The organism is Pseudomonas sp. S2_H10 (assembly GCF_054668285.1).
Window position 1 is genome coordinate 1,978,447 of sequence record NZ_CP162754.1, and the last position, 114,937, is coordinate 2,093,383.

The following is a 114,937-nucleotide window of genomic DNA, read 5'->3' on the forward strand; positions in this document are numbered from 1 at the left end:
CCAGCAATCGGTACAACGCACCGGAATCCAGCAGGTTCCAGCCCAGGCGCTTGGCCAGAATCCCGGCTACCGTGCCCTTGCCCGACCCGCTTGGCCCATCGATGGTGATGACCGGTGCAATGTTGATCACGACTGAGCCTCTTGCGCCACACGAATGCCGACCTGCGCACACAGCGCGAGGAAGTTCGGGAACGACGTCGCGACGTTGGCGCAATCATGAATGCGGATTGGCGCACTGGCGCGCAGCGAAGCAACGCTGAACGCCATGGCGATACGGTGGTCGCCATGGCCGTGCACCTCACCGCCGCCGATCTGGCCGCCGTCGATGATGATGCCGTCCGGAGTCGGCTCGCACTTGACGCCCAGCGCCAGCAGACCGTCCGCCATCACCTGGATGCGGTCCGATTCCTTGACCCGAAGTTCTTCGGCGCCGGTCAGCACGGTGCGCCCTTCGGCACAGGCAGCCGCCACGAACAGTACCGGGAATTCGTCGATGGCCAGTGGAACCAGCTCCTCCGGAATCTCGATACCTTTGAGTTTAGCTGCGCGTACGCGCAAGTCGGCTACCGGTTCGCCACCCACTTCACGCTGGTTTTCCAGGCTGATGTCGGCGCCCATCAGGCGCAGGATGTCGATCACACCGGTACGGGTCGGGTTGATGCCGACATGCTCGAGCACCAGCTCCGAACCTTCGGCGATCGAAGCGGCCACCAGGAAGAACGCCGAAGACGAGATATCGCCCGGCACTTCAATGTGGGTCGCCGTCAGCTTGTTGCCGGACTCGACCGATGCGGTCGCGCCGCTGACCGTTACCGGGTAGCCGAAGCCACGCAGCATGCGCTCGGTATGGTCACGGGTCGGTGCAGGCTCGGTAACCGTGGTCTTGCCTTCTGCATACAGGCCGGCCAACAGCAGGCAGGATTTCACCTGGGCACTGGCCATCGGCATGGTATAGGTCAGGCCCTTGAGCTTGTGGCCACCACGAATGGTCATCGGTGGACGACCTTCAGCGGCGGTTTCGATCACCGCGCCCATTTCACGCAGCGGATTGGCGACGCGATTCATCGGGCGCTTGGACAGAGAAGCATCGCCGGTCAGGGTGCTGTCGAAGCTCTGCGCAGCCAGCAGGCCGGAGAGCAGGCGCATCGAAGTACCGGAGTTGCCCAGATAGATCGGGCCCGGCGCCGGTTTCAGGCCATGCAGGCCAACGCCGTGAATGGTCACGCGACCGTGGTGCGGACCTTCGATCACGACGCCCATATCACGGAAAGCCTGCAAGGTCGCCAGGGCATCTTCGCCCTCGAGGAAGCCTTCGACTTCGGTGACGCCTTCGGCCAGGGAGCCAAGCATGATCGAACGGTGGGAAATCGATTTGTCACCCGGTACGCGAATCCGACCGGACAGGCGGCCACCAGGTTGAGCCAGGAAGATCAGATCGTTGGAATTCATAGCGTCCACATAGGCCCTGCGGGCCAGGATTTTACTGAAATGCTCGCGGGCAACCCGGGCGCGCGTGAAAACGCCCAACAATTGGTGCCCATCCCCTGCATCGACCGCGTCGCGCAAGGCGTCGAGATCGCTGCGAAATGTATCGAGTGTGCGCAGGACAGCTTCGCGGTTGGCGAGGAAGATGTCGTGCCACATGACCGGGTCGCTTCCGGCGATTCTTGTGAAATCGCGGAAACCGCCCGCAGCGTAACGGAAGATCTCAAGATTTTCATTGCGCTTGGCCAACGAATCGACCAAACCGAACGCCAGCAAGTGCGGCAGATGACTGGTCGCCGCCAATACTTCGTCGTGACGCTCGACCTGCATGTGCTCGACATCGGCGCCCAATTCGCGCCACAAACCGTCGACCACCGCGAGGGCTGCCGGATCGGTTTGCTCCAGCGGCGTCAGGATCACTTTGTGGCGACGGAACAGTTCGGCATTGGAGGCTTCCACCCCGCTCTGCTCGGAACCGGCAATCGGATGGCCCGGCACGAACCGCGCCGGCATGCCACCGAACGCCTCGGTTGCCGCGCGCACCACATTGCCCTTGGCGCTGCCGACATCCGTCAGGATCGCCTGCCCCAGATCCATGCTCGCCAAACGCGCGAGCACTTTCTCCATGGCCAGAATCGGCACTGCCAACTGAATCACGTCGGCACCCTGGCATGCAGCCGCGAGGTCGTCTTCACAACGATCCACCACACCCAGCTCGACCGCCAGCTTGCGCGATTGCGGGTCAAGATCGACCCCGACCACTTCGCGGCACAGACCGCTTTCACGCAAGCCCTTGGCAAACGAACCACCGATCAGTCCCAGACCGACCACCACCAGGCGACCGATCATAGGTTCAGCAGATTGCAGTGCAGTGACATCAACCACGAGCCAGGACCTTGGTCAACGCTTCAAGGAAGCGGTTGTTCTCAGCCGGCAGGCCAATGGTGATGCGCAGGTGATTGGGCATGCCGTAATTGGCTACCGGGCGCACGATCACGCCTTCACGCAGCAGGCCCTGGAATACCGGGGCCGCGACCTGACCGAGATCGACGCAGATGAAGTTGCCTTTGGATGGAATCCAGCTCAGCCCCAACTCACGGAAACCGGCTTGCAGTTGCAGCATGCCGGACTCGTTCAACTGGCGGCTTTGCGCCAGATACTCTTCATCCTTCAACGCCGCGCAAGCAGCGGCCAGGGCCAGGCTGTTGACGTTGAACGGCTGACGTACGCGGTTCAGCACGTCTGCGACCACCGGCGTGGACAATCCGTAACCCACGCGCAGCGCCGCCAGGCCATAGGCCTTGGAGAAGGTGCGTGAAACCAGCAGGTTCGGATACGCCGCCAGGAAGTCCAGGCCATCCGGCAGATCACTGCCTTCGGCGTACTCGATGTAGGCCTCGTCCAGCACGACAAGTACATGCTCCGGAACATCCTGCAGGAATTCATCCAATGCCTCGGCATCGAACCAGGTCCCGGTCGGGTTGTTCGGGTTGGCGATGAAGACCACACGGGTATTGGCATCGATGGCTGCCAGCATGGCAGGCAGGTCATGCCCCCAGTCCTTGGCCGGAACCACCTTGGCCTGTGCGCCGACAGCCTGAGTGGCAATCGGGTAGACCGCGAACGCATGCTCGCTGAACACGGCATTCAGGCCCGGCGCCAGATAGGCACGCGCCACCAGTTCAAGAATGTCGTTGGAACCGTTGCCCAGCGTCACTTGATTGAGCTCGACACGGCACTGTTCGGCCAGCAGAGACTTGAGCGCAAAGCCATTGCCGTCCGGATAGCGGGTCAGCTCGGCCAGCGCCTCGCGGATCGCCGCCAGCGCCTTGGGGCCGGGGCCCAGCGGGTTTTCGTTGCTCGCCAGCTTGACGATGCTGGCCGGATCGAGATCCAGCTCACGCGCCAGTTCGTCCACGGGTTTGCCCGGAACGTAAGGCGAAAGTTGTTGCACGCCCGGCTGTGCCAGAGCGAGGAAATTGCCACTCATTTGCTACCGCCCCTTAGAGAACTGCTTTCGGGTAGGAACCCAGCACTTTGAGTGCCACTGCTTCCTGACTGATCTTTTCCAGCACACCTTTTATCAGCGGATCACGGTGGTGGCCGACAAAGTCGATGAAGAACACGTAGGTCCATTTGCCACTGCGCGACGGACGCGTCTCGATTCGGGTCAGGTCGATGCCATTGTCGTGGAACGGCACCAGCAACTCGTGAAGCGCACCCGGCTTGTTGCTCATCGAAACGATGATCGACGTCTTGTCGTCGCCGGTCGGTGGCACTTCCTGATTGCCGATCATGAGGAAACGCGTCGAGTTGTCCGGACGGTCCTCGATTTTCTCGGCCAGACGGGTCAGGCCATACAGGCCGGCCGCCATGTCGCCGGCAATCGCCGCCGAGTTCCACTCGCCCTTGACCCGCTTGGCCGCTTCGGCGTTGCTGGACACCGCCACGCGCTCGACATTCGGGTAGTGGGCGTCCAGCCACTTGCGGCACTGGGCCAGTGACTGGGCGTGGGAGTAGATGCGGCTGATGCTGTCGGTCTTGGTGTTTTCACCGACCAACAGGTGATGATGGATACGCAGCTCGACTTCACCACAGATCACCATGTCGTGCTCGAGGAAGCTGTCGAGGGTGTGGTTGACCGCGCCCTCGGTGGAGTTTTCCACCGGGACCACGCCAAAATTCACCGCACCGGCCGCCACTTCACGGAACACTTCGTCGATCGCCGCCATCGGCTTGCTGATCACCGCGTGGCCAAAGTGCTTCATGGCCGCCGCCTGGGTGAAGGTACCTTCAGGGCCGAGGTAAGCCACTTTCAGCGGCTGCTCGAGCGCCAGGCACGACGACATGATTTCGCGGAACAAGCGCGCCATCTCTTCGTTGCCCAGCGGCCCCTGGTTGCGCTCCATGACACGCTTGAGCACCTGAGCTTCACGCTCGGGACGATAGAACACCGGCACTTCGCCTTCGGCCAGCGAGGCCATCTTTACCCGCGCGACTTCCTGGGCGCAGCGCGCACGCTCACTGATCAGCTCCAGCACCTTGGTGTCCAGAGCATCAATGCGAACGCGCAGTGCCTTGAGTTCTTGCTCAGACATTAGCCGTGTTCCTTCTCGAACTCTGCCATGTACGAAATCAGCGCATTGACGGCGATGATATCGACGGCGTTATAGATGGAGGCGCGCATGCCGCCCACGGAACGGTGACCCTTGAGGTTCAACAGGCCACGCTCGTCGGCACCGGCCAGGAACGGCTTGTCCAGACGATCATCAGCCAGGCGGAACGGCACGTTCATCCACGAGCGGTCCGACTTGTTGATCGGGTTGCTGTAGAGGCCGCTGGCATCGATGAAGTCGTACAGCGTGCGCTGCTTGACTTCGTTGAGCTTGCCGATGGCCTCGACGCCGCCCTGCTCCTTGAGCCACTCGAACACCAGGCCGGACAGATACCAGGCCAGGGTCGGCGGGGTGTTGTACATCGAACCGTTATCGGCCGCGACCTTGTAGTCGAGCATGGTCGGGCACAGGGAACGGGCCTTGCCCAACAGGTCTTCGCGGACGATGTTGACGACAATGCCGCTCGGGCCGATGTTTTTCTGGGCGCCGGCGTAGATCATGCCGAAGCGCGAAACATCCACCGGGCGCGAGAGGATGTCCGAGGACATGTCGGCCACCAGCGGGACGTCGCCGGTTTCCGGGATCCACTGGAATTCCAGGCCGCCGATGGTTTCGTTCGGCGCGTAGTGAACGTAGGCCGCGTCTTTCGACAGCTTCCATTCGTTCTGGCCGGGAATGGCGAAATAGTCGTAAGGCTTGGCGGTGCCGGCAACGTTGACGTGGCCGTAGCGCGAAGCTTCTTCGATGGCTTTCTGCGACCAGATACCGGTGTCGATATAGTCGGCCGAGCCGTTTTCCGGCAACAGGTTCAGAGGAATCTGCGCGAATTGCTGGCTGGCGCCACCTTGCAGGAACAGCACTTTATAGTTCGAGGGGATATTCAGCAGATCACGCAGATCCTGCTCGGCCTTGGTCGCGATGGACACGAACTCATCACTGCGATGGCTCATTTCCATGACCGACAGGCCCTTGCCGTGCCAGTCGAGGAGTTCACCCTGGGCGCGCTGCAGGACAGCTTCGGGAAGCGCCGCAGGACCGGCACAGAAGTTATAGGCTCTCTTGCTCACATCCAATCTCGCTCTGATTTGGTGGTATCACGCAATAACGCAAAATCGATCAATATCCTGTAGGAGCGAGCTTGCTCGCGAAAAACCTGAGAACGCCGCGGGATATCAGGCTTCCCGCGTTATCGTTAACGTCCATCGCGAGCGAACTCGCTCCTACAGGAGGGACATAATTATTCAAAGGGACAAACAACAAGGGGGCGAATTTTCATCCGCCCCCTGTTTGTCCACTTACTCTTGTGGCTCTTCGTCAGCGGCAGCGTCGAGTTGCTGGTCTTCGACAGCATCGTCGCTCACGACGTGCGCCTCGAACTCAGCCCCTTCTTCACCTTCCAGCTCTTCACCCTCGACTTCCGACGGCTCCTGAACCCGCTCAAGCCCGACCAGTGTTTCGTCGTTGGCCAGTTTGATCAGGGTCACGCCCTGGGTGTTACGACCCAGGCTGGAGACTTCGTCGACACGGGTGCGCACCAGAGTGCCCTGGTCGGAAATCAGCATGATCTCCTCGCCGTCGAGCACCTGGACCGCACCGACCAGACGGCCGTTACGGTCGTTGCTGACCATGGCGATAACGCCCTGACCGCCACGCTTGTACTCAGGGAACTCGGTGATCGCCGTGCGCTTGCCATAACCACGCGCCGAAGCGGTAAGGATCTGGCTGCCTTCTTCCGGGATCAGCATGGAAATCAGCTTCTGGCCTTCCGGCAGACGCATGCCGCGCACACCGCGGGCGGTACGGCCCATAGCGCGAACGTCGGATTCCTTGAAGCGCGTCACCTTGCCGCCGTCGGAGAACAGCATGACTTCGCGCTCGCCATCGGTGATGGCCGCGCTGATCAATACGTCGCCTTCATCCAGCTCGAGCGCGATCAGGCCGACGCTGCGTTGACGGCTGAAGGATTCCAGCGGGGTCTTCTTCACGGTGCCGTTGGCGGTGGCCATGAAGATGTAGTGACCTTCGGTGTACTCCTCGACCGGCAGCATGGTGGTGATGTACTCACCGTCGTCCAGCGGCAGCAGGTTGACCAGCGGACGACCACGGGCAGCGCGGGACGCCTCGGGGATTTCGTAGGTTTTCAGCCAGTACACCTTGCCCTTGCTGGAGAACAGCAGCAGCGTGGTGTGGCTGTTCGCAACCAGCAGGTGAGCGATGTAGTCCTCATCCTTGACGCCGGTCGCCGACTTGCCTTTACCGCCACGACGCTGGGCCTGGTACGCAGCCAGCGGCTGGGTCTTGGCGTAGCCACCGTGGGAAATGGTCACGACGCGCTCTTCTTCCGGGATCATGTCGCCCAGGGTCAGGTCGAGACGGGCATCGAGGATCTCGGTGCGACGTACGTCGCCGTACTCGGCGCGGATCACTTCCAGCTCTTCGCGGATCACTTCCATCAGGCGCGTGGCGCTGCTGAGGATACGGATCAGCTCGCCGATCTGGTTGAGGATCTCTTGATACTCGGCCAGCAGTTTTTCGTGTTCCAGACCGGTCAGGCGGTGCAGACGCAGTTCCAGAATGGCTTGCGCCTGTTCTGGCGACAGGAAGTACTTGCCGTCGCGCAGACCGTATTGCGGATCGAGGTTTTCCGGACGGCACGAATCGGCACCGGCTCGTTCAACCATCGCCACCACCGCCGAGGACTCCCAAGGCGTGCTGATCAGCGCTTCCTTGGCTTCCGACGGGGTTGGCGACGCCTTGATCAGGGCGATGACCGGGTCGATGTTCGACAGGGCAACCGCTTGACCTTCAAGGATGTGACCACGCTCGCGTGCTTTACGCAGCTCGAACACGGTACGACGGGTAACGACTTCGCGACGGTGACGAACGAAGGCTTCCAGCAGGTCCTTGAGGTTCAGGATGCGTGGACGACCGTCGATCAGCGCGACGATGTTGATACCGAACACCGCTTGCAGCTGGGTCTGGGCGTAGAGGTTGTTGAGGATGACCTCAGGCACTTCGCCGCGACGCAGCTCGATCACGACGCGCATGCCGTCCTTGTCGGACTCGTCGCGCAGTTCGGTGATGCCTTCGAGCTTCTTCTCTTTTACCAACTCGGCGATCTTCTCGATCAGACGCGCCTTGTTCAACTGGTAAGGGAGTTCGGTGATGACGATCTGCTGACGGCCACCGACCTTGTCGATGTCTTCGATCATCGAGCGGGCACGCATGTAAATGCGCCCGCGACCGGTACGGTAGGCTTCGATGATGCCGGCGCGACCATTGATGATCGCGGCGGTCGGGAAGTCCGGACCAGGGATGTATTGCATCAGCTCGTCGACAGTCAGCTCAGGATTGTCGATGAGCGCCAGGCAACCGTCGATGACTTCACCGAGGTTGTGCGGCGGAATGTTGGTCGCCATGCCCACGGCGATACCGCTGGAGCCGTTGACCAGCAGGTTGGGAATACGGGTCGGCATGACCGCCGGGATCATTTCGGTGCCGTCGTAGTTCGGCACCCAGTCCACGGTTTCCTTGTGCAGGTCGGCCAGCAGCTCGTGCGCCAGCTTGGTCATGCGCACTTCGGTGTATCGCATGGCCGCGGCGTTGTCGCCGTCCACGGAACCGAAGTTGCCCTGGCCGTCTACCAGCAGGTAGCGCAGGGAGAATGGCTGCGCCATCCGAACGATGGTGTCGTACACCGCGGTATCACCGTGCGGGTGATACTTACCGATCACGTCACCGACAACACGGGCAGATTTCTTGTACGGCTTGTTGAAGTCGTTGCCCAGCTCGCTCATCGCGAACAGCACACGCCGGTGCACGGGCTTCAAGCCATCGCGCGCATCCGGCAGTGCCCGCCCGACAATTACGCTCATCGCGTAGTCGAGGTAGGACTGCTTCAGCTCGTCTTCGATATTGACCGGGAGGATTTCTTTGGCCAGTTCGCCCATGAGAAGCCTGATTCCTTTTTCTGGTGAAACTTCGTCAGGACCAACGAAGCTCGCCGCCGCAGGCTAAGTGCCATGCATTGGCTTACGACAAATCAACGAGTTATGCCATGGATCTGCGCAGTAAAGGTCACCCCGCGGGGCAACCTTGGAAACCGCCGGATGTTATCACAAGAGCCGCCACGCACCTATCCCCCAGATGCGCATGGAGAGTAGTTAGTTGACCGATGACAGGCTTGAAGGGGACGAGAGAGGCTCAGAGACGTGTTGAATGGAGAATTTGTGGCTGATTCTGGCTGATTTGTTGACTTTAAGGGCCTCTTCGCGGGCAAGCCCCCTCCCACAGGTTTTGTGAACACCATAAAACACTGTGGGAGCGGGCTTGCCCGCGAAAGCGATTGACCAGACGCCAAAGATAATCAATGCAGACGCTTGCGACACATCAACTGCGCCATCTTCGCCGTATCCGGGCGCTCGACGATGCCTTTTTCGGTGACGATCGCATCGATCAGGTCCGCCGGCGTCACGTCGAACACCGGGTTGAAGGCATGGACGTCAGCCCCGACGCGCTTGCCGCCGACCTCCAGCAACTCGCGACCATCGCGCTCTTCGATCGGGATGTCATCGCCGCTGGCCAGGTTCATGTCGATGGTCGAACTCGGCGCCACCACCATGAAGCGCACACCATGGTGCATGGCGTTGACGGCCAGTTGATAGGTGCCGATCTTGTTGGCCACGTCGCCGTTGGCGGTGATCCGGTCAGCGCCGACGATGACCCAGGTAGGGCCCTTGGTCTTCATGATATGCGCGGCAGCGGAATCGACGTTGAGGGTCACGGGAATGCCCTCGTTGGCCAGTTCCCACGCGGTCAGCCGCGAGCCTTGCAGCCACGGGCGGGTTTCATCGACATAGACCTGCTCGACCATGCCTTCGATGAATGCACCACGAATCACGCCCAGCGCCGTGCCGAAGCCGCCCGTGGCCAGCGCGCCGGTGTTGCAGTGGGTCAGGATCGCCTGAGCGTTGCCCTGATGCTTGCGGATCAGGTCGACACCCAGTTGCGCCATGGTCAGGTTGGCTTCGCGATCACTTTCATGAATGGCGATGGCCTCCGCCTCCAGTACCGCCAGCGGATCGGCATTTTCTTTCAACCGATCAAGCCGGTCGTGCATGCGACCCAACGCCCAGAACAGGTTGACTGCAGTAGGACGGGAATCGGCCAACTGCATGAAATCCTCTTCCAGCGCCGCGTACCAGTCGCCACCTTCGGCAATCCGCGTGCGGGCCGCGAGCACGATGCCATAAGCGGCGCTGATGCCGATGGCCGGCGCGCCACGCACCACCATCGAGCGAATCGCCTCGGCCACGCCAGCGGCGCTGGTATAGGCGATCCAGGTTTCCTCGAACGGCAAAACACGCTGATCCAGCAGATGGAGAGCGCCATCACGCCAATCGATGGCCTTCACCTTCTCCGCAGCCAACAGTCGATCGCGCATCCCACACCCCGCACTCATGTACAAAAGCCGCCGATTATAGCGATCCCCCCGCGAAGACGCTCGGGTATACTTCGCCATCCTTTACAAAAGCACTGGAACCCACCCGCGATGCCGAACACTGCCGCTGCGCTCGACCTGTTATTGCTGCCGACCTGGCTGGTACCCGTCGAACCCGCCGGTGTTGTCCTCAAGGAACATGGCGTGGGCATCCGGGATGGACGCATCGTCTTTATCGGCCCACGTTCCGCCGCGCTGAAGCTTAACGCAATCGAAACCCGCGAATTGCCCGACATGCTGCTCAGCCCCGGTCTCATCAATGCCCACGGGCACGCGGCGATGACACTGTTCCGCGGCCTGGCAGACGACCTGCCATTGATGACCTGGCTGGAAAATCACATCTGGCCCGCCGAAGCCAAGTGGGTCGACGAGGACTTCGTGCGCGACGGCACCGACCTTGCGATCGCCGAGCAAATCAAGGGCGGTATCACCTGTTTTTCTGACATGTACTTCTTCCCGAAGGTTGCCAGCGAGCGCGTGCACAACAGCGGCATTCGCGCGCAGATCGCGATTCCGATCCTCGACTTCCCTATCCCGGGAGCCGCCACGGCGGACGACGCCATTCGTCAGGGCGTTGAACTGTTTGGCGATCTCAAGCACCACGAGCGTATCAAAATCACCTTCGGCCCCCATGCACCCTACACCGTGGGCGACGAAAACCTGGAAAAAATCCGGGTGATCGCCGAGGAGCTGGACGCCTCGATCCACATGCATGTGCATGAAACCGCCTTCGAAGTGCAGCAATCGCTCGAACAGCGCGGCGAGCGCCCGCTGGCCCGCCTGGCGCGCCTGGGCTTGCTGGGGCCGCGCTTCCAGGCGGTTCACATGACCCAGATCAGCGAAGAAGACCTGGCCCTGCTGGTAGAAAGCAACAGCAATGTGATTCATTGCCCGGAGTCGAACCTGAAGCTGGCCAGCGGATTCTGCCCGGTCGAGCGTTTGTGGCAGGCCGGGGTCAATGTCGCGGTCGGTACCGATGGCGCGGCCAGCAACAACGATCTCGACCTGCTCGGTGAAACCCGCACCGCAGCCCTGCTGGCCAAGGCTGTCGCCGGTTCGGCCACCGCGCTGGATGCCCATCGCGCCTTGCGCATGGCCACCCTCAACGGTGCCCGGGCACTGGGCATCGAGGCTGAAACCGGCTCGCTGGAAATCGGCAAGGCCGCGGACATGGTGGCTTTCGACCTCTCCGGCCTGGCCCAGCAACCGGTCTACGACCCGGTTTCGCAACTTATATATGCCACCGGTCGCGACTGCGTGAAACACCTTTGGGTCGCGGGCAAGCAATTGCTCGACGACCGTCGCCTGACACGTCTTGATGAACAGCAGCTTGCCACTGTCGCCAAGGCCTGGGGTCAGCGCATCAGTGGACGTACCGAATCGTAAGCCCCCCGGACCGCAACCCGGGGCAACAGGATTTTTCAAGTTTTAGAGGACTTAAACCATGAGCAACGTCGACTACGCCGAAATCGCCAAATTCGAGGCCCTGGCCCATCGCTGGTGGGACCGCGAAAGCGAATTCAAACCGCTGCACGACATCAACCCGCTGCGGGTCAACTGGATTGACGAACGTGTCAATCTGGCCGGCAAAAAGGTCCTCGACGTCGGTTGCGGCGGCGGCATCCTCAGCGAAGCCATGGCCCAGCGCGGCGCGACCGTCATGGGTATCGACATGGGCGAAGCGCCGCTGGCGGTTGCCCAGTTGCATCAGCTGGAGTCGGGCGTCAACGTCGAATACCGGCAGATCACCGCCGAAGCCCTGGCCGAGGAAATGCCCGAGCAGTTCGACGTGGTCACCTGCCTCGAGATGCTCGAGCACGTGCCGGACCCGTCGTCGGTCATCCGCGCCTGCTTCCGCATGGTCAAGCCCGGCGGCCAGGTGTTCCTCTCCACCATCAACCGCAATCCCAAGGCGTACCTGTTCGCCATCGTCGGCGCCGAATACATCATGAAGCTGCTGCCGCGCGGCACCCACGACTTCAAGAAATTCATCCGCCCTTCCGAACTCGGCGCCTGGAGCCGCATGGCCGGCCTGACCGTCAAAGACATCATCGGCCTGACCTACAACCCGCTGACCAAGCACTACAAACTGGCCTCCGACGTGGACGTCAACTACATGATCCAGACCCTGCGCGAGGAGTAAGCCGATGCCTATCAGAGCAGTTCTTTTCGACATGGACGGCACCCTGCTCGACACCGCGCCGGACTTCATCGCGATCTGTCAGGCGATGCGTGCCGACCGCGGTTTGCCACCGATGAACGACAAGCACATCCGCGATGAGATCTCCGGCGGCGCCCGGGCAATGGTTGCCGTGACGTTCTCGATGGACCCGGAGTCGCCGGGCTTCGAGGAGCTGCGCCTGGAGTTCCTGGAGCGCTACCTCGTGGGCTGCGCGGTGCACAGCAAGCTGTTCGACGGCATGGCTGAACTGCTCGCCGACATCGAGAAAGCCAACCTGGTCTGGGGTGTTGTGACCAACAAGCCGCTGCGCTTCGCCGAGCCAATCATGCAACAGCTGGGGCTGGCCGAGCGTTCGGCGTTGCTGATCTGCCCGGACCACGTGAAAAACAGCAAACCGGATCCGGAGCCGCTGATCCTGGCCTGCAAGATGCTCGACCTCGACCCGGCCAGCGTGCTGTTCGTCGGCGATGACCTGCGCGACATCGAATCGGGACGTGATGCCGGCACCAAGACTGCCGCGGTGACCTTCGGCTACATCCACCCGGATGACAACCCGCGGCACTGGGGTGCGGATGTGGTGGTCGATCATCCGCTGGAGTTGCGCAAGGTGCTCGATAGCGCGCTTTGCAGCTGCTGAGGCACGGCATTGAATTCTGAATTTGGGTGTCGGTGCTGACGCCTTCGCGGGCAAGCCCGCTCCCACAGGTTTCGGCTGGTGATACAACATTCATGTACACCCTCGATCCTTGTGGGAGCGGGCTTGCCCGCGAATGGCCGCGCCGCGATCTGTCTTCTGTTTGTGAGGTTTTTTATGTTTGATTATTCCGCCCGCCCCGAACTGCTCAAGGATCGGGTCATTCTGGTCACCGGCGCAGGACGCGGCATCGGCGCCGCTGCCGCAAAAACCTACGCAGCCCACGGCGCAACCGTGCTGCTGCTGGGCAAGACCGAAGCCAACCTGAGCCAGGTCTACGACGAAATCGAAGCTGCGGGCCATCCACAACCGGCGGTGATCCCGTTCAATCTCGAAACCGCCCTGCCCCATCAATACGATGAGCTGGCGGCGATGATCGAAACCGAATTCGGGCATCTCGACGGCCTGCTGCACAACGCCTCGATCATCGGCCCGCGCACACCGATCGAGCAGCTTTCCGGCGAAAACTTCATGCGGGTCATGCAAGTCAACGTCAATGCCATGTTCATGTTGACCAGCACCCTGCTGCCGCTGCTCAAACTGTCGCAGGATGCCTCGGTGGTGTTCACGTCCAGCAGCGTCGGCCGCAAGGGGCGCGCGTACTGGGGCGCTTACGGCGTCTCCAAATTCGCCACCGAAGGCCTGATGCAAACCCTGGCTGACGAAGTCGATACCGTGGCCCCGGTACGCTCCAACAGCATCAACCCTGGCGCTACCCGCACCAGCATGCGCGCCCAGGCTTATCCAGGTGAAAACCCGCTGAACAACCCGACGCCGGAGGAGATCATGCCGGTCTACCTCTACCTGATGGGCCCGGACAGCACCGGTATCAATGGTCAGGCGTTTGACGCCCAATAACGACCGTACGTCGCTTTTTTGCTGCCGCGCCGGGTTCCCGGCGCGGCACTCGAAAGGTCTCGACTTCAGGCAGCAACCCGTCAATCGAACGTCACTGGCAACGCTCGACAGGTTGCCAACCAACGACAACCTATTGATTTAATAAACAATTTATTCGGATGAACCGAATGGCACGACTTTCGCTCTAAGTTTGCTCAGACAAGCAACGTGAATGCAGACGGGGCGAAGCTTGAGTGGCAGAGATTACTCATCTTCCATAAAGCAGATTAGACTTGTACGAAATGTCCTACGGGACTGACGGATCAGTACGACGCGCAGCCCTAAGCCGCTCTCACCCTGCTTGTAAGACAAGCCTTACTGCTTAGGGGCGCACGCCTAATGAAACCACCTTCCCAGACCAACGCAATTGACTTCGACAGCGCCAAATTGCAACGCCTGGGCTTTGGTCAGCAGCCGCCTCTTCTGGAAAGGCCTCTGGGCCTTGCGCAATTGCGCCAGCAACTGAGCCTGCAGCTGCAAACCAGTCTGGAACCGCAACGCATTCTTGGAACGTTCTATCGCGAGATTCAACGATTGGTGCCGCTGGACGCCTTGTGCTACCTGCACAAGAGCAGTGATCTGCGCCTTGAGTTCGGCCAGCGCGGCCACCATTCCATCAGCTACAGCCTCAGCCACGAAGGCGAACACCTGGGTGAGCTGATCTTCCGCCGCAATCAGCGGTTCAGCGAACAGGAACAGGGCAATCTCGAATCATTGCTGGCCGCGTTGCTGTTCCCGATGCGCAACGCGCTGCTTTACCGTAACGCCACCCAAAGCGCACTGCGCGACCCGTTGACGGGCACCGGCAACCGCATCGCCATGGACCAGACGCTGCAAAGGGAAATCGAGCTGTCCCGGCGCCATCTGCAACCGCTGTCGGTGCTGATGCTGGACATCGATCATTTCAAGCAAGTCAATGACACCCATGGCCACAGCACTGGCGATGACGTACTCAAGGCGGTTGCCGCCTCGATCAAGAACCAGCTGCGCAATGTCGACATGGTGTTCCGCTATGGCGGCGAAGAGTTCCTGATCCTGCTGTCCAACACCAGCCGCGAAGCCGCGGCCATGGTCGGTGAGCGGCTGCGGTTTGCAGCGCAATCCGAAGAGTACCCGGCCGATGACCATACGATCCTGCTGACGGTCAGCCTCGGCTGTTCGACCCTGTTGCCGGGCGAATCTGCCGACAGCCTGTTGCGCCGGGCAGACAGCGCGCTGTATGTGGCCAAGCGCGAAGGTCGTAACCGGCTGGAGATGGCGGGCTAAGTTCTTAACCGCGACACAAACAATGTGGGAGCGAGCCTGCTCGCGAAAGGGATCTGACTTTCAACGATGATGTTGACTGACAGTCCGTATTCGCGAGCAGGCTCGCTCCCACAGTTGTTTTTCAAACAGCGACTGGATCAGCTTTCGGCCAATGCCATCCGCTCACGAACGACCGGCGCCCGCTCGGCGTGCTCCAATTGCATGCAACGCTCGAGAAACAGGTACATGTAGTCGTAGCTCTTGCACACAGCCTGGCGCAACTCCACCTGCAGGGATTTGCTCGGGTTGGTGCCCGCCAATGTGCAGATGATTTCCAGGGCTTCCCAGGGATGGGCATCGTCATACTGGGCATGCATCTTCAGCCACTTCATCGCCCGTTTGCGCTCTTCCTCGGGGAACGAGGCGGCATAGATGCCGTTGGAACAAACGACCGCAGACCACTCGCCGGTCGCGCCTTCGATGGCGTAATTGGTGGCGGCGATCGCAACGATCAGCGAGTCGGCCGAACTGGTATGCCAGCACCAATGGCTCAAGGCGTGAAGCTCCGGTGCCACCTGCTGCGCCTGCAGATCTTCCAGGCTGACACCGTGCGCGCGGCTCCAGTGCACCCAGTAATCGGCGTGGTTCAATTCGACGCGAATGTTGCGCATCAGCCAGCGACGGGCCATGTCTTCGCCGGGGTGGCGGGCAAAGCGGGTCTTGGTCAGGTTTTGTGCCATGTACAACGCGAACTGTTCGACCACCGGCCAGCCACCGATCAGGTACTGGCGCATGGTCTTCGCACTGAGCTTGTTGTCTCGCATGCGTTGGTACAGTTCGTGTTCGACAACCCGGCGCTTGCTCTCGCTGCAATCCTGGATCAGGCGCTGGGCCCAGGCAGGGTAACTTGCAGCTTCCATGAGCGGTCCGGTTCTGTTGAATGTATCGATCACTGTCGAGCTCCTTTTGATTGTGATTGTAAGACCGGCAGGAATCTCAACGGAACGTGCCAGGCGCCTTGAACAACAGCGGTCGGGGCCTGGCGGGACGACTGAGCAAGCTATCGCAGGTAAACAGATGCGGGCGTTCAATCACATACCCTTGAGCGTAATCCACCCCGATCTCCAGCAATGCCTGCTCGATCTGGGGCGTTTCGACAAACTCGGCAATCGTGCGCTTACCCATGACATGGCCGATGTGATTGATCACTTCGACCATGGCGCGGTTAATCGGGTCGTCCAGCATATCCTTTACGAAACTCCCGTCGATCTTCAGGAAGTCTACAGGCAAATGTTTCAGGTACGCGAACGAGGACATTCCGGCACAAAAGTCGTCAAGTGAAAAATGGCATCCTAAGCCTTTGAGTTCATTGATGAATCGAATAGCGCTGCGAAGATTTGAAATAGCACTGGTCTCAGTAATTTCAAAACAAATCATTTCAGGCGGAATCGAATACTTCACAAATTGTTCGCGCAGGAAATCCAGAAACGCTTCATCGCCGATGGTCGTGCCTGACAGATTTATCGCACACATCGCCAGCGGCCCCCGGCCCTGCTCGGCCCGGCACTGGGCAATGACCTTGAACACGTTCTGCACCACCCAACGATCAAGCGAACTCATCAGGCCATAACGCTCGGCAGCCGGAATGAAACTGTCGGGCAAGATCATCCGCCCGGCTTCATCGTGCAATCGCAGCAGAATTTCAATGTGCCCGCCATCCTCGTCGACATGACCCAAGGGGGCTATTTCCTGGGCGTACAGGCAAAAGCGGTCTTCCTCCAACGCCATGTGCAAACGCTGCACCCAGGCCATTTCGCCAAAGCGCAGGGACAACTCCGAGTCATCCGGATGATAGACCTGCACCCGGTTACGACCCTTTTCCTTGGCCATGTAGCAGGCCATGTCGGCCGTGCGCAGCGAGGCTTCGAGCGTCGTCGGGTTCTGCGCGACATGGACCAAACCGATGCTGACGGTGGTTACAAAAGGCCGGCCCTTCCAGACAAAATGCAGATTCTGCACAGTCTGGCGCAGGCTTTCGGCAATTTTCTCCGCGGCTTCGGGTGAACAGTTTTCCAGCAGGATGCCGAACTCGTCGCCGCCAAGGCGGGCCAGGGTATCGCCTTCGCGCAGACCCGATTGCAACAAGGCACAGATGTGCCGCAACAGCTCGTCGCCCGCCGCGTGGCCGCAGGTATCGTTGACCAGCTTGAACTGATCCAGGTCGAGGAACATCAGGGCATGGCGCCCCGAATGACGGGTCAGGTTATGCAGCGCCTGTTCCAGGCGATATTCGAATTCCCGGCGGTTGGCCAGGCCGGTCAGGGCATCGTGGGTCGCCTGCCACGACAGGTTGGCGATGTATTGCCGCTCCTGGGTCATGTCATGCAGTACCAGCACTGTCCCGCTGACTTTGCCGGCGTTGCGGATTGGCGCGCCCACCAGCGTGACCGAGACCGTGCTGCCATCGAGTCGCTGAATCAGCTTGGAGTGCTCACTGCCGCCACTGAGCTGGCCGCTGAGAATATGCTCGATCAGGGTGAACTCATCGGTCTGGGCGTTTTCGTCCAGCAAGTTGAACAGCGCCGCCAGCGGCAAGCCGCTCGCCTGTTCGGCCTTCCAGTGGGTCAGCGCCTCGGCCGCGGGATTCATGTAGGCAATCGCACCGGAAACATCCGTGGTGATCACGCCGTCGCCAATCGACTGCAGGGTGATCTGCGCCCGTTCCTTCTCCACTTGCAGCGCATCGGCGAAGGCATGGCGCTGCTTGAGCAGTTTATGCGTGCGCATCAGCGCCAGGGCAATCAATCCCAGCGCAGTGGCAAGGTTGGTCAGCAGCAACAGACGAAGAATGACCCGCGATCCTTCCCCCAGAGCATCGCTGAACGCCTTCGCAGCCGGCGTCACTTCATCGTTGATCGCGAAAATCTGCTCCTTCCAGCGCTGTACATCCGCTTTCGAAGCCGGGCTGGCGGAGAGGTGCTGATGCATGTCCCTGGCAACGTCATCGAGCTTGGCCAGATAGGCATCGCCCACGATCCACAGGTCGATGGCTTTTTCGAGGTAACTGAAGTGACGAAAATTGAGGTACAGCCAGATCAGGCTGGAAACGTCGTCGGGGTGGTTGCCCCCCTTGAGAATTGCCACGCGCGCCGCTTCGATGTTCGGCGGTTGCTGATCCAGCGCCACACGCAATTCATGACCGCCCTGAGGCACGGAAATGGCGTTCTGGTACTTGTGAAAAATCCCTTCGTCGCCGCTGTCGGCATAGAGATTGAGGTAATAGATGGCGTCTTTCTGGCCCTTGGACCAGAGGCTTTCACCGGCTACATAGCCGCGAACCGCCGACAGCACGTAAAGGCTAACGCCGCCCAGCAAGGCTTGAAACAACACAACGGCGATAAATGGCCAGACGATGCCCAACAACCGTGGCGTTCCGAGAGTCCGCGTTTGATTCATGAGGTCCCTTGCATTAGCACTGCTTGCTCGTCTTCCGGACGAAATCGCTACAGCTAGACTAGGGGGCGTTCGTGATCCCGGCAAGTATGAACTGCCGCCCTCCGTGAGTAGCGTTCCTTAAGCAACGCCAGCGCCGTACCGCCCCGCACACAGACCTTGTACAGAAGTCGGCTGGTTAAAAAACGCTGCATTAACTATGTACCGCACAGCCTCTGCCATGAACCGTTGTAATCGGTGGCAAAACGCCAACGCTCGTTCAATCGAGCGAAGGCCAACCGACGCAACGAAAAGAGAAAAGCAGGCTTATGCAAACGCCCCCTTTAACCGAGAGTTCAACTGAAACTTCAAATTCAGCCCCGACCACTGCGCAGATCCAGCAGAACCAACTGGATGACTATGAATTATTGCTGTCTTCCCTGCGCGCAGAAGTCGGCTCTATCTCTCGATTCGCGCAAACACTGCTAGCCCCCCGCACGCACTCTGCGCTGGATCAGGAAAATGAAGTTGCTCAAACCGCTTTGCAAGAGTTGATGAAAGACAGCGAGTACCAAGCACTGTGTGAAAGTAAAAACGTGTCCCCTCACCGCTTGATTGTCACTGCAAAAGACGGAACCTACGTCTACGAGACGTCGAATGACGATGACGAGAACAAGATGGATCTGGCATTGACCGGATCTGAAAAATGGCCAGAACTTAAAGCCCGCATCGAAAAGGCCGCCAAGTTACTGGGTGGGCAGATCCGCTACGACCGCCTTGTCAGCCTGCCCAGAATGGCCACTTTTTACGGTTTAGCCCCCTGGGACCCGACCAACACGACCGAACACCAGGCAGCCATCAATGCCCTTGAGGAAAAAATCTCAAGCTATCGTCTGAAACTGGAAGACGACTTCAACATTGTCGACTTGAAGCGCCCTCCCAGCGAAAAAGATCGCAAAGTGTTTAAAACTCTCCAGGCAGTTTCATCCGATCCCTCCAGTGTCACGATGCAGAAAGTGCAAGAGCAGATCATCGGTGCGGAAACGATCGAAACGATAAGAGCGTTTCTACCCGAGGCCGGCATTTCTCCATTCACCCATCTGGCCAATGACATTGTCATGTCGGCTACCGTTGAACAAATCCGCGCCACTCCTGCCGTTTATCTTGAAAAGATCCTGCAAACCCCTGAAGCCGGGAAACTGGCAACCCGTTTACTGTCGACCTTGAACTGGTATGGAGGAACACCTGGCGAAGAAACATCGCAGCACATCCGTATCAAGGTCATCGCCAATGCATTGCAAACCTGGTTTGAGGCACCGAGCCGAAACCCGGAAGAGATCGCCGGTTTCGATTGGCAGGCGCGTTCGCACTGGGGCAAAAGTTATCAGTCCCTTCGAAACGAATTCGAAACCCATCTACTCACGTCAAAACGGGCCGCGTCGGAAAAAGAAGCGATTGTCATGGCTCGATTGTATCTGTGCCAGTTTCCGCTGGAGTTCCGGGTCGCCGATATCCCACCCGGCCTTCCCTACCGGACTTCCCTTGTCTGGGTGAACTTCCTGAATGGCGTGAACCTGATAAACGCTACTGACCCCGCAGCGTTATGCCGAATGACCTTTCGGCAATTGGTTAACCTGGCCCTCGATCGGGTCGAGGGAGCGACAGACGAGCAACTAAAAGAAATAAGCCTGGCAAGGCTGCTGCCGACACTGGACTGGGCAGTGACCCAAGGCATTGTCCCGTCTAAACGTCATGAGGATCACACTGAGCCCGAGATCGAGCTGGCGCTATCTGAGCTGGACAAACACACCAAAGCGCTCGGCACTGCCATCACCCGAATCAACGAAACCCCGCCCAACCGGCTATCGATGGCGAAAACCGTAGCGCAAGAGTTCTTTGGACATCGCTTTGTCGCTGAAAACAGGAAGCTGGCGAGGAAAGAACGCGAGAGCATCCGATGGAATAGCGTTCCGACCCTCCCCGGCAGGGAGTACGACCACTATTCGCTCATCGACATTCTCGCTTCGAATGAATTCGATGAACAGACACGGTGGTATTACACGCGGACTGATGGCGCCGTCAGTCAATATTATTTCAGTATCGACAGTGACCGGAGGGTAACGTCGCCCTTTTATTGGAAAGCACCAGGGATACCGGCAGTATATGGCACCCTGCCAAACGTCAAATCGATGTTCTATCTCCGCTTCCAGGATTACCTTGAACGCCAGACCACCGCTTACAAAACGCTGATTCGCAGTCAGCTGGCGTCACTCCCATTCGATGATCGCCAGGCCATTGAATGGGGTGAACTCAAAATCCATAGTCTGAGAAAGCAAACCAGCGGCATAGAAGCCCAAAACGAAACGCCTGAAATACTCCTGCCGTTACGAGCCCGCAATGGCTTGATTTTGCAGGCGACCTACGCCAATGAAACGAGGACTTACGAACTGCTACCCCGAGCAGGCGTAATACGCCGCGTGGAAAACCCCGACACTGAGCAATTCGGCGGTAGCAAAAAAATCGAGCAGTGGCGGACGCCCAAAGGGACCGTTTCAGTTTCGGTGGTGCGCAACCAGACATTGCCCTTTGACTGGGAGGCTCATTCGACCGGGAGCGCACCCAAAGCAGGAGCGGCCTGTGAGGCAATCATCGAACAACTGGGTGATACGTTCACCGCACCCTCCAACAGTGAGCAGGCAGCAAACAGTGCTCCACTGACACTTTCCTCACCCCGTTGCCTGGCAATCAGTGAGCTCATTGCCAGCCTGTTGCCGTTTATAGACCCCCAACAGCTCTACAAGGAATGTGCCGGGCAGACCGCGTTTGAACGCGAAAAAGCCAGGAAAGATAAAATCCTCGAAGTTATCAAAATCTTCGTGCCGTTCTGGAAAAGTATCGAAGATTTGGCTTCAGGCGAAAAGACGCGCCTTATCAATGGCGTGTTCGGAGTGTTCATCGACCTGTTGTCATTCGTACAACCGATCGGCAAGTTTGCTTCGGGCTCGACAAAACTGATCAGCAACGCCGGCCAACTCACCTTACGCGCCAGGCTTCCGGCATTTACGTCTCTGACCAAAGAGTTTTTGGTTTTGAGCTTGCTGGCACTGAATCCGCTTGATGGCATCGGATCGTTGCTCAAGGCACTGGCATCAAAAGGCCTGAAAATCGGCAGATCGGGTATTTTCCGCGCCAGGGAACTGGCAGGCAGAGCGGGTCACTATCATTTCTCCCGCAGCCTGCCGCAGGTCACGGGTGCGGGCCGCTGGAAGCCTCTGGTAAACGGCGACCAGTTAGCGTCCCTGAGAGGCGTGGACGATGTAGCCATACGCAACCTGTCGTCCTCAGGCAACGCCCGGCATTATCTGGTCGACCCATTGTCCTCCAGGCCCTATGGCCCCTTGCTGGCCAGTCGGTCGAGTGAGCTGTCATTGGGGCGATCCCACTACAGCCCCCTGGAAAAAACCCAAGACAATGTCATCGTCGAGTTGGCTGACAAAAGCAGAGTGCGCGAAGTGCTCGAAGTCGATGGCCGGACGACGCTCTTCATTGACGACCAGCCTTATCGACTGCAGGACGATGTGTTACGCCGCGCTGACCTGATGGACCTGAAGGACAGCTACAAGTCGGCCCCTTGCAGAATCCGTCGCATGCCCGGGGCCGCACTGTGTAAAACCAGCTATGTCCTTCGCGACCCTGCCCCCACACCCGACATCGGCAGTTTTGATACTGCCAAGGGCTGGGCGCCCTGGTTCGGGGATATTACCTACGTCCCGGCTACCAACAGAGCTGCACTGCAAGTGAGCGCGATCCGCCCCCACTCGACCCTTCAGGGCACAATGGAATTTCAAAAAGGTATTTATGGGCGGGTCATGGTCAGTGTCCGCGTTCCGGGAGAAGAACTCGTCGATAACTTCCACGTCGGCAGCATCATTGTTGAAGCGGCGGACAGCTCAAAACACTACGTGTTCACGCGGCTGAACGCCGGGGACTTTTACTTCGCCGAGCGCGCACCTGGACATAGCGTGCATGACATCCTGATGCTCAAGAAAGCCGACACCCTTCCCGACGAACTGAAAAACGAGTTACTGGTGGTGTACACCGGCTCCCTGAATGCCAACAACATGGTCAGAATCCATGGTCATGTGGCGGTAGAGCGGGCATTGAAAGCTATGGATGAGATTGCGATCCCGATCGGCGGCCACGCCAATCCGCCCGAAACACTCAAATGGCTCAAGGTTGATACCAGCCCGGGCGAAGCGGCTTTATTCGATCACTCCACACGAATGATCATTCGGTCCTCTTCCGACGGTGCTGCAACCTGGTCGCTGTCCAGGGCTGCACCCGACAGTGCGCGCGAAACGACCGCAGAAATTTTCAACAACCTGTTCGATAAAAAGGTCATCACCGTTGAGTCATCGACACAGGCGGGGGCAAAGGCATTGAAAATCGATGACACGATGATGCAACTGCAACGCCTTATCAGCAAAAAAACAGGGCGCGCCCTGCGCAGACCCAGGAACATTGCATTCGCGGAGATCAAGACCAAGGCCGGGGCGCACGAGGTGTACGTCAGTGTTTCCGGCAGCCAGGGTGATACCGGCTTCTTGCCATTATTTTCCAGGAACAGGCATACGAATCAGGTCAAAGTCGGCAGCACCACCTACTTCAACATCGATCATCAAGTGCGTTTCCCAAAAACTGCACTGGAAGTATCGCCCCAGGGCAAGTTGCAGGCGATCCCGCACACCATCGAAAACATTGAAACCTACACCCCTGCGCTCACGTCTCGCCCCACCTCACTGGACACCGAGAGCAAACTCATCAGTGTCATCCGAGGCAAATACCCGGACCCCAAGGACCTGGACTCCATCACGATCGCCACCACCCTGGCACCGTGCGATTCGTGCTCGGTCGTGATGAAGCAATTCGGCCATGACGGCAACGCCAATGCACTGGACGTGATCTGGAAGTAATTGCCTGCTGGTCAGTGTTGTTGCAAATGCCCATAAAGCTTGGCGTACAAGCCACCATCGGCAATCAGTTGCTGATGGTCGCCATCCTCCGCGATCTGCCCCCCGTCGAACACCAGCACCCGGTCGGCCTGTTTCACCGCCGAAAGGCGGTGGGCAATGATCAGCGTGGTGCGATTGCTCAGAAACCGCGCCAGCGCCTGGTGCAGGTTGTATTCGGTGGCGGCATCCAGCGCCGAGGTGGCTTCGTCGAGGATCACCACCTTGGGCTCGGCCAGCACCATCCGGGCGATGGCCAGGCGTTGACGCTGTCCGCCGGACAAACGCACGCCGGAGCGCCCGACGATGCTGTCCAGGCCATGGGGCAAATCCCGCACCGTACTGTGCAATTGGGCGATTTCCAGTGCCTTCCAGCACGCCTCGTCACTGCGCTCACGACCCATGGTCAGGTTAGCCCGGATGGTGTCGTTGAACAGCGCCGGATGTTGCAGGACCACGGCAACATTCTCCCGCACGGTTTCCAGGCCGATCTCTTGCTGGGTCGAACCGCCGAAGCGAATGGTGCCAGCCAACGGCGTGTACAAGCCCAGCAGCAGTTGCACCAGGGTGCTCTTGCCACCGCCGCTGGCACCGACGATCGCGACCTTTTCGCCGGGGGCGATGGACAGGTTCATCTGGTTCAGGACCAGTTCATCGCCATAACCGAAGCTCAACCCTTGCACTTCCAGCCCGACCGTCTCGCGACCGATGAACGGGTCGACGCCGCCCGGGTATTCAGGCTCGTCGGCCCGGGACAGCAGCTCATTGATACGCGCCAGTGCACCGCCGGCAGCGTAGTAGGCATATTGCAGGTTCAGCAGTTGCTCCACCGGGCCGATCATGAACCACAGGTAGCTGAACACCGCGAGCATCTGGCCGATCGAAAGGTCGGAAAACAGCACGGTGAGCATCGCGGCGGCACGGAAAATATCGATGCCGAACTGGAACAGCAAACCGCTGGCGCGGTTCGACGCATCGGTTTTCCATTGCGAATTCACCGCATAGTCGCGTACGTCTCGGGCGCGATGCCCCAAGCGACCGAGGAAAAAGCCCTGGCGGTTGCCGGCGCGAACTTCCTGGATCGCATCCAGGGTTTCGGTCAGCGCCTGGGTAAAGCGCGAAGTGCTGTCGTTCTCGAGTTTCTTCAGGTGCTTGACCCGCTTGCCCAACTGCACCGTGGCGTAGATCACCAGTGGGTTGAACAGCAGAATCAGCAAGGCCAGCTTCCAGTGCATCCACATCAGAATGCCCGCCGTGCCGACCAGGGTCAGCATGGCCACGAGGAAACGACTGAGGGTTTCACCGACGAACTTGTCCAGCGTGTCCAGGTCGGTGACCAGATGCGTGGTCACCGTGCCGCTGCCCAGGCTTTCGTATTCCCCCAGCGAGATACGCTTGAGCCGTTCGATCAGGCGTATGCGAATGCGGTAGACGATGTCCTTGGCCAACCCGGCGAACAATTTCGCCTGCACCACGTTGAACAGCAATGCCGCACAGCGCAGGGTCAAGGTCACCAGCAGCATCAGGCCGATGTAACCCGCGGCCTTCTGCCAGCCCTCGGGCAGCGCGTGGTTCATGATCTTCAGCGCGGCATCACCGTGCCCCAGCAGCACCTCATCCACCAGCAACGGCAGGAGCAAGGGAATCGGTACGCTGCACAAGGTCGCCAGCACGGCCACGCCGTTGGCGATCCACAGGGACTTCTTGTGATGCAGGGCCAGGCGGCGGATTTCCGCCCAGCTCAGACGGTCGACACGTTTAGCGTTGGAAACATCATCGGGCAGGTCAAGCACAGGCAGCGCGCTCCAGCCAGCGGCCGAGCAGCGGCGACAACTCGCTCAGAGGCTGATAGCCATTGGTCAGCAATGCGAGCTGGCCATTACGCTCCGCCAGCAAGGTCGGGAAGCCGGCAATGCCCAGATCCTGGACCCAGGTGAAATCGGCAGAGGTAGCGGCGTGCGTATCGGCACGATCGAACGCCGCGGCGAATTCAATTCGCGGCAGACCGGCCTGCTCGGCCAACTCCACCAGGACACTGGCGCGCGTGACATCGCGACCCTCGACGTAAAAGGCGCGCTGAATCAGCCCCAGCAGTTTCCACGCACAGTCCGGCGCCAGTCCGCGCGCCGTCACCAGCGCCCGGCAGGCAGGCTCGGTGTCGTAGACAAAGCCATCGGGCAGCGCGCCTTCAAGCGTGAAGGGCTGACCGGTGGCTTCGGTGACTGCCTGCCAGTGTTCAAGGATGTAGCGCCGGGTAGTCGGCTCCAGCGCGGCACCGTTGCCGGTGCGCAGACCACCGACAATCAAGTGCACCTCCACACCTGCAACCTGCGCCTGCTCGACCAGTGCGTTGGCCACCGGGGCAAACCCCCAGCACCAGGAACACATCGGGTCCATCACATAGAGCAGGCGTGCAGACATGGTTCAGGCCTCGGTGGATGCTTGCTTATAGTTGTAGCCGATCGGGTGAGGCTGGTTGCGAGCCTTGGCCAGTTCGATCTGCTTCTGCCGGTCGATGGCACTGCGACGGGTCTTCTCGCTCAGCTTATCCCAGCAGTGCGGGCAACTGATGCCGGCCACGTAATGCTCGGACGCGCGGTCTTCCACGCTGACCGGCGTGCGGCAGGCATGACATTGGTCATAGTCGCCCTCGCTCAGGTCATGACGCACCGTCACGCGGTTATCGAACACGAAGCAGTCGCCCTGCCATTTGGTTTCTTCCTGCGGCACCTCTTCGAGGTACTTCAGGATGCCGCCCTTGAGGTGGTAGACCTCACCGTAGCCTTCGCTGAGCATGTAGCTCGATGCCTTCTCGCAGCGGATGCCGCCGGTGCAGAACATCGCGACTTTCTTGTGCACGGCCGGGTCGAAGTTGGCTTTGATGTAGTCGGGAAATTCGCGAAAACTGGTGGTTTTCGGGTCGATGGCGCCTTCGAAGGTACCGATCGAGACTTCGTAATCGTTACGGGTGTCGATCAACAGCACTTCAGGATCGCTGATCAGCGCGTTCCAGTCTTGCGGGTCGACGTAGGTACCGACCTTTTTGTTCGGGTCCACGCCTTCCACGCCGAGGGTGACGATCTCTTTCTTGAGTTTGACTTTGGTGCGGTAGAACGGCTGTTCGTCGCAGTACGACTCTTTGTGGTCGATGTCGTCCATGCGCGGGTCGTTCTTGAGCCAGGCCATCAGCCCGTCGATGCCTTCGCGGCTGCCGGACACGGTGCCGTTGATGCCTTCTTCGGCAATCAGCAGCGTGCCTTTGATGCCGTTGTCGACCATCGCCTGCAGCAGTGGCTCGCGCAGGGCGACGTAATCTTCCAGGGTGACGAACTTATACAGTGCCGCCACGACAATCTGTTGTGTCATGGGTAAATCTCCAGGTGGCTACCCTCGTAAGGGGTGAACCGGATGCGAAAAAAAACGCGCCGGGTTAGCGGCGCGCTGCATTCTAACAAAAATAACCTTCCCTGTAGGAGCCGGCTTGCCGGCGATAGCGATTTCAAAGACGCCATCGCCGGCAAGCCGGCTCCTACAGGGGGAGAATCAGTGCTTGCTGCCGCCAGCACAGGTCGGTGAGGCCGGGGCCGCGTCGATCTGTGCCCATTCCTCTGGCGTGTACGTATGCAGCGCCAACGCATGGAACTCGCCCATCAGCTCGCCGAGCGTGCCGTAGACCTTCTGGTGGCGCTTGACCCGGTTCAGGCCTTCGAACTGCGCGCTGACCACCACGGCCTTGAAATGGGTTTGCAACCCACGACTGTGCATATGGCTCTCATCGAGCACTTGCAGATGCTCGGGCTGAAGCAGGCCCAGCGTCGATTCGATGCGTTGTTGCATGGTCATACCGAACTCCGCTTAAGGCTTTTTCTTGGCTGGAGCGGCCGCGTCTTTCGGCGTCAGCTCGGCGGTCATGTCAGCCAGCAGCTTGTTGACCACCGGCACTGCGCTTTCCAGCTTGGCCTGGGTCATCTGGGCCGATTGCTGGGTCAGCTGAGGCATTTTTTCCAGGACTTTCTTGCCCAGTGGCGACTGGTAGAACGCAACCAGATCCTTGAGCTCGGATTCGCTGAAGTTGCTGGTGTAGAGCTTGACCATGTCCGGCTTCAGCTTGTTCCAGCCAATGGCCTGGTCCAGGGCGGCGTTAGCCTTGGCCTGATAGGTTTCCAGTACGGCTTTTTTCGACTCAGGGGCTTTGGTCTGTTCGAAACGTTGGGCAAACATCTGCTGTACTTGCATGTACACCGGGGTGCCCAGTTTGTCAGCGTGCGCCATGGTCAGGAAAGCCTCGGCACTGGCGTTATGGCTGGCGGTGTCGGCAAGAACCTGGCCGCTGGCGCAGACCAAAGCAACGGCGGTACAGATGGCACGAAGACGAGTCATCGAGTTTCCTTTTCTAGCTGGCGAGGTAAGACCCCAAGGGCGTCCATTCTGCGCCTAAAAAAGTGTGTCGCTCAACCCCAAGCCTTGTCGCACCTGATTTAGAGGGGTTGAATGGTCAAATACAGACTGATGGAACCACGGCCGTCGAGCACGGCCTAAACTGCGCAATCGGACCTACAGGAGTGAGCAAGATGAGCCGTATCGAAACCGACAGCCTCGGCCAGGTTGAAGTCCCGGATGAAGCCTATTGGGGCGCTCAGACACAACGCTCGCTGATCAACTTTGCCATCGGCAATGAACGCATGCCGTTGGCGGTGTTGCATGCCCTGGCGCTGATCAAGAAAGCCGCGGCGCGGGTCAATGATCGCAATGGCGATGTGCCCGCCGATATCGCTCGCCTGATCGAGCAGGCAGCCGACGAAGTGCTCGCCGGCGACCACGACGACCAGTTTCCGCTGGTGGTCTGGCAAACCGGCAGCGGCACCCAGAGCAACATGAACGTCAACGAAGTGATCGCCGGTCGCGCCAACGAGCTGGCGGGCAACCCCCGTGGCGGCAAGTCCCCGGTGCACCCCAACGATCACGTCAACCGTTCCCAGAGTTCCAACGACTGCTTCCCCACCGCCATGCACATCGCGGCCGTCCAGGCGGTGCAACAGCAATTGCTGCCGGCGATCAACGAGCTGTCCGGCGGCCTGGCGGAGCTGGCCGCGCGCCATATGAAACTGGTCAAGACCGGCCGTACCCACATGATGGATGCGACGCCGATCAGCTTCGGCCAGGAGGTCTCGGCCTTCATCGCGCAACTCGACTACGCCGAGCGGGCGATCCGCAGCTCGCTGCCTGCAGTCTGCGAGCTGGCCCAGGGCGGAACGGCCGTCGGCACCGGATTGAACTCGCCCCACGGCTTCGGTGAAGCCATCGCCGCCGAATTGGCCGCCCTCTCCGGTTTGCCGTTTATCACCGCGCCGAACAAATTCGCCGCACTGGCCGGCCATGAGCCGCTGACCACGCTGTCCGGCGCGCTGAAAACCCTCGCCGTGGCGCTGATGAAAATCGCCAACGACCTGCGCCTGCTGGGCTCCGGCCCGCGCGCCGGGTTCGCCGAAGTCCGGCTGCCGGCCAATGAGCCGGGGAGCTCGATCATGCCGGGCAAGGTCAACCCGACCCAGTGCGAAGCGCTGTCGATGCTGGCCTGCCAGGTGCTGGGCAACGACGTCGCCATCGGCTTTGCGGCCAGTCAGGGGCACTTGCAGCTGAACGTGTTCAAACCGGTGATCATCCATAACCTGCTGCAATCGATCCGCCTGCTGGCCGATGGCTGCAGCAACTTCCAGCAGCATTGCGTGGCCGGTCTGGAGCCGGATGCGGAAAAAATGGCTGAACACCTGGAACGCGGCCTGATGCTGGTGACCGCGCTCAACCCGCACATCGGCTATGACAAATCGGCGGAGATCGCCAAGAAGGCCTACAGCGAAGGGCTGACCTTGCGCGAGGCGGCGTTGCAGCTCGGGTATCTGACTGACGCAGAGTTCGATGCGTGGGTTAGGCCGGAGAATATGCTGGAGGCTGGGGCCAAGGGCTGAATCTTTAGTGCCTGATAATCCGTCATCGCGGGCAAGCCACGCTCCCACAGGTTTTGCGAACGACTCAGAACCTGTGGGAGCGGGCTTGCCCGCGATGAACGATGACACGGTCTAACTGGCCGCCATCCTTACTTTGCGAGCCTTCAACCCGGCAATCAACGACGGCCCCAACGCCACCAGCGCCGACCCCAGCACCACCAGCACCGCACCGCCATAACCCAGGCCATTGATCGTCTCGGCATGTACATAGTCAGGCCACAGCCATGCCGCCATGGCGACCGCCGCAAAGGTCACCAGCGGTGTGATGGCCAGTGTCGCGCTGACCCGGGAAGCTTCCCAATGGGCCAGGGCCTCGGCAAACGCGCCATAGGCAATCAGGGTGTTGAGGCAGCACGCCAGCAGCAACCAGCCCTGCAACGGGTTCAATTGCAGCGCTTCGAGCGGATGCACCCACGGCGTCAGCAGCGCGGCGCAAAACAGGTAGATCACCATCATCACCTGCAGCGAGTTCCACACCGTCAGCAATTGCTTCTGCCCCAAGGCATAGAAGGTCCAGACCGTGGACGCCAGCAGCACCAGCAACACACCGGCGGTGTAATCGGTCAACGACGTGAGCAACTCACTCAAGCGCTGGTTGAAAAACAGTGCAAAGCCGATCAGCAGCACCAACAGGCCAATGCCCTGCCCCAGGCTGAATCGTTCCTTGAACACAAACAGGCTGGCGATCAGGAGCATGATCGGTCCCATCTGCACCACCAACTGCGCCGTGCCGGGGCTGAGCAGGTTCAGGCCCATCAAGTACAACACGTAGTTACCGACCAGGCCGAGCACGGCCATCAGCACCAGCCAGCCTCCGCGAGGCCCGAGCACTTTGCGGCTGGGCAGGCGCTTGGTCGCTGCCAGATAGATGAACAGACAGCTGCCAGAGACCATCAGGCGAAACCAGGTCACCGTCACCGGGTCCATCACCAGCAATACCTGTTTGAGCTTGATCGGCAGGATTCCCCACAGCAACGCGGTCAGCAAGGCCAGGAACAGACCGTAAACCCAGCGACCCGATGAAATGTGCATGTGAACCCCAACGCCAACTGACAGGAGCCGTCATTCTAGGCTGGGAGCGGTGGTGTACACAGGCACAGTTTGGGACTGGCCGCGGATGAAACTGTGCGGGTCGTAAACTGAAAGACCGCGGCGCCTGCATCGCGGGCAAGCCCGCTCCCACAGGTTTTGTGGCGTACACAAGACTCATGATCGCCGCTGAACACTGTGGGAGCGAGCTTGCTCGCGATGGCTATCTAACTGACAACGAGAAATATCGAGGCTTAACGCACCGCCTCGAACAATCCCGTAGCCCCCATCCCGCCACCCACGCACATGGTGACAATGCCGTAACGCAGATTGCGTAGTTGCAACTCACGCACCAGATGCCCGACCTGGCGCGAGCCGGTCATGCCAAACGGGTGGCCGATGGAAATCGAGCCGCCGTTGACGTTGTACTTGTCGTTATCGATTTCAAGGCGATTACGCGCATACAGGCACTGCGAGGCAAATGCTTCGTTGAGTTCCCACAAATCGATATCGGCAACTTGCAGGCCCTTGGCCTTGAGCAGCTTCGGCACCGAAAACACCGGGCCGATGCCCATTTCGTCCGGCTCGCAACCGGCCACGGTAAACCCGCGGAAGAACGCTTTCGGCTTGAGCCCCAGTTCCAGTGCCTTTTCCAGGCTCATCACCAGGGTCATCGACGCGCCGTCCGAGAGTTGCGAAGAGTTGCCGGCCGTGACCGAGCCATCTTCGGCGAACACCGGTTTCAAGCCGGCCAGGCTTTGCAGGGTGGTGTCGGGGCGGTTGCAGTCGTCGCGGTCGACGATGCCGTCGAGAATCTGCACCTGACCGCTCGCCTTGTCTTCGACGCGGTACTTCACCGCCATCGGCACGATCTCATCGGCGAACAGCCCGGCGGCCTGAGCCTCTGCGGTACGCAGCTGGCTTTGCAGCGCATACAGGTCCTGTTCTTCGCGGCTGACGCCGTAGCGACGCGCGACGATTTCAGCCGTCTGGCCCATCGGGAAGTAGATGCCCGGCACCTGCTCCTTGAGCAGCGGATTGATCAGGTTGTCGGTGTTGACGCTCTTCATGGTCAGGCTGATGGACTCGACGCCACCGGCGACGATGATGTCGCTGCAACCCGACGCGATCTGGTTGGCGGCAATGGCGATCGCCTGCAAGCCCGAGGAACAGAAGCGGTTGAGGGTCATGCCGGCCGTGCCGATGCCCAAACGCGAGAGCACCGCGACGTTGCGCCCGATATTGAAACCCTGGGCGCCTTCATTGGAGCCGGCGCCCACGATGCAGTCCTCGACGCTCGCCGGATCGATGCCGGTGCGCGCCAACAGCGCATCGACACAGTGTGCCGCCATGTCGTCCGGGCGGGTCATGTTGAATTTGCCGCGAAAGGATTTGGCCAGGCCGGTCCGCACGCTGTCGACGATCACCACTTCACGCATGGCATACCTCATTGTTGTTATCGGTTGAGAGTGGACCGAGCATAAGTCCAGCCCTTCACCGACCGCGACGATCATTCACCTCGCGTATGCGCAGCCATCGCTTCAATCCTTTTGCTTGTGCTTCTTGTGCTCACGCCGATCGGACTTTTCGAACGCCTCTTCCAGTGCCCGGTTGATGGTGCGCAAGACCTTGACCCGCGCCCAGCGCTTGTCGTTGGCCTCCACCAGGGTCCATGGCGCAATCTCGGTGCTGGTACGGTCGACCATGTCGCCGACCGCCGCGCGGTAGGCATCCCACTTTTCACGGTTGCGCCAGTCGTCCTCGGTGATCTTGAAGCGCTTGAAGGGGATCTTTTCGCGCGCCTCGAAGCGCTCCAGTTGCGTCTGCTTGTCGATCGACAGCCAGAACTTGACCACCACCACGCTGGCATCGGTCAGTTGTTCCTCGAAATCGTTGATCTCGCTGTAGGCGCGCAGCCAGTCCGCCGGGCTGCAAAAACCTTCGATGCGCTCCACCAACACCCGGCCATACCAGGAGCGGTCGAACACCGTGAACTTGCCCCGGGCCGGCAGGTGGCGCCAGAAGCGCCACAGATACGGTTGCGCCCGCTCCTCTTCGGTGGGTGCGGCAATCGGCACGATGCTGTACTGGCGCGGATCGAGCGCTGCCGCTACCCGGCGGATCGCCCCACCCTTGCCGGCTGCGTCGTTACCCTCGAAGACCGCCACCAGCGCATGGCGACGCATGCGTTTGTCACGCATCAATCCGGAAAACCGCGCCTGCTCGGTAATCAGTTGTTCTTCGTAATCCTCCTTGTCCAGGTGCAGGCTCAGGTCCAGGCTGTCGAGCAGGTTCACTTGATCGACACTGGGGAACACGGGGGCCGCGCTGACCTTTTCCGGATGGATCGTCGGCCGCTGCAGTGCGCCATGCAGGCCCTCAAGCAGAATCCGCCCCACGGCCAGACTGCGATAATGTGCATCCGCCCCTGCAATCACATGCCAGGGTGCATAGTCGCGGCTGGTGCGACGCAGCACCCGCTCGCCATACTTCACGAACCTGTCGTAGGTTTGCGACTGCTGCCAGTCCAGCGGGCTGATGCGCCAGCTGTGCAGCGGGTCGTCGGCCAGCGCCTTGAGCCGTGCCTTCATTTGCTTTTTGGAGAGGTGAAACCAGAACTTGAAGATCAGCGCACCTTCATCGCACAGCATCTTTTCCAGGCGTTCGGCGGAGTTGATCGCCTGGTCGAGTCGCGGGTCCTTGAACTCGCCATGGACCCGCCCCTGCAGCATCTGGCTGTACCAGTTACCGAAGAAAATCCCCATGCGGCCCTTGGCCGGCAGCATCCGCCAGTAACGCCAGGCCGGTGGACGCGCCAGTTCTTCGTCGGTTTGCTGATCGAACGTGCGCACCTCGATCAAGCGCGGGTCCATCCACTCGTTGAGCAACTTGATCGTCTCGCCCTTGCCCGCACCTTCGATGCCGTTGATCAGGATGATCACCGGAAAGCGGCGTTGCTGCTGCAATTCGAATTGCGCTTCGAGCAAGGCTTCACGCAAGGCCGGCTCTTCGGCGTCGTAGGTCTCTTTGTCGATGGCGTGATCGATTTCGGCAGATTCAAACATGAGCGGCTCCCTTACAGATGTGAGCAAGACTAGCGGATCGAACTGAAGGCCAGCGGAGATTTTCCCATCCAGCCCCATGCATGCCTTGCCACAGATCAAGCGCCACACCCGCGATCGGCTAGAATGGCGCCCTTGCCGTTGCCGAGCCTGCCATGAAACCTGTATTGCCCCACGCCCAACTCGACTGGGATGACCAAGGTCGTCCGTATTCGCGAGTGTTCGACGATGTGTATTTCTCCGACAAGTCGGGGCTGGACGAGACCCGCTATGTGTTCATCGAACAAAACCGTCTGGCCGAACGCTTTGCCGCCTTGCCCGAGGGCGGGCGGCTGGTCATCGGCGAAACGGGGTTTGGCACCGGGCTGAATTTCCTGTGTGCCTGGCAGGTGTTCGAGCAACACGCGGCGGCGGGAGCACGGCTGCATTTTGTCAGCGTCGAAAAGTACCCGTTGAGCCCGGCCGATCTGCAACGTGCCCTGGGGCTGTGGCCGGAACTCAAAGTGTTTGCCGATCAACTGCTTGAGCAGTACGTGGCGATCCATCAGGGTTTCCAGCGCCTGACGCTGGACAACGGCCGTGTGACCCTGACCCTTTTGATCGGCGATGCACTGGAACAACTGCCGCAACTCGACGCCCGGATCGACGCCTGGTTCCTCGACGGTTTCGCTCCGGCGAAAAATCCTGACATGTGGACCGCCGAACTGTTTGCCGAACTGGCTCGCCTGGCCGCTCCCGGTGCGTCCATCAGCACCTTTACCAGCACCGGTTGGGTGCGACGCCTGCTCAACGCTGCCGGCTTCAAGATGAAACGCACCCCCGGCATCGGCCATAAATGGGAAATCCTGCGCGGTGAGTTCCTCGGCTGGCCCGAGCAAACCCCTGCTCCGCTCGCCGAGAAGCCGTGGTTTGCCCGCCCGGCGCCCCTGACCGGCGAACGCCGGGCATTGGTGATCGGTGCCGGCCTGGCCGGTTGTGCCAGTGCCGCCAGCCTTGCCGAACGGGGCTGGCAAGTGACGTTGCTGGAGCGTCACGACGACATCGCCCGGGAAGCTTCGGGCAACCCGCAGGGCGTGCTCTACCTGAAGCTATCGGCGCATGGCACGGCGCTGTCGCAAATGATCGTCAGCGGATTCGGCTACACCCGGCGACTGCTCGAACACTTGCAGCGGGGCCGTGACTGGGACGACTGCGGCGTATTGCAACTGGCCTTCAATGCCGTGGAAGTCGAACGCCAGGCGCAATTGGCGGCGGCGTTCCCGGCGGATTTGCTGCACCTGCTCGATCAGTCCGAGGCGCAGGCCGTGGCCGGTATCGGGCTGGCCCACGGTGGCCTGTTCTATCCAGAAGGCGGCTGGGTCCACCCGCCGGCGCTATGCCAGTGGCAGGCCGGGCACCCGCGAATTCAATTGCTCACCCACCGCGATGCGCTGGAACTGCGCAAGGTAGAGGATCAGTGGCAAGCGTGGAACGGCGAGCAACTGCTGGCCAGCGCCCCCGTGGTGGTGCTCGCCGGTGCAGCCGAAATCCAGCGCTTCAGCGAGAGTGCCGAGTTGCCGCTCAAACGCATTCGCGGGCAAATCACCCGCCTGGCACAAACCCCGCAAAGCCAGGCCCTGAGCACGGTCGTGTGCGCCGAAGGTTATGTCGCTCCCGCACGTCTGGGCGAACACACGCTGGGGGCCAGTTTCGACTTCAAGAGCGATGACCTGACGCCGACCACGGCCGAACACCTGGGCAACCTGGCCATGCTCGAAGAGATTTCCCACGACCTGGTCGAGCGCCTGGAGATCGAGCACCTGGACCCCGAAAGCCTCCAGGGTCGCGCTGCGTTTCGTTGCACCAGCCCTGACTACTTGCCAATCGTCGGCCCGTTAGCCGACAACCAGGCGTTCACTCAGGTGTATGCCGCGCTGGGCAAGGACGCCCGGCAGGTGCCGGACGTCGAATGCCCATGGCTTGACGGTTTGTACGTCAACAGCGGCCACGGTTCACGCGGCCTGATCACCGCGCCGTTATCCGCGGAACTGCTGGCGGCGTGGCTGGACAACGAACCCCTGCCGTTGCCCAGAAGCGTGGCCGAAGCCTGCCATCCCAATAGGTTTGCCTTGCGTCGCCTGATCCGCGGCAAGTAGTCGATTGGGCCCGCACAGCCCGCTTATAACTCATCGATATAAAACTCCCCTTGCCGAGGCGGGTCAGTTTCTGAGTACCCGCCGTTTTGGCGCGGTATCGATCGACCCTCCCCAACGGAAAAACCGGTAAGGAATTTATGTGCGGATTAGCTGGCGAGTTACGTTTTGATCATCAACCTGCAGACCTTGCAGCCGTTGAACGAATCACCCATCACCTGGCCCCTCGCGGCCCCGACGCCTGGGGTTTTCATAGCCAGGGGCCGGTTGCCCTGGGCCATCGACGCCTGAAAATCATGGACCTGTCGGACGGCTCGGCGCAGCCGATGGTCGACCCGCAACTGGGCTTGTCCCTGGCCTTCAACGGGGCGATCTACAACTTCCCGGAACTGCGCACCGAGCTTGAAGGCCTGGGCTACGCCTTCTATTCCGGTGGCGACACCGAGGTGCTGCTCAAGGGTTATCACGCCTGGGGCGAAGCCTTGCTGCCGAAACTCAACGGCATGTTTGCCTTTGCCGTTTGGGAGCGCGATGCCCAACGCCTGTTCATCGCCCGCGACCGTCTCGGCGTGAAGCCCTTGTACCTGTCGCGCACCGGCCAGCGCTTGCGCTTTGCCTCGGCACTGCCGGCATTGCTCAAGGGCGGCGACATCAACCCGCTCCTCGATCCGGTGGCGCTTAATCACTACCTGAATTTCCACGCAGTGGTCCCGGCACCGCGCACCTTGCTGGCGGGTATCGAAAAACTGCCGCCGGCCACCTGGATGCGCATCGACGCCGATGGCCGCACCGAACAGAAAACCTGGTGGACGCTGCCCTACGGCCCACACGAGGATGAGAAAAACCTCACCCTCGAAGACTGGCGCGACCGCGTACTCGACAGCACTCGCGAAGCGGTCGCCATCCGCCAACGGGCAGCGGTGGATGTCGGTGTGCTGTTGTCCGGCGGTGTCGACTCAAGCCTGCTGGTGGGCCTGTTGCGCGAAGTCGGCGTGGACAATCTGTCGACCTTTTCCATCGGCTTCCAGGACGCGGGCGGCGAGCGCGGCGACGAGTTCCAGTATTCCGACCTGATTGCCCGGCACTACGGCACGCAGCATCACCAATTGCGCATCGACGAAAAAGAGATCATCGAACAACTGCCCGCCGCGTTCCGCGCCATGAGCGAACCGATGGTCAGCCACGACTGCATCGCCTTCTACCTGTTGTCCCGGGAAGTGGCCAAACACTGCAAGGTCGTCCAGAGCGGCCAGGGCGCCGATGAACTGTTCGCCGGCTACCACTGGTACCCGCAGGTGGACGGCGCGAGTGATCCGTATGCCGCGTACCGCGAAGCGTTTTTCGACCGCAGCTACGACGACTATGCCGCCACCGTGCAACCGAAATGGCTGACCGCGAATGACGCCGCCGGTGACTTCGTCAAAGACCATTTCGCAAAACCCGGTGCCGACGCGGCAGTGGACAAGGCCTTGCGCCTGGACAGCACGGTGATGCTGGTGGATGACCCGGTCAAACGTGTCGACAACATGACCATGGCCTGGGGCCTGGAAGCGCGCACGCCGTTTCTCGACTACCGCCTGGTGGAGTTGTCGGCACGGATTCCGGGGCGTTTCAAACTGCCGGACGGCGGCAAGCAGGTGTTGAAGGAAGCCGCGCGGCAAGTGATTCCCAGTGAAGTGATCGACCGCAAGAAAGGTTATTTCCCGGTGCCGGGCCTCAAGCATTTGCAGGGCGATACGCTGGAGTGGGTGCGCGAACTGCTGCTCGACCCAAGTCAGGATCGCGGCCTGTTCAACCCGGCGATGCTCGACCGTCTGCTGACCGATCCACAGGGACAATTGACGCCGTTGCGCGGCTCGAAGCTGTGGCAACTGGCGGCCCTCAACCTGTGGCTCAGCGAACAAGGAATCTGACCGATGAAACCTCACGCCACGGCTTTCAGCCAACGCCTGTTGCGCGGCCAGTCACCCTCCTATGAACGTTTGCAGGCGCGACTGGCCGAGGATGGCGGTGCGCTTGGCGCGGCGCCGATTGCCGTGCATTGCGGCTGGGGCCGCCTGCTGATTGGTCACACCTTTGCCGATGCCGCGAGCCTCGCCGGGGAGTTGCTCAACGAGCAGCCCGGCGAGCGGGACATCGCGCTGTACGTCGCCGCGCCCCAACAAGTGCTGGGGCTGGAGCCGACGCAGTTGTTCCTCGACCCGTCCGATACCCTGCGCCTGTGGTTCAGCGACTACCGCCAGGCGACCCGGGTGTTTCGCGGATTTCGCATTCGCCGCGCGCAAAGCGACGCCGACTGGCAGGCCATCAACCAGCTGTATCAGGCACGCGGCATGCTGCCGATCGATGCCACCCTGCTCACTGCGCGCCACTTGGGTGGCCCGGTGTACTGGCTGGCCGAAGACGATGACAGCGGCGCGGTGATCGGCAGCGTCATGGGCCTCAATCATCAAAAGGCCTTCAATGATCCGGAGCACGGCAGCAGTCTCTGGTGCCTGGCGGTCGACCCGCATTGTGCGCGACCGGGCGTCGGTGAAGTGCTGGTGCGGCACTTGATTGAACACTTCATGAGTCGCGGGCTCGCTTATCTCGACCTGTCGGTGCTGCACGACAACCGCCAGGCAAAAAACCTTTACGCCAAGCTCGGTTTTCGCAACCTGTCGACCTTCGCCATCAAGCGCAAGAACGGCATCAACCAGTCGCTGTTTCTCGGACCCGGCCCGGAAGCCGCCTTCAACCCGTACGCCCGGATCATCGTCGAGGAAGCACACCGTCGCGGCATCGATGTGCAAGTCGATGACGCCGACGCCGGGATGTTCACCCTCAGCCATGGCGGGCGCCGGGTACGCTGCCGCGAATCCCTGAGCGACCTGACCAGCGCCATCAGCATGAGCCTGTGCCAGGACAAGAGCCTGACCCACAAAGTGCTCAAGACTGCCGGGTTGAACCTGCCGGCGCAGCAACTGGCGGGCAATGCCGATGACAATCTGGCGTTCCTCGATGAATACCAACGCGTGGTGGTCAAGCCACTGGATGGTGAACAGGGCCAAGGCGTGGCGGTGGATTTGCGCACCATCGAGGAGGTGCAGCAAGCCATGGAAGCCGCCCGCCACTTCGACAATCGCGTGCTGCTGGAAAGCTTCCACCAGGGCCTCGACCTGCGAATCCTGGTGATCGGTTTTGAAGTGGTCGCGGCCGCCATTCGCCGGCCGGCCGAAGTGGTCGGCGACGGCCAGCACTCCATCGGCGCGTTGATCGAAGCCCAGAGCCGGCGCCGACAAGCGGCCACGGATGGCGAAAGCAAGATCCCGCTGGACGGTGAAACACTGCGCACCGTGCAGGCCGCCGGGTACGACTACAACAGCATCCTGCCGGCCGGTGAGCATCTGTTCGTACGCCGCACGGCGAATTTGCACACCGGCGGCGTGCTCGAAGACGTCACGGCGATCCTGCATCCGACGCTGGCGGATGCCGCCGTGCGCGCGGCCCGGGCGCTGGATATTCCCGTGGTCGGCCTCGACCTGATGGTGTCTGCCGCAGACCAGCCGGACTACGTGTTTATCGAAGCCAACGAACGGGCCGGGCTGGCCAATCATGAACCGCAGCCCACGGCGGAGCGGTTTGTCGATCTGTTGTTTCCGCACAGTCAGCCGGTGGTCTCTTAGTCATGCGGTGCCAGCACCGACGCCATCGCGGGCAAGCCCGCTCCCACAGTTGACCGCGATCCTCTGTGGGAGCGAGCTTGCTCGCGATGGCGGCCGTACAGGCGATAACCAATCAGGAGTTTCCATGACCAGCAATATCCCCGAACCGGACCTCGGTTACCTGCAAAAAGTCCTGCTGGAAATGCTCGCCATTCCCAGCCCCACCGGGTTCACCGACACCATCGTGCGCTACGTCGCCGAACGCCTTGAAGAACTGGGCATTCCCTTCGAGCTGACCCGTCGCGGCACCATCCGCGCCACGCTCAAGGGCAAGAAAAACAGCCCCGACCGCGCCGTTTCCGCTCACCTGGACACCATCGGCGCGGCGGTGCGTGCAGTGAAAGACAACGGCCGCCTGACCCTCGCGCCGGTCGGCTGCTGGTCCAGCCGCTTTGCCGAAGGCAGCCGGGTCAGCCTGTTTACCGACAATGGCGTGATCCGCGGCAGCGTCTTGCCGCTGATGGCGTCCGGGCACGCATTCAATACTGCCGTGGATGAGATGCCGATCAGTTGGGACCACATCGAGTTGCGTCTGGACGCCTACTGCGCCACCCGTGCCGACTGCGAGTCACTGGGCATCAGCGTCGGCGATTTCGTCGCATTCGACCCGTTGCCGGAGTTCACCGAAAGCGGTCACATCAGCGCCCGCCACCTCGACGACAAGGCCGGGGTGGCCGCGCTGCTGGCGGCGCTCAAAGCCATCGTCGACAGTGGCCAGGAACTGATGATCGACTGCCATCCGCTGTTCACCATCACCGAGGAAACCGGCAGCGGCGCCGCGGCGGCGCTGCCCTGGGACGTCAGTGAGTTCGTCGGCATCGACATCGCACCGGTCGCGCCCGGCCAACACTCCAGCGAACATGCGGTGAGCATCGCGATGCAGGATTCCGGCGGGCCGTATGACTATCACCTGTCGCGCCACCTCCTGCGCCTAGCCAGCGACAACGAACTGCCGGCACGACGGGATCTGTTCCGCTACTACTTCAGCGACGCTCATTCGGCGGTCACCGCCGGCCACGACATTCGCACCGCCCTGCTCGCCTTCGGCTGCGATGCCACCCACGGCTACGAGCGCACCCACATCGACAGCCTCGCCGCCCTGAGCCGCCTGCTGGGTGCCTACATTCTCAGCCCGCCGGTGTTTGCCAGCGACGCGCAACCGGCCAAGGGCTCACTGGACCGTTTCAGCCATCAGCTCGAACACGACACCCAGATGGAAAGCGATACGCGGGTGCCGTCGGTGGACAGCCTGGTGGGGCAGCGGTCGGAGAACTGATCCAGGATCTTCATTGCCAGGTATGCCGCCATCGCGAGCAAGCTCGCTCCCACATTGCCCGCATTCCCATGGGAGAACTCGATCAACTGTGGGAGCGAGCTTGCTCGCGATGGCGTCAGTGTGGACAACATCGAACCCCAGGCTAGCCGATACAGGTCATACGCCGTAGCATCCCGACATTGATCCAACCGAGGTGCCTATGCTGATCCCCCACGACCAACTTGAAGTCGACACCCTCACCCGCCTGATCGAGGATTTCGTGACCCGCGACGGCACGGACAATGGTGACGACACGCCGCTGGAAACCCGCGTCCTGCGTGTGCGCCAGGCCTTGACCAAGGGGCAGGCACTGATTGTCTTCGATCCGGAAAGCGAGCAATGCCAACTGATGCTCAAGCACGACGTGCCCAAGCACCTGTTTGACTGAATCTTCAGCGTCCCTTGGTTTTCGCCAGTTTTTTCTGGATGCGTTCGTAGATTTCGCAGCGGTGCACATTCACTTCCTGAGGCGCTTCGACGCCAAAGCGAACGTTGTTTCCGTTGATCGCGAGAACCCGCACGGTAATGTTGTCACCGATGGAAATGTTTTCGCCCACAACGCGAGTGAGTACGAGCATGAGGAGTGTCCTTCAGGGGTTACCGGCCCTTGAAGATGCCCGGCCCGCCGTACGCCTACAATGCTCCGACAGCAAACCGGAGCGAGCTGACAGCCCCTGAGCCACCGCGCTTACGGAAAGGTCCGACAAGCCGGCGGATTGTAGGAACCCTCTGTCAGGACGCGGAGAATCGCGGCCCGAACAGGATGATGCTCGCGCCGATCACACACAGCGCCACACCGAGCCAGTCCGACCCCAGCGGACGAATCCGCTCGACCACGGCCAGCCAGCCAATCGAAGCAATGATGTAGATGCCACCGTAGGCGGCGTAGGCGCGGCCGGCGTAGGTGGCCTCGATACGGGTCAGCAGCAGGGCGAACAGTGTCAGGCTGAGAAGCGCCGGCACCACCCACCACATGCTCTTGCCCTGGCGCAGCCACATCCAGAAAGCGAAGCAACCGGCAATTTCGAACAGCGCGGCAAGGAAAAACCACAGGTAATTGAGCATGCAAGCGTCTCGCGAGGATGGCCGATGGCGGCCACCCTAACCACCGCGCTGCCTGCGGGCAAGATCAGCTTGCGGATTGCCTGGCCTTGGCGCGCATTTTGTCGGCCATGACGGTCATTTCGTCGTAGAGCAATTGCGGGTTCTTCTGCTTGATCGCCCAGGCCATGCGGCCCTGTTCGTGGGGCAGGATCATGAACTCGCCGGCTGCGACCTGCCGGTAGATGTAATCGGCGATGTCGGTGGCGCTGATCGGCGAACTCTCCAGCAACTTGCCGACCTGTGCTTTCATCGCCGGGGTCGGGCCGCGGAAGGAATCCAGCAGGTTGGTCTGGAAGAACGACGGGCACACCACATGCACCCCGACTTCCTGATGCGCCAGCTCGATCAGCAGGCTCTCGGACAACGCCACCACACCGGCCTTGGCCACGTTGTAGTTGCTCATCGCCGGGCCTTGCATCAGCGCGGCCATGGACGCGATGTTGATGATCTTGCCTTTGCTTTGTTCCAGCAGCGGCAGGAAAGCCTTGCAGCCCTTGACCACGCCCATCAGGTTGATCGCGATCTGCCAGTCCCAGTCCTCCAGGGACAATTCACTGAAGAAGCCGCCAGACGCTACACCGGCGTTATTGACGATGACGTCAATGCCGCCGAGCTTGACCTCACAGGCCTGGGCGAACGCCGTCAGTTGGCTGTAATCGCGCACGTCGCAGCGTTGGATAAAACCATCGCCACCGGCCTCCCGGACCAGCTTCAGGGTTTCCTGCAGACCGGGCTCGCTGACGTCCGACAAGGCCAGTTGCCAGCCTTCACGCGCCCAGCGCAGCGCGATTTCGCGACCCAGGCCAGAGCCTGCACCAGTGATCATCATGCGATTTTGCATAGCAAACAGCCTTGTTGTTCTCGGAAGATGCACCGAGTGTAGCGAAGGAAATTGCCCGACCCACGCTCCATCAGATTGCTGAATGGCCCGAGCAAACCGCGGGAGTGCCTGAAGCAACTAAGGCAACGCAAAAGAAATAAGAACCCATCCGAAATACTTCAAAAAAACTTGGAATTTTCTTGCCTGCGCAAGAGTCGGATTTTTTAAGCAGCTCGAATTCATTTCATTCCCGCTGATCTTGATTGGCATGGTCAATCCACTGCATTTTCGACAAGGAAATAGACATGGGCACAATACTCATCATTATTCTGATCCTGTTACTCATCGGTGGTTTGCCGGTCTTCCCGCACTCCAGAAGTTGGGGTTATGGTCCGTCCGGAATCATCGGCGTCGTGTTGGTGGTCCTGTTGATCCTGCTCTTGCTCGGCCGAATATAAGAACTCGCCAGGCAAAAAAAAGAGGCCCTTGAAGGGCCTCTTTTTTATTGCGTCACAACTTGTTAGTCCGGCTTGCCATCAACTACACCGGCGGTGTTGTCCAGCAGGCTCTTGGTCGCCGTTTGCAGGAACGATTCGAGCTTGAGTTTCAACTCGGAGGTCCGTGGCGCATCGGCAATGATTTCGGCGTGAGGGTTGGCACCCAACTCATAGCGATACAACTTCGGCGCCATGTCCTTGTCGCGCGGCAATACCAGAATCTGGTCGGCGGTGAGGATGGCCGTGGTCTGCTCGCTGCCCGACGGCTTGATCACACCAATGCCCGCGTCGCCTTCCGGCAGGTTGAGCAGGTCGCGTCCCCAGCACTGATGACGCACTTCGCCACCGATGCGGCCCATGATGGTCGGCACGATGTCGATCTGGGTGCCCACTGTGTGGTCACGCTGGCCGAACTTTTCCTGGATGCCCGGCGCGATCATCAGCATCGGCACGTTGAAGCGGCCCAGGTCCATTTCGGTGATCTGCCGTTCGTTGCCAAAACCGTGGTCACCGACGACGACAAACAGGGTTTCCTTGAAGTACGGCTCCTTGCGGGCCTTTTCAAAGAACTGGCCCAGGGCCCAGTCCGAGTAGCGCATGGCGGTCAGGTGTTCGTTCAGGCTGCCGCGATCGGTCACGCGCTCGACCGGCAATGGCGTCGGCAAGGCGTAAGGCGTGTGGTTGGACAGGGTTTGCAGCAAGGCATAGAACGGCTTGCCGTTTTCCCGTGCCTTGAGCTCGACCAGGCCACGGTCGAACATGTCCTGGTCGGACACGCCCCAGGTCGGATCGGAGAACACCGGATTGACGAAATCGTTACGGCCGATGAAGTTGGTCATGCCCTGGTTGCTGAAGAAACCCGACTGGTTGTCCCAGGCGAAATCGCCGTTGTAGACATACACGTCGTCGAAGTCACGGGCACTGAGCAACTGCGGCAGGCCGGACAGCTTGTGGCTGCCTTCCGGGGTCTGCATCAGGTATTCGAAGCCCGGCAGGTTCGGGAAGCAGGCCATGGTGGCGAACATACCCTGGTGGGTATGGGTGCCGTTGGAGAAGAAGCGGTCGAACAGCAAGCCTTCCTTCGTCAACTTGTCGAGGTACGGCGTGATGTTGCCCGGTCCGCCCAGCGCGCCCACCGAGTGACCGGCCATGCTTTCCATCAGGATCACGACGACGTTCTTGATCGGCAGGGTCTTGTCGGCCGGCGGCGTGTAATCGCGACGTACCGCTGCGGTTTCGGCATCCACCAACTTGTCGGCCGGCACCACCAGCATGTCACGCACCACTTGCTGGGCTTGTGGCTGTGGCAGGGTCGCCTTCCAGATATTGTCGCGATCTTCGGACATCCGGCTCTTGGCTGCGGCAACCAGCGACAGCGTGCCATTGAGGCCCAACTGGTTGGCGAAGTTCGAGTCGGTGGTATAGACGTCACCCCAACGCAGCGGCGGCCCCTGACGCAGGGTGCCTCGCGCGGCGACCACACAGATCAGCAGGCAAACCACGAACACGGCGATGCGCGCGTACCACGGCGCAATCTGGCGAGTGCCGATGCTGCCGCCACTGAACGGGCCACGTGGACGGGTTGCACGGTCGGCGCCCTTGAATGCCAGGCTCAGGAGCCAGGTGCCCACGGCCCAGGCCAGCAGGTAGCGAACCACCGGGAAACCGTACCAAAGCATGCTCATCACGGTCTTCGGATCTTCCTTGACGTACTGGAAGACCAGACCGTTGAGGCGCTGGTGGAACTCGCGGTAGAAGTCCATTTCCATCAGGCCCAGGAACAGCGCGATGCTGGAAACGATCGTCAGCCACAGACGGAACAGCCCGCGTGCGGCCATGGCCCGGGCGCTGAACAATGCCAGCAGCAACGGAATGCTGAGATAGACCACCAGGCGCAGGTCGAAACGCAGACCGTTGGCGAATGCCTCGAGGAAAGTCGAGGCCGGTGTGTCGAGGATCATCGAGCGGTTGTAGACCAGCAGCGCGACGCGCAGCAGGCTGAACATGACCATCATGACCAGGGCACACAACAGCGTGTAGGCCAGATGCGATTTGACGGTCGGTTGCAGCAGGCGACTAGAAGCTCGCTGCTGATTCAGGGCGTCCGGGATTGCCATGTCGTTTTAGGACCCATTGGAAGTTGAAGTTTCAAAAATACAGCTGCGCTTTGCCCTCTTTTCGGCCCGTACGAGGCCCGGGGGGTTGCGCGGTGCGCAAATGTTGCACGATCAACGGCTGTATTGCCATTGATTACTACCCTCATCCCGACTGTTTCATCCTGCACTCAGGAATACGCAGCGTGTTGCGGCAGAGCCGGCGAATTGTCTTGGAGACGGGGTGAAAATTTCGTGCAACGCATATCCGGAAACAAATTAAAGCGCTCAGACCCGGTCAAAAATGCAAACGCCCCGAACCGGTCGGGGCGCTGCGAAGTCACCTGAAAAGAATCACTGCCTTACTTCTCGGCGCGTTCCTTGAGGGCTTTCAAGGTATTGAACGGGGCATCCACCACGAACTTGTTGGCCACCATCGACGGCACGCTGCCGCCCGGCTCGGTGTGTACCTGATAGGTCACTTCGATCTGGTCGCCCTTGGGGACGAACTTCCAGAAACCGTCGACCTTGGCGACCCGCACGAAACCTTTTTCTTCGGGAATGTATTTCGGCACGCCTTCGAGCTTGCGGGTCACGCTGCCATCGGCACCTTCGGTGGTCGTGATGTGCAGCACCGAATCACGCGGCGTAACCGGCCATGGGGTGTTGAACTGAGTGTAAGTCCAGCTCTGGTCACCTTCGTGCTTGAGCAGCTTCTGGGTCTTGCATTCGTGAATCCAGGCGCAGGCCCCGGACACGTCCTCCTGCAACGCACGCAGCTTGGCCATGGTGGTTTTCATCAGCGTGACGCCCTGGTAGGCCTTGTAGTCGGACCCGGCCACTTCACTCAGGGAGATCTTGATGCCGTCTTCGTCTTTTTTGACTTTCCAGTCTTCGGCCTGGGCGGTCGAGGTAGCCAGCACAACCGTCAAACCACACAGCACAGCCATACGATGCAGCGAACCCATAGTCTTATTCCTTATTGTTGAAGTTCCGTTCGTTGTACACATCACGCCGCCGTCATTTGCTCCCACCAGCCAATCAACCGGATGGCTTCTTCGCTGCTGCTTCCACACACCTCGGGGTCGGCCTCGAAGGCAGAACACACCGCCGGCCGTTCCGGCTGGCCGAAAATATTGCACAGGTTATCGGAGGAAAGTTGCAGGCAACGTTGCCCCGCGGCCTTGCCGTTTGGCATACCGGGGATCGGTGAACTGATGGACGGGGCAATGCAACAAGCGCCACAGCCCTCACGGCATTTCATGACGACAAGCTCCTCGCGACGAGCAATGTGTAAAAGGACGGGGCACAGAGTACCCGCTAAAACAGTTGTTTTAAATTACCTGCGAGCGGGTTTTCAGTACAAACACGCGTGACCGGCCAGTCTCCGACAAAGCGCCTGGTCTGCGGCTCGCGGATCAGGTTACTGCTTGAACTCGAAATCCAGTGCCGCGCCTTCGACCTCGCGACGCTCTTCATTGCGCAGTTGCAGCTGCATTTCATTGTTGAGCAGGCGGCCGTTGAGCTGGAACGGACTGCTGCCGCTTTTGTCACCGAACAGTTGGGGTAACAGCGGTTCGCGCTTGACCAGCGGCACCGTGCCGACCGGCTTCAGCTCCTGAACCATGTCCCGGGGCAAGCTCAGATCCAGGTTGGCAGACGGAAGCGCGGTCTTTGCCACCTCACTGGCCGGTTTCGACTTGGAGGCAATGGGCGGGCGTTTTTTCACCGGTGTCGCCGGTTTCCTGGCCGGCGCGGCTTTTTTTACAGGTTCGGACTTGATCGGTGCGACGTGGAAACTGCCGGTAGTCTGTTCCTGCTCGGGGGCGGCAACGACGGATGCTGGCTGAACACTCATCAACAGACAGAGCAAAAGCCAGGCGGCAGGAAAAATAGGTTTCATGTATCCCACGGTGGGTGCAAACGGCAGAGGTGCATATGCTCGCCTGTTGCAGCCCACAAGACAAGCGAAGTAGCTGCCTGTTACAAACCGCCAGTCATCTCCTGGCAGAGCTGGGTGGCCAGCATGCCCAGGGTCATCAATGCGCGCTCGGCTTCACGGTTCCACGGGATGCCGCAATTGAGGCGAATGCAGTGATTGAATTGCTCGGTGTTACTGAAGATCAGTCCCGGCGCAATGCTGATGCCCTGCTGCAGTGCCCGCACGTGCAACTCCTGAGTGTTGACCCGTCCCGGCAGACTGACCCACAGGATGAAGCCACCGGTAGGGCGGGTCATCTGCGTGCCTTCCGGGAAATACTGCTGCACCGCCAGCTGGAAGGCACTAAGGTTCTTGCGGTATTCCTGGCGAATGAAACGCAAATGCCGGTCGTACCCGCCATTTTCCAGGTAAGCGGCAATGCCCATCTGGGTCACGCTGCACGCAGAATGCGTACTGAACGTCTGCAAGCGCTGGATTTCCTGCTGATACTTGCCGGCAATCATCCAGCCGATCCGCACGCCAGGCGACAGGGTTTTCGAGAAGCTCGAGCAATAGATCACCCGGTCCAGCCGATCGTAGGCCTTGAGGGACTTGGTGCGCCCCTGCTCGAACATCAGCTCGCCATAGATATCGTCTTCGACAATCTGGATATCGAAGTCCGACGCCAGGCGCAGCAGTTGTTTCTGCCGTTCTTCGGGCATGGTGCCGCCCAACGGATTGCTCAGCCGCGTGGTCAGCACCAACGCCTTGATCGACCATTGGTTGGCGGCCAGTTGCAGGGCTTCCAGGCTCATGCCCGTGGCCGGATCGCTGGGGATCTCGATGACCTTGAGACCCAACAGGTCGGCCAGTTGCAGCAAGCCGTAATAGGTCGGCGACTCGGCCGCGATCAGATCGCCCGGACGGGTCAGCACGCGCAAGGACATCTGCAGCGCATCGACGCAGCCGTGGGTGATCACCACTTCCGACGGATCGACCACCACGCCGGCATCGCGCATGCGGATCGCCACCTGTCGGCGCAACGGCTCGAAACCGGGGCTGAACATGTAACTGAAAGCCCGCGGGCTATGGAAACGGGTGACCTTGGCCAGTTGCTGATGCAGTGCCCGCACCGGCAAATAGTCGACGCTCGGCACTGCGGCGCCCAGCGGAAAGACGCCTTCACGACGGGATTCGACCAGCACTTGTTGAATGATGCTGCTGCGGGTGACCAGGCCCGGGCGTTCGACCCGGGCGATGTCCGGCGTCGGCGCGGTGAGTGCCGGCGTCTGGTGCACGTAGTAACCCGACTGCGGCCGGGCGCGGATCAGCCCCTGATCTTCGAGATTGGCATACGCCTGCAATACCGTCGCATGGCTGACATTGAGCTGCGAGCTCATCTTGCGCACCGAAGGCACGCGCTCTCCCGGCTGATAGACCCCACGGCGGATGTCTTCGGCCAGTTGTTGAGCAATACGTTGGTAGAGCAAAAGATTGGTCATGACGCAGCACTCGATTTCACGGGCATTTTATTCTTGTGTGAAACAATACCGGAACAGTTTAGAAGTGTACGGGGACAGTTGCCACAATAGTCGACCGTACAGTGCAGTGTCAGCAAAATCTGTACTGTTTTGTGCGCTAATCGGCAGGCGTAAAAAAACCCGGCGCTGCATGGCAGGCCGGGCTTTCCAGCGACGCAACCCTTAGCGGGCGGCGCCGAGCTGGCCGTTTTCGTCGGAAAACACAATTTCCACCCGACGATTCTGCGCCCTGCCCCGTTCCGACGCATTCGCGTCCACGGGATACTCGTCGCCATAACCTTCGACCTTGATGCGCTTGTCGTCGATACCCAGGTCAATCAGGACATCAGCCACCGATTGCGCGCGGTCGCGAGACAGCTTGAGGTTTTCCTGCTTGCCGCCGGTACTGTCCGTATAACCTTCGATCCGCACCACACGCTTGGGGTTGAGTTGCAGGAACTGCACGATCTTCAACACCACGCGGTTGGCCGAAGGTTTCAGCTCCGCTTCGCCGGTGTCGAACAGCATGTCGCCCAACGTCATCACCAGGCCGCGGTCGGTCTGGGTGGTGGTCAATGCGAGGATCTGCTCTTCGAGCCATTTGCCTTGCTGCTGCACGCTGAACAGTTTCGATTCACGCAGCGCCAGTTGCAGGCGCTGGCGTTCCAATTCGAGTTTTGCCGCTTGCTCTTCGTTGAGCGCCTGATTGGTGTGTTCCCGGGCAATGGCGCTGTAGCGCTGGCTCAGGTAGGCGTAATGCACCACGTCCGAACCGCTGCCCCAATAGCTGGACAGGCGATCGGCACGGGCCAGGGACTCACCGGCGCGAATCACGTCCTTGGGAGCGATTCGCAGCACATTGGAGTCTTCCTTGACCTTCTGAAAGTCGGTACCGGCCTGCTGCAACGCAGTCTCGCTGTGCTGGCTGACGCAACCGGACAGTGTCGCGCAACCTGCCAGGATCAAACTGCCGAGGGCTTTGCTCTTGAGGCTCATTCGGCATCTCCCAGTTGCTTGCGCAGGCGGGCGATGCGGGTGTTGAGCACGTTCAACTGTTCTTCGCTCTTGGCCGTCAACACCTTGGCTTCAGCCAGGCGCGCATCGAGTTCGGCCTGTTCGGCCCGCATGCGTGCGTTCTTGAAGGACTGGTCAGCCATGTTGCCCTTGGCGCGATTGAACTTGTCTTCGGCCAGTTTCATTTCCGACACATCGTCGGCGGTGGCACCCACGGCCCGGGCCTGTTCGAGTGCCTGCTCGGTCAGGCGAAATTGTTCATTCGGCGCAGGATCGGTTGCACAACCCGCCAGGGCGGCAATGGCCACGGCAGCGAAAAGAGGTCGAATACTCACTAAATATCCCTACTGTTTTGGGGTACTGACGGGTTGTTGCGAGGGTTGCTGCGGTTGTGAACGCTGTGCCTTCCAACGCTCGATATTGCGCAGCAACACGGCCTCCGTCAGTCCGGACGCGGGCAATTCTGTCATCTTTTTGGCCAACTGTCCGCGCAACCACGGATCGTTGCAGGCCGAGTCATGGGAAATCGCCAGGTACAGGCCAGGCTTGTCGACCGGTTGCGGGCGCGCAATCAGATCAGCGGCCATGCCCAGGCTCTGCGCGGTCGCCATGCCTGAATAGCGTCCTGCCAGCACAAACTCGACTTCGCCCAACAGCAGTTTCTGCAAGGCCTGGGTCAGGCTGGACGTGCGCTCAAGGGTCAGTTGCTGTCCGGCAAAGGTGCTGAATGGCGGGGTCATTCGGGCCTTTTCCGACACGGCACCGGGATGGCCGTGCAAGTCCTGTGCTTGGTTGTAGACCAGCGTCGAGTCCTTGCGAGTCCAGACCAGGTAGTCGTTTTCAAGCAAGGCAGGATGGATATAGTCCAGGGTCTCCAGCTCGCTGACGGTCAACGTCGCATCCGCCAGCATGTCCATGCGCCCGCTGCGCACTTCCTCCAGGGCCTGGGCGCGTTTGCCGGCATACAGCAGTTCGACCTTGAGCCCCAACTCCCCCGCCACGTGCTGCAGCAAATCGGCGCTGGCACCGATCAGGTGTTTGGGGTTCTGCGGGTCTTGCCACAGATACGGCGGCGCGTCAGGGCTGCCGGTGACCACCAGGCGTTCGCATTTGCCTGCGGCGACAGACAGCGTCGGCAATAGCACCAGTCCCAACAAGCTCCACGCAGGTCGCAGATCCATGGCAATACACTCCTCAAACCGGTTATGCCCCCCCTGTAGGAGCGAGCTTGCTCCCACAAGGGAAAAAGGCAAAAAAAAGCCCGACCATAAGGTCGGGCTCTTTATAAGTGAAGCAGCCGGATTAGACCAGCTTCTCCAGCTCAGGGATGGCTTCGAACAGGTCCGCCACCAGGCCGTAATCGGCCACCTGGAAGATCGGCGCTTCTTCGTCCTTGTTGATCGCAACGATCACTTTGGAGTCTTTCATGCCGGCCAGGTGCTGGATCGCGCCGGAGATACCGACGGCGATGTACAGCTGTGGAGCAACGATCTTGCCGGTCTGACCGACCTGCATGTCGTTGGGTACAAAACCTGCGTCGACCGCGGCGCGCGAAGCACCAACGGCAGCGCCCAGCTTGTCGGCCAGGGCGTACAGGTGTTTGAAGTTGTCGCCGTTCTGCATGCCGCGGCCGCCGGAAACGACGATCTTGGCAGCGGTCAGTTCCGGACGATCGGACTTGGCCAGCTCTTCGCCGACGAAGCTGGAAATGCCAGCGTCGTGGGCAGCAGCAACGGCTTCAACGGCAGCCGAACCACCTTCAGCGGCAACCGGGTCGAAACCGGTGGCACGCACGGTGATCACTTTCACTGCGGCGTTCGATTGAACGGTAGCGATGGCGTTACCGGCGTAGATCGGACGCTTGAAGGTGTCGGCGCTTTCTACCGAGATGATCTCGGAGATCTGGTCAACGTCCAGTGCAGCGGCAACGCGCGGCAGGATGTTTTTGCCGTTGGAAGTAGCGGCAGCCAGGATGTGGCTGTAGCCCTTGCCCAACTCTGCTACCAGAGGAGCGACGTTTTCCGGCAGTTGGTGAGCGTAGGCAGCGTTATCAGCTACCAGCACTTTAGCCACGCCAGCGATTTTCGCAGCGGCTTCAGCCACGGCGCCAACGCCCTGGCCAGCAACCAGAACGTGGATGTCGCCACCGATTTTGGCGGCAGCAGCAACGGTGTTCAGCGTGGCCGGGGCCACTACTTTGTTGTCGTGTTCAGCAATAACCAAGATAGTCATTTAGATTACCTTCGCTTCGTTTTTCAGTTTCTCGACCAGTTCAGCCACCGACTTGACCTTGATACCCGCGCTGCGTGCAGCCGGCGCTTCGACTTTGATGGTCTTGTTGGTGGAGGCGGTGGAAACGCCCAAAGCGTCCGGAGTCAGCACTTCGAGAGGCTTCTTCTTGGCTTTCATGATGTTTGGCAGAGACGCGTAGCGCGGCTCGTTCAGACGCAGGTCGGTGGTGACGATGGCCGGCAGTTTCAGGGAAACTGTCTGCGCGCCGCCGTCGACTTCACGGGTAACAGCTACGCTGTCGCCGCTGATTTCGACTTTCGAAGCGAACGTGCCCTGACCGTAGCCGCTCAGTGCAGCGAGCATCTGGCCGGTCTGGTTGTTGTCGCTGTCGATGGCTTGTTTGCCAAGGATCACCAGCTGAGGCTGTTCCTTGTCGACAACAGCTTTCAACAGTTTGGCAACAGCCAGGGAGGTCAGGTCTTCGGCGTTTTCTACGAGGATGGCGCGGTCGGCACCCAGAGCCAGCGCGGTGCGCAGTTGCTCTTGAGCGGTGGACGGGCCTACGGAGACGACGACGATTTCAGTCGCAACACCTTTCTCTTTCAGGCGTACGGCTTCTTCCACGGCGATCTCGCAGAACGGGTTCATCGACATCTTGACGTTGGCAAGATCGACGCCGGAATTGTCCGCCTTGACGCGAACCTTGACGTTGTAATCCACAACGCGTTTGACAGCTACAAGAACCTTCATGGATTCCTCGTTACTCTCCGGTGAAAAGAAAATCGCCTGGGCGAACCTGGCGGTTGATGCTCATCGGGCGCAAGGGCACCTCTAAAAACGCCGGCAAACGTGTCAAGTGACCGTCGCTCATGTTCTGCATGACCGTTCGTCAGTGGTGACTGACGAGTCATTCAACATCGCGGCGTGTAAACTTCGCGCCAAACCCGCATGGCGCATCACTCTCTACGGCCATCGCCCTGTCTTTAGAGGTGCTCTTGAAACCAACAGTCAGCCTACGGCGAGCGCAAAACCGACCGTATCTTGACCGGAACGCCTATTCCGGTCAATACGCCAAAATAGCCGTTCATAAGGCGCGTGACTTTGATTTCTCTGGCTTTGAGCCAATTCAAACAAACGTTTGTATTGGACGCTGAGAGTGGTGTAGATATAATGCGCCACCCAAAGAGAAAGGTGGTCAATCGATTGTCCGCTTTCGGCGTTGCGCCGGAATTCATGGATGCGACACCCAACCTCCAAATTAGAAAAAAAACTGTTGAGCCTTGAGTAGGAGATAACCTGTGGAACGCGAATACATGGAATTCGACGTTGTCATCGTCGGTGCCGGCCCCGCTGGTCTTTCCGCCGCCTGCCGCTTGAAGCAGAAGGCCGCCGAAGCCGGTAAGGAAATCAGCGTCTGCGTGGTCGAAAAAGGCTCCGAAGTCGGTGCTCACATCCTCTCCGGTGCCGTGTTCGAACCACGCGCCCTGAACGAACTGTTCCCGGACTGGAAAGAACTCGGCGCGCCGCTGAACACCCCCGTCACCCGCGACGACATCTTCGTGCTGAAGAATGCCGAAAGCGCGCAGAAGATCCCTGACTTCTTTGTGCCCAAGACCATGCACAACGAAGGCAACTACATCATCTCCCTGGGCAACCTGTGCCGCTGGCTGGCCACGCAGGCCGAAAACCTGGGCGTGGAAATCTACCCGGGCTTCGCTGCCCAGGAAGCGCTGATCGACGAGAACGGCGTGGTGCGCGGGATCATCACCGGTGACCTCGGTGTCGACCGCGAAGGCCATCCGAAAGAAGGCCTGTACACCCCGGGCATGGAACTGCGTGGCAAGTACACGCTGTTCGCCGAAGGTTGCCGCGGCCACATCGGCAAGCAGCTGATCCAGCGCTACAACCTCGCCAGCGATGCCGACGCCCAGCACTACGGCATCGGCCTGAAGGAAATCTGGGAAATCGACCCGGCCAAGCACCAGCCAGGCCTGGTGGTCCACACCGCCGGTTGGCCGATGGACATCATGGGCACCGAGAACACCGGTGGCTCGTTCCTCTATCACCTGGAAAACAACCAGGTGTTCGTGGGCCTGATCGTCGATTTGTCCTACAGCAACACCTACCTGTCGCCGTTCGACGAGTTCCAGCGCCTCAAGCATCACCCGGTGCTGGCCCAGTACCTGGAAGGCGGCAAGCGCATCAGCTACGGCGCGCGCGCCATCTGCAAGGGCGGCCTGAACTCGCTGCCGAAAATGGTCTTCAAGGGCGGCGCGCTGATCGGTTGCGACCTCGGCACCCTGAACTTCGCCAAGATCAAGGGCAGCCACACCGCGATGAAGTCCGGCATGCTCGCCGCTGAATCGGTCGCCGACGCACTGTTCGCCGACAAGGATGGCACTGAGGAGCTGACCAGCTACGTCGACGCGTTCAAGAAGAGCTGGCTCTACGAAGAACTGTTCGCCAGCCGCAACTTCGGCCCGGCGATCCACAAGTTCGGCGCAATCGTCGGTGGCGGTTTCAACTGGCTCGACCAGAACATCTTCGGCGGCAAACTGCCGTTCACCCTGCACGACACCAAGCCGGACTACGCCTGCCTCAAGCTCGCGGCCGACTGCAAGAAGATCGACTACCCGAAACCCGACGGCAAGCTCAGCTTCGACAAACTCAGCTCGGTGTTCATCTCCGGTACCAACCACGAAGAAGAGCAACCGTGCCACCTGAAGCTGAAAGACCCAAGCATCCCGATCAGCAAGAACCTGCCGCTGTACGATGAGCCGGCACAGCGTTACTGCCCGGCCGGCGTGTATGAAGTGGTGACCAAGGAAGACGGCGAGAAGCGCTTCCAGATCAACGCCCAGAACTGCGTTCACTGCAAGACCTGCGACATCAAGGATCCTGCACAGAACATCACCTGGGTAACGCCGGAAGGCGCTGGCGGCCCGACTTACCCGAACATGTAAACCGAACCGCTGAACATCAAGGCTCCCGAATGGGGGCCTTTTTGTTGCCTGAAATTATGGTCACGCACCTTTGTAGGAGCCGGCTTGCTGGCGATAGCGGTGTGACAGAGAACATCTATTTCGACTGATACTCCGCTATCGCCAGCAAGCCGGCTCCTACATGGGGTTGGTGGTGAGTCAGGCGGCGCGCTCGTCGCCGGGGTTGCGCTCGAAGTAGCGTTTGTACTCGCGACTGAACTGCGACGTGCTCTGATACCCCACCCGATGCGCCACCTGCGCCACGCCCAGCCCCTCGGCCAGCAACAACTGCTGCGCCCTGAGCAGACGCAATCGCTTCAGATACTGCACCGGCGACAACAAGGTGCTGCGTTTGAAATGCTCGTGAAAGGTCGATGCACTCATGTTCGCGCAACTGGCCAGGGTCTCGACGTTCAACGGTTCGGCAAAATGCGCATGCAGATGACTGAGGGACGCCGCGATCCGGGCGAACTGCCCCTGCTGCTCGACCAGCGCCCGCAGCACATCGGCCTGTGGCCCGCGCAACGCCACGAACAACAATTCGCGCAAGCGAGCCTGGCCCATGATCCGACTCTCCAGCGGATCGTGCAGGCAACGCAGCAGCCGCTCGACACAACCGCGCATGGCGTCGTCGAGCACTGCCGAGGTCATGGACTCAGGCGTTTGCGCCGCAATATGCCGCCCGGGAGCCAGGCCCATCGCCAACACCAACTCGCCCAGCATCACCCGGTCGATCGCGACCGAGACCCCGAGCATCGGTCCGTCCGGGGCGGCAAAGGTTTCACACTCGAACGGCACTGGCAGCGCCTGAATCAGGTAGTGCCCTGCACCATATTCCAGGGTGCGCGGCCCCAGGTACGCCAGTTTGCTGCCCTGGGCGATGATCACCAGGCTCGGCTCATAGATCTGCGGCCCTCGGGCCACATCGCAACTGGCCCGCAGCACCTGCACGCCCGGCAACGCGGTCGGGACGAATCCGTCGCGCGTCGATAGCGGCTCGATCAGCGAAACTAGCGTGGCATTGGCATCAAGGTGACGGGTCAACTGCATTGAAAAAGCTTCACGGAAAAAGGGATGAAAACATCATCGCAGGTCTGATCGCCAATGGGATCGATCAACCGCCGATGCCGGAGGAATAGGCAAAACACCCGGAGGAATCGCCATGGCCGCTACCGGGTTCGGCGCCCAGAATGCGTCGCCTCACCTGTCACTGCTTCTGCGAGGTTCAACATGTACACCGCCATCGGATACGCCGCCCAGTCGGCCACCACTCCCCTCGCCCCCGTGAAATTCGAACGCCGCAGCCCACGGGTCGACGACGTTGCCATCGAGATTCTCTACTGCGGCGTCTGCCATTCCGACATCCATCAGGCCCGCAACGAGTGGGGCATTGCCGTTTACCCGCTGATGCCCGGCCACGAAATCGTCGGCAAAGTGACCTCCGTTGGCGCGAACGTGACCCGCCACAAGGTCGGCGATCTGGTCGGGGTCGGCTGCATGGTCGACTCGTGCCGCAGCTGCGAAGCTTGCCAGGCCAATCTCGAGCAATACTGCCTCGAAGGCCCGACCATGACCTACGCCACCCCGGACCGGGTCGACGGCAGCAACACCATGGGTGGCTACTCCGACAGCATCGTGGTCAGCGAGCACTTTGTGGTGCGCATTCCCGAGAAGCTCGACCTGGCCAGCTCCGCGCCGATCCTCTGCGCCGGCATCACCACCTACTCACCGCTCAAGCACTACGGCGTGAAGGCCGGTGACAAGGTGGGGATTCTCGGCATGGGCGGGCTGGGCCACATGGGCATCAAGTTCGCCAAGGCCATGGGCGCCGAAGTGACGCTGTTCACCCGTTCGGCAAGCAAGGCCGAAGAGGCTCGGCGCCAGGGCGCGGACCATGTGATCGTGTCCACCGATGACGCGCAGATGCAGGCTGCGGCCGGTCACTTCGACTTCCTGCTCGACACCATTCCGGTGCAGCACGACCTCAATCCCTACCTCGATACGCTGCGATTCGACGGCGTGCATATCCTGGTGGGGTTGATCGAACCGGTGGAGCCGCCGTTGCATGCGGCCAAACTGGTGCTGGGACGTCGCGTGCTCGCCGGCTCGCTGATCGGCGGCATCGCCGAAACCCAGGAAGTGCTGGATTTCTGCGCCGAGCACAACATCACCTGCGACATCGAAATGCTCGACATCCGCCAGATCAACGAGGCTTACGCGCGCATGATCGCCGGTGACGTGAAATACCGTTTTGTCATCGACATGGCGACCCTCAAGGTTTAAACCTTGAGGCCCAGCTCCGCCGACAGCCGGGTCGTGACCCCTTTGATCAGGGGAATCAGCTCGGCCATCTTTTCCAGCGGCATGTACGGCACGGTGCTGGCGATGCTGATGCCGGCGACGATGCGTTTGCTGGCATCGCGGATCGGCGCCGCCACGCAGCGGATCGACGGTTCGTTGTCTTCCAGATCGAAGGCGTAACCGCCGGCCACGTACTCGACCATGCGCTGCGCGAACTGCTCCCAGGATTGCTCCGGGTGCTGCGGCCAGAACTGGTTTTTCCCACCCACCGGCAGGCTGACTTCGTACAGGCGCTGCCACTCTTGCGGCGAATCATCGAGCATCAGCGCCTTGCCGATGCCGGTGCGCGCCAACGGCATGCGATGGCCGACCCGCGAACGCATTTCCGGGCCATTGCGCCCCGGGTTCTTGTGCAGGTACAGCACTTCGTCGCCTTCACGGATCGCCAGGTGAATGGTGTCGCCGGTCAATGCCGACAGCTCATCCAGATACGGCCCGGCCAGGGTCACCAACGGCAACTCTTCACGGGCCTGAAAGCCCAGCTCGATCAGTTTCGGCCCCAGCAGATAACCGACTTGCGGCACCACCCGCAGATAACGCTCGTCCACCAGGCAGCTGGCCAGGCGATGGGTGGTGCTGCGCGTGGTGCCGATCAGCCGGGCGATTTCCTTGAGATCGCGGGCGCCACTGGCCACGGCGTGAACCACACCCAGCCCGCGAAGCAGGGTCTGGGTGCCGGTCGGCGCGGCGTCCTTGGCGATTTTTGGGGCGTCTTCCTGCATATCCAGCCTTTACCGTTGAGCGAGTGAACGGGCGGCATTATGGTCGCCCGCGTGCCACGACTACAACTTGATACGCTCGACCTTGCCCACCAGCAGGATGTAGGACAGCGCGCCAATCAACGCGAGCACCGAGATGTAGGTGATCGCCGGGGCAAAGGAATCACCCGTGGCGAGAAAACCGATGACGATAGGCGTGGCGATCGCCGACAGGTTGCCGATGAAGTTGAACACCCCGCCGGTCAGCCCGAGCAAGCGCGCCGGGGCCAGGGTCGACACCAGCGACCAGGTGATCGAAGCCAGGCCGTTGCCGAAAAACGCCAGCGCGAGGAAGGCAATCACCAGCGGCGTCGACTCGACGAAGTTGGCGCCGATGATCGAAGTGGAGATCAGCAGGCCGCTGATGATCGGCAACTTGCGGGCGAACCCTACGGTGTAGCCGCGCCGGATCAGGAAGTCCGAAAAGAAACCGGAGCACAGCACGCCGACAAATGCCGCCAGAAAAGGCAGCGAAGCCAGCAAGCCAGACTTGATGAAGTCCATGCCGCGGTATTTCACCAGGTAGGTCGGGAACCACGTCAGGAAAAACCACAGCGTCGAGTTGAGGCAGAACTGCCCGAGGTAGATGCCCCAGAGCTTGCGCTTGGTCAGGACGATGCCCAGGTCGGTCCAGCTGAATTTGGCTTTGACCTTGGCTTGTTCCGCCTGGATATCCACCAACCCGCCGCCCTCGCGGATCAGGTCGATCTCAGCCTCGTTGGCGCCCTTGAAATCCCGTGGCTCGCGATACACCGCATACCAGATTGCAGCCCAAATGATCCCCACCGCGCCAGTGGCGACGAAGGCCATGTGCCAGCCGAATTCGTGCTGCAGCCACGCCAGCACCGGTGTCAGGAAGGCCAGGCCGACGAACTGCCCGGAGGTGTAGAAACCGATGGCCGTGGCGCGCTCGCGCTCAGGGAACCAGGTGGTGACCACGCGGCTGTTGATCGGATAGGCCGGCGCCTCCAAAGCACCGACCGCCATGCGCAATACGAACAGCGCGATGAAGCTCGCGGCGAAGCCGAGCATCACCGTGGCCACCGACCACAGCAGCAAGGCGACGCTGTACAGGATCCGTGGCGGCACACGATCCACCAGCCAGCCACCGGGGATCTGCATGGCGGCGTAGGTCCAGCCGAACGCCGAGAAAATCAGGCCGACGTGGATCGGGTCGATGCCCAGGTCACTGGTCAGCGCCGGGGCGGCGATCGACAGGTTGCTGCGGTCCAGGTAGTTGATCACCACGGTGATGAACAGCAGCACCATGATGAAAAAACGCTTGCGGCTGGGCGTCACCAACGACGCCTGCCCGGTGAGGGTTTGCGGTTGCATGAGGGGTGCCTCTTATTATGGTTATTGAGGTCGATTTAAAAACTGGCGGCAAACCCTGTGGGAGCTGGCTTGCCAGCGATGACGGCGACACATTCAATAATGATGTGACTGACAGGACGCCATCGCCAGCAAGCCGGCTCCTACAGGGGATCGTGGTGAATCAGAGAGATTTCACCACTCGGCAAAACTGCCATCGGCATGGCGCCAGATCGGGTTGCGCCAGCGGTGGCCGATGGCCGCGCGTTCGATCACGTATTCCTCGTTGATCTCGATGCCCAGGCCCGGGCCGTTCGGGATCTTCACGAAGCCCTTGTCGTAGTCGAACACCCGTGGGTCTTTGACGTAGTCGAGCAAGTCGTTGCTCTCGTTGTAATGGATGCCCAGGCTCTGCTCCTGAATGAACGCGTTGTAGCAGACCGCATCCAGTTGCAGGCAGGCCGCCAGGGCAATCGGGCCCAGCGGGCAATGCAACGCCAACGCGACGTCGTAGGCTTCGGCCATATTGGCGATCTTGCGGGTTTCGGTGATGCCGCCGGCGTGGGAGGCATCCGGCTGGATGATGTCGACGTAGCCTTCGCTGAGCACGCGCTTGAAATCCCAGCGCGAGAACAGCCGCTCGCCCAGGGCAATCGGCGTACTGGTCAGCGGCGCGAGCTCTTTGAGCGCTTCATAGTTTTCGCTGAGCACCGGCTCTTCGATGAACATCAGCTTGTACGGATCCAGCTCCTTCATCAGCACCTTGGCCATGGGCTTGTGCACCCGGCCATGGAAGTCCACGCCGATGCCGACGTTCGGGCCGACCGCATCGCGCACGGCAGCGACGTTGGCCAGGGCCTGGTCGACCTTGTCGAAGGTATCGAGGAATTGCAGCTCTTCGGTGCCGTTCATTTTCACCGCGGTGAAACCCCGCTCGACCGCTTCCTTGGCTGCACGCGCGGTGTCCGCCGGCCGGTCGCCACCGATCCACGAATACACGCGAATCTTGTCCCGCACCTGCCCACCCAGCAGGTCGCTGACCGACACCCCCAGCGCCTTGCCCTTGATGTCCCACAAGGCCTGGTCGATACCGGCCAGGGCGCTCATGTGGATCGCGCCGCCACGGTAGAAGCCGCCGCGATAGAGCACGGTCCAGATGTCCTCGATGTTGCGCGGATCCTTGCCGATCAGGTAGTCGGACAATTCTTCAACGGCGGCGGCAACGGTGTGGGCACGACCTTCGACCACGGGCTCGCCCCAACCGGTCACGCCTTCGTCGGTTTCGACCTTGAGGAAGCACCAGCGCGGCGGAACGATGAAGGTGGTCAGTTTGGTGATTTTCATCTTTTGGCTCTCTTGTTAGATGCAGCGCGCTCGGCGCTCAACGAAGTCTTAGCGAAGGGCTTTCCAGGCAGCGACGTAGGCCTTGGCATTGGCCGCCACTTGCAGAGAGGTCATGCCCGGTTTGAACAGACCGGAGCCGAGGCCGAAACCTTTGACGCCGGCGTCGATGAACGACTGCATGTTGTCCGGTGTGATACCGCCGACCGGCGCCAGAAGGGTTCCGGCAGGCAATACGGCGAGCCAGGCTTTGACGACGGCAGGGCCCATCTGCTCGGCCGGGAACAGTTTGAGGATGTCCGCGCCTTCAGCCAGCGCAGCAAAGGCCTCGGTCGGTGTGGCGACACCCGGCGACAGGTAAAGCCCCGCCGCTTTCGCTGCGCGCAGGACTTTCGGATCGCTGTGGGGCATGACGATCACCTGGCCGCCCGCAGCTTTCACTTGTTCGACCTGCTCCGGCGTCAACACCGTGCCGGCACCGATCAGGCAATCGGCAGGCAAGGTGCTGCGCAGGATGCGGATACTTTCGTACGGCTCAGGGGAATTGAGCGGCACTTCGATGACGCGAAAGCCTGCGGCGTACAGGACTTCACCGATGGCAGCCGCTTCCTGTGGGCGCAGGCCACGCAGGATCGCGATCAGGCCGTTTTGCGCCAGCGCTTGTTTGAGCATGTCAGACCTCCAGGCAGGGTTAACGGGATGCGGTGGACGTGACCAGGCCGGCGGCGAGCGCCAGTTGCCACAAGCCACGCTCAGTGGCCTGTTCGGCCAGGGTCACCCGGGCAAAACCGCAGGCGTCGAGCGCACGGCTGTAGCGGGCACACAGTTGCGAATTACCAATGAGGATGATCGACGGCAGGTGCACGCTGTTGCGCCGACGCCGCTGGACATTGGCCAGGGCCGCCAACTCGTGGCCGATCAGCAGGCCGGACAGGTAGTCCGCCTGGGCAGTGGCGCTCAACTCGCCGGTCAGGCCCAGGCTGCGGGCGCTGAACAGGGTCGACAGCGGACCGGTCTCCCCGTCCGCCGACAACGCGACCTGCACACCGCGATCAAATGCATCGCCATCGAAGGACCCACCGCGCTGCTGGGTGCGTCCGAGAATGCTGTGTTCGCTGAGCACGGCGAAGACTTCGCCGGTCATGAAGGTATCGAAATGCACGATGCAACCGTCGGCCACCTCCACCCATTTCGAATGGCTGCCCGGCAGGCCGATCAGCAGATCGGCGCCCGCCTCGCCCGCCAGGGTTTGCAGCACGCCGAGCACCTGGGTTTCTTCGCCGCGCATCACGTTCGGCAAACGCGAACGCTCGATGACGCCGGGCACAATGTGCACATCGACGCCGCGCAGGCTGCGTACGGTTTGCAGGGAGGTACCGAGTGTGGCGACGTTCGCCGGCGTGTCGCGGTAGGCCGCTTCGCGCCAGCCCTGGGCGCTGCCGACCATGCCGCAGGCAATCACCGGTAATTGCGGCTGCGCATCGAGCCAGTCGCCGCAAGCCTCATCGAAGGCCAGTTCGAAACCATCGGTGCATTCGCGGCCGCCAATGATTCGCGGCGCCTTTGGCAGCTGCATGATCCCCGACGACAGCGAACGCTGTTCGAGCACCTGCCCGCCTTCAGCCAGTTTGTAAGCACGTAATGAGGTTGTCCCCCAGTCGAGCGCGATCAATTGCGCCTGCATCGCTTCACCTGTTTTGGTTTTTGGCAGTGAGTGAGCTGGACTATAAACCTGCGCAGGGAGAAATCTCAATATATAAATATCAATCCCACATTGTGAGACAAGACAAAAAAACGCAGCCCGAAGGCTGCGCTCTTTTAAACGCGATCAGTTGCCCGCGGCGAAATCCCGCAGTACTGACCCATCCATCCGATAGCGAACCCACTCCTCCTGCGGCTGTGCACCCAGGGATTTGTAGAAATCGATAGCTGGCGTATTCCACTCCAGCACGCTCCACTCGAAACGGCCGCAGTCATTGGCGCAGGCGATTTTCGCCAGGTGCCGCAGCAGGGTCTTGCCCGCACCACCGCCGCGCTGTTCCGGGGTGATGTACAGGTCCTCCAGGTACAGGCAGTTGCTGCCAAGCCAGGTGGAATAGCTGAAGAAGAACACCGCGAAACCGATGGCCTCACCCTCGCGCAGGCAGATCAGGCCATGGGCGGTGGCGCCTTCGCTGAACAGGCTGCGCTCGATGTCGGCAACGCTGGCGATGACTTCATGGCGGGCACGTTCGTAGTCGGCCAGCTCAGTGATGAACGCGAGGATTTGCGGTGCGTCACTGGGGGTCGCCGGGCGGATTTCGATCGTCATGGACGTGCCTTGTCAAAAAGAGGAAAACGCCATACTAAGTCGGCGCGGTATTTGTGGCGAGGGGGCGTAGAGGCTTTACTCCGGCCGACACTAACCCTGGCATCGATAACCTCGGACCTAACATTCGCGCACTGCGTGGTTAGATAGCGGCGCTGCTCATTTATCCGGTCAAGGAACCGCGTCATGTCTACCGCTACACCCCCCGTTTCAAGCAAGTTGTTCGGCCTGTTTTGCCTCGCCAGTTACCTGTTGTCGCTGTCGTACGGTTCGACGTTTTTGCTGTCGTTGCTGATCAGCTCGCGCGGTGGCAACGAACACGACGCCGGCAGCGTGATTTCGGCGGCGATGCTCAGCACCTTTGTGGCGGTGATTGTTTACGGTCATTTGTCCGACCTGCTCGGTGCCGCCCGATCGGTGGCGTTGTTCGGTGTGCTGCTGGTCGCGGCCAGCCTGGGCTTCGCCCTGACCCCGGGTTTCGGTCACCTGCTGTTGTTTTTCGGCCTGCTGCTGGGCCTGGGCTGGGGCGTGTTCTACACCCTCGGGCCGATCATCGTGGCCAGCCTGGTGACACCCGCGCAACGCGCCAAATACTTCGCCCTGCTATCGGGCAGCATGATGACCGGGATCGGCAGCGGCCCCTTGCTCGGCCGCGCGGCGAGTGCGCTCGGTTATCCGGTGACGGCGGCGTTCTACCTGGCCGCGCTGGCCAGCCTGATCGGTGTGCTGCTGTTCTGGCGCCTGGATCGGCAGTTGAAAAAGGCGAACACCCAATCAACCAGCGTGTCGCGGATTTCCTGGCGTGCAGCGGGACAAGTGCTGTCGTCCCGGGCCATTTTCCCGATCATCATGGTCGGTCTGGGCGGCTGCGTGTTCGGTGGTCTGTCGAGCTTTCAAACCAGTTATGCCGCGGCGCGCTCGCTCGACTATTCGCTGTTCTTCCTCGGCTTCATGAGCGCCGCGATCAGCGGCCGCATGCTGGTTGCCGGGTTCGTGGTCAAGCGTGATCCATTGCGCGCCTCGTGCCTGCTGTCAGGGCTGATGCTGGCATCGATCGTGATGTTCGGTTATGTCGTCGCCAGCAGCTTCAGCTACGTGCTCGCGGCGGTGATGCTCGGGATCGGTTACGGCCTGACCTACTCGGTGATCAACGGCCTGGCCGCCAATGAAGCGCCGAACGGCACCACTGCGCAATCCTTGCTGCTGTTCAGCCTGTCGTACTTCATCGGCGTGTTCGGCTTTCCCTTGCTGGCCGGGAAAATCATCGTCGAGCAAGGCATGGCCACGCTGCTGCTGACGGTGTTGGCGGTGGCCTCGCTCAACTGGCTGATCACCGTGGGCCGGTTGATCTGGCGTCGGGTGACCACGGCCAAGGCGCTGCAACAAGCCTGAGCCGTTCGTCGCTGACAATGCACCCATTCGTCTCGAGGGCGGACTAATCAGGTAAGGACTCTAACCGTTGGAGACAACACCATGATCCTGTCCAGGTTGACCGCCCTCGCCCTCACCGCCCTGCTGTCTTGCACCTCGTTCGCCGGGACCATCGGCTCCAGCACCGGCCCGACCAACCCGGTGGAAAAACCCAGGGCACCGGCCATCCAGAGTGTTCCCGGCATGAACACCGATGGCACCACGATCGACCACAACCTGCCGCCCTCCACCGGCACCGACCCGCGCATCCAGGGCAATGACATGGGGCGTCAGGGCGGGGCGGACCTGCCGGACAAAAAAACGCCCGGCACTGGCGGCCTCGGTTCAAGCACCACCGAGGACAAGGAAAGTCATATCAGCCAATAGTGACTCAGGAGAAATCCCACGCCTCGTGGAAGCAAGGCTTCGCGGGAAACTCAAACAGTCGATAGCTTGAGGAAAGAAGCACGGGCAAAGGATATTCCCGGGCGGTCTTCGATGCGCAAGCAGGAGCTGATCGAGGCGTTGCGCAAGGCTGGTTAAGGCCAGTTTTTGTGCTGTAGCCAATGTCCCCATCGCGGGCAAGCCCGCTCCCACAGTGGGCCGGGTTACTTGTCCATTGTGGGAGCGGGTTTGCCCGCGATGGCGGCAGCTCAGTCGCTGAAAGTCCTGCGGATCAACTCATCCACTTCAGCCGTCCCCGGCGAAGTCGCCGGCCCCCAACGGGTGACCGCCAGCGCCGCCGCTGCATTGGCCCGCCGTGCCGCCTCGAATGCCGACAAACCTTGCGCCAGCCCGGCCACAAACACACCGGCATGGGCATCGCCGGCGCCATTGCTGTCCACCGCGTCGACCTTGAACCCCGGCACATGCCGACGCTCTGCGCCATGGCTGATCCAGCACCCTGCGGGCCCGTCGCGCACGACCATCAGTGCCTTGGCCGACAGGTGCCCTGCCAGGCAATCCAGCGCCTGGGCGATGTCCGCCGCGCCGGTAAACTTCAGCGCCTCCACGGCATTGCTGGTCCACACATCGATGCGCGCGAGCAAGGCTTGCATCATCGGCGCGTCCGGCGAATCCACCAGCGGGCCCGGATCGAACACCAGATTGACGCCATCCGACAGCGCCAGCACCCAATCCACCAGCGCTTGCGCCTTGCCTACGTGCAGCAGGCTGTAGCCGCTGACGTACACGTAGTCGCCCGCCTCGGCCGGCACACTCGCCAGATCTTCGGCGCTCAACTCGCCTTCGGCACCGATGTAAGACACGAAACTGCGTTCGGCCGAAACGTCGGTGATTGCCACGCACAGCCCGGTGTCGCGTTCGGCGCGATCGGTAATGCCGATGCGGATGCCTTCGGCAGTCATCGCCTCACGGGCCAGGTCACCGAAGCGTCCGCTACCGTGGCGGCCCAGGTAGACCACCGGCAAGCCATTGCGCTGTGCCGCGGCCATCACATTGAAACCGCCGCCGGCCTCGAAACTGGCGGACTGCGCCAGCACGTCGCCGCCCGCTTCGGGCAGTGTGTCCACGGCCATGACCAGGTCGATGATGACCTGGCCGGTGTGCAGCATTCTAGGCATGAGCATTCTCGATTGCGGCGGCGCGGCGATCCCTGGCCCCGCCCAGTACGAAGTAGATCCCGCCTGCCACGACGAAGGTCACGATCCAGCCAAGACCGTTGTGGCCCAGCCATGAGTCGGACAACAAGCCCTTGAACCAGACATTTTCCGCGGTGGTGCCGATGGTGGTGAAACTGAAGCCCAGCACGATGGCGATCGCCCATGCGCCGAACGCACGCCACTCGATGCCGCCGCGATACCAGTAGGCACTGCTCGGGCTGACGTTCAGCAGGTCCTTGGGGCTGTAGTAGTGACGATGGATCAGGTCGACCACAAAGATCCCGACCCACGCCGTGATCGGTACGGCCAGCAGGGAAATGAAGGTAATGAACGGGCCGTAGAAACTGTCGGCGATCAGCATGAAGTAGATTGAACCTGCGAAGATCGCCACGATGTCGACCACCACCGCATACACGCGCTTGACCTTCAGGCCCAGGGTCAGCGTGGTCAGGCCGGCGGAGTACACCGACAGGTTGTTCGACAACAGCAGGCCGCCGAAGGCAGTGATCAGGTACGGCACCGCCATCCAGGTCGGCAGCATGTCGCGGATCGCGATGATCGGGTCAGTGGCTTGCGCCAGGTCGTTGTTGCCCACCGACAGCAAGCCGCCGAGGGTGATCAGCAGCACCAGCGGAATCCCCGCACCGAACGCCGCCGACGCCACCAGGCGCACGGCCTTGACGCTGCGGTGCTGGTAGCGCGACATGTCCGCGCCGGCATTGGCCCAACCGATGCCGGTGCCGGCGGCCATGGTGCCGACGCCGATGATCATCGCGCTGAGCGGCGCGGGCGTGGCGTTGAACACCGCGCTCCAGTCGATGGTCGCGCAGAGGAAACCACCGACCAGTATGTTCAGCGCGCCGAACACATAGGTCGCCCACTTCTGAATCACCAGCAAGGTCGCATGGCCGAGGCCGGACACCGACAAGGTCAACAGCACGAAAATCGCGATGAACACCAGGGTCAGCACCGGTGCGCTCTTGGCTTCCACCGGCGAGCCGAACAGGATCGAGCACAGCGACAGCAGCACGAACGCAGCGGTGGTGGTGTTGACGGTTTCCCAGCCCAGGCGCGACATCAGCGAGACCAGCGTCGGGCCGATGTTGCCGCGCACACCGAAGATCGCTCGCGACAGGGTCAGGCTCGGCGCACGGCCTCGACGGCCGGCGATGGAGATGATCCCGACCACCGCGAAGGAGCCGGCGGCACCGAGGATCGCGACGATGATCGCCTGCCAGATCGCCAACCCGCGAAAGGCCACCAGGGTCGCGCCCAACGGCAGGCCGAGGATGGAAATATTGGCGGCGAACCACACCCAGAACAGTTGCAGCGGATGCCCGTTGCACTCGGATTCCGGCACCGGTTCGATGCCGCGGGTTTCCAGTTGCCCGGCGCTTTGCCCGGCGTTGGTTGAACTCATGAAAAATGCTCCTGTTGCCATTTGTTGTGGTTGTGGGCAATTGCGGAATTGGCGATCCATTGCGGGGTTATCAAGTCAAGTCGGTGGCGCGCCCATCGCGGGCAAGCCCGCTCCCACAGGTATGTGTGTACCTCAAGGTATCTACTATCCCTGTGGGAGCGGGCTTGCCCGCGATGGGGCCCGTCCAGTCAACGCAAAGCCAGCAGCCCGGTCACCAATGGCTCCAGCTCCAGATCATTGACCACCTTGACCTTGTCGATCATCTCCACAGGCCAGCTCTCAAGACCCAGGCAGGCCCCGAGCATCGCGCCCAGAATCGCCGCGATGGTGTCCGTGTCGCCGCCCAGGCTGGCGGCCATGCACAGTGCATCGAAGGCGCTCATTTCACCGATGGCCACTTGCTGGGCCAAGGCGAACGACACCACCACCGACTCCTGGGAAGCCACGGAGGTGCCGATCACGTCGTACAGCACATCGGCGAGCAGCCCGTTGTCACTGTCGACGCTGATGCTGCGCGCCCAACTGATGCGCGAGGCAATCCGTCCACCGGCCACCCAGTGACCATGACTTTCGGCTTGCTGGGCGATTTGCTGGCCGAGGTTCAAGGCCTCGCCCAGGTCCATGCCGTTGATGCCGGCAGACACCACCGCCGCCACCGCCGCCGCGCTGGAGATCCCCAACGTGGTGTTATGAGTGACCTGGCAAGCCTGCACGACCGCTTCAATGAATCGCTGCGGATCGGCGACATTCGCCGCGATCCCCACAGGCGTAATGCGCATCGCCGCGCCGTTGGTGGTGCCGTAGCGCCCCGCCTCCTCCGGCGAATGACCGGCAAGGATCATCTCGATGGCGCGTTTGGTCGAAGGGCCAAGCAAATCCTGCGAGCCCTTGGCCTGCATCACCGCCTCCCATTCGATCAAACGCTGTGCGAGCACCGACACTTCGATCTTGCCCTCGCCATCAATCAACAACTGGCCGACCAGGATCGCCTGTTCGGTATCGTCGGTGATCGAGCCCTTGGGCATGTTGGCGGCAATCGGCTGATCGGGGCCGGCGTCTTCGAGGCTGGTGATTTCACCGAAGCGCGCCTGGATCTGTGCGCGGCTCAGGGATTGGGTCGGCATGCCCAGTGCATCGCCCAGGGCCAGGCCATAGAACGCGCCCAGGGCACGATTGAGCGCAGTCATTTCGAATTTCCAAATTGCAGGTGCAGACGGAAGTGCACGGGATCGAGCAGGCTTTCGACCTGTTCCATGAAACGGTTCTGCCGGTCGTAGGTGGTGCGCAAGGCCTTGAGGAACACCGTGCCGACCGGGCGGCCCAGCAGTTCGGCGTCTTCGGCGCTCAGGGGTTCGGCACCGATCCACTGATCGCCGTGGTCGCCGATGTAGCCATAAGCGGCCAGGGTGATGGTCAGGGAGTTGTCGATCAGACCGACCCGCGGCAGGCTTTCCAGGCCTCCGCAGGCGGGCATCAGTGAGCGTTCGAGGGAGACCAGCGTGCCGTCGTTGGAACGGCGACGACGGTCGAGGGTGATGAACTGGTCGGTGCCGAAACGCGACAGCAGATCAGGGCGGGTGACCGCCTCAAGCCGCAACACTTCGGTATTGACCAGCGCCCCGCTGTCCGCCAACGCCTGCGCCCAGCCGCTGCGCTGGTCGAGCACCACGCCGTCAAAGGTGACGATGGAACCCACCCCGCTCTGCGTCGCGATGTAGTTGCGCCGTTTCAATTCGGCCAGGGCCTCACGCAAAGTGCCTCGGCTGACCTTGAATTCCTGAGCCAACTGATGCTCACCCGGCAGTTGAAAGCCGTCCTCCAAGAGGCCGCTTTCGATGCGCCGGATGAGTTCGTCGACCACCCGTTGTTTCTTGTCAAATCGTACCTGTCTAATCATGTACAAAGTGATAACCGAAACAGGCTGAAACGAGCAAGAAATATTTCGGGGAGGTGACGGAAGGAGTGTCTGCAAGCAGTGACCGCTGCGCGGTCAATCGCGGGCAAGCCCGCTCCCACAGAGTCAGTGCAAGCCTCAGGGTTCACATTGTGTACCTGTGGGAGCGAGCCTGCTCGCGAAAGCGGTGTTTCTGACACATTGATGCTGGATGTGCCAACGCCTTCGCGAGCAGGCTCGCTCCCACAGGTAATGGGGGTGTCAGCGCTGTTTGAGTCGGTCGATGACCACCGCCAACAACAGAATCGAACCGCGAATCACATACTGATAAAACGTATCGATGTTCTTCAGGTTCATCGCATTCTCGATGATCGCCAGTATCAGCACCCCGGCGATCACGTGCCGGATCATGCCGATCCCGCCACTCAACGAGACCCCGCCCAGTACGCAAGCCGAGATCACGGTCAGTTCGAAACCCTGGCCGATCATTGGCTGGCCCGAGGTCATGCGCGAGGCCAGGATCACCCCGGCCAGCGCACCGATCACTCCGTGCACGGCGAAGATGATGATCTTGGTCCGGTCGACATTCACCCCCGCCAGCAACGCCGCTTCCTGGTTGCCGCCGATGGCCATGGTGTTGCGCCCGTAGGTGGTGTAGTTCAGCAGCCAGCCGAAGAACAGAAAGCATACGATGGTGATCAGGATCGGTACCGGTACGCCAAACAACTGGCCGTTGCCGAAGACGAAGAACGATTCCTGCGACACCCCCACCGCCTTGCCGTTGGCGAAAATGTAGGCCAGGCCACGCACGATCTGCATGGTCGCCAACGTGGTGATCAACGCGTTGACCCGCAACTTGGCAATCACGATGCCGTTGATCAGCCCGACGATCAGCCCCATCACCAGCGCCGCACAGACTCCGAGAAACACGCTGTCGGTGTCACGCATCACCACCGCCGCGACCACCCCGGCACAGGCGATCACCGAGCCCACCGACAAGTCGAAATGCCCGGACGCCAGGCAATACAACATGGTGCAGGCAGCAATGCCGGTGGTGGAAATCGCCAGGCCCAGGCCACGCATGTTCAGCGGTGAAAGGAAGTTGTCGATCAGCAAGGTGCAGGCGACAAAGATGCCGACCGCCGCCAGCAGCATTACCCAGTCATCGAGAAAACGCCGCATATCCAGCGGTTTGCGCGTGGTTGGCAGGGTGTTGTTTTGGGTTGTCATCATAGTCACCTCTCAGTTCGCCACGCCGTCGGCGCGTTGGCGCGGCAAAGCCAGTTGCAGCAGGTTGGATTCATTGGCCTGTTCGCGGCTCAGCTCGCCACGCAGGGCGCCTTCGCACAGCACCAGGATGCGGTCGGAAATGCCCATGACTTCCATCAAGTCGCTGGACACCACAATCACCGCGATCCCCTCGGCGGCCAGGTTATGGATGATCTGGTAGATCTCGGCCTTGGCACCGATGTCGATGCCGCGGGTGGGCTCGTCGAGCAGCAGCACTTTCATCGGCATCGACAGCCAGCGGCCGAGAATGGCCTTCTGCTGATTGCCGCCGGAAAGAAACTTGATCGGCTGCCCGGCGTGTGGCGTTTTCACCTTGAGCGCCTTGATCTGCTGCGCGGCGTTGTCCTTTTCCCACAGGCCACGCAACAGGCAGCCGAAGGTGGAATGGGCGCCGCGTGCGCTGATGTTGATGTTCTCGGCGACGCTGGCCAGCGGCAGGATGCCCTCCTTCTTGCGGTCCTCGGGGCACAACAGGACGCCGGCGGCAATTGCGTCCCGGGGAGAACGCAGTTTCAGTTCATGGCCACGCAGCTCCAGGCGCCCGGCGCTGTTGCGCGCCAGGCCGCTGAGCAGGCGCAGCAGCTCGGTGCGGCCGGCACCGACCAGCCCGAACAACCCGAGGATTTCGCCTTTGTGCACCTGGAAACTCACCGGTTCGCGCAAGCCGGGCCCGAGCAAACCGTCGACCTTGAGTGCCACCGCGCCGCGCTGGCGCGGGCGGTAATCGTAGATGTCCTGGATGTCGCGACCGACCATGCAGGTGACCAGTTGATCGTGGGTCAGTTGGCTCATGTCATCGAACGTGCGCACGTATCGCCCGTCCTTGAACACCGTCACCGCGTTGCAGATGCGGAACACCTCCTCCATGCGATGAGAGACATAGAGCACCACTTTGCCCTCGTCCCGCAGCCGCCCGATGATCGCCATCAAGCGCTCGATCTCCCGTGCCGAAAGGCTGCTGGTGGGCTCATCGAAGGCAATCACATGGGCGCCACGGGACAGCGCCTTGGCGATTTCCACCAACTGCCGTTGCCCCAGGGACAGGCGCCCGACTTTCTCCTGCGGATCGATTTCATCGGCCAGGCCCTTGAGACAGGCCAGTGCCTGCTGACGCAAGGTGCCGCGATTGATCAGGCCGAAATTGGCCGGCAGATGCCCGAGAAACAGGTTCTCCGCCACGGTCATCTCCGGCACCAGATGCAGCTCCTGGTGGATCACCGCGACGCCACTGCCGATGCTGTCGGCGGTGGACTTGAAGTCCATCGTCCGCTCGCCGATCTGCAAGTCACCGCTGCTGGGAATGTAGGCCCCGCCGAGGATTTTCAGCAGTGTCGACTTGCCGGCGCCGTTCTCGCCCATCAGGGCATGAACCTGACCCGGATGCGCGACGAAGCTGATGTTGTCCAGCGCCTTCACCCCGGGAAAGGTCTTGCCGATCCCGTTGAAGCGCAAGCTGCCGTTGTGTTGTTGTGTGTTTGATTGCGCGTGCATAACCCACCTCTTCAAACCGGTCAGGCAGCCCCGTCGCCGAGGCCGCCGTTGAAATCAGACGGCCGTCAGTTCCACAGGCCGATCTTTTCCAGCTCCTGCTTGAAGTTGTCGCGGGTGATCAGCGTGACGTCGTCCATGGCGGTGTATTTTGCGGGTTCTTTGCCGGTGGTGACCCACTCGTACATCATGCTCGCAGTGTTGTAGCCCTCGATGTGCGGGCTCGGCAGCATCGAGCCGTAGAAGCCGCTGTCGGGTTTCTTCAGCTCGCCGATGGCGTCGGTACCGTTGATGCCGATGCCGATCACGTTGGCCGCAGCGAAACCGGCGCTCTCGGTGGCGCGCACCCCGCCGAGCACGGTGTTGTCGTTCATGCCGCCGATGATCAGGTTCTTCGCCGCACTCGGCAGTTTCACCAGGGCCGAGTTGGTGGCGTCCATGCTGCCCGGCACGTCGAGGGTCTTGAGGGCCGAGAACAGGATGTGGTCTTTCGGCATGCCGGCATCTTCCAGCGCTTTCACCGAACCGTCTGTGCGTTTCTTGCCGGTGTCGAGTTCGTTATAGGTGTTGATCACCGCATAGGTGTCTTTCCAGTCCCAGCCGCGTTTCTTCGCTTCGGTCGCCATGGCGGTGCCCTGCTTCTGGCCAACTTCGAACGCGGCCATGCCCAGGTACGGCACGTCTTCCATGAACTTGCCGCTGGCATCGACGAAACGGTCATCGACCGCAATCACTTTCAGCCCGTTGAGCTTGGCCTTGGCCATGATCGCAGGTCCCAGGGACACGTCCGGCGGGCAGATCACGAAGCCTTTGGCGCCGTTGGCCGCAAGGCTGTCGATGGCAGAAAGGGTTTTCTCACCATCGGGCACGGCGATCTTGATCAGGGTGAAGCCCTTTTCTTTTCCGGCCTTTTCGGCAAAGGCCCATTCGGTCTGGAACCAGGGCTCTTCCGCTTGCTTGACGAGGAAACCGATTTTCACTTCCTCGGCCGCCAGCAGCGTGCTGCTCAGGCTGACCGCCGAGACCGCCAACGCGGCACAGCACAGGGAACGGATGGCATGACGACGATTCATAAGCTGACTCCTTGTTATTTTTCTTGAGCGTTCTTTGAAAGCGTTCTTTATTAACCAACGGGCGACGAATAGTCATATCGTATGATGATTGAATTTCAGACGTAGCAATTCACCTGAAAGCCCGGTCACTCAGTCGTGGTACATCACCGAGCGCCCGCCATCGACGGTGATGCACGAGGCATTGATGAACGGCGCTTCATCGCTGGCCAGGAACACGGCGGTCATCGCCACTTCGATCGGCTGGCCGATGCGCTTCGGTGGATGCAGGTCAAACGCGCGCTGGCGCTCGGCATGGGGGTCGGCGAAACCGTTCCAGTAATCGATGTTGATCTGGGTTTCGATGTAGCCCGGCGCGATCGCATTGACGCGGATGCCCTTGGCCGCATATTCGATGCCCAGCGCGCGGGTCAGGCCAAGCAGCCCATGCTTGGCCACCGGGTACGGGAAGCAGCCCGGAATGATGTGGGAGGAATGGGTGGAGGCAATGTTGATGATGCTGCCGATGCCCTGCTCGATCATCTGCGGCAGTACGGCCTTGCAGCCGTACCAGGCACCGTCCAGGTCGATGGCAAAGCAGCGACGCCAGTCGTCCTCGGTCATTTCCAGCGGGTCACGGAACACGTTGACCCCGGCGCAGTTGACCAGCACGTCGATCCGGCCGTGACGCTCGACCGCCAGCCGGGCCATCGCCTGCAGATCCTGCTGACACGACACATCGGCCTTGATCGCCACCACATCGGCGCCTTTGTCTCGCCAGTGCGCTGCGACTTTCTCGACTTTCTCGGCCTGAATATCGCTGATGATCAACCTGGCCTGCTGGGAAGCGAAGGTCGCCACAATCGCTTCGCCAATTCCCTGGGCGGCACCGGTCAGCAACACGACCTTGTTTTTCAGGCGCTCGCCCTTCGGGGGCTCAGGCACCGGTGGCAATGACAGTGGTTCAGTCATGAAAAAAGACTCCTGTTCGAAAACACGACGAAAACCGGGCATCTATCGATGTCCGGTCAAAAGGCGCTGAAGAAGAAACAGGTGAGTGCGAAAACGTTTCAGCCTGGAAACGGTTTGAGGCACTGTCTCCGCAAGGGAGCATGGAGGAACTTCGCTGCATCACTTCACCTGTTTTGTTTTTTTAGTGTGAGTGCATGTACTTGGTGAGGCCGACTATAAACCCGGCCCACGACAAATCTCAATATATATATTTACATCCCATATTTAGGGATTTTAGCCGGCAAAACGCGTGCAAAGCTTTCCAGACACATCCACTGCAATCGACAGCACAGCCCCGTCCAGCGGATGGCCCAGCGGACTTGCCGCACTGGTGATGTACAGGGTTTTCAGGTCTGCCCCGCCGAACACGCAACTGGTGGGACGACTGATCGGCAGCTCGATGATCCGATCGACCGTGCCGTCAGGGCTCAACCTGAGCAGGCAGCTTCCGTCCCAGCGGGCATTCCAGATAAAGCCCTCGGCATCCATCGCCGAACCATCCGGGCCGCCACGCCCATGCGGCCCGAACCAGGCTTGCGGCGCATCGAGGGCACCGTCGGTACGGATGAAATGGCGATACAAGGTGCCGTCGAGACTGTCGCCGAAATACACGCGGGTGCCGTCATCGCTCCACAACAGCGTGTTGGGAATGCCCAGGTTGCGCAGCAAGGGCGTAACCCGCCCGGCGTGGTCGATGCGAAACAGTCCACCCGAACGGCGCACGATGGGCAGGTCTTCGCCCTGTTCGCCGATGTTGTTTTGCATGGTGCCGAGCCAGAGCCGGCCCTGGGCGTCGCAGCGGGCTTCGTTGGGGCGGTTGCCCGGTTGCGGATCGGCCACGCAGAACAATGTCAGGCGCGGTTCCAGGCCAGAAGAGTCGAGATCGAGCCGATAGATGCCGCTGCTCAACGTCACCAGTGCATCGCCGCTGGCACAGGGGATGAAGGCTGACACATGCTCCGGCATCTGCCAGATCTGCACGTTGGCGCCGCTCAGGCGCAACGCTTGTTTACCGGCGATATCCACCCAATACAGGGCCTGGGTCGGTGCATCCCAGAACGGCCCTTCGCCCAGTTTCGCCCGATGTTCGGTCACCGCAGTCCACGCCATGAAACCTCCTGCATTGTTCTTGTTTTTATGTGGGGATATTCGTTGTCAGCCGGCTTTTTTATCGGCCATGACCTGCGGGTAGTAACGCTTGATTGCCAGGTCGGCGTTATCGATCAGGGTCATGCACGCCCAGACGCCGCGGGCGGTATCGCGGGCTGCGATAGCCTCGGCCAGGTCCCGGTGAATCGGCAAGGTACGACGCAGTTCATCCGGGTCGGCGGCAGACACTTCAAAAGCCACCGCCAGCAACGCGCCGAGAGCGGGCACCATTTGTTCGATGAATTGATTGTGGCTGGCGGCGAGGATGCACTCGTGGAAGAGCTGATCGGCACGGTTGTAGTCGATGCCGCTGTCCACTGCCCGCTCCAGCGCGTTGCAGGCCAGCAGGATCGCGTCCACCTGCTCGCCCGTAGCGCGCTCACAGGCCCAGCGTACGGCCATCGGCTCGATGGTGCGGCGCAGGTCGAGCAGATCGTCGACGAAGTTTTCCGGCAAGCCGCTGCGCGACAACCAGCCGACGACTTGTGGATCGAAGAGATTCCAGCGCCGCACCGGCAATACTCGCGTGCCCACTTTCGGACCGACTTCGAGCATGCCTTTGGCAGCCAGGGTCTTGATCGCTTCACGGATGACCGTGCGGCTCACGCCAAGTTGTTCGCCGAGGTCGGCTTCGACCTTGAGTGACTCACCCGGCTTGACCTGCCCCGTGGCGAGCCAGCAGCCCAGCCAGTCGACGGTCGATGCATGAAAGCTGCTGGACATGGACACCTCGAAGCCGTTCGCAATGGAGGCCCACGCTAATCATCATATGATTGGGTGTCAATTTGAATTTACCGAGTACACACAAACCACTGTGGGAGCGAGCTTGCTCGCGATAGCGCTATGTCAGTCAGCATTGATGTCGCTGACACGCCGCCATCGCGAGCAAGCTCGCTCCCACAGGGTTTTGTGTCAGGGTTCAAGACCGATGGTGAAAAACTCGCCGCCGCTCCATACACCCAGCCAGCGCTGGCCGTCGATCTCGCGGCTTACCGCCAGTTCCACCAGTTGGTAGAACACGTTGCGATGGATCAACGCCTCAAGATTGCTGCGCACATGCACATAAGGCGCTGGCTCCTGGGTTACCGGGTCAATGACCACGCGCATCGGGTGCTCGGCACCGGCCTCGGTGGTCTCGTCGACGTTGGTGGTAAAGCGCAACACCTGCGTTTCGCCCTCGCCCTCCACGTCCACCGCAATCGCTACGAACGGCGCATCGTCGACCTTGATGCCGACTTTTTCCACTGGCGTGATCAGGAAGTAGTCATCGCCATCGCGGCGAATGATGGTGGAGAACAGCTTGACCATCGGCTTGCGCCCGATCGGCGTGCCCAGGTAATACCAGGTGCCGTCGCGGGCGATGCGCATGTCGATGTCGCCGCAGAAATCGGGATTCCACAGGTGCACCGGCGGCAAGCCTTTGGTCTTGGGGATTTGCCCCAGCAGGTCGTTGGCTTTTTGCGGGCCACTCATGGCGTTCTCCTTGGTTTTACTGATTGCTGATCCCCAACAGACTGCGCGCATATTGTTCCAGCGGCGGGCCCATCAGGTCTTCGGGTTTTTTATCGTGGAACGTCAGTAAACCGCCACGACTCTTGATGGTCGCAGTATCAATCAAATACTGGGTGCTGGTCTCGATCAACATGATCTGAATCATACCGCTGTCCACGCCGAGGCGATCCAGGGCTTCCTGATCCAGCCACTCGTCCGAGTTGCCGATACGGTCGTCCGACTTGGCAAACCGGGTGTAGAGCAGATAGTGCGCACCGGCGGCACGGGCTTCGCCCATGGCCTGGTCGAGGCCTTCCGGCGTGCGGGCACGGCGCACCATCGGGAAGTATTCGATGAAGCCATCGAACGCGACTTCGGCAATCACGTTGGGTCGCGGGTAAACGGCGCTGCCCGGCGGCATGAAAGCGCCCTGGGCGATGTAGACGAACGAGTCCGGCTGGATGCGCAGGTTGTTTACGCGACGGCTATCGCTGTGATCAAGCAACCCGGCATCGCTCATATGGTAACGAGTCCCTTCGGCCATATCGCTGACGTTCATGCAGCCACCAAGTGCCAAAACGGCCAGCAGCAAAACCAGGCTACGCATCCTATCCTCCAGAGGCCGGTGTCGGAAAACCGGCGAATGGCCGTGGGATGCAGCTTTTGCGCCAGCTCAAGTCGAGGTTTACGCAAAACCTTGTGGGAGCGTGGCTTGCCCGCGATGAGGCCGGTTCAGCCGCCAATGATCTTCATGACAGTCGCACCACCAGAGAACGCCACTTCCTGCTTGTCACCCAGGGCTTTCACCAGAAGGCGTTGCAAGGCCGGCAGGGCTTGATGGCGCGGTTTGTCCAACAGGTCGCCGATGTAATGGCGATTGCTCGACGACAGGCAGCCATGCAGCCACCCGGTGGAGGACAAACGCAGTCGCGAGCAGGTCCGGCAGAACGGCACGCTTTCGTTGGCGATCACGCCGAAATGACCCTGACCGGGAATTTCGTAGCGAACGGCCGTGGCATCCACCGGAGCATCCGCTTGCAGGTATTCGTAGCGCTCGCCGATCAGGCTGAGCAACTGCTGGAGGCTGACGAACTGTTGCAGGAAGGCATTGGAATCGTTGGCCAGGTGGCCCATGCGCATCAGCTCGATGAAGCGCAGCTCATAGCCGCGCTCCAGGCAGTAGTCGAGCAACGGCATCACCTGATCGAGGTTCTGCCCGCGCAGCGGCACCATGTTGACCTTGATCTTCATGCCGGCCGCACTGGCCTCGTTCATGCCGTCGAGCACGGTGGCCAGGTCGCCGCCCCGGGCAATGCCGCGGAACGCGCTGGCGTCGAGGGTATCGAGGGAGACGTTGAGACGGCGGATGCCGGCGTCCACCAGCAACGGCAGTTTCTTCGCCAACAACTGGCCATTGGTGGTCAGGCTGATGTCTTCCAGGCCCATCTTCCCGACCGCCGTCATGAACGCTTCGAGTTTCGGGCTGACCAGCGGCTCGCCGCCGGTAATGCGCAGACGCTCGATCCCCGCCGCTTCAATCAGATAAGCCACACCGCGCGCCATGGCTTCGGCCGACAACTCATCCTGCGCAGCCACCAGCCGCTTGCCGTTGGGCACGCAGTAGGTACAGGCGTAATTGCAGGCAGAGGTCAGACTGATTCGCAAGTTGCGAAAACGCCTGCCTTGACGGTCAACGATCATGGTCACTCCGGCGGAAGAATATCGGGCCGCTAAAACTTGACTCAGAAATCAAGTTTTAGCAAGTCCTCTACCTGAGTATATTCCTGCGGCACTGCGCCAAGTAGCGAAATCATGGCGCAATAAGGCAACTGAATGGCTCAGCTGCTGGGCGTGTCGGTGTCGCGCTTGCGCTTGTTGCCCATGCGCACGCCGATGTCCATGAGGAACTGGAAGAAACCTTCCTGATCTTCCAGCACATTGCTCCAGAACGGCGAGTGATACAGCGCGACGGCACCGTGCACCAGCGCCCAGGATGCGCAGTAGTGGAAGTAAGGTGGTACGTCTTCAAGCTTGCCTTCGCTGATCCGGCCCTTGATCAGCAGGGTCAGGCGTTCGAAGTTCGAGGCGCGGATCTTGTGCAGCTCCTCGATCATCTCCGGCACCTGGTTGCCCTTGACCACTTTCTCTTCGAGGCGGTCGAACAAGCGATAGCGTTGCGGATCGCGCATGCGGAATTCGAAGTACGCACGGGACAGGGCTTCCTTGTCCTTGTCGACATCGGCCGAATGCAGCAGTTCGTTCAAATCGCGCTCGTAGTCGAGCATCAGGCGCAGATAGATTTCCGCCTTGGATTTGAAGTGCTTGTAGATCGTGCCTTTGCCGATACCGACGGCATCAGCAATCATCTCGACGGTGACACTGTCTTCACCTTGTTCGAGGAACAGCTTGAGCGCGGTATCGAGAATTTCCTGCTCGCGGCGACGAAACTCACGGACCTTACGAGGTTCTTTATGCATAAGAAAAGGTCTGTCGGGGTCAAAATTCGAAGCCGCGTATTATGCCTAACTTACGCAAAAATGCACGGATCATCCGACCATATCTGCGCTTTCCGGTCATTCCGCGCACGATTTGCGGTTGATGAGAACTCTTCTGAAGCGCACGTATTCCAAATTTGTTTAAAAACCCGGGTCGGCAAACTGGACGAGGCGCAATCCTGATCAATACTTGAACTGTCGGCGGGACATCTCCCCCAAGTGTTACGCCGATATTGGTACCAACGGACCGCGTGCCATTGTTTTACTCCTAATGGTCTTAACCCGGATTCACCCCCCAGAACCCGGGTTTTTTTTGCCTGCGATTTAGCCTTTAACGCGCGCCAGCGGGAACAGCCGCTTGAAATTTTCCGTGGTCTGCTCGGCAAACCGCTCGTAGGGCTCACCACGCAACATTGCCAGAAATTCCGCTACTTCACGCACGTACTGCGGCAGGTTTGGCTTGCCGCGATAGGGGATCGGCGCCAGGTACGGCGAGTCGGTTTCCACCAGCAAGCGGTCGGCCGGCACCTTGCTGGCGACATCGCGCAGCGCATCGGCATTGCGGAAAGTGACAATCCCGGACAGGGAAATGTAATAACCCATGTCCAGCGCAGCCTTGGCCATTTCCCAGTCTTCGGTAAAACAGTGCAGCACGCCCGCCTGGGGCAGCGCCGCTTCACGCAGCAAGTCCAGGGTATCGGTGCGGGCCCCACGGGTGTGGATGATCACCGGCTTGCCGGTCTGCTGCGCCGCTTGCAGGTGCAGGCGAAAGGACGCCTGCTGCAACTCTGCAGCTTCCGGCTCGTAGTGATAATCGAGACCGGTTTCGCCGATGGCAACCACACGCGGGTGATTGAGCTCCTGTAACAGCCAGTCCAGCGCTGGCGCGGCACCCGGCTGCACATCCAGCGGGTGCACGCCCACCGAACAGTCGACATCGTCATAACGGTCGGCCAGGGCCTTGACGTCGGCCGCGTTGTCCGCGCTGACGCCAATACACAGAAAGTGCCCTACCCCGCGCTGCCGGGCGGCATCCAGGGCAGCGTCCAGGGAGCCGTCGTGGGCGGCCAGGTCAAGGCGATCAAGGTGACAATGGGAATCTACGAGCATAAAGGGCTGCAACTTGTATCGAATGGGTGGGACGGTCGGGTTACTCGGAGTCTAGGCGCTGACAGTCATCGTTGGCCAGGCAACGACACCCACTGCACCAGCAATGCCTCCAGCAGCAAGGCCGGGTTGAGGTTGGCCTTGCTCAGGACTTTCTGGCGCTGGGCGAGTATCCAGTCCTGAATATCGAGGACTTTGCCCTGGGCGCTTTTCTGCGCCAGGTATTGCACGACCTTGCGCATGTCGGGCAGGCCGAGGCCGGCTTCATCCTGGGTCAACTGATAGCGCAGGATCAGGCTCGACCAATCGCAGAACCAATCGAACAGGCGCAACATCGGAATGTTTTTCCACTCTTCGGCCAGTTGCGTCGGCGACTGCTGTTGCTTGAGCAGCTTTTTCACCCCTTCGACCACTTGCGCACGCTGTTCACGCACGCCCTGGGCCTGGAGATTGACCGCTGCCAGTGGCGAACCGGCGGCCAGCGTCAGCAGTTCGACGCGCTCGTCTTCGGAACACTCCGGCAACGCCTGGGCCAGCCACTTCAAGCTCATGGCCTCGCCCGGCAGCGGACAGGCCTGCTGCACACAACGGCTCTTGATGGTGGGCAACAAACGGCTCGGTTGATGGCTGACCAGCAACAGGACGGTATTGCCGGACGGCTCTTCGAGGCTTTTGAGCAAGGCGTTGGCGGCGTTGATGTTCATCGACTCGACCGGCTCGATCAGCACCACTTTGCGCCCGCCCAACTGCGCGGTCTGCACCACGAAACCGACCAGATCGCGGACCTGATCGACCTTGATCGCCTTGTCGGCTTCTTCCGGCTCCAGGATGTAGTTGTCCGGGTGACTGCCCGCCTTGAGCAGCAGACAGGATTTGCACTCGCCGCACGCCTCCAGTGCCGTCGGGCGCTGGCACAACAAGCTCGCCATCAGGCGCTCGGCCAGTGCGCGCTTGCCGATTCCGGCCGGGCCATGCAGCAGATAGGCGTGTGCATGCTGAGCGCGCCCCGCCAGCTGCTGCCAAAGGGTTTCCTGCCACGGATAGGCCTCAGCCACGGTTCAACTCCAGCAGGCGCGGCAGCAAGGCATCCAGCGATCGCTGGACCTGTGCCAGGGGTTGGGCGGCATCGACCAGCACGTAACGCGCCGGATCCGCCTCGGCCCGCTTGAGGAAGGCATTGCGTACGGCGTCGAAAAAGGTCCGGCCTTCGAGCTCGAAGCGATCCAGGCGACCGCGAGCGCTGGCACGGGCCAGTCCCACCTCGACAGGCAGATCGAAAATCAGCGTGAGGTCCGGACGCAGGTCGCCTTGAACGAACGTTTCCAGGGCCGCGATGCGCTCCAGCGACAATCCGCGACCACCGCCCTGATAGGCGTATGTCGAATCGGTGAAACGATCACACAAGACCACGGCACCCCGGGACAGCGCCGGACGAATCACTTCGGCCAGGTGCTGGGCACGGGCCGCGAACACCAGCAGCAACTCGGTATCCGGATTCATGACTTCGTCGACAGGTGCCAACAGCACTTCACGGATGCGCTCGGCCAACGGCGTGCCACCCGGCTCACGGGTCAGCACCACCTCGATGCCGGCGGCGCGCAGGCGCTCGGCCAGGTATTCGCGATTGGTGCTCTTGCCGGCGCCTTCCGGGCCTTCCAGAGTAATAAACAAGCCAGTCACAGGCAGTCCTTAGTCAGAGTCATTGCGCGTTTTGCGGCGCGGCTGCATCCGGTGCGGGCATGGGTGCAGGTTCAGGCGCAGGTTCTTGCGCTGGCACTTGCGGCACGGACTCGGGAGCAGTGTCGGGTGAAGCGGCCGGGATCGGTGCCTGATCCTGCCCGGTTTGAGATTGCGCAGACTGAGTCTCCTCAGCCGGAGCCTGCGGCGTTTCGGGCGCAGTAACAGGTGCCGGGCTGGAACGGTAATCGGCACGACGCCTCAGTTGATACTCTCGCACAGCGTTGTTGTGGGCATCCAGATCATCGGAGAACACATGACTGCCATCACCGCGAGCCACGAAGTAAAGGCTGCTGCCCTCCACCGGGTTCAGCGCCGCGTGAATGGCTTCGCGACCGACCATGGCAATCGGGGTCGGCGGCAAGCCGGAAATCATGTAGGTGTTGTAAGGGGTGGCTTCCTTGAGATGGGCGCGGGTCAACTTGCCGTTGTAACGGTCACCCAGGCCATAGATCACCGTCGGGTCGGTCTGCAACAGCATGCCGATCGCCATGCGCCGCACAAACACACCGGCAATCTGCCCGCGCTCCTGCGGCACGCCGGTTTCTTTCTCGACCAGCGAAGCCATGATCAACGCTTGATAAGGTCCTTTGTAGGGCAAATCAGTTGCACGCTGATTCCACTCCTTGGCAAGCACCTCATCGAGACGATCGTAAGCCGTCTTCAGTAACTCGACGTCACTCATCCCCCGCACGTAGCGGTAAGTGTCAGGGAAGAATCGCCCTTCAGGGAAAATCCCGGCATGGCCGATTTTGTCCATGACCTGGCTGTCGCTCAAACCATTCAGGGTTTGTTCGATCTTTTCCTCTTTGGCCAGGGCCGCACGGACTTGATGAAAATTCCAGCCTTCGACCAGGGTCAGGCTGTATTGCACCATTTCCCCGCGTTTCCACAGGTCGATCAGACTTTCGACGGTCATGCCCGGCTGCAGGCGATATTCGCCGCTGTGCAGGGGCTGCTTGGCCAGGTTGAAGCGCCAATACACGCGCAGCCAGAATGCGTCCTTGATGACGCCATTGGCTTCGAGTCGGTAGAAAGTGCGGGTCGGCGTGGTGCCCTTGGGCACATTCAGCAATTGTTCCTGGGCAATGTTCAGCGGCTGTACCAGCGCCGAATGAATTTTCCAGGCTGAAGCCCCCATCATCAGCCCTGCCAGAACCAGTCCGGTTTCCAGCAGCAGCAAGAGTTTACGTCTCACGTATCAAGCATCCAGTAGTGCACGGGCAATGGATTGGAGTTTACGGGTGAGCGGGCCAACCGGCCAGTGAAGAGCAGCACAGGCACGTACTGGCCACACGCCATACACGCTGTTGCAGACAAAGACTTCGTCAGCCCATTGCAGCTGTTCGAGGGGGATGTCGGTGATTTGCGTGGGGATTCCCAGCGACTCGGCTTGAAACAATATTTCGGCGCGCATCACCCCGGCCACGCCGCAGCGCTTGAGGTCAGCGGTGATGAGCCCATCGTCACGCACCAGGAACAAATTGCTGAACACGCCTTCAATCACGCGACCGGCCTGATCGAGCATCAAGCCTTCGGCATGCTCGGTGTCTTGCCATTCGGCACGGGCGAGGACTTGTTCAAGACGATTCAGGTGCTTGAGGCCGGCAAGCAGTGGCTGCCTGGACAATCGCGTGGTGCACGGAAACAGACGAACACCCTGCTCACCGTGCGCGGCAGGATAAGCCGCCGGTGGATTGCCTTGCAGAATGCGTCGGGCCTGAGCCGAGGGATCGGGCGCGTAACCGCGCAAACCGTCGCCGCGGGTGAGGATGAGCTTGAGCACTCCGTCACCCAGCGCCGCGGCATAGGCCAGCAGTTCGCTGCGGATCAATTCCTGATCGGCAGCAAGCGCCAGGCGCGAACAGCCGTGCGCCAGACGCGACAGATGCCGGTCCAGCAACACGGGCTGCCCGTTGCGCACGGCGACGGTCTCGAACAAACCATCGCCATAAGCCAGGCCGCGATCCTTCAGCGACAAAGCGTCAGCCGGCTGACCGTCGACCCAGCAGTCCATCAGCCTGCGAACCGGCGGAACACCAGCGAGCCGTTGGTGCCGCCAAAACCGAAGGAGTTGGAAACGACCACATCGATATCCATGTTGCGCGCCGTGTGCGGCACGAAGTCGAGGTCGCAGCCTTCGTCCGGCTCATCGAGGTTGATGGTCGGCGGCGCTACCTGGCCGTTGATGGCCAGCACGCTGAAGATCGCCTCGACCGCGCCCGCCGCACCCAGCAGGTGGCCGGTCATGGACTTGGTGGAGCTGACGGCCAGCTTGTAGGCATGCTCGCCGAACACCGACTTGATCGCATTGACTTCGGCCAGGTCGCCTGCGGGAGTCGAGGTGCCGTGGGCGTTGATGTACTGCACCTGGTCGCCATTGATCTTGGCATCGCGCAGCGCATTGGTGATGCAGCGAGCGGCACCGGCGCCATCGGCGGGTGGCGAGGTCATGTGGTAGGCATCGCCGCTGGTGCCGAAGCCAATGAGCTCGGCATAGATGGTCGCACCACGGGCCTTGGCGTGTTCCAGCTCTTCCAGGACCAGCGCACCGGCACCGTTGGACAACACGAAGCCATCGCGGCCCTTGTCCCAGGGACGGCTGGCGCGGGTCGGTTCGTCGTTGCGGGTCGACAGTGCGCGGGAGGCACCGAAGCCGCCCATGCCCAGACCGCAGGCGGCCATTTCGGCGCCACCGGCAATCATCACGTCGGCTTCGTCGTACATGATGTTGCGGGCTGCCATGCCAATGCAGTGGGTACCGGTGGTACAGGCCGTGGCGATGGCGTAGTTGGGTCCCTGTGCACCGAGGTGGATGGACAGGAAACCGGAAATCATATTGATGATCGAGCCAGGCACGAAGAACGGAGAGATCCGTCGCGGGCCGGTCTCGTGCAGCGTGCGGGCGGTTTCTTCGATATTGGTCAGACCGCCAATACCCGAGCCCATGGCCACGCCGATACGCTCACGGTTGGCGTCAGTGACTTCCAGACCGGAATTGCGTACCGCCTGAAAACCTGCGGCCAGACCGTATTGAATGAACAGGTCGAGCTTGCGGGCTTCCTTGACCGACAGGTACTCCTCGACATTGAAGTCCTTTACCGAGCCGCCAAAACGGGTGGAATAGGCAGAAAGGTCGGTGTGTTCGATCAGACCAATGCCACTGCGGCCAGCCAGAATGCCCTGCCAGCTGCTCGGCACATCCGTGCCCAGTGGCGACAACATACCCATACCGGTGACTACGACGCGTCTACGCGACACAGCACTCTCCTTTTTTTCAAATGACGACTTTGCATCAGGCCTAAAGAAAAAACCGCACGCCATGATGGCAGTGCGGTTTTTCCATGACAGCGAGCAACGATTACAAACTATTACGCCTGGTGGCTAGTAACGTAGTCGATTGCAGCTTGTACAGTAGTGATCTTCTCAGCTTCTTCGTCAGGGATTTCGGTCTCGAATTCCTCTTCCAGAGCCATCACCAGCTCAACGGTGTCAAGGGAGTCGGCACCCAGGTCTTCTACGAAGGAAGCAGTGTTGACCACTTCTTCTTCTTTAACGCCCAGTTGCTCAGCAACGATTTTCTTGACGCGCTCTTCGATGGTGCTCATACCTTGTTTTCACTCCTAATGGACAAATTCAGGCAGCTGGCCAGTGGGTAAGTGTATAGAAAGACTTTTCAGCTTTTCAACTGAAAGCTTCACTCCTCGAACCCGGTGACCCTCTGCCTATAAATAGATTGCAGCTTTATAACGGATTTTAGACAGCTCGTATGACATTTTTTTGAAGCAATCCGTCACATTTGAATTACATGTACATCCCGCCGTTCACCGGGATTGTAGCTCCGGTAACGTAAGCCGCACCGTCCGACGCAAGAAAAGCGACCACGGACGCGATCTCTTGAGCCTGCCCCAGACGACCCAGCGGAATCTGCGACTGCAGGGCTTCACGCTGCGCCTCGGGCAGTTCACGGGTCATATCGGTATCGATGAACCCTGGGGCCACCGAGTTTACCGTAATCGAACGCGAACCGACTTCACGCGCCAGCGCACGGCTGAAACCTTCCAGGCCGGCCTTGGCGGCAGCGTAGTTTACTTGGCCTGCGTTGCCCATGGCACCCACAACCGAACCAATACTGATAATTCGGCCCCAACGGGCTTTGGTCATGCCACGCAAAACGCCCTTGGACAGGCGGAACAGACTGTTCAGGTTGGTATCGACAACGTCATGCCACTCGTCGTCTTTCATGCGCATCATCAGGTTATCGCGGGTGATACCGGCATTGTTGACCAGGATCGCCGGTGCACCGAACTGCTCCTGAATGCTCGCCAGGACTGCCGCCACGGACTCGTCGCTGGTGACATTGAGTTCCAGGCCGGTGCCTTGAATACCGTTTTCCTTCAGGGTGGCGGCAATGCGCTCGGCACCCGACGCGGAGGTCGCGGTACCGACGACAATGGCGCCCTGACGACCCAGTTCCAGGGCGATAGCCTGGCCGATGCCACGGCTTGCACCGGTGACCAGTGCAACTTTACCTTGCAGACTCATGCAAGTTTCTCCTGATTCAGGCCAGCGCTGCACGGGCGGCAGCGAAAGCGTCTGGGGTATTGAGGTTGGATGTCGATACGCCTTCGGCGCAACGCTTGTTCAGGCCGGCCAGCACTTTGCCCGGGCCGCACTCGACCAGGTTGGTCGCGCCCTTGGCTGCCAGCGCCTGTACCGATTCGACCCAGCGTACCGGCTTGTACAACTGCTCGAGCAGATCGCGCTTGAGGGTTTCCAGATCGGCCGGCACCTGGGCACTGACGTTCTGGACTACAGGGATCTGTGGCGCCTGCCAGTCGATCGCGGCGATCGACTCGGCGAAACGCTCGGCAGCCGGGCGCATCAGCTCACAGTGCGACGGCACGCTGACCGGCAACGGCATGGCGCGCTTGGCGCCACGCGCCTTGCAGCCTTCGATGGCGCGTTCGACCGCAGCCTTGGCACCGGCGATGACCACCTGGCCCGGCGAGTTGAAGTTGACCGCACTGACCACTTCGCCTTGCGCCGCTTCGGCACAGGCTGCCAGTACGTCGGCATCGTCCAGGCCGAGGATCGCGGCCATGCCGCCCTGCCCGGCCGGAACGGCTTCCTGCATCAGTTGGCCACGACGCTCGACCAGTTTCACCGCGTCGCCCAGGCTCAAGCTGCCAGCAGCAACCAGTGCGCTGTATTCGCCCAGGCTGTGACCGGCAACATAAGCCGGACGCGCGCCGCCTTCCGCCAGCCACAGACGCCACAGGGCGATCGAAGCGGTCAGGATGGCCGGTTGGGTTTTATCGGTTTGATTGAGTTGCTCTTCCGGCCCTTGCTGGGTCAGTGCCCACAGGTCGTAACCCAGTGCATCGGAAGCTTCTTTGAATGTTTCAAGGACAACCGGATGTTGCGCGCCCAGCTCGGCCAGCATGCCGAGGGACTGCGAACCCTGTCCTGGAAAGACGAATGCGAGGGAAGCAGACATGTAACAAGCCCCTAATGATCTTGTCGTCGGAGAAATGGCGCCCCGCTTTGGGGACGCAAGAAACTGACAGTTGGATGGCCCATCGAACCAAGCGGTCACATTTAAGCATTGTCCGACGAAAACGCCTAAAGCAACAAATCCTCCAGACGACCGTGCAGGCGCTCGGGAAGATTCTCCTGAATCTCGATCAAGGCGCGCTGAATGGCACTTTGGAAACCCTGGACCCCGGCAGAACCGTGGCTTTTCACCACAATCCCCTGCAAGCCGAGAAAGCTCGCACCGTTGTGCCGGGCAGGCGCCAGATCGGCCTGCAGGCGCTTCATCAAGGGCAGCGCCAGTGCGCCGACCGCGCGCGAGGCCACATTCTTCTTGAACAACGCCTCGATGCGCGCGGCAATCATGGTCGCCAGACCCTCGCTGGATTTGAGCAGGATATTGCCGACAAAACCGTCGCACACCACCACATCCGCTTCGCCACGGTACAAACCGTCGCCTTCGATAAAGCCGATGTAATTGATGCCACGGGCGCCTTGCAACAAGGTCGCCGCCAGTTTGACCTGCTGATTACCCTTGATATCTTCGGTGCCGATGTTCAGCAACGCGACCCGTGGACGGATTACGCCCAGAGTCTCCGCCGCCACCGAGCCCATGATCGCAAACTGCAACAGCTGCTCGGCACTGCAATCGACGTTGGCGCCCAGGTCGAGCAATTGGCAGTAACCCTTTTGCGTCGGGATCGCCGCCACCATGGCCGGACGATCAATGCCCGGCAGGGTCTTGAGCACGAACCGCGACAACGCCATCAGCGCGCCGGTATTGCCGGCACTGACACAGGCCTGGACTTTGCCATCACGCAGCAGCTCAAGGGCCACGCGCATCGATGAGTCAGGCTTGCCACGCAAGGCCTGGGCGGGTTTTTCGTCCATGGTGATGACTTCGGACGCCGGCGTAATCGACAGGCGCGCGCGATCCACAGCCGAATGGCCAGCGATCAATTCTTCAAGTAGGGAGGGTTGACCGACGAGGGTCAGGTGCAGCGAGGGTGTAGCAGACAGGCAAGCAAGGCTGGCCTGGACAATGCTGCGGGGACCGAAGTCCCCGCCCATTGCGTCAATCGCGATGACTTGAGCGGACAAGTGATTACTCGTCAGCGCCCTTGTCGATCACTTTACGGCCACGGTATACGCCTTCTGGCGATACGTGGTGACGCAGGTGAACTTCACCGGTGGTTTTTTCTACAGACAGGGTGCTAGCCTCGAGAGCGTCGTGCGAACGGCGCATGTCACGGGCAGAGCGGGATTTTTTGTTCTGCTGAACAGCCATAATTGATTAACTCCTAAACGTTTGGGTCACGCTTTAACTGCGCCAATACACTGAACGGGTTGGACCGCGTTACCTCGTCCTCGCTCGGTTCGGGCTCATCGAGACCCGCCGGCTGCTGGCATTCTTCCGGATGATGAGCAGGCACAATGGGCAAGGCGAGCAGAAGCTCCTCCTCGATCAGTGACTGCAGATCCAAAGGATCTTCGCCCAGTTCCAGCACGTCATAACCTTTCGGCAACGACTGGGTATTCGCACCCTCCTTCACCACAGCGTAACTGCATTCGCTATGGATCGGCAGGGTGACCAGCTCAAGACAACGCTGGCAAACCATTTTGACTTCAGTGTCGATAAAGCTGTGGATGACCACAGATTTACGTTCATCTCGTTCAAAAACGAATTTAGCCTGCACCGTACCGACATTGTCGGAAAGCGGGTCGCAGAGTCTCTCCAAATCGGCCAGCAGCATTTCACCTTGAAGGGTGGTGCCACGATCAGCCAATTTGCGCGGGTCAACGTGAGGTGGAATCGGGTCATTCAACATAGGCGCAGCATTATAGGGATGCCCCCGCCCATGTCAAAGGAAATTCAGCCCTGTCCGTCACTTGGAAGCCTCGCTAGAATTCGCACCTGCCTTATGGAGATGCGCATGCTGCCTTTATTACTCGCTTCCGGCTCGGTCTATCGCCGGGAATTGCTCGCTCGCTTGCAGCTGCCTTTCACGTGCAGCTCGCCGGATATCGACGAAAGCCATCGCCCGGGTGAATCCGCCATCGAGCTGGTCAAACGCCTCGCCGAAGAGAAAGCGCGAGCCCTGGCCGATAGCCATACCGCTCATCTGATAATCGGTTCCGACCAGGTCGCCGTGCTGGGAGAGCGGATCATCGGCAAGCCCCACACCTTCGAAAAAGCCCGCGAACAGCTGCTGGCCGCCAGCGGTGCCAGCGTGACATTCCTGACCGGCCTGGCCCTGCTCAACAGCCGGACCGGGCACTGCCAGGTCGACTGCGTGCCGTTCACCGTACACATGCGCACACTCGACGCGCCACGCATCGAACGCTACCTGCACGCCGAGCAACCCTACGACTGCGCAGGCAGCTTCAAGGCCGAAGGCCTGGGGGTCAGCCTGTTTCAAAGCACGCAAGGCCCTGACGCCACCAGCCTCGTCGGCCTGCCACTGATTCGCTTGACCGACATGCTCATGACCGAAGGTGTGCAAATCCCGTAGGAGCCGGCTTGCTGGCGAACCGGGCGACGCGGTGTATCAGGCATGCCGCCTTCGCTGGCAAGCCAGCTCCTACAGATGGTGCGAAGGAAAAAAAACCGGCCACGCAGGCCGGTTTTTCATGTCACTTCAGACTCAGCGCAGCGACGGACCGTTGAATCCCATCCACATCGCCAAATGCTCAGCCACGCTGGCACCGAGCTTTTTCGAGAAGCGATCGAACGGCGACTCCTGAACGGTAAAGTCCACCAACTCTTTCTCGCCGATCACATCCCGCGCAACCGAACTGGCATTGCCCAGTCCATCGATCAACCCCAACGGCAGCGCTTGCTCGCCGTTCCAGACCAGGCCGGAAAACAACTCCGGATGCTCCTTGTCCTTCAGGCGATCGCCGCGCCCCTGCTTGACGCTGTTGATGAACTGCTTGTGGGTCGTATCGAGCACGCTCTGCCAGAAAGCGGTTTCTTCCGGTTTTTGCGGCTGGAACGGATCGAGGAACGACTTGTGCTCACCCGAGGTGTAGGTGCGACGCTCGACCCCCAGCTTCTCCATGGTGCCGACGAAGCCATAACCGGCCGCTGTCACACCGATGGAGCCGACCAGGCTCGCCTTGTCGGCGTAGATCTGGTCCGCCGCGCTGGCGATGTAGTAGGCACCGGAAGCCCCGAGGTCGGAAATGACCGCATACAGCTTGATATCCGGGTGCAGGCCGCGCAGGCGACGGATCTCGTCGTAGACGTAACCCGACTGCACCGGACTGCCGCCCGGGCTGTTGATGCGCAGGATGACGCCCTTGACCTTCTCGTCCTCGAAGGCCGCGCGCAGGCTGCCAACGATATTGTCGGCGCTGGCCGGCTCCTTGTCGGCAATCATGCCGGTCACGTCGATCAACGCCGTGTAGTTGGCGCTGCGGGTAGCGGCCTTTTCCATGTCCATCAGCGGCGAAAACAGCGCAATGGCGCCGAACAGGTACACAAACGTCAGCAACTTGAAGAATATTCCCCAGCGGCGGGACCGGCGCTGCTCCTGCACGCTGGCCAGCAGCGTCTTTTCCAGCAGCTTCCAGCTTTTGTCGTCACCGCTCTCTGCGCTCGCCTTCGCGGGCGCCTTCCATTCGTCGGCCATGCCATTACCCCACAAACAACCGGTTAAGCCCGCTGACTCAGCCAGGCATGCAATTCTGAAAAACGGTCGATGGCCAGTCGCGGCTCATACAACTTCAATGCCTCGATCGATTGAGCACCATAGCTGACAGCCACCGAGCCTATGCCGGCGTTGCGCGCCATCTGCAAATCAAAGGACGAATCCCCGACCATCAACGCCTGTTCCGGGCGAACTTCGCAATGCGCGAGAATCTGCTCGAGCATCAGCGGATGGGGCTTGCTGGCGGTCTCGTCGGCAGCGCGGGTGATATCGAAAAAATCCTCCCAGCCATGGGACTTCAACACCCGATCCAGCCCGCGACGGGCCTTGCCGGTCGCCACGGCCAGATGATAACCCTCGGCGCGAAATGCCTCGAGCGACTCGACCACGCCCTCGAACAGCGGCGAAGGCACGGCCTCCGACGCAATGTAGTGCTCGGCATAATGCTCGCGGAACGCGATCAGCTCGGCATCATCAATCTCGGGATACAGGGTGCGGATCGCTTCCGGCAAGCCCAGGCCGATGATGCCCTTGACGGCAAAGTCATCACGCCGCTCAAACCCGGAACGCTGCGAGGCAACGTGCATCGCCTCGACTATCCGGCCAATGGAATCGGCCAGCGTGCCGTCCCAATCGAAAATCAGCAGCTTGCAATCAGATGGGCGCACTCAAACGCTCCACGGTCTTGGCCCACATCTCGTCGACCGGCGCCTGCAGCTTCAGCTCACCGCCATCGGGCAGCGGCACGGTCAGCATGTAGGCGTGCAGGAACAGGCGCTTGCCGCCCAGGTCACGGATTTCCTTGCTGAAACCTTCTTCGCCATACTTGGTGTCGCCAGCGATGCAATGCCCGGCGTGCAGGGTATGGACACGGATCTGGTGAGTACGACCGGTAATCGGCTTGGCTTCGATCAAGGTGGCAAAGTCGCCAAAACGGCGCAGGACCTTGAATACGGTCACGGACTCCTTGCCCTCCTCCTCGTCGACCTCGACCATACGCTCGCCGGAGCGCAGATTGCTCTTGCCCAGAGGCGCTCGTACCTGCTTGATCGAGGACGCCCAGTTACCGCGAACCAGCGCCATATAGCGCTTATCGACGCCATCGCCGCGCAACGCCGCATGCAAGTGGCGCAACATGCTGCGCTTCTTGGCGATCATCAACAGGCCGGAGGTGTCACGGTCGAGACGGTGAACCAGCTCGAGCTCCTTGCAATCGGGGCGCAACTGACGAAAGGCTTCGATCACCCCGAACGTCAGGCCGCTACCGCCATGAACCGCAATGCCGCAAGGCTTGTTGATCACGATCAGCGCCTTGTCTTCGAAGACAATCGAGGCTTCGAGGCGCTGCAGCAGGCCTTGTGCCAGTGGCACCGGCTCGTCGCGCTCAGGCACACGTACCGGCGGCACGCGCACGATATCGCCCGCCTGCAGCTTGTACTCGGGCTTGATCCGTCCCTTGTTCACGCGCACTTCGCCCTTACGCAAAATGCGGTAAATCAAGGTCTTGGGCACGCCTTTGAGTCGGGCGAGAAGGAAATTATCAATACGCTGGCCGGCATATTCCGGCGAGACCTCAAGCAGTTGTACGCCTGGAGTCGGGGGGGTAGTCGTCGTCATGGCGCGGATGATAACAATTTTTTATGGAATTGAAGCACTTAATCATTGCTGCTATAGTCGCGAACGCCGCCAAAAGCGGCCTGGACAGCGGACCAACGGTCAAAAACCGGCCCTGACCAACGCAATTCACCAGGACGCGAGGCCGTCCTACGGGGCTTTCGCTACGTAACGGTGGAGTTTGCAGGTGTAACGAGCGCAGGTGACATGAGGCCTGAATCACGCCACAAAGCAGAGTTTTCACTCGTTTTGCGAGCCATATTCACGGCCAGTTCACAAAGTGCAGTCAGCTGCGAATGACCCCGAGCGAAGGCATCGGAAACAACGCCTAAATTAGCCATGATGCGTGACCTCCCCTTTCGGAGCTCACGGTAAATGCCAACCCGCTGCGGATTCTGCGCGCGGCAGCACCCGAATTATCAGGGATACGTGTAGGGTGGAGATGCACAACCGCCGGACTGTGTAGCAACAGGTTTTCTCAAGACGCTTCATCTCGTCCACAGCCGCTGGTTGATTCCTCCTCCTGACTGAGTGCTTAAGTAGCCACAGCAAGCAGGACGCGTACGTCGCGATGAAGGCCCACATTGGCCGGACTTCGCTGGACACGGGAAATGGCCAACCACTCCCGACGCACCTGACACCGACCGTGAGAAGTCGTGTGTGCCGAACGCCGTTTCCGGCAGCCCGGAAACCGACGGTACTACATGAAAAGAATGCTGATTAACGCAACTCAACCCGAAGAGTTGCGTGTTGCACTGGTAGATGGCCAGCGCCTCTATGACCTGGACATCGAATCCGGTGCACGCGAGCAGAAGAAGGCCAACATCTATAAAGGCCGGATTACTCGCATCGAACCAAGCCTCGAGGCTGCCTTTGTCGATTTCGGCTCTGAGCGCCACGGCTTCCTGCCCCTCAAAGAAATCTCCCGCGAATACTTCAAGAAAGCCCCGGAAGGTCGCGTCAACATCAAGGACGTCCTGAGCGAAGGCCAGGAAGTCATCGTTCAGGTCGAAAAAGAAGAACGTGGCAACAAGGGCGCCGCCCTGACCACCTTCATCAGCCTGGCCGGTCGTTACCTGGTGCTGATGCCGAACAACCCGCGTGCCGGCGGTATTTCCCGTCGCATCGAAGGCGAAGAGCGCAACGAACTGCGTGAAGCGCTGAACGGCCTGGTAGCCCCGGCCGACATGGGTCTGATCGTGCGCACTGCCGGCCTTGGCCGCAGCAGCGAAGAAATGCAGTGGGACCTCGACTACCTGCTGCAACTGTGGACCGCCATCAAGGAAGCTTCGCTGGACCGCGCCGCGCCGTTCCTGATCTACCAGGAAAGCAACGTGATCATCCGCGCGATCCGCGACTACCTGCGCCAGGACATCGGCGAAGTGCTGATCGACAGCGTCGAAGCCCAGGACGAAGCCCTGACCTTCATCCGCCAGGTGATGCCGCAGTACGCCAGCAAGATCAAGCTGTACGAAGACAGCGTCCCGCTGTTCAACCGTTTCCAGATCGAAAGCCAGATCGAAACCGCTTTCCAGCGCGTAGTCGAACTGCCTTCCGGCGGCTCCATCGTGATCGATCCGACCGAAGCCCTGGTGTCCATCGACATCAACTCGGCGCGCGCCACCAAAGGCAGCGACATCGAAGAAACCGCACTGCAGACCAACCTTGAAGCCGCCGAAGAAATCGCCCGTCAGTTGCGCCTGCGCGACATCGGCGGCCTGATCGTCATCGACTTCATCGACATGACCCCTGCCAAGAACCAGCGCGCCGTGGAAGAGAAAGTCCGCGAATGCCTGGAAGCCGACCGCGCTCGCGTGCAAGTCGGTCGCATCTCGCGCTTCGGCCTGCTGGAAATGTCCCGTCAGCGCCTGCGTCCGTCCCTGGGCGAAAGCAGCGGCATCGTCTGCCCGCGTTGCAACGGCACCGGCATCATCCGTGACGTTGAATCGCTGTCCCTGGCGATCCTGCGCCTGATCGAAGAAGAAGCCCTGAAAGACCGTACCGCCGAAGTTCGCGCACAAGTGCCGATCCCGGTGGCTGCGTTCCTGCTCAACGAAAAACGCAACTCGATCACCAAGATCGAACTGCGCACCCGTGCCCGTATCGTCATCCTGCCGAACGATCACCTCGAAACGCCGCACTTCGAAGTTCAGCGCCTGCGTGATGACAGCCCGGAAGCCGCGACCAACCAGTCCAGCTACGAAATCGCCGCTGCCGCTGCCGAAGTCGAAGAAGTCCAGCCTGCCGCCGCGACCCGCACCCTGGTTCGCCAGGAAGCCGCGGTCAAGACCGCTCCGGCCCGCGCCAACGCTCCGGTTCCGACCGAAGTCGCCGCTCCGGCCCCTGCCCCGGTCGCCGTACCGGAGCCAAGCCTGTTCAAAGGCCTGGTGAAGTCGCTGGTGAGCCTGTTCGCCACCAAGGAAGAGCCTGTTGCTCCGGCCGTGGTTGAAAAGCCTGCGACCACCGAGCGCCCGGCCCGTAACGAAGAGCGTCGCAACGGTCGCCAGCAGAGCCGCAACCGTAACGGTCGCCGCGATGAAGAGCGCAAGCCTCGCGAAGAACGTGCACCGCGTGAAGAACGTGCTCCACGTGAGCCGCGCGAAGAGCGTCAGCCACGCGAAGTGCGCGAGCCTCGCGAGACCCGTGAAGAAACCCCGGCAGTCGCCCGCGAAGAACGCGCACCACGCGCTCCACGTGAAGAACGTGCACCGCGCGCCCCGCGTGAAGACCGCAAGCCACGTGGCGAGCGCGAAGAACGCGTTCGTGAACTGCGCGAGCCTCTGGATGCCACCCCGGCCGCTGCCGCTGTCGCTGCTGATACCGCTACCGCAACGGCTGAAGAGCGTCCGGCTCGCCAGCCACGTGAAGAACGCGCGCCACGCCCACCGCGTGAAGAACGTCAGCCACGTGCCGAGCAAGCTGCTGCCGCCGCTGCCGAAGAAGAGCTGGCCACCAGCGAAGAACAAGCGCAGGAAGACGGTCAGGAAGGCGCCGAAGGCGATCGTCCACGTCGCCGCTCCCGTGGCCAGCGTCGCCGCAGCAACCGTCGCGAGCGTCAGCGTGATGCCAATGGCAACGTGATCGAAGGTACGGAAGAGTCCGAGTCCGGCGAAAACGCTGAAGCGCCAAGCACTGCCGATCTCGCCGCCGGCCTGGCTGTGACCGCAGCCGTTGCCAGCAGCGTGATCAGTGCTCCAGCCGAAGCTGAGGCCAATGTGCAAGCCGAACGCGCCACTGCCGCCACCCTGGAAACTGCTCCAGTCGAAGCGCCAGCCGTTGAAGCGACCACGCCGGTCGAAATCACCGCCTCACCGGAAATCGAAGTAGCGCCAGCGCCGCAAGCACAACCTGTCGTTGAAGCTGCCGCCGAGCCGACTCCAGTGGTTGAAGCCCCTGCCCAGGCAGCAGAAGCCGTCGTCGAAAGCGTGTCTGAAACCGTTCGCGAAGTGCGTGAAGAGCAAACGGCCTTCAACTGGGTAGCCGAGCCGGCTGTCGCTGAAACACCAGCGCCAGCTGTCGAGACCCAAGTGGCTGAAGCCATGGTTTCCGAGCCAGTGGTTGTTGCTGCAGAGCCGGCTCCAGCGCCGGTGGTTGAAGCGCCAGTCGTTGATGCGCCGGTCGTTGCCGAAGCACCGGCTCCGGAAGTCGAAGCTGCTCCTGCCAGCGCCCTGACGCCAAGTGGCCGTGCGCCTAACGACCCACGTGAAGTGCGTCGTCGCAAGCGTGAAGCCGAGCGTCTGCAGAAGGAAGCTGAACTGGCTGCCGCTGCTGCTCCGGTTGAAGCGGTTGTCGCCGCCGAACCTGCAGCGGCCGCCGAAGTGGCTGCCGAGCCGGTTGAGTCGGTGATCCACGAAGCGCCGCGCTCCGTTCAGGAAGCGGTAGAGCAACACGAGCAAGCCGAGGAAAAAGAGCACGAGCCTAAACCTCTCGTCTGATTCCATCGGCCACTAAAAAGCCCCGCCTGGTGATCCAGGCGGGGCTTTTTTTATGTCCGGACTTCACAGCAATCCCTTGTGGGAGCGAGCCTGCTCGCGATAGCGGAATCACATTCAACATTGATGCTAGCTGATCCACCGCTATCGCGAGCAGGCTCGCTCCTACAGGTGAGCTAAGCGGACCTGAAATTCAACGCGTCAGGTACATCCACATCCCACAACACGCCGGGATCATCCACGATCAGTTCAATCACCCGCCCCTCGGCGAACAACGGTTTGGCGCCACGATCCCCCGATAGCGCCATCAACCCCGCCGCGAAGTCCCGCCCAAACCCGACCGGATGCCCATACTCACCGCCCTGCACTGGCACGCTGATACGGTCATCGCCAATACCCGCCACCACTTGTTCGATACTGGACGGCAGGATGAACGGCATATCCCCCAGCACCATCAGCCAGCCATCGAGCTGCTTGCAGGCAGCGACCCCGGCGGCAATGCTGTCGCCCATACCCGTCGACTCGATCAGCACGATCTCGCAGCCATAGGCCTGAGCCATGCGAACCACTTGCGGACGGTCAGCGGTCGTCACCAATACGCGCTTGTCCAGTGCGACCGGCAGATTGACCAATGTGTGTTCGATGACAGACCGCACCGCACCATCGCGACCGGTGCAATCGGCCAGCAATTTATCCTTTTCGGCGCCCGCCACCTGACGAAACCGACTGCCCTGCCCTGCCGCCAGCACGATGACGCCAATTGACTTGCTCATACCCTCTCCTGCAAGACTTTCTTCTGCTTCAATTCGATGCCGTTTTTGACCGCGACGATTTCCGCCATGAGCGACAAGGCAATTTCCGCCGGATTATGACTGCCGATATGTAAACCGATCGGACCATGCAAGCGATCGATCGTCGATTGCGCCAACCCCAACTGCGCCAGGTTTTCCCGGCGCTTCTGGCTGTTGACCCGCGAACCCAGCGCCCCGACGTAGAACGCCCCGGAATCCAGGGCGGTGAGCAGCGCCATGTCGTCCAGACGCGGATCATGGGTCAAGGCCACGATGGCCGTGCGCTCATCGGTGTGGATACTCAATACCGCGTCATCCGGCATGCCTGCAACGAATCGTCCGTGCTGCTCTTCCCAGCCATAGGCAAATTCGCTACGCGGATCGCAAATCAGCACCTCGAAATCCAGCAGGCGGGCCATTTCCGCCACATAACGCGACAGTTGCCCCGCGCCGATCAACAGCAAGCGCCAGCGCGGGCCGTAGATCGCCCGCAAGGTCTGGCCGTCGAACGTCAACACGTCAGCTTTACCGGCCGGCTGCAAAAGCACTTTGCCGGTGGCCAGGTTCAGTTCACGGGCGACGATTTCATGGGCCTCGCAACGGGCGAGCAAATGCTCGACCCAGTCCCCATCGTCGATACGCTCCTCGGTCAAACGCAAGGTGCCGCCGCAGGGCAGGCCGAAACGTGCGGCTTCCTCGCGGGTCACGCCGTAGGTGATCAATTGCACCGGCGGCCCGTCGCGCGCGAGGCGCCCGTCGTGCAGCCGGGCGATCAAGTCATCTTCGACACACCCGCCCGAGACCGAACCGATCACCATGCCGTCTTCGCGCAGGGCGAGCATGGCGCCGGGCGCCCGGGGCGCCGTGCCCCAGGTTTCGACCACGCTGTACAACACCACCCGCTGGCCGGCGCGATGCCATGACAACACGCTGCGCAGGACGTTCAGATCGGCGCTGTCCATCAGGCTTCGGCCTTCTGCCAGCCCGACAGTTGATAACGAACCGGCAAATTGCGAATGCGCTTGCCGGTGGCGGCAAAGATCGCATTGCACAGGGCGGGCGCAATCGGTGGCACGCCCGGCTCACCCACACCACCCAATGGCACGTCGCCCGGCGGCGTCACCAGATGCACGGCCACCTCTTTCGGCGCCAGGGACATGCGCGCCACCTCGTACATATGGAAGTTATCCTGCTGGACCTTGCCGTCCTTGAAGCTGATTTCCCCCAGCACCGCATTCCCCAGGCCCATGACACAGGCGCCTTCGAATTGCGCGCGAATCCGCTCGGGGTTGATCTGCGGCCCGCAATCGACGGCGATGTCAGCCTTGTGCACCACCAGCGTGCCGTCGTCCTTGACCTCCACCTCGATCACCGCCGCCACATATGTCACGAAGCTGTAATGCACCGCCAGGCCCAAGCCGCGGCCCTTGGGCAGTTCACGCCCCCAACCGGCGGCCTTGGCGGCGGTCTCCAGTACCGTGCGCAGGCGCGCGGTATCGATCGGATAACGCTCGGGGGATTCGCCGTAGTTCCACTCTTCACTCAAGGTGCGCGGATCGATCTTGCGGTCCGGGCCGAGCAATCTGACCTGATACTTCAGCGGATCCTGCCCGGCCTTGTGCGCCAGTTCATCGATAAAGCTCTGGATCGCGAAGCCGTGGGGAATGTTCGACACCGAGCGATACCAGCCGACCCGGGTGTGCACCGTTGCCTCGGGGTTTTCCAGGCGAATGTTGGGGATCGCATACGCCATGTTGGTGAATCCCATGCCCAGCTCGAACGCTGCCTCATGGTTCATGCCCGGCGCAAACAATGCGGTGATGCTCGGCGCCACCGTACGGTGCAACCAACCGGACGGCAGACCGTCCTTGTTCAGACTGGCCTTGAGGTATTCGGCCGAAACGGTATGGAAGTAGGAACAGTGGATGTCGTCTTCGCGGGTCCATTGCACCCGCACCGCCTTGCCGGGAAATTCCTTGGCGAGGATGGCGGCTTCAATGATGAAGTCAGGCTTGGACTTGCGTCCGAACCCGCCCCCCAGCAGGGTCACGTTGAACGTGACGTTGTCGAACGGCAGGCCCAGGCGCTCACCGATCCGCTCCCGGGTGACCTGCGGCGCCTGGCTTGGGCCCCAGGCTTCACACGCACCGTCCTTGAACCGCGCAATGGCGACCATCGGTTCCATCGGCGACTGCGACAAATGCGGCAAATAATAGGAGGCTTCCAGCGTGCTGTCGGCGCTGCTCATGGCCTCATCGATATTGCCGGTATTGCGCACCACCTTGCCGGGTTTGAGCGAGGCGGCTTCGAGCTCCTTGCGGTAAGCGATGGAGTCGTAGCTGGCGTTGGGGCCGTCGTCCCACTCGATTTTCAGCGCCTCGCGGCCCTTGATCGCCGCCCAGGTGTTGTTCGCCACCACGGCGATACCGCCGAGCGGTTGAAACTCCGAAGGCAAGGGCCGGCTCTCGATCTGCAGCACCTTGACCACGCCGGGGACTTTCATCGCCGCACTGCCATCGAAGCTCTTGACCTTGCCGCCATACACCGCGGGCCGCGCAATGGTCGCGTAGAGCATGCCGTCGAAATGCACGTCGGCGCCGTACACCGCACGGCCATTGACGATGTCCTCACCATCGATGGCCTTGGTGCCTTCCTTGCCGATGTAGCGAAACTCCGAGGGCTGCTTGAGCCTCAGGCTGTCACGCGCCGGCACGGCCAAGGCGCCGGCAGCGGCGGCGAGCGCGCCATAATCGAGTTCGCGGCCCGAGGGTTTATGGATGACTTTATGCAGTTGCGCATGGCATTCGCCGACCGACACTTTCCACTGATCAGCGGCGGCCTGTTCCAGCATTGCGCGTGCAGCCGCCCCGCAACGACGCATCGGCTCGTACCAATGGCGCATGCTGCGCGAGCCGTCGGTGTCCTGGTTGCCGAAGCGTACTTCATCGCCGGGGGCCTGCTGTACCTTGACCCGAGCCCAATCGGCCTCCAGTTCATCGGCCACCACCATGGTCAGGCTGGTGCGCACGCCCTGGCCCATCTCCGAACGGTTGCAGATTACGGTTACCGTGCCATCGGCGGCGATGCTCACATAGACTTTCGGGTCGTCGACCCAACCGTGCGGCATGCCGTCGGCGCCGAACTTTTTCTCTTTGTCCTCGGCAAAAGCGTCTTGCCAGCCCCAGCTTGCCGCCAATACCAGCGCACTGGTGGCGCCCACGCCTTTGAGAAAGCCACGGCGACTGAGGTTGCTCAGGGCGAAATCATTCAGTAAGCGGTTCATGCCTTGACCTCCTTCAGGTGGGTGGAGGCCTGGCGGATGGCGGTCTTGATGCGGTTGTAGGTGCCGCAGCGGCAGATGTTGCCGACCATGGCTTCTTCGATCTGCTCGTCGCTCGGGTTCGGATGGGTCTTGAGCAGCGCTGTCGCCGACATGATCTGCCCGCCCTGGCAGAAGCCGCATTGGGCGACCGCCGTGTCGAGCCAGGCTTGCTGCACGACTTTGCCGACCGGGTCGGCGTGCAGGTTGTCGATGGTGCTGACATTCTGCCCGATGACGGAACCGATGGGCGTGATGCAACTGCGTGCCGGAGCCCCTTCGATATGAATGGTGCAGGCGCCGCACAGGCCCATGCCGCAGCCGAATTTTGTGCCGTTGTAACCGGCCACGTCGCGGATCGCCCAGAGCAGCGGCATGTCCTCGGTGACGTCGAGTTGATGGTCTTGACCATTGAGCTTCAGGGTAATCATGGGCACGCCCGCATATTTCTTGAGTTATGGGGTCGAGCAATCTGCCGCTGGATCTCAGGCTTTGCGACGTAGGGTCGCACGCAGATCGACTCAGGCTAATAGGCTCTCTTGTGCGGACGCAGACGTCTGCACCGGGCCTTTGGTGAAACAGGAGTGGGCATCGTTAGCCGACTAAGTTAACCGAGCATTAACATTCCGGGAAACACCGCAATACCTGTAGGAGCCGGCTTGCCGGCGATGGACTCCAGTGCGCCGCGTTTTATCCGGGTTATACGCGTTATCGTTGACGACCATCGCCAGCAAGCCGGCTCCTACAAGAGACCGCGTCTTGGTCGAAAATGAAATGATCTCCAAACCAGAGAAAGCCAAAAAAAAGCCCTGCACGATAAACATCGTGCAGGGCTTTTTGATCCGTCCTGAAAGCTTAGCTCAATACCGGTTCGGTTCCATTTCCAGGTCGACATGGAAACGCTCCGAAATGTCTTTCTGGATACGTTGCGCCAGGTTCAGCAATTGCAGGCCCGTTGCGCCGCCGTAGTTGACCAGCACCAGCGCCTGCAGCTTGTGAACACCCGCGTCGGCTTCACGAAAACCCTTCCACCCTGCCCGCTCGATCAACCAGCCGGCAGCCAGTTTCATCTGCCCGTCGGGTTGCGCATAGGCCACCAGGTCCGGGTATTCGCCCTTGAGCCGTGCCGCCAGCGCTGCCGACACCAGGGGGTTTTTGAAGAAGCTGCCGGCATTGCCGAGTACGGCCGGGTCCGGAAGCTTTTCATTGCGGATGCTGCAAATGGCCTGGCTGACATCGGTGGCGGTCGGATGCTCGATGCCTTGTTCGGTCAGGCGCTGACGCACCGGTCCGTATTCCAGATGCAGATGAGCGCCGCGGTCGAGGGCAAAACGCACGCGCAGGATCAACCAGCGCCCAGGCTCCTGCTTGAACAGGCTGTCGCGGTAAGCGAAGTTGCACTCTTGCAACGTGAAGTCGCGCAGTTCGCCGCTCTGTCGATCGAGGGCGGTCAGGCCGGCGAACACGTCCTTGATCTCGACCCCGTAGGCGCCGATGTTCTGCATTGGCGCCGCGCCGACGGTGCCGGGAATCAGGCTGAGGTTTTCCAGGCCGGACAACCCCGCCGCCAGCGTGTGTTGCACGAACGGATGCCAGGGCTCGCCCGCCTCCGCTTCGATCACCACCTTGCTGCCGTCATCGCTGAGCAGGCGAATCCCGCGAGTGGCCATGCGCAGCACCAGTGAATCGATATCCGCCGTCAGCAACAGGTTGCTGCCGCCGCCAATCACCAGTACCGGCACCTTGTGCTCCAGCCCATAGGCCAGGGCTTCACGCACATCGGCGTCGCTATGGGCCTCGGCAAACAACCGCGCCTGGACATCCACGCCAAAGCTGTTGAACGGCTTGAGCGAAACCTGCGACCTGACCTGCAAACTCATAACCGTCCCTTCAATTCGATCACCAGCAAATCGCTGGCGTGCTCGATCAGGTCCAGCACCTGCTCGAAGCCTTGGTCGCCGTCGTAATACGGATCCGGCACTTCATCGACTGGCGACTGATAACGGCGCAGGAACAAATCAAGCTCTGCCTTGCCCTTGGCCGGTTGCAGGGCCTTGAGGTTGCGCAGGTTGCTGTTGTCCATCGCCAGGATCAGGTCATAGGTGGCGAAATCGGCGCGGCTGACTTGTTGCGCGCGCTGGGCGGACAAATCATAACCGCGCAGCTTTGCCGCGGCCTGGCTGCGCTTGTCCGGCGCCTTGCCGACATGCCAGTCGCCGGTGCCGGCGGAGGCGACTTCGACCTGATCGGCCAGCCCCGCTTCACGCAGCTTGTGCCGCAGCACGCCTTCGGCCGTGGGAGAGCGGCAGATGTTGCCCAGGCAGACAAACAGAACCCGCATCACGCCTCCAGCAGGCGACGAACGCGCTCAAGGTCTTCAGCGGTATCGACGCCGGCGGGCGGCGCAATCAGTGCGTCGGCCACGTGGATCCGCACGCCGTGCCACAGGGCACGCAGCTGCTCCAGGCACTCGGTGTTTTCCAGCCAGCAGGGGCCCCAGCTGACGAAATCCTGCAGGAAACCGGCGCGGTAGGCATAGATGCCGATGTGGCGGCGGTACGGCACACCTTCCGGCAACTGCTCAGGGTTCACGGCGAAAGCATCCCGCGCCCAGGGCAAGGTGGAGCGACTGAACGTCAACGCCAGGCCATTGAGGTCGCTGACGACCTTGACCACGTTGGGATTGAACAGGGTTTGCGCGTCTTCGATCGGCTCGGCCAGGGTGGCCATGCGCGCTTGCGCGTGGGCGGCCAGGTTGGCGGCGACCTGATCGATCACGCTCGGCGGGATCAGCGGTTCGTCGCCCTGGACGTTGACCACGATGGCATCGGGCGCCAGGCCCAGCTTCATCGCGACTTCGGCCAGGCGATCGGTGCCGGAATTGTGATCCTCGCGGGTCAGCACCACTTCGGCACCAAAGCCATTGCAGGCCTCGACGATGCGCGCGTCGTCGGTGGCAACCACCACTCGCGCGGCACTGCTTTTGCTCGCCTGTTCCCAAACATGCTGGATCATCGGCTTGCCGGCGATCAGCAGCAGCGGCTTGCCCGGCAGGCGGGTGGAGGCGTAACGCGATGGAATGACGACGGTAAAGGCTGTGGTCATTTATCCAGGCGCTCGTCGGTGGTCAGGGTGCGCGCTTCGGATTCGAGCATCACCGGGATGCCATCGCGAATCGGGTAGGCCAGGCCTGCGCCCTTGCTGATCAGCTCGGTCTTGTCGGCGCTGAGCTTGAGCGGGCCTTTGCAGACCGGGCAAGCGAGGATATCGAGCAATTTGGTGTCCATGTGCATTCCCTGGAAAAAACGGAGTTAAGGCAACAAACGAGCCGGCAGCAGGCGCATCAGCTGTGTGTCGAACCAGGCCACGAAGGCCGGTGACGGCACGGCATCGACCGCCAGGTACCACCAGTCGGCGGCGGCAAAGGCACGGCATTTCACCGCGTCCTTTTCCGTCATCACCAAAGGCAACGACGGCGTGAAATTCAAAGCCTGCACGCTGTATTCGGCGTGGTCGGCAAACGCATGTGGAACCGGCTGCCAGTGTAGCGTTTCGAGGGTCTTGAAGAAACGTTGCGGATTGCCGATGCCGGCCACCGCGTGCAGGGCCTGGCCGCCGGGAAAATGCTCGAGGGAGCGCCGTTCGCCGCTGCGCAGATTGACCAGTGCGGTGGGCTGCAACTGAAAGGCAAATCCATCCTCGCGGTCGGTCGCAGCCCCGTTATAGAGCACCGCGTCGACGCTTTGCAGGCGCTCGACCGGCTCGCGCAATGGCCCGGCAGGCAGGCAACGGCGGTTGCCCAGGCCCCGGGCGGCGTCGATCAGCACCAGCTCCAGGTCGCGGGCCAGGCGGTAGTGCTGCATGCCGTCGTCGGACAGGATCAGGTCCAACGGCTCACTGGCCAGCAACGCCCTGACGGCGTTGCTGCGATCGGGATCGATCATCAGCGGCACGCCCGTGCGCTGGACAATCAGCAACGGCTCGTCGCCGGCGATGTCGGCGCTTTGTTCAGCTTCAACCCGCCATGGCAATTGCGGCGGTTTGGCGCCGTAGCCGCGGCTGACCACGCCAACCCGCAGGCCGCTGCGCTGGCAGTGCTCGATCATCCACAGGATCAGCGGCGTCTTGCCGGTGCCGCCCACGGTGATGTTGCCGACCACGATCAGCGGCACCGGCGGCTGATAGATCTCGCCCTCGCCCGCCAGAAAGCGCTTGCGCTTGTTCATCACCACGCGCCGGTACAGCCATTCCAGTGGCTGCAACAGCTTCAGGGCCGGATGACCTGCGTACCACGCGGCGAGCAATCGATCGGACATGGCCATCAGGGCGCGGGAGGCGCCGCCTCGATGGTGGTCATGCGCAAATGACTGAAACCGAGTTTGCCGGCCGCATCCATGGCAGTTATCACGGACTGATGCGCAGTTTTGCCGTCAGCGCTGATGGACAGCGGCCGGTTGGTGTCGCCGTTGGCTTCCTTTTGCAGTGCGTCCATCAGCGAGGCCAGGTCGCTTTTCGGCAGGATCTGGTTGTTCACCGAGAACACACCGTCGGCACTGATGGTGATGTCCAAAGCCTTGCCCTGATCATCGGCAGGCGTGCCGCTGACCGCTTCCGGCAGATCGACGCGCAGCTGGGTTTCACGGGTGAAGGTGGTGGTCACGACGAAAAACAGCAGCAGGATGAACACCACGTCGATCAGCGACGCGAGGTTGATGTCCACCGTTTCCCGTGGTTTGCGGCGGAATTTCACGCGTTGCTCCCGGACAGGTCCACATCACGGTCGCCCTGCACCACCTCGACCAGCTTGATCGCTTCCTGCTCCATGCCGACCACCAGTTCATCGATCCGGCGTTGCAGGAAACGGTGGAAGAACACCGCAGGGATACCCACCATCAGGCCCGCAGCCGTGGTGATCAGTGCCTTGGAAATACCACCGGCCAGTACCGAGGCGTTGGTGGTCATGCCACTGCCTGTGAATGCGCTGAAAATATCGATCATGCCCAACACCGTACCCAGCAGGCCGAGCAATGGCGCCATGGCGGCAATGGTGCCCAGGGCGTTGACGTAGCGTTCGAGCTCATGGATGACCCGTTGCGCGGCCTCCTCGATGCACTCTTTCATGATCTCGCGACCATGCTTGGAGTTGGCCAGGCCGGCCGCAAGGATCTCGCCCAAAGGCGAATTGGCGCGCAGTTCCTTGAGTTTGTCTTTATTGAGCTGTTTGTCCTTGATCCAGACCCAGACCTGCCCGAGCAAGTGCTCCGGGGTCACGCGACTGGCGCGCAGCGTCCAGAGACGCTCGGCAACGATGGCCATGGCCGCGATGGAACTCAGAATGATCGGCAGCATCATCCAGCCGCCGGATTTGACCAATTCCCACACAGTGACAGTCCCCTCGAAAAAGTGCGTCACTCTAACATAGGGGGTGCAAGCACCGAAGTCCGTGATGCCACATCCGGCTGGGCGTTCATAACGCTCGGTTATTGCTCCGGGGGCGGCGGATCGCGCCAGAAACGCCGTTCCTGACGCATTGACCAAGGCGCCTCGAAGCGCCCCAGTTGCAGACGAATGGCACCTTGATCGGCGCTGTCGTAGATCGCCATTCCGCGTTTTTGATAACGCGCGATCACCGTCGCATGCGGATGGCCAAAGGAATTGCCCTGCCCGCGGGAGATCAGCGCAGCTTTGGGTTGCAGGACATCCAGCAGGGCCCCGGACGATGAACTGCGACTGCCGTGGTGCGGTGCCTGCAGCCAATCGATGGGGACAGCCAACGGACTGCCCAGCAGGGCTCTCTCGGCGGCGGCGTCTATGTCGCCACTCAACAGCAACCGTTCGCCATTGGCCTCGACCAGCAGGACACAAGAGTTCTGGTTGCTGTCGCCGGCCAATGGCCAGTGCCAGAGCTGGAAATCGACGCCATCCCAGGTCCATTGCCGACCGCTTTCACAGCGCTCGGCCTGCAACTGCGCAGGCAGGTCTGACGGTTCACCACTGACCACCCGGTTCACCGGCAAGCCCCTGGCAATCGCCCGGGCACCGCCGGCGTGGTCGGCATGGGCGTGGCTGATGAGCATCAGGTCGACGCCTTTCACCCCCAGTTTGCGCAACGCCGGCAGTACCACCCGCTCGCCCTGATCGAGCTCACCGAAACGCGGACCGGCGTCGTACAGCAAGGTGTGATGCCGCGTGCGAACCAGGATCGCCAGGCCCTGGCCGACATCCAGTTGCCAGACTTCGGCCATGCCTGGCTGCAACATCGGCCTGGGCGAAAAAACCAGCATCAACAACATCGGCCACCCCAACGAACGCATCGGCACGCCTCGCGGCAGCAAGAGCAAAAACGCGCCCATGGCACCGATTACCCAGGCCCATGACGGGACCGCCGTGGGCATCCACGCGGGAACCTGACCGGAGACCAGCCCCAGCACCCGGAACCACCCGTCGATCAGGCCGCCCGCCAGCCAAAGCAATTTCTCACCCACGTAGGGCACCGGCAGCAACAGGGTTCCGAGCAACGCCGGTGGCAGGACCACCAGACTGATCCAGGGCACCGCGAACAAGTTGGCCAGCGGCCCGCTGAGGCTGATGGGCAACCCCAAGGCCAGCAACAACGGGCACAGGCCGATTGCAATCAGCCACTGGGCGCGGGTCCAGGCTTGCCACCAACGCCAGGGGCCCAACCGGCCGCCGAAGGTCAATATCAAGACTGCCACGGCCGCGAAAGACAGCCACAAACCAGGCTGAAGGCTCGCCAGCGGCTCCAGCAGCAAAATGCCGTTGAGTGCCAGCAACAGCGGCAACCATGCACCGAGATGGCGGAAGCGCAGACGCCACAACAACACCAGGCCGAGCATCAGGCAGGCGCGTTGCACCGGCACCCCGAACCCGGCCAGCATCCCGTAACCGAGCGCCGCGGCGAATGCCAGGCCGCACGCCCAAGGCAACCAGGGCAGGCGGCTCGGCCACCAGCCAACGCGGGCCAGGCCGGCGATCAGCAGATACACAACGCCCGCCAGCAATCCGATGTGCTGCCCGGAAATAACCAGCAGATGCACCGTGCCGGTGTCCTGCAATACCTGCCAGTCTTCGCGACTCAGCCCGGCGCCGTCGCCGAGTACCAACGCCGTCAGCGCGCCGCTGCGTCCTTGGGCATCCACCATCATCAAGCGCTGGCGGATTCCATCGCGCCAGGCCCATTGGGCCGGAGCCAGACGTTCACCTGACTTGACCGCCCCCGTCGCCCCGATGCGTTGCGCCAGCAACCAGGCCTGGTAGTCGAAGGCCTGCGGATTGAGAAGCCCGACCGGACGCTTCAACTTGACTGCCAGACGCCAGCGCTCCCCGCTCTGCACGGTCGGCCCGCCATACCAGGCCAGGCGCATTTGTCGCGGCAGCCGGGTACGCCGGGACTCGATGTCGGCCATTTCGAATCGCACCACACCGTCGTCATACCGGGGCAAGCCTGTGACCCGCCCTTCGATCCAGCGGGTCTCCCCGTCCAGCGCCGGCGGCAACCGGTCATCCAGCGCCCACTGCGCACTCGCGCAGGCCCAACTCAAGCCGAACAGGTAAAACGCCAGCGGATACGTCCTGAACGGCAGCAACATCAATCCCGCCACCGGCATCGCCAGCCACAACCAGACCGGCGGTAATGCCGGTAAAAAACGCAAGGTCAACAGACCCAACGCCAGCGCCATCATCCCTGTGCGCATAAGCCCGTCCTTGAGAGTCCCCTCCAAGGCTTAGCCCGCCCGTCGCGCACACGCCGTTAATAATTGTCACAAAGTCTGAATGGGCAGTTCATGGAATCCAGACATACTTGCCACCCTGACCGACCGAGAAGCCTTATGCCCCGGCGCTTATTCAAACGTTACATGCCAGATCCGTTGAGCATCAGGGAACACAAGTCCTTACGCTTTCTCGGCACGCTGTTGCATGACCCGAACCTGTGGCATCTCAACCGCCACTCCGTTGCCCGAGCCATGGCGGTTGGCCTGTTCGCGGCGTTCCTGCCGATCCCCCTGCAGATGTTGCTGGCGGCAATCCTCGCCATCATCGTGCGCGGCAACATGCCGATTGCCGTGAGCCTGGTCTGGCTGACGAACCCGATCACCATGCCTGCCGTATTCTTCTGCACCTACCAGACCGGTGCCTGGTTGATGGACGTTCCCGCCCGGCATTTGCCGGACTCGCTGACCTGGGAATGGATCACGGGTGAAATCTCGACCTTGTGGCAACCGTTCCTGTTGGGTTCGGTCGTCACGGGGCTGGTACTCGGTGCGCTGTCCTATTTCCTGGTGATGGCGTATTGGCGCTGGTGGGTGGCCAGGCAATGGAAGCGGCGCAAGAAGAGCCGGATGTGAGAATGCAAAACGGCCTCCATTTTGGGAGGCCGTTTTTTTTGCGGTGTCCGGGCTGACGCCATCGCTGGCAAGCCAGCTCCTACGGTCAGGTACGCATCCCGCGCCCACTGACCAGCAACCGCGCACAACCGAGGTAAAGCACCACGGTCGCCACCAGCATGAACGTAATCGCAATACTGATGCGGATATCCGACACGCCGAGGATGCCATAGCGGAATGCGTTGACCATGTGCAGCACCGGGTTGGCCAGCGACACGGTCTGCCAGAACGGCGGTAACAGCGAGATCGAATAGAACACCCCGCCCAGGTAGGTCAGCGGCGTCAGTACGAACGTCGGGATGATCGAAATGTCATCGAAGTTGCGCGCAAACACGGCGTTGATGAAGCCCAGCAGTGAGAAGATCGTCGCGGTCAGCACCACCACCAGAACGGTTACGCCCAGGTGATGCACCTGCAAATGGGTGAAGAACAGCGACAGCAGGGTCACGATAATCCCGACCATCAACCCGCGCAGCACGCCACCCAGGGTGTAGCCGATCAGGATGGTGTGCGGCGACAACGGCGAGACCATCAGTTCTTCGATGGAGCGCTGGAACTTGCTGCCGAAGAAACTCGACACCACGTTGCCGTAGGAGTTGGTGATCACCGACATCATGATCAGCCCCGGCACGATGTACTCCATGTAAGTGAAGCCACCCATGTCGCCGATTTGCCGACCGATCAGATTACCGAAGATCACGAAGTACAAAACCATGGTGATCGCGGGTGGCAGCAGGGTCTGCGGCCAGATCCGGGTGAAACGCCGGACTTCACGGTAAACGATGGTGTTGAGGGCAATGAGGTTGGGGCGCAGCTCGGAACTCATACCGCCACCTTCGACAGATTTTTCTCCACCAGGGACACGAACAACTCCTCGAGGCGATTGGTTTTGTTACGCAGGCTCAGCACTTCGATGTTCTGCTGTGCCAGCTGGGTGAACAGCGCGGTGATGCCCATGGACTTGTCCACCTGGACTTCCAGGGTATGGCTGTCGATCAGGCGGGACGGGTAGCCGAGCAACTGCGGCGCCACTTGCAACGTGTTCTTCATGTCCAGCAGGAACGTTTCCACATGCAATTGGCTGAGCAACTGCTTCATGCTGGTGTTCTCGACGATGGTGCCGTGGTCGATGATGCCGATGTTGCGGCACAGCTGCTCAGCCTCCTCCAGGTAGTGGGTGGTGAGGATGATGGTGATGCCCTTCTGGTTCAGCTCGGTGAGGAAACTCCACATCGAGCGACGCAGTTCGATGTCCACCCCGGCAGTCGGTTCGTCGAGGATCAGCAGGCGCGGTTCATGGACCAGCGCGCGGGCGATCATCAGGCGCCGCTTCATGCCGCCGGACAGCGAACGCGACGGCACGTCCTTCTTGTCCCACAGGCCGAGCTGGGTCAGGTACTGTTCGGCGCGTTCCTTGGCGATTTTCGCCGGGATGCCGTAGTAGCCGGCCTGGGTCACGACGATGTCGAAGGTCTTTTCGAACTGGTTGAAGTTGAATTCCTGAGGCACCACGCCGATGCAGCGCTTGAGCTGCGCAGGATTTTTGTCCAGGTCGTGACCGAAGATATTCACGGTGCCGCTGGTCTTGTTCACCAGGGTCGAGAGAATACCGATGGTTGTGGATTTGCCGGCGCCGTTGGGGCCGAGCAAGGCGAAAAAGTCACCTTCGGCGACATCCAGATCGATACCACTCAGGGCCTGGAAACCGTTGCCGTAGGTTTTGGTTAGCTGCCGGATGGACAGAGCGGAACTCATATCTGATTTACGCACCAAGAAGGGAAGAAAGGGATAAGTATGGGCGGCGGCGCACAATACAACCGCAACGAACTGACACAATGGTGCTTGTCGCCGCCACACAAGTACAGTCAAGCGTGTCGATAGTGAGTATTAAGTCAACGCGGTCATGACGGCCTTCTGGTAAGCCGGACGCTGTTTCAACCGTGCGTACCAGGCCTGCAGATGGGGTTGCGGCGCGCGCTCGATCGGCATCTCGAACCAGGCATAAATGAAACTGCCCAGGGGAATGTCGCCCATGCCGATCTCGTCTCCGGACAGGTAAGGCGTGTTCGCCAACGCCTGATCGGCCATCGCCAGCAGTGTCTCGCATTCCTTGATTGCCGCCTGGATGGCGGCCCAGTCCTGCTGGTCTGCCGGAGTGCGCAATACGCCCCAGAACACCGTACGGAACGGGCCGGCAAAGCTCGAGGTGGTCCAGTCCATCCACTTGTCCGCGGTGGCGCGGGTCTGCAGGTCCGCCGGATACCAGGCCGTATCAGCGGCGTGGCGGGCCATCAGGTAACGCACGATAGCGTTGGACTCCCACAACACGAAGCCATCGTCTTCGATCACCGGCACCCGACCGTTGGGGTTCATCGCGCGGTACTCGGGCGTATCGACGACACCAAAGGCGCCACCGGCATCGATGGCCTCGTAGGCCAGTCCCAGTTCTTCGGCGGCCCACAATGGTTTTCTGACATTCGACGAGTTTTTCCGACCCCAGATCTTCAGCATGACCGCCTCTTTTTCGGTAAGTGGGCAGGCAGCATACGCCGGATCAGGCGCGACTCAAATCGCTCTGCATATCACCCAGCAGCGGTTGCTGCTGCTCACCGAACAGGTGCGGATAGCATTTTTCCAGATGCTCGAAAAAGAACGCTTCAGGGACGTCGGCGAACTGGCCATGATCGACCAGGTACTCCATCAGCTTCGCGCCATCGCGGTTGTAGGGATGAAAAACGCTGTCGTTGATCCCGTCGAATTCCAGCGGTGCCACATTGAACAGGTCGCAGAGTTTGCGGTTGAACGCCGGTGTCGCCTTGATCCAGCGACCCTGCAAATAAAATTCGGTGTAGCCGTGCATGGCGAACATGTCGCTTTTGAGCAATTCAAGCAGCCGTGGCGTCGACAAGTGGTTGCGCACGTCCGCCAGGCCGATCCGCGCAGGAATCCCGCAGTGCCGCGCGGCACCGGCCAGCAAGGTGGCCTTGGGCACGCAGTAACTTTCGCCGGCGGCCAGCGCATAACTGCCGCGCAGGGTCTGTGGATCGCGACTGAAGGTGTACGGGTTGTAGCGCACCGCTTCGCGCACGGCGTAATAGAGACTGATCGCCTGCTCAAGCGGATCGCGACTGGCGCCTCGGTGTTTTTCGGCGAACTCCACCACGGACGGGTGGTCACTATCGATGAAGCGGCCGGGGCTCAGATACTCGTGCATGAGAACAATCTCCTGGGGAAGCCCCGAGTCTAGCGAGCACTTGAGCACAGAGATAACGACGTTTCGGCCAAAATTGGGCGCTTTGCCGCTCGCTCGACAAACGCTTTTGCCACGCGTGCGGCGCCATCTGCCGCAGGAAAATCATCCGGGATCCCCCGCGATTCCGATCACATCGCTCTAACCAGCCTCTTTTGCGGATGCCGTCTAAGCTTCGAGGGTTGGTTCGCCCTGGTTTCACGGAGGAATGAATATGCTGCTGTTGTGGATACTGGTTCTGCTGGTCGGGATTGCTTATCTGGCCCACCGTCGCATGGCCCCGCTGCCCGCCCTGGTCATCGTGGCCGTCTATGTCGTGGCGATGGGCGCGTTCAGTCGCGCGCCGGGCTGGTTGCTGCTGGTTTTATGGGTATTGATCGCCGCCGTCGCCGCGCCACTGCTGCTGCCCGACCTGCGTCGAAAATTGTTCAGTGCACCGATGTTCAGCTGGTTCCAGAAGACCCTGCCGCCGATGTCGCAAACCGAACGCGACGCCATCGACGCCGGCACGGTGTGGTGGGACGGTGAACTGTTCAGCGGTCGCCCGGACTGGAGCAAACTGCTGTCCTATCCCAAGGCGCAATTGAACGAAGAAGAACAGGCTTTCATCGACGGTCCGACCGAAACACTCTGCACCATGGTCAATGAATGGCAGCTTGGTCAAACCATGGACCTGCCGCCCGAAGTCTGGACCTTCATCAAGGACAACGGCTTTTTCGCGCTGATCATCCCCAAGGAGTTTGGCGGCAAGGGCTTCTCCGCCTATGCCCACTCGCAAGTGGCGATGAAACTGGCGAGCCACAGCGGCGACCTCGCCTCCACCGTGATGGTCCCCAACTCCCTCGGCCCGGCTGAACTGTTGCTGCATTACGGCACCGACGAACAACGCCATCATTACCTGCCACGCCTGGCCCGCGGCGACGACATCCCGTGCTTTGCCCTGACCGGCCCTCTGGCCGGCTCCGACGCCGGCGGCATGCCGGACTCCGGAGTGATCTGCAAAGGTGAGTGGGAGGGTCAGGAAGTGCTCGGCCTGCGTCTGAATTGGGAAAAGCGCTACATCACCCTCGGCCCGGTCGCTACCCTCCTCGGCCTGGCCTTCAAGGCCTACGATCCGGATCACCTGCTGGGCGACAAGGAAGACCTGGGCATCAGCCTGGCGCTGATTCCGACCGACACCGCCGGTGTCGAGATCGGCCGCCGGCATCTGCCGTTGGGCGCGGCGTTCATGAACGGCCCGAACTCCGGCAAGGACGTGTTCGTCCCGCTGGAGTTCCTCATCGGTGGCCAGGAAATGCTCGGCAAAGGCTGGATGATGCTGATGAATTGCCTGTCGGTCGGACGTTCGATTTCCCTGCCGGCGGTGGGCACCGGCATGGCCAAGTTCACCAGCCTGGTGACGGGCCAATACGCTCAGATTCGCGAGCAGTTCAATGTTCCGATTGCCGCTTTCGAAGGCATTCAGGAAGCCATGGCCCGCATCGGCGGCAACGCATGGATGATGGACGCCGCCCGCATGCTCACCGCCAACGCGGTCGATCTGGGCGAGAAACCGTCGGTGCTGTCGGCGATTCTCAAGTACCACCTGACCGAGCGCGGCCGTGACTGCATCAGCGATGCCATGGACGTGCACGGCGGCAAGGCAATCATCCTGGGGCCGAACAATTACCTGGGGCGCAAATGGAACGGCGCGCCAATCTTCATCACCGTCGAAGGCGCGAACATTCTCTCGCGCAACCTGATGATCTTCGGCCAGGGCGCCATTCGCTGCCACCCCTTCGTCCTCAAGGAAATGGCCCTGGCCGGTCGTGAAGACAAGGATCAGGCGCTCAGAGAGTTCGATGACCTGCTGCTCAAACATATCGGCTTTGCCGTGAGCAATGCCGCCAGCACGCTGGTGCTGAATCTCGGTTTCGGGCACTTGGAACACACCCCGGGCGACAAGCTCAGCCAGGGTTACTTCCGCGCACTCAATCGCCAGGCGGCTGCTTTCGCCCTGCTCGCCGACCTCAGCATGATGTTGCTGGGCGGCGCACTGAAACGCCGGGAGCGTCTGTCCGCAAGGCTGGGTGACGTATTGAGCAACCTGTACCTGGCCTCGGCCGCGCTCAAACGCTACAACGACCTCGACTCACCGCAGTACATGACACCACTCGTGAGCTGGGCCATGGAAGAAAGCCTGGGCCAGGCGGAACGGGCCATGGATG

103 protein-coding genes and 1 pseudogene (2 of these 104 running past the window's edge) are annotated in these 114,937 nt (G+C 61.0%); 22 read left to right on the top strand and 82 right to left on the bottom strand.

Features of this window, described 5'->3' with window-relative positions:
* The 7 genes from cmk to mtnA form a co-directional block, all read right to left on the bottom strand.
* Positions 1-130 carry the start of a (d)CMP kinase gene (gene cmk, locus AB4O16_RS08625; RefSeq protein ID WP_007985391.1) on the bottom strand. The gene continues 560 nt to the left of window position 1, outside the view, so the window shows 130 of its 690 coding nt (coding positions 1-130); the start codon lies at positions 128-130; its stop codon lies beyond the left edge, outside the window.
* Positions 127-2,334 (bottom strand): bifunctional prephenate dehydrogenase/3-phosphoshikimate 1-carboxyvinyltransferase, encoded by a 2,208-nt coding sequence (locus AB4O16_RS08630; RefSeq protein WP_460158045.1) that lies wholly within the window; start codon positions 2,332-2,334, stop codon positions 127-129. Before AB4O16_RS08630 ends, cmk begins: the two co-directional genes overlap by 4 nt.
* Before the next feature lie 28 nt (positions 2,335-2,362).
* Entirely contained in the window at positions 2,363-3,475 is a 1,113-nt protein-coding gene (hisC, locus tag AB4O16_RS08635; protein WP_460157527.1) for a histidinol-phosphate transaminase, read from the bottom strand.
* Positions 3,476-3,488: 13 nt separating this feature from the next.
* On the bottom strand, positions 3,489-4,583 hold the full coding sequence (pheA, locus tag AB4O16_RS08640; RefSeq protein WP_016770924.1) for a prephenate dehydratase: 1,095 nt from the start codon (positions 4,581-4,583) through the stop codon (positions 3,489-3,491).
* Positions 4,583-5,668 (bottom strand): 3-phosphoserine/phosphohydroxythreonine transaminase, encoded by a 1,086-nt coding sequence (serC, locus tag AB4O16_RS08645; RefSeq protein ID WP_160385988.1) that lies wholly within the window; start codon positions 5,666-5,668, stop codon positions 4,583-4,585. The genes pheA and serC overlap by 1 nt, the downstream gene beginning before the upstream one ends.
* A gap of 228 nt (positions 5,669-5,896) precedes the next feature.
* Complete coding sequence (gyrA, locus tag AB4O16_RS08650) at positions 5,897-8,551, bottom strand: DNA gyrase subunit A (RefSeq protein ID WP_160385987.1); 2,655 nt, start codon at positions 8,549-8,551, stop codon at positions 5,897-5,899.
* Positions 8,552-8,967: 416 nt separating this feature from the next.
* Entirely contained in the window at positions 8,968-10,044 is a 1,077-nt protein-coding gene (mtnA, locus tag AB4O16_RS08655) for an S-methyl-5-thioribose-1-phosphate isomerase (protein ID WP_460157528.1), read from the bottom strand.
* A 108-nt stretch (positions 10,045-10,152) separates the two neighbouring features.
* Between mtnA and AB4O16_RS08660 the strand changes: the two genes are divergently transcribed.
* From AB4O16_RS08660 to AB4O16_RS08680, 5 genes are all read left to right on the top strand, one after another.
* The gene (locus tag AB4O16_RS08660) at positions 10,153-11,487 is read left to right on the top strand and encodes a TRZ/ATZ family hydrolase (RefSeq protein ID WP_460157529.1); all 1,335 of its coding nucleotides are present in this window, start codon (positions 10,153-10,155) and stop codon (positions 11,485-11,487) included.
* 58 nt (positions 11,488-11,545) lie between these two features.
* The gene (gene ubiG, locus AB4O16_RS08665) at positions 11,546-12,244 is read left to right on the top strand and encodes a bifunctional 2-polyprenyl-6-hydroxyphenol methylase/3-demethylubiquinol 3-O-methyltransferase UbiG (protein WP_160385984.1); all 699 of its coding nucleotides are present in this window, start codon (positions 11,546-11,548) and stop codon (positions 12,242-12,244) included.
* Between the two features lie 4 nt (positions 12,245-12,248).
* Positions 12,249-12,920, top strand: coding sequence for an N-acetylmuramic acid 6-phosphate phosphatase MupP (gene mupP / locus AB4O16_RS08670; RefSeq protein WP_460157530.1), 672 nt, complete (start codon positions 12,249-12,251; stop codon positions 12,918-12,920).
* A gap of 174 nt (positions 12,921-13,094) precedes the next feature.
* Positions 13,095-13,835 (top strand): YciK family oxidoreductase, encoded by a 741-nt coding sequence (locus tag AB4O16_RS08675; protein WP_160385982.1) that lies wholly within the window; start codon positions 13,095-13,097, stop codon positions 13,833-13,835.
* Between the two features lie 378 nt (positions 13,836-14,213).
* Positions 14,214-15,140: a GGDEF domain-containing protein gene (locus tag AB4O16_RS08680; protein ID WP_160385981.1), complete on the top strand. Its 927-nt coding sequence runs from the start codon at positions 14,214-14,216 to the stop codon at positions 15,138-15,140.
* A 137-nt stretch (positions 15,141-15,277) separates the two neighbouring features.
* Here the strand turns inward: AB4O16_RS08680 and AB4O16_RS08685 are convergent, their stop codons facing one another.
* A complete protein-coding gene (locus AB4O16_RS08685; RefSeq protein ID WP_178120537.1) occupies positions 15,278-16,039 on the bottom strand; it encodes a TenA family transcriptional regulator in 762 nt (253 codons plus the stop codon).
* A gap of 76 nt (positions 16,040-16,115) precedes the next feature.
* Positions 16,116-18,575, bottom strand: a complete 2,460-nt coding sequence (locus tag AB4O16_RS08690) for an EAL domain-containing protein (RefSeq protein ID WP_160385979.1) — start codon at positions 18,573-18,575, stop codon at positions 16,116-16,118.
* A 305-nt stretch (positions 18,576-18,880) separates the two neighbouring features.
* On the opposite strand from AB4O16_RS08690, the gene AB4O16_RS08695 reads away from it, so the two are divergent.
* Complete coding sequence (locus tag AB4O16_RS08695) at positions 18,881-23,524, top strand: deaminase domain-containing protein (protein WP_460157531.1); 4,644 nt, start codon at positions 18,881-18,883, stop codon at positions 23,522-23,524.
* Positions 23,525-23,535: 11 nt separating this feature from the next.
* Here the strand turns inward: AB4O16_RS08695 and AB4O16_RS08700 are convergent, their stop codons facing one another.
* The 5 genes from AB4O16_RS08700 to AB4O16_RS08720 form a co-directional block, all read right to left on the bottom strand.
* Entirely contained in the window at positions 23,536-25,353 is a 1,818-nt protein-coding gene (locus AB4O16_RS08700; protein WP_460157532.1) for an ABC transporter ATP-binding protein, read from the bottom strand.
* Positions 25,346-25,981 carry a DsbA family protein gene (locus tag AB4O16_RS08705; protein WP_160385976.1) on the bottom strand — a complete coding sequence of 212 codons (636 nt, stop codon included), beginning with the start codon at positions 25,979-25,981 and terminating at the stop codon, positions 25,346-25,348. The genes AB4O16_RS08700 and AB4O16_RS08705 overlap by 8 nt, the downstream gene beginning before the upstream one ends.
* A gap of 3 nt (positions 25,982-25,984) precedes the next feature.
* Positions 25,985-26,926: an oxygen-dependent tRNA uridine(34) hydroxylase TrhO gene (gene trhO, locus AB4O16_RS08710; protein WP_160385975.1), complete on the bottom strand. Its 942-nt coding sequence runs from the start codon at positions 26,924-26,926 to the stop codon at positions 25,985-25,987.
* A 177-nt stretch (positions 26,927-27,103) separates the two neighbouring features.
* Entirely contained in the window at positions 27,104-27,403 is a 300-nt protein-coding gene (locus AB4O16_RS08715) for a BolA family protein (RefSeq protein WP_057713758.1), read from the bottom strand.
* A gap of 12 nt (positions 27,404-27,415) precedes the next feature.
* Positions 27,416-27,940 carry a DUF2059 domain-containing protein gene (locus AB4O16_RS08720; protein WP_093216221.1) on the bottom strand — a complete coding sequence of 175 codons (525 nt, stop codon included), beginning with the start codon at positions 27,938-27,940 and terminating at the stop codon, positions 27,416-27,418.
* A 191-nt stretch (positions 27,941-28,131) separates the two neighbouring features.
* On the opposite strand from AB4O16_RS08720, the gene AB4O16_RS08725 reads away from it, so the two are divergent.
* A complete protein-coding gene (locus AB4O16_RS08725; protein WP_160386069.1) occupies positions 28,132-29,526 on the top strand; it encodes a class II fumarate hydratase in 1,395 nt (464 codons plus the stop codon).
* 111 nt (positions 29,527-29,637) lie between these two features.
* On the opposite strand, the gene AB4O16_RS08730 is transcribed toward AB4O16_RS08725, so the two are convergent.
* From AB4O16_RS08730 to pap, 3 genes are all read right to left on the bottom strand, one after another.
* Positions 29,638-30,597 (bottom strand): DMT family transporter, encoded by a 960-nt coding sequence (locus AB4O16_RS08730; RefSeq protein WP_110657209.1) that lies wholly within the window; start codon positions 30,595-30,597, stop codon positions 29,638-29,640.
* Between the two features lie 251 nt (positions 30,598-30,848).
* Positions 30,849-32,033 (bottom strand): thiolase family protein, encoded by a 1,185-nt coding sequence (locus AB4O16_RS08735; protein ID WP_460157533.1) that lies wholly within the window; start codon positions 32,031-32,033, stop codon positions 30,849-30,851.
* A 102-nt stretch (positions 32,034-32,135) separates the two neighbouring features.
* Entirely contained in the window at positions 32,136-33,659 is a 1,524-nt protein-coding gene (pap, locus tag AB4O16_RS08740; protein WP_460157534.1) for a polyphosphate:AMP phosphotransferase, read from the bottom strand.
* Between the two features lie 152 nt (positions 33,660-33,811).
* Here pap and mnmC point away from each other — a divergent pair, with 152 nt between their 5' ends.
* The 5 genes from mnmC to AB4O16_RS08765 all read left to right on the top strand — a co-directional run bounded on the left by mnmC (position 33,812) and on the right by AB4O16_RS08765 (position 41,195).
* Positions 33,812-35,791, top strand: coding sequence for a bifunctional tRNA (5-methylaminomethyl-2-thiouridine)(34)-methyltransferase MnmD/FAD-dependent 5-carboxymethylaminomethyl-2-thiouridine(34) oxidoreductase MnmC (gene mnmC / locus AB4O16_RS08745; RefSeq protein ID WP_460157535.1), 1,980 nt, complete (start codon positions 33,812-33,814; stop codon positions 35,789-35,791).
* 137 nt (positions 35,792-35,928) lie between these two features.
* Entirely contained in the window at positions 35,929-37,701 is a 1,773-nt protein-coding gene (locus AB4O16_RS08750) for an N-acetylglutaminylglutamine amidotransferase (RefSeq protein WP_460157536.1), read from the top strand.
* A 3-nt stretch (positions 37,702-37,704) separates the two neighbouring features.
* Positions 37,705-39,453, top strand: coding sequence for an N-acetylglutaminylglutamine synthetase (gene ngg, locus AB4O16_RS08755; RefSeq protein WP_460157537.1), 1,749 nt, complete (start codon positions 37,705-37,707; stop codon positions 39,451-39,453).
* A 124-nt stretch (positions 39,454-39,577) separates the two neighbouring features.
* The gene (locus tag AB4O16_RS08760) at positions 39,578-40,768 is read left to right on the top strand and encodes an osmoprotectant NAGGN system M42 family peptidase (RefSeq protein ID WP_253559381.1); all 1,191 of its coding nucleotides are present in this window, start codon (positions 39,578-39,580) and stop codon (positions 40,766-40,768) included.
* A 199-nt stretch (positions 40,769-40,967) separates the two neighbouring features.
* On the top strand, positions 40,968-41,195 hold the full coding sequence (locus AB4O16_RS08765; RefSeq protein ID WP_003199186.1) for a YheU family protein: 228 nt from the start codon (positions 40,968-40,970) through the stop codon (positions 41,193-41,195).
* 4 nt (positions 41,196-41,199) lie between these two features.
* Here the strand turns inward: AB4O16_RS08765 and csrA are convergent, their stop codons facing one another.
* From csrA to AB4O16_RS08780, 3 genes are all read right to left on the bottom strand, one after another.
* The gene (csrA, locus tag AB4O16_RS08770) at positions 41,200-41,385 is read right to left on the bottom strand and encodes a carbon storage regulator CsrA (RefSeq protein ID WP_150717519.1); all 186 of its coding nucleotides are present in this window, start codon (positions 41,383-41,385) and stop codon (positions 41,200-41,202) included.
* 154 nt (positions 41,386-41,539) lie between these two features.
* Positions 41,540-41,872 carry a YnfA family protein gene (locus AB4O16_RS08775; RefSeq protein ID WP_008004345.1) on the bottom strand — a complete coding sequence of 111 codons (333 nt, stop codon included), beginning with the start codon at positions 41,870-41,872 and terminating at the stop codon, positions 41,540-41,542.
* Positions 41,873-41,936: 64 nt separating this feature from the next.
* On the bottom strand, positions 41,937-42,752 hold the full coding sequence (locus AB4O16_RS08780) for an SDR family oxidoreductase (protein WP_460157538.1): 816 nt from the start codon (positions 42,750-42,752) through the stop codon (positions 41,937-41,939).
* A 278-nt stretch (positions 42,753-43,030) separates the two neighbouring features.
* On the opposite strand from AB4O16_RS08780, the gene AB4O16_RS08785 reads away from it, so the two are divergent.
* Positions 43,031-43,189 carry a DUF3309 family protein gene (locus AB4O16_RS08785; RefSeq protein ID WP_172435350.1) on the top strand — a complete coding sequence of 53 codons (159 nt, stop codon included), beginning with the start codon at positions 43,031-43,033 and terminating at the stop codon, positions 43,187-43,189.
* A 62-nt stretch (positions 43,190-43,251) separates the two neighbouring features.
* On the opposite strand, the gene AB4O16_RS08790 is transcribed toward AB4O16_RS08785, so the two are convergent.
* The 10 genes from AB4O16_RS08790 to AB4O16_RS08835 all read right to left on the bottom strand — a co-directional run bounded on the left by AB4O16_RS08790 (position 43,252) and on the right by AB4O16_RS08835 (position 52,758).
* Positions 43,252-45,345: an LTA synthase family protein gene (locus AB4O16_RS08790; protein WP_460157539.1), complete on the bottom strand. Its 2,094-nt coding sequence runs from the start codon at positions 45,343-45,345 to the stop codon at positions 43,252-43,254.
* Positions 45,346-45,683: 338 nt separating this feature from the next.
* A complete protein-coding gene (locus AB4O16_RS08795) occupies positions 45,684-46,289 on the bottom strand; it encodes an START domain-containing protein (RefSeq protein ID WP_460157540.1) in 606 nt (201 codons plus the stop codon).
* A 41-nt stretch (positions 46,290-46,330) separates the two neighbouring features.
* Positions 46,331-46,585, bottom strand: coding sequence for a YkgJ family cysteine cluster protein (locus tag AB4O16_RS08800; protein ID WP_103397034.1), 255 nt, complete (start codon positions 46,583-46,585; stop codon positions 46,331-46,333).
* Positions 46,586-46,744: 159 nt separating this feature from the next.
* Entirely contained in the window at positions 46,745-47,224 is a 480-nt protein-coding gene (locus AB4O16_RS08805) for a translation initiation factor 2 (protein ID WP_160386058.1), read from the bottom strand.
* A gap of 80 nt (positions 47,225-47,304) precedes the next feature.
* Positions 47,305-48,744, bottom strand: a complete 1,440-nt coding sequence (locus tag AB4O16_RS08810; protein WP_160386057.1) for an aminotransferase-like domain-containing protein — start codon at positions 48,742-48,744, stop codon at positions 47,305-47,307.
* 201 nt (positions 48,745-48,945) lie between these two features.
* The gene (locus AB4O16_RS08815) at positions 48,946-49,758 is read right to left on the bottom strand and encodes an OmpA family protein (protein ID WP_160386056.1); all 813 of its coding nucleotides are present in this window, start codon (positions 49,756-49,758) and stop codon (positions 48,946-48,948) included.
* Positions 49,755-50,111 (bottom strand): DUF4398 domain-containing protein, encoded by a 357-nt coding sequence (locus AB4O16_RS08820; RefSeq protein ID WP_460157541.1) that lies wholly within the window; start codon positions 50,109-50,111, stop codon positions 49,755-49,757. The genes AB4O16_RS08815 and AB4O16_RS08820 overlap by 4 nt, the downstream gene beginning before the upstream one ends.
* A gap of 9 nt (positions 50,112-50,120) precedes the next feature.
* Entirely contained in the window at positions 50,121-50,957 is an 837-nt protein-coding gene (locus AB4O16_RS08825; protein WP_160386054.1) for a substrate-binding periplasmic protein, read from the bottom strand.
* 121 nt (positions 50,958-51,078) lie between these two features.
* Positions 51,079-52,008, bottom strand: coding sequence for an electron transfer flavoprotein subunit alpha/FixB family protein (locus AB4O16_RS08830; RefSeq protein ID WP_160386053.1), 930 nt, complete (start codon positions 52,006-52,008; stop codon positions 51,079-51,081).
* Complete coding sequence (locus AB4O16_RS08835) at positions 52,009-52,758, bottom strand: electron transfer flavoprotein subunit beta/FixA family protein (RefSeq protein WP_160386052.1); 750 nt, start codon at positions 52,756-52,758, stop codon at positions 52,009-52,011. It lies immediately after the preceding gene.
* Positions 52,759-53,306: 548 nt separating this feature from the next.
* On the opposite strand from AB4O16_RS08835, the gene AB4O16_RS08840 reads away from it, so the two are divergent.
* The gene (locus AB4O16_RS08840) at positions 53,307-54,971 is read left to right on the top strand and encodes an electron transfer flavoprotein-ubiquinone oxidoreductase (RefSeq protein WP_460157542.1); all 1,665 of its coding nucleotides are present in this window, start codon (positions 53,307-53,309) and stop codon (positions 54,969-54,971) included.
* Between the two features lie 177 nt (positions 54,972-55,148).
* On the opposite strand, the gene AB4O16_RS08845 is transcribed toward AB4O16_RS08840, so the two are convergent.
* Entirely contained in the window at positions 55,149-56,039 is an 891-nt protein-coding gene (locus AB4O16_RS08845) for an AraC family transcriptional regulator (protein WP_460157543.1), read from the bottom strand.
* A gap of 180 nt (positions 56,040-56,219) precedes the next feature.
* Between AB4O16_RS08845 and AB4O16_RS08850 the strand changes: the two genes are divergently transcribed.
* Positions 56,220-57,272, top strand: a complete 1,053-nt coding sequence (locus AB4O16_RS08850) for an NAD(P)-dependent alcohol dehydrogenase (RefSeq protein ID WP_460157544.1) — start codon at positions 56,220-56,222, stop codon at positions 57,270-57,272.
* Here the strand turns inward: AB4O16_RS08850 and AB4O16_RS08855 are convergent.
* The 6 genes from AB4O16_RS08855 to AB4O16_RS08880 form a co-directional block, all read right to left on the bottom strand.
* Positions 57,269-58,072, bottom strand: coding sequence for an IclR family transcriptional regulator (locus tag AB4O16_RS08855; RefSeq protein ID WP_460157545.1), 804 nt, complete (start codon positions 58,070-58,072; stop codon positions 57,269-57,271). The genes AB4O16_RS08850 and AB4O16_RS08855 overlap by 4 nt on opposite strands.
* Positions 58,073-58,132: 60 nt before the next feature.
* Positions 58,133-59,443 (bottom strand): MFS transporter, encoded by a 1,311-nt coding sequence (locus AB4O16_RS08860; protein ID WP_460157546.1) that lies wholly within the window; start codon positions 59,441-59,443, stop codon positions 58,133-58,135.
* A 171-nt stretch (positions 59,444-59,614) separates the two neighbouring features.
* Positions 59,615-60,763, bottom strand: coding sequence for a galactonate dehydratase (gene dgoD / locus AB4O16_RS08865; RefSeq protein WP_102671668.1), 1,149 nt, complete (start codon positions 60,761-60,763; stop codon positions 59,615-59,617).
* 48 nt (positions 60,764-60,811) lie between these two features.
* Positions 60,812-61,432: a 2-dehydro-3-deoxy-6-phosphogalactonate aldolase gene (locus AB4O16_RS08870; protein ID WP_160386046.1), complete on the bottom strand. Its 621-nt coding sequence runs from the start codon at positions 61,430-61,432 to the stop codon at positions 60,812-60,814.
* A gap of 19 nt (positions 61,433-61,451) precedes the next feature.
* A complete protein-coding gene (locus tag AB4O16_RS08875; RefSeq protein ID WP_460157547.1) occupies positions 61,452-62,444 on the bottom strand; it encodes a 2-dehydro-3-deoxygalactonokinase in 993 nt (330 codons plus the stop codon).
* Positions 62,445-62,588: 144 nt separating this feature from the next.
* Entirely contained in the window at positions 62,589-63,071 is a 483-nt protein-coding gene (locus AB4O16_RS08880) for a GNAT family N-acetyltransferase (RefSeq protein ID WP_160386723.1), read from the bottom strand.
* A gap of 183 nt (positions 63,072-63,254) precedes the next feature.
* Here AB4O16_RS08880 and AB4O16_RS08885 point away from each other — a divergent pair, with 183 nt between their 5' ends.
* The 3 genes and pseudogenes from AB4O16_RS08885 to AB4O16_RS08895 form a co-directional block, all read left to right on the top strand.
* Positions 63,255-64,460: an MFS transporter gene (locus tag AB4O16_RS08885; protein ID WP_460157548.1), complete on the top strand. Its 1,206-nt coding sequence runs from the start codon at positions 63,255-63,257 to the stop codon at positions 64,458-64,460.
* An 81-nt stretch (positions 64,461-64,541) separates the two neighbouring features.
* Entirely contained in the window at positions 64,542-64,865 is a 324-nt protein-coding gene (locus tag AB4O16_RS08890) for a hypothetical protein (protein ID WP_460157549.1), read from the top strand.
* Positions 64,866-64,874: 9 nt separating this feature from the next.
* A pseudogene (locus AB4O16_RS08895) lies at positions 64,875-65,021 on the top strand (Rho termination factor N-terminal domain-containing protein); the annotation flags it as partial.
* A 110-nt stretch (positions 65,022-65,131) separates the two neighbouring features.
* Here AB4O16_RS08895 and AB4O16_RS08900 read toward each other — a convergent pair.
* The 26 genes from AB4O16_RS08900 to AB4O16_RS09025 form a co-directional block, all read right to left on the bottom strand.
* Positions 65,132-66,061 carry a PfkB family carbohydrate kinase gene (locus AB4O16_RS08900; protein ID WP_460157550.1) on the bottom strand — a complete coding sequence of 310 codons (930 nt, stop codon included), beginning with the start codon at positions 66,059-66,061 and terminating at the stop codon, positions 65,132-65,134.
* On the bottom strand, positions 66,054-67,520 hold the full coding sequence (locus AB4O16_RS08905; protein ID WP_460157551.1) for a purine-cytosine permease family protein: 1,467 nt from the start codon (positions 67,518-67,520) through the stop codon (positions 66,054-66,056). Before AB4O16_RS08905 ends, AB4O16_RS08900 begins: the two co-directional genes overlap by 8 nt.
* Positions 67,521-67,708: 188 nt before the next feature.
* A complete protein-coding gene (locus AB4O16_RS08910; protein ID WP_460157552.1) occupies positions 67,709-68,707 on the bottom strand; it encodes an ADP-ribosylglycohydrolase family protein in 999 nt (332 codons plus the stop codon).
* Positions 68,704-69,417 carry a GntR family transcriptional regulator gene (locus tag AB4O16_RS08915; RefSeq protein WP_160386711.1) on the bottom strand — a complete coding sequence of 238 codons (714 nt, stop codon included), beginning with the start codon at positions 69,415-69,417 and terminating at the stop codon, positions 68,704-68,706. The genes AB4O16_RS08910 and AB4O16_RS08915 overlap by 4 nt, the downstream gene beginning before the upstream one ends.
* Positions 69,418-69,675: 258 nt before the next feature.
* The gene (gene araH, locus AB4O16_RS08920; protein WP_218427512.1) at positions 69,676-70,644 is read right to left on the bottom strand and encodes an L-arabinose ABC transporter permease AraH; all 969 of its coding nucleotides are present in this window, start codon (positions 70,642-70,644) and stop codon (positions 69,676-69,678) included.
* Positions 70,645-70,656: 12 nt separating this feature from the next.
* A complete protein-coding gene (gene araG / locus AB4O16_RS08925; RefSeq protein ID WP_460157553.1) occupies positions 70,657-72,195 on the bottom strand; it encodes an L-arabinose ABC transporter ATP-binding protein AraG in 1,539 nt (512 codons plus the stop codon).
* 65 nt (positions 72,196-72,260) lie between these two features.
* On the bottom strand, positions 72,261-73,265 hold the full coding sequence (locus AB4O16_RS08930) for a substrate-binding domain-containing protein (RefSeq protein WP_160387382.1): 1,005 nt from the start codon (positions 73,263-73,265) through the stop codon (positions 72,261-72,263).
* A 129-nt stretch (positions 73,266-73,394) separates the two neighbouring features.
* A complete protein-coding gene (locus AB4O16_RS08935) occupies positions 73,395-74,213 on the bottom strand; it encodes an SDR family oxidoreductase (protein ID WP_160387380.1) in 819 nt (272 codons plus the stop codon).
* Between the two features lie 273 nt (positions 74,214-74,486).
* A complete protein-coding gene (locus AB4O16_RS08940; protein ID WP_460157554.1) occupies positions 74,487-75,362 on the bottom strand; it encodes an SMP-30/gluconolactonase/LRE family protein in 876 nt (291 codons plus the stop codon).
* A gap of 45 nt (positions 75,363-75,407) precedes the next feature.
* Positions 75,408-76,124 carry a FadR/GntR family transcriptional regulator gene (locus tag AB4O16_RS08945; protein WP_160387377.1) on the bottom strand — a complete coding sequence of 239 codons (717 nt, stop codon included), beginning with the start codon at positions 76,122-76,124 and terminating at the stop codon, positions 75,408-75,410.
* Between the two features lie 189 nt (positions 76,125-76,313).
* Positions 76,314-76,874 carry a DUF1285 domain-containing protein gene (locus AB4O16_RS08950; RefSeq protein ID WP_460157555.1) on the bottom strand — a complete coding sequence of 187 codons (561 nt, stop codon included), beginning with the start codon at positions 76,872-76,874 and terminating at the stop codon, positions 76,314-76,316.
* Between the two features lie 16 nt (positions 76,875-76,890).
* Positions 76,891-77,499 (bottom strand): DUF4823 domain-containing protein, encoded by a 609-nt coding sequence (locus tag AB4O16_RS08955; protein ID WP_460157556.1) that lies wholly within the window; start codon positions 77,497-77,499, stop codon positions 76,891-76,893.
* 125 nt (positions 77,500-77,624) lie between these two features.
* Complete coding sequence (locus tag AB4O16_RS08960) at positions 77,625-78,593, bottom strand: GTP 3',8-cyclase MoaA (protein WP_160387371.1); 969 nt, start codon at positions 78,591-78,593, stop codon at positions 77,625-77,627.
* Positions 78,594-78,730: 137 nt separating this feature from the next.
* On the bottom strand, positions 78,731-79,369 hold the full coding sequence (locus AB4O16_RS08965; protein ID WP_034149949.1) for a TetR/AcrR family transcriptional regulator: 639 nt from the start codon (positions 79,367-79,369) through the stop codon (positions 78,731-78,733).
* A gap of 342 nt (positions 79,370-79,711) precedes the next feature.
* Entirely contained in the window at positions 79,712-80,497 is a 786-nt protein-coding gene (locus AB4O16_RS08970; protein ID WP_160387369.1) for a TatD family hydrolase, read from the bottom strand.
* 65 nt (positions 80,498-80,562) lie between these two features.
* On the bottom strand, positions 80,563-81,549 hold the full coding sequence (locus AB4O16_RS08975) for a DNA polymerase III subunit delta' (protein WP_460157557.1): 987 nt from the start codon (positions 81,547-81,549) through the stop codon (positions 80,563-80,565).
* Positions 81,542-82,174 carry a dTMP kinase gene (gene tmk, locus AB4O16_RS08980; RefSeq protein WP_160387365.1) on the bottom strand — a complete coding sequence of 211 codons (633 nt, stop codon included), beginning with the start codon at positions 82,172-82,174 and terminating at the stop codon, positions 81,542-81,544. The genes AB4O16_RS08975 and tmk overlap by 8 nt, the downstream gene beginning before the upstream one ends.
* Positions 82,175-82,193: 19 nt before the next feature.
* A complete protein-coding gene (mltG, locus tag AB4O16_RS08985; protein ID WP_160387363.1) occupies positions 82,194-83,429 on the bottom strand; it encodes an endolytic transglycosylase MltG in 1,236 nt (411 codons plus the stop codon).
* A gap of 3 nt (positions 83,430-83,432) precedes the next feature.
* A complete protein-coding gene (gene pabC, locus AB4O16_RS08990) occupies positions 83,433-84,248 on the bottom strand; it encodes an aminodeoxychorismate lyase (RefSeq protein WP_460157558.1) in 816 nt (271 codons plus the stop codon).
* Positions 84,248-85,492, bottom strand: coding sequence for a beta-ketoacyl-ACP synthase II (fabF, locus tag AB4O16_RS08995; protein WP_150717480.1), 1,245 nt, complete (start codon positions 85,490-85,492; stop codon positions 84,248-84,250). Before fabF ends, pabC begins: the two co-directional genes overlap by 1 nt.
* A gap of 110 nt (positions 85,493-85,602) precedes the next feature.
* A complete protein-coding gene (acpP, locus tag AB4O16_RS09000) occupies positions 85,603-85,839 on the bottom strand; it encodes an acyl carrier protein (RefSeq protein ID WP_003175607.1) in 237 nt (78 codons plus the stop codon).
* A 196-nt stretch (positions 85,840-86,035) separates the two neighbouring features.
* The gene (gene fabG / locus AB4O16_RS09005) at positions 86,036-86,776 is read right to left on the bottom strand and encodes a 3-oxoacyl-ACP reductase FabG (RefSeq protein ID WP_160387359.1); all 741 of its coding nucleotides are present in this window, start codon (positions 86,774-86,776) and stop codon (positions 86,036-86,038) included.
* Positions 86,777-86,792: 16 nt separating this feature from the next.
* Complete coding sequence (gene fabD / locus AB4O16_RS09010) at positions 86,793-87,731, bottom strand: ACP S-malonyltransferase (RefSeq protein WP_008050436.1); 939 nt, start codon at positions 87,729-87,731, stop codon at positions 86,793-86,795.
* 125 nt (positions 87,732-87,856) lie between these two features.
* Positions 87,857-88,867, bottom strand: a complete 1,011-nt coding sequence (gene plsX / locus AB4O16_RS09015; RefSeq protein WP_160387357.1) for a phosphate acyltransferase PlsX — start codon at positions 88,865-88,867, stop codon at positions 87,857-87,859.
* Positions 88,868-88,871: 4 nt separating this feature from the next.
* The gene (rpmF, locus tag AB4O16_RS09020; protein WP_003179396.1) at positions 88,872-89,054 is read right to left on the bottom strand and encodes a 50S ribosomal protein L32; all 183 of its coding nucleotides are present in this window, start codon (positions 89,052-89,054) and stop codon (positions 88,872-88,874) included.
* A 13-nt stretch (positions 89,055-89,067) separates the two neighbouring features.
* Positions 89,068-89,595, bottom strand: a complete 528-nt coding sequence (locus AB4O16_RS09025) for a YceD family protein (RefSeq protein WP_008050439.1) — start codon at positions 89,593-89,595, stop codon at positions 89,068-89,070.
* A 105-nt stretch (positions 89,596-89,700) separates the two neighbouring features.
* Between AB4O16_RS09025 and AB4O16_RS09030 the strand changes: the two genes are divergently transcribed.
* A complete protein-coding gene (locus AB4O16_RS09030; RefSeq protein WP_460157559.1) occupies positions 89,701-90,279 on the top strand; it encodes a Maf family protein in 579 nt (192 codons plus the stop codon).
* Positions 90,280-90,411: 132 nt separating this feature from the next.
* Here the strand turns inward: AB4O16_RS09030 and AB4O16_RS09035 are convergent, their stop codons facing one another.
* The 3 genes from AB4O16_RS09035 to rluC are packed head-to-tail and all read right to left on the bottom strand — an operon-like array spanning position 90,412 to position 93,036.
* Positions 90,412-91,401 (bottom strand): S49 family peptidase, encoded by a 990-nt coding sequence (locus tag AB4O16_RS09035; protein ID WP_460157560.1) that lies wholly within the window; start codon positions 91,399-91,401, stop codon positions 90,412-90,414.
* A gap of 23 nt (positions 91,402-91,424) precedes the next feature.
* Positions 91,425-92,087 (bottom strand): HAD-IA family hydrolase, encoded by a 663-nt coding sequence (locus AB4O16_RS09040; protein WP_460157561.1) that lies wholly within the window; start codon positions 92,085-92,087, stop codon positions 91,425-91,427.
* Positions 92,074-93,036 (bottom strand): 23S rRNA pseudouridine(955/2504/2580) synthase RluC, encoded by a 963-nt coding sequence (rluC, locus tag AB4O16_RS09045; protein ID WP_460157562.1) that lies wholly within the window; start codon positions 93,034-93,036, stop codon positions 92,074-92,076. The genes AB4O16_RS09040 and rluC overlap by 14 nt, the downstream gene beginning before the upstream one ends.
* A 701-nt stretch (positions 93,037-93,737) precedes the next feature.
* Between rluC and rne the strand changes: the two genes are divergently transcribed.
* Positions 93,738-96,968 (top strand): ribonuclease E, encoded by a 3,231-nt coding sequence (rne, locus tag AB4O16_RS09050; RefSeq protein ID WP_460157563.1) that lies wholly within the window; start codon positions 93,738-93,740, stop codon positions 96,966-96,968.
* A gap of 173 nt (positions 96,969-97,141) precedes the next feature.
* On the opposite strand, the gene AB4O16_RS09055 is transcribed toward rne, so the two are convergent.
* The 12 genes from AB4O16_RS09055 to AB4O16_RS09110 all read right to left on the bottom strand — a co-directional run bounded on the left by AB4O16_RS09055 (position 97,142) and on the right by AB4O16_RS09110 (position 108,790).
* On the bottom strand, positions 97,142-97,738 hold the full coding sequence (locus tag AB4O16_RS09055; protein ID WP_460157564.1) for a nucleotidyltransferase family protein: 597 nt from the start codon (positions 97,736-97,738) through the stop codon (positions 97,142-97,144).
* Positions 97,735-98,718 carry an XdhC family protein gene (locus AB4O16_RS09060; protein WP_460157565.1) on the bottom strand — a complete coding sequence of 328 codons (984 nt, stop codon included), beginning with the start codon at positions 98,716-98,718 and terminating at the stop codon, positions 97,735-97,737. Before AB4O16_RS09060 ends, AB4O16_RS09055 begins: the two co-directional genes overlap by 4 nt.
* Complete coding sequence (locus tag AB4O16_RS09065) at positions 98,718-101,039, bottom strand: xanthine dehydrogenase family protein molybdopterin-binding subunit (RefSeq protein ID WP_460157566.1); 2,322 nt, start codon at positions 101,037-101,039, stop codon at positions 98,718-98,720. The genes AB4O16_RS09060 and AB4O16_RS09065 overlap by 1 nt, the downstream gene beginning before the upstream one ends.
* Positions 101,036-101,506 (bottom strand): (2Fe-2S)-binding protein, encoded by a 471-nt coding sequence (locus tag AB4O16_RS09070; RefSeq protein WP_460157567.1) that lies wholly within the window; start codon positions 101,504-101,506, stop codon positions 101,036-101,038. Before AB4O16_RS09070 ends, AB4O16_RS09065 begins: the two co-directional genes overlap by 4 nt.
* Positions 101,507-101,935: 429 nt before the next feature.
* Complete coding sequence (murB, locus tag AB4O16_RS09075) at positions 101,936-102,955, bottom strand: UDP-N-acetylmuramate dehydrogenase (protein ID WP_160387338.1); 1,020 nt, start codon at positions 102,953-102,955, stop codon at positions 101,936-101,938.
* Positions 102,952-103,416, bottom strand: a complete 465-nt coding sequence (locus AB4O16_RS09080) for a low molecular weight protein-tyrosine-phosphatase (protein ID WP_160387337.1) — start codon at positions 103,414-103,416, stop codon at positions 102,952-102,954. Before AB4O16_RS09080 ends, murB begins: the two co-directional genes overlap by 4 nt.
* Positions 103,416-104,180, bottom strand: coding sequence for a 3-deoxy-manno-octulosonate cytidylyltransferase (gene kdsB / locus AB4O16_RS09085; RefSeq protein WP_160387335.1), 765 nt, complete (start codon positions 104,178-104,180; stop codon positions 103,416-103,418). The genes AB4O16_RS09080 and kdsB overlap by 1 nt, the downstream gene beginning before the upstream one ends.
* A complete protein-coding gene (locus AB4O16_RS09090) occupies positions 104,177-104,362 on the bottom strand; it encodes a Trm112 family protein (protein WP_003179363.1) in 186 nt (61 codons plus the stop codon). The genes kdsB and AB4O16_RS09090 overlap by 4 nt, the downstream gene beginning before the upstream one ends.
* A 24-nt stretch (positions 104,363-104,386) precedes the next feature.
* Complete coding sequence (lpxK, locus tag AB4O16_RS09095) at positions 104,387-105,397, bottom strand: tetraacyldisaccharide 4'-kinase (RefSeq protein WP_460157568.1); 1,011 nt, start codon at positions 105,395-105,397, stop codon at positions 104,387-104,389.
* A complete protein-coding gene (locus tag AB4O16_RS09100) occupies positions 105,397-105,825 on the bottom strand; it encodes an ExbD/TolR family protein (RefSeq protein WP_160387331.1) in 429 nt (142 codons plus the stop codon). Before AB4O16_RS09100 ends, lpxK begins: the two co-directional genes overlap by 1 nt.
* On the bottom strand, positions 105,822-106,457 hold the full coding sequence (locus tag AB4O16_RS09105) for a MotA/TolQ/ExbB proton channel family protein (protein WP_150717462.1): 636 nt from the start codon (positions 106,455-106,457) through the stop codon (positions 105,822-105,824). The genes AB4O16_RS09100 and AB4O16_RS09105 overlap by 4 nt, the downstream gene beginning before the upstream one ends.
* 98 nt (positions 106,458-106,555) lie before the next feature.
* Positions 106,556-108,790 carry a DNA internalization-related competence protein ComEC/Rec2 gene (locus AB4O16_RS09110; RefSeq protein ID WP_460157569.1) on the bottom strand — a complete coding sequence of 745 codons (2,235 nt, stop codon included), beginning with the start codon at positions 108,788-108,790 and terminating at the stop codon, positions 106,556-106,558.
* A 135-nt stretch (positions 108,791-108,925) separates the two neighbouring features.
* On the opposite strand from AB4O16_RS09110, the gene AB4O16_RS09115 reads away from it, so the two are divergent.
* On the top strand, positions 108,926-109,441 hold the full coding sequence (locus AB4O16_RS09115) for a DUF2062 domain-containing protein (RefSeq protein ID WP_160387327.1): 516 nt from the start codon (positions 108,926-108,928) through the stop codon (positions 109,439-109,441).
* 85 nt (positions 109,442-109,526) lie between these two features.
* On the opposite strand, the gene AB4O16_RS09120 is transcribed toward AB4O16_RS09115, so the two are convergent.
* The 4 genes from AB4O16_RS09120 to AB4O16_RS09135 form a co-directional block, all read right to left on the bottom strand.
* Positions 109,527-110,306: an ABC transporter permease gene (locus AB4O16_RS09120; protein ID WP_160387325.1), complete on the bottom strand. Its 780-nt coding sequence runs from the start codon at positions 110,304-110,306 to the stop codon at positions 109,527-109,529.
* Positions 110,303-111,235: an ABC transporter ATP-binding protein gene (locus AB4O16_RS09125; protein ID WP_108215331.1), complete on the bottom strand. Its 933-nt coding sequence runs from the start codon at positions 111,233-111,235 to the stop codon at positions 110,303-110,305. The genes AB4O16_RS09120 and AB4O16_RS09125 overlap by 4 nt, the downstream gene beginning before the upstream one ends.
* A 132-nt stretch (positions 111,236-111,367) precedes the next feature.
* The gene (locus AB4O16_RS09130; protein WP_460157570.1) at positions 111,368-111,991 is read right to left on the bottom strand and encodes a glutathione S-transferase family protein; all 624 of its coding nucleotides are present in this window, start codon (positions 111,989-111,991) and stop codon (positions 111,368-111,370) included.
* Between the two features lie 43 nt (positions 111,992-112,034).
* Positions 112,035-112,694: a transglutaminase-like domain-containing protein gene (locus AB4O16_RS09135; protein WP_460157571.1), complete on the bottom strand. Its 660-nt coding sequence runs from the start codon at positions 112,692-112,694 to the stop codon at positions 112,035-112,037.
* A gap of 250 nt (positions 112,695-112,944) precedes the next feature.
* On the opposite strand from AB4O16_RS09135, the gene AB4O16_RS09140 reads away from it, so the two are divergent.
* Positions 112,945-114,937 carry the 5' portion of an acyl-CoA dehydrogenase gene (locus AB4O16_RS09140; RefSeq protein ID WP_460157572.1) on the top strand. The gene runs 455 nt beyond the window's last position, so the window shows 1,993 of its 2,448 coding nt (coding positions 1-1,993); it begins with the start codon at positions 112,945-112,947; its stop codon lies beyond the right edge, outside the window.

Excerpts from the sequence above, each read along its gene's own strand:
- AB4O16_RS09135 (WP_460157571.1), bottom strand. The coding sequence starts at position 112,694 with ATGCACGAGTATCTGAGCCCCGGCCGCTTCATCGATAGTGACCACCCG.
- AB4O16_RS09110 (WP_460157569.1), bottom strand. The coding sequence starts at position 108,790 with ATGCGCACAGGGATGATGGCGCTGGCGTTGGGTCTGTTGACCTTGCGT.
- AB4O16_RS09070 (WP_460157567.1), bottom strand. The coding sequence starts at position 101,506 with ATGATTACCCTGAAGCTCAATGGTCAAGACCATCAACTCGACGTCACC.
- AB4O16_RS08775 (WP_008004345.1), bottom strand. The coding sequence starts at position 41,872 with ATGCTCAATTACCTGTGGTTTTTCCTTGCCGCGCTGTTCGAAATTGCC.
- rne (WP_460157563.1), top strand. The coding sequence starts at position 93,738 with ATGAAAAGAATGCTGATTAACGCAACTCAACCCGAAGAGTTGCGTGTT.
- AB4O16_RS08750 (WP_460157536.1), top strand. The coding sequence starts at position 35,929 with ATGTGCGGATTAGCTGGCGAGTTACGTTTTGATCATCAACCTGCAGAC.
- AB4O16_RS08855 (WP_460157545.1), bottom strand. The coding sequence starts at position 58,072 with ATGCAGGAAGACGCCCCAAAAATCGCCAAGGACGCCGCGCCGACCGGC.
- AB4O16_RS09030 (WP_460157559.1), top strand. The coding sequence starts at position 89,701 with ATGCTGCCTTTATTACTCGCTTCCGGCTCGGTCTATCGCCGGGAATTG.
- mtnA (WP_460157528.1), bottom strand. The coding sequence starts at position 10,044 with ATGCGCGATCGACTGTTGGCTGCGGAGAAGGTGAAGGCCATCGATTGG.
- AB4O16_RS08850 (WP_460157544.1), top strand. The coding sequence starts at position 56,220 with ATGTACACCGCCATCGGATACGCCGCCCAGTCGGCCACCACTCCCCTC.
- AB4O16_RS08870 (WP_160386046.1), bottom strand. The coding sequence starts at position 61,432 with ATGCTCAAACAAGCGCTGGCGCAAAACGGCCTGATCGCGATCCTGCGT.
- AB4O16_RS09120 (WP_160387325.1), bottom strand. The coding sequence starts at position 110,306 with ATGAGTTCCGAGCTGCGCCCCAACCTCATTGCCCTCAACACCATCGTT.
- AB4O16_RS08950 (WP_460157555.1), bottom strand. The coding sequence starts at position 76,874 with ATGAGTGGCCCGCAAAAAGCCAACGACCTGCTGGGGCAAATCCCCAAG.
- AB4O16_RS08930 (WP_160387382.1), bottom strand. The coding sequence starts at position 73,265 with ATGAATCGTCGTCATGCCATCCGTTCCCTGTGCTGTGCCGCGTTGGCG.
- AB4O16_RS08800 (WP_103397034.1), bottom strand. The coding sequence starts at position 46,585 with ATGAAATGCCGTGAGGGCTGTGGCGCTTGTTGCATTGCCCCGTCCATC.
- AB4O16_RS08910 (WP_460157552.1), bottom strand. The coding sequence starts at position 68,707 with ATGACTGCGCTCAATCGTGCCCTGGGCGCGTTCTATGGCCTGGCCCTG.
- AB4O16_RS08935 (WP_160387380.1), bottom strand. The coding sequence starts at position 74,213 with ATGACTGAACCACTGTCATTGCCACCGGTGCCTGAGCCCCCGAAGGGC.
- AB4O16_RS08730 (WP_110657209.1), bottom strand. The coding sequence starts at position 30,597 with ATGCACATTTCATCGGGTCGCTGGGTTTACGGTCTGTTCCTGGCCTTG.
- AB4O16_RS08875 (WP_460157547.1), bottom strand. The coding sequence starts at position 62,444 with ATGCAGGCGCAATTGATCGCGCTCGACTGGGGGACAACCTCATTACGT.
- AB4O16_RS08760 (WP_253559381.1), top strand. The coding sequence starts at position 39,578 with ATGACCAGCAATATCCCCGAACCGGACCTCGGTTACCTGCAAAAAGTC.
- AB4O16_RS08835 (WP_160386052.1), bottom strand. The coding sequence starts at position 52,758 with ATGAAGGTTCTTGTAGCTGTCAAACGCGTTGTGGATTACAACGTCAAG.
- AB4O16_RS08880 (WP_160386723.1), bottom strand. The coding sequence starts at position 63,071 with ATGACGATCGAAATCCGCCCGGCGACCCCCAGTGACGCACCGCAAATC.
- AB4O16_RS08795 (WP_460157540.1), bottom strand. The coding sequence starts at position 46,289 with ATGGGTTCGCTGCATCGTATGGCTGTGCTGTGTGGTTTGACGGTTGTG.
- hisC (WP_460157527.1), bottom strand. The coding sequence starts at position 3,475 with ATGAGTGGCAATTTCCTCGCTCTGGCACAGCCGGGCGTGCAACAACTT.
- fabD (WP_008050436.1), bottom strand. The coding sequence starts at position 87,731 with ATGTCTGCTTCCCTCGCATTCGTCTTTCCAGGACAGGGTTCGCAGTCC.
- pap (WP_460157534.1), bottom strand. The coding sequence starts at position 33,659 with ATGTTTGAATCTGCCGAAATCGATCACGCCATCGACAAAGAGACCTAC.
- AB4O16_RS08780 (WP_460157538.1), bottom strand. The coding sequence starts at position 42,752 with ATGCAAAATCGCATGATGATCACTGGTGCAGGCTCTGGCCTGGGTCGC.
- AB4O16_RS08885 (WP_460157548.1), top strand. The coding sequence starts at position 63,255 with ATGTCTACCGCTACACCCCCCGTTTCAAGCAAGTTGTTCGGCCTGTTT.
- dgoD (WP_102671668.1), bottom strand. The coding sequence starts at position 60,763 with ATGAAAATCACCAAACTGACCACCTTCATCGTTCCGCCGCGCTGGTGC.
- ubiG (WP_160385984.1), top strand. The coding sequence starts at position 11,546 with ATGAGCAACGTCGACTACGCCGAAATCGCCAAATTCGAGGCCCTGGCC.
- AB4O16_RS08900 (WP_460157550.1), bottom strand. The coding sequence starts at position 66,061 with ATGCCTAGAATGCTGCACACCGGCCAGGTCATCATCGACCTGGTCATG.
- murB (WP_160387338.1), bottom strand. The coding sequence starts at position 102,955 with ATGAGTTTGCAGGTCAGGTCGCAGGTTTCGCTCAAGCCGTTCAACAGC.
- AB4O16_RS08890 (WP_460157549.1), top strand. The coding sequence starts at position 64,542 with ATGATCCTGTCCAGGTTGACCGCCCTCGCCCTCACCGCCCTGCTGTCT.
- AB4O16_RS09090 (WP_003179363.1), bottom strand. The coding sequence starts at position 104,362 with ATGGACACCAAATTGCTCGATATCCTCGCTTGCCCGGTCTGCAAAGGC.
- AB4O16_RS08790 (WP_460157539.1), bottom strand. The coding sequence starts at position 45,345 with ATGGCAATCCCGGACGCCCTGAATCAGCAGCGAGCTTCTAGTCGCCTG.
- AB4O16_RS09025 (WP_008050439.1), bottom strand. The coding sequence starts at position 89,595 with ATGTTGAATGACCCGATTCCACCTCACGTTGACCCGCGCAAATTGGCT.
- AB4O16_RS08680 (WP_160385981.1), top strand. The coding sequence starts at position 14,214 with ATGAAACCACCTTCCCAGACCAACGCAATTGACTTCGACAGCGCCAAA.
- AB4O16_RS08660 (WP_460157529.1), top strand. The coding sequence starts at position 10,153 with ATGCCGAACACTGCCGCTGCGCTCGACCTGTTATTGCTGCCGACCTGG.
- AB4O16_RS08860 (WP_460157546.1), bottom strand. The coding sequence starts at position 59,443 with ATGCAACCGCAAACCCTCACCGGGCAGGCGTCGTTGGTGACGCCCAGC.
- AB4O16_RS08905 (WP_460157551.1), bottom strand. The coding sequence starts at position 67,520 with ATGAGTTCAACCAACGCCGGGCAAAGCGCCGGGCAACTGGAAACCCGC.
- AB4O16_RS08715 (WP_057713758.1), bottom strand. The coding sequence starts at position 27,403 with ATGACCATGCAACAACGCATCGAATCGACGCTGGGCCTGCTTCAGCCC.
- AB4O16_RS09080 (WP_160387337.1), bottom strand. The coding sequence starts at position 103,416 with ATGCGGGTTCTGTTTGTCTGCCTGGGCAACATCTGCCGCTCTCCCACG.
- AB4O16_RS08970 (WP_160387369.1), bottom strand. The coding sequence starts at position 80,497 with ATGCTCGTAGATTCCCATTGTCACCTTGATCGCCTTGACCTGGCCGCC.
- fabG (WP_160387359.1), bottom strand. The coding sequence starts at position 86,776 with ATGAGTCTGCAAGGTAAAGTTGCACTGGTCACCGGTGCAAGCCGTGGC.
- AB4O16_RS08830 (WP_160386053.1), bottom strand. The coding sequence starts at position 52,008 with ATGACTATCTTGGTTATTGCTGAACACGACAACAAAGTAGTGGCCCCG.
- rpmF (WP_003179396.1), bottom strand. The coding sequence starts at position 89,054 with ATGGCTGTTCAGCAGAACAAAAAATCCCGCTCTGCCCGTGACATGCGC.
- AB4O16_RS08685 (WP_178120537.1), bottom strand. The coding sequence starts at position 16,039 with ATGGAAGCTGCAAGTTACCCTGCCTGGGCCCAGCGCCTGATCCAGGAT.
- AB4O16_RS09055 (WP_460157564.1), bottom strand. The coding sequence starts at position 97,738 with ATGAGCAAGTCAATTGGCGTCATCGTGCTGGCGGCAGGGCAGGGCAGT.
- mupP (WP_460157530.1), top strand. The coding sequence starts at position 12,249 with ATGCCTATCAGAGCAGTTCTTTTCGACATGGACGGCACCCTGCTCGAC.
- AB4O16_RS09125 (WP_108215331.1), bottom strand. The coding sequence starts at position 111,235 with ATGAGTTCCGCTCTGTCCATCCGGCAGCTAACCAAAACCTACGGCAAC.
- AB4O16_RS08825 (WP_160386054.1), bottom strand. The coding sequence starts at position 50,957 with ATGGATCTGCGACCTGCGTGGAGCTTGTTGGGACTGGTGCTATTGCCG.
- AB4O16_RS08725 (WP_160386069.1), top strand. The coding sequence starts at position 28,132 with ATGAGCCGTATCGAAACCGACAGCCTCGGCCAGGTTGAAGTCCCGGAT.
- AB4O16_RS08805 (WP_160386058.1), bottom strand. The coding sequence starts at position 47,224 with ATGAAACCTATTTTTCCTGCCGCCTGGCTTTTGCTCTGTCTGTTGATG.
- AB4O16_RS09115 (WP_160387327.1), top strand. The coding sequence starts at position 108,926 with ATGCCCCGGCGCTTATTCAAACGTTACATGCCAGATCCGTTGAGCATC.
- AB4O16_RS08630 (WP_460158045.1), bottom strand. The coding sequence starts at position 2,334 with ATGATCGGTCGCCTGGTGGTGGTCGGTCTGGGACTGATCGGTGGTTCG.
- araG (WP_460157553.1), bottom strand. The coding sequence starts at position 72,195 with ATGCACGCGCAATCAAACACACAACAACACAACGGCAGCTTGCGCTTC.
- AB4O16_RS08735 (WP_460157533.1), bottom strand. The coding sequence starts at position 32,033 with ATGCGTGAAGTGGTGATCGTCGACAGCGTGCGGACCGGCCTGGCCAAA.
- AB4O16_RS08695 (WP_460157531.1), top strand. The coding sequence starts at position 18,881 with ATGCAAACGCCCCCTTTAACCGAGAGTTCAACTGAAACTTCAAATTCA.
- AB4O16_RS08965 (WP_034149949.1), bottom strand. The coding sequence starts at position 79,369 with ATGCATAAAGAACCTCGTAAGGTCCGTGAGTTTCGTCGCCGCGAGCAG.
- lpxK (WP_460157568.1), bottom strand. The coding sequence starts at position 105,397 with ATGGCCATGTCCGATCGATTGCTCGCCGCGTGGTACGCAGGTCATCCG.
- AB4O16_RS08810 (WP_160386057.1), bottom strand. The coding sequence starts at position 48,744 with ATGACCAATCTTTTGCTCTACCAACGTATTGCTCAACAACTGGCCGAA.
- AB4O16_RS08940 (WP_460157554.1), bottom strand. The coding sequence starts at position 75,362 with ATGGCGTGGACTGCGGTGACCGAACATCGGGCGAAACTGGGCGAAGGG.
- acpP (WP_003175607.1), bottom strand. The coding sequence starts at position 85,839 with ATGAGCACCATCGAAGAGCGCGTCAAGAAAATCGTTGCTGAGCAACTG.
- trhO (WP_160385975.1), bottom strand. The coding sequence starts at position 26,926 with ATGACACAACAGATTGTCGTGGCGGCACTGTATAAGTTCGTCACCCTG.
- AB4O16_RS08955 (WP_460157556.1), bottom strand. The coding sequence starts at position 77,499 with ATGCGTAGCCTGGTTTTGCTGCTGGCCGTTTTGGCACTTGGTGGCTGC.
- mnmC (WP_460157535.1), top strand. The coding sequence starts at position 33,812 with ATGAAACCTGTATTGCCCCACGCCCAACTCGACTGGGATGACCAAGGT.
- AB4O16_RS08945 (WP_160387377.1), bottom strand. The coding sequence starts at position 76,124 with ATGTCCAGCAGCTTTCATGCATCGACCGTCGACTGGCTGGGCTGCTGG.
- AB4O16_RS08960 (WP_160387371.1), bottom strand. The coding sequence starts at position 78,593 with ATGATCGTTGACCGTCAAGGCAGGCGTTTTCGCAACTTGCGAATCAGT.
- AB4O16_RS08915 (WP_160386711.1), bottom strand. The coding sequence starts at position 69,417 with ATGATTAGACAGGTACGATTTGACAAGAAACAACGGGTGGTCGACGAA.
- rluC (WP_460157562.1), bottom strand. The coding sequence starts at position 93,036 with ATGACGACGACTACCCCCCCGACTCCAGGCGTACAACTGCTTGAGGTC.
- AB4O16_RS08720 (WP_093216221.1), bottom strand. The coding sequence starts at position 27,940 with ATGACTCGTCTTCGTGCCATCTGTACCGCCGTTGCTTTGGTCTGCGCC.
- pabC (WP_460157558.1), bottom strand. The coding sequence starts at position 84,248 with ATGGACTGCTGGGTCGACGGTCAGCCGGCTGACGCTTTGTCGCTGAAG.
- kdsB (WP_160387335.1), bottom strand. The coding sequence starts at position 104,180 with ATGACCACAGCCTTTACCGTCGTCATTCCATCGCGTTACGCCTCCACC.
- csrA (WP_150717519.1), bottom strand. The coding sequence starts at position 41,385 with ATGCTCGTACTCACTCGCGTTGTGGGCGAAAACATTTCCATCGGTGAC.
- AB4O16_RS09035 (WP_460157560.1), bottom strand. The coding sequence starts at position 91,401 with ATGGCCGACGAATGGAAGGCGCCCGCGAAGGCGAGCGCAGAGAGCGGT.
- AB4O16_RS08765 (WP_003199186.1), top strand. The coding sequence starts at position 40,968 with ATGCTGATCCCCCACGACCAACTTGAAGTCGACACCCTCACCCGCCTG.
- AB4O16_RS09065 (WP_460157566.1), bottom strand. The coding sequence starts at position 101,039 with ATGAACCGCTTACTGAATGATTTCGCCCTGAGCAACCTCAGTCGCCGT.
- AB4O16_RS09060 (WP_460157565.1), bottom strand. The coding sequence starts at position 98,718 with ATGGACAGCGCCGATCTGAACGTCCTGCGCAGCGTGTTGTCATGGCAT.
- gyrA (WP_160385987.1), bottom strand. The coding sequence starts at position 8,551 with ATGGGCGAACTGGCCAAAGAAATCCTCCCGGTCAATATCGAAGACGAG.
- araH (WP_218427512.1), bottom strand. The coding sequence starts at position 70,644 with ATGACAACCCAAAACAACACCCTGCCAACCACGCGCAAACCGCTGGAT.
- AB4O16_RS08845 (WP_460157543.1), bottom strand. The coding sequence starts at position 56,039 with ATGCAGTTGACCCGTCACCTTGATGCCAATGCCACGCTAGTTTCGCTG.
- AB4O16_RS08705 (WP_160385976.1), bottom strand. The coding sequence starts at position 25,981 with ATGTCTGCACGCCTGCTCTATGTGATGGACCCGATGTGTTCCTGGTGC.
- AB4O16_RS08815 (WP_160386056.1), bottom strand. The coding sequence starts at position 49,758 with ATGAGCCTCAAGAGCAAAGCCCTCGGCAGTTTGATCCTGGCAGGTTGC.
- ngg (WP_460157537.1), top strand. The coding sequence starts at position 37,705 with ATGAAACCTCACGCCACGGCTTTCAGCCAACGCCTGTTGCGCGGCCAG.
- AB4O16_RS08690 (WP_160385979.1), bottom strand. The coding sequence starts at position 18,575 with ATGAATCAAACGCGGACTCTCGGAACGCCACGGTTGTTGGGCATCGTC.
- AB4O16_RS09130 (WP_460157570.1), bottom strand. The coding sequence starts at position 111,991 with ATGCTGAAGATCTGGGGTCGGAAAAACTCGTCGAATGTCAGAAAACCA.
- AB4O16_RS08675 (WP_160385982.1), top strand. The coding sequence starts at position 13,095 with ATGTTTGATTATTCCGCCCGCCCCGAACTGCTCAAGGATCGGGTCATT.
- pheA (WP_016770924.1), bottom strand. The coding sequence starts at position 4,583 with ATGTCTGAGCAAGAACTCAAGGCACTGCGCGTTCGCATTGATGCTCTG.